Below are 115343 nucleotides of genomic sequence, written 5' to 3'. Positions count from 1 at the left end.
GCCTACCTTTCAGCCCACAGCAAGATTAAGTTTGTTGAAAATGAATTGATTAACAATTTATCTAAACCGTTAATCAATTCATCCACCTTACCATTTTACCTACACTGGTTGACCGCTATGAAAACGAAACTCATCATCTAGTGCCATGATCAATTCCGCTTCTTTCAGGCCAAAATAAGCAACTCTGTCACTGATATCTTCTGATGAAACTCGCTGTGCTAATTTGAGATAATCTTCATAATGTCTCGCCTCAGAGCGTAATAATGAGACATAAAACCGATTCAATTCATCATCTAAATAAGGGGCTAACTTAGCAAAGCGTTCACAGGATCGCGCTTCAATATAAGCGCCAACAATCAGTTTATCCCTTAAAATGTGTTTTTCATGGGTAGTAACATAGCTCATCATACCTTTGGCATAACGTCCTGCACGAATATTACGGTAAGGAATGTGCCTTGCGTGCATCAACTCTAATACTTGCTCAAAATGATGAAATTCTTCTTTAATCAAACGAATAAGTGGCTGAATTAAATCTATCGCAAATTCAAAATTTCCGTTTGGAATAAATTGAGTTGCCAACTCATTCTTTTTGGCATCACGACTAAGAAATTGCTCAATATCACGATCTTTCAGATAGACAAACTCTTCATAGGGTTTAGCCCACGCTAAAAGTAAGCGTCCACTATCCTTATCTAATGCATATCGTCTAAGTAAAAACATCGCTGTCTGCGCGGCTTTTAGCTCACATAATGTAAATATGTGCACATTAATATTTTCAAACTACTAACCTGTCCCCGAAATTAGATTTTCCAGCATGATGGTCTTAAATTTTGGGGTTAGGTCAAGACTCTCAGATGCCAGCCGTCATCTCAAAAACGCTGAGTACATAATCGCTGCTTTCCTAGTATACGCAATCTATAGATGAACTCATGTGACATGGGCACGAGGTAGATATTCACACATAAAGTGAACACCAACCAACCTTAACCATTGTTTTTAAAGGATTTTCATCTTTTAAAGCCTTATGATATATTTAGCGAAACTCCGTTCCCATATCCCAATTACTACCACTATGAAACGTTTGACTCAGCCTCCAACGATTTTAGAGCTCTGTCAGAAAGCGGACCATCGGTAATTCTATCAAAATCCAACGCGGGCTCATACGCATATTGATCCCTAAATCGGTGAACTTTAGCCAGATCTCCACGCCAAAAAATATAGGGATTTATCTGTATCAGACCGCTATTACTATCAATATCCCTGATCAAGCTCTTTTTTCTCAGGTGACTCAGTGCATTGCTCAGAGTTGTAGATCTAATATTCAAAGCTTTGCAAATGCGTTTCCTAGCATATGTTGATAGATCAATAGTGGTGTGATGTTCAATGGTCATAAGCCTCTGTAATTGCAGCATTACCCGCAGTTGGGTGCTGGGTAATGCTGTCAAACAGTCTACAGACTCATGAAAAATTGATGAATATAGTGGAGTTGAGCGCCGTTTGACCTTGGAAATTGTTGTTGTTTTTGTCGTTTTTTGGACTCCATTCTCTATGTTTTTGTGGGTTTCGATGTGCTCGATGTAATCAGTTGCCATAATCATCTCCTAGATTTAATGCCGCATGTAAAAATAGCCTTTAAACCGAGTCTACTATGTCTTAGGATTTCGCACATTTCCATTTATAAACAATGACATGTAACATTATAAAGCTTTCCAGAGATGGAAGTGTAACCTATTGATTTTATGAATTTATAATTTTGATTTTTTATTTAAAATTGAAGGTCAAACTCAGGATTTGTGACGCTAATCACATTTTCAGTTCGAGCACAAAAGGCTTTGGATGCATAGGGGTAGCAGACTGAGCAGCTCAAAACAGTAGAAGTGAGCACCAATAAACAGCAGAAGCGATCATTTTCTCCAAGCAGCCAATCGCATACACGGCAGCTAGAGACTGCACATTTCTACTGGTAACGACAGCCCAAGCCACAGTCCAAATTGCCCAGTCCCAAGCAAGAAAAAGCACGAAGTAAAAGGAGCTGATTGACCGAACGACCTGTACACTATCTTTAACTAAATGGAGATCAGCACGATACAACGATTTAGGAATAGCAAGATCGTTTGGTAGCTATGACTTTTTATGGATTGTGGTGAGGTATCATTCCATGCTCGAACTAATATCACACTTTATTTGTTATTAAATAGAGTGTGATAATGTTATTCGCTTGCTAAATAAAGTAAGATTGGAAAAGTATAAGTTCTATAGAAAGCTTAGCCTAAAAAAGGAATTACATGAAAATCTTAATTACATGCTTACTCTGCACTGTCCCTATGACTGCTTTTTCTCACTCAGGGGGGACGGATAGTAATGGTTGCCATGCTGGAAGTGAGCCATATCATTGCCATAATAGTGAAAAATCATCTGCAATAAGTATGGGGGCATGGGATATAAATTCTGGATATCAATATCAGTTTGATACGACCAGTATAATTCCATATTTAGGTGTTTCTTTGGGTAGTAGTGAACATGATGGCGAAACATCTTTAGGTGCTAATTTAGGGGTTAAGCATCAAAATGGGTTGTACGCAGGTTATGTATCAACATCTAAGAGTTTGCAGTTAGGTTACGATTTTTTTTCATTTATCAATCAGTTCTGATTATTTCGGGATAGGTATTCGCTACCCATTTGGAAATATAAATAATACTGATCAAAGTGGAATTTACTTTAGTGGTAGTGCTCTTTTCTCTGGTGATGAGTAAATTTTAAGGTTAAAGATCAACAAACTTGATAGGGTGAATTTTTACGGTCTGGGGGAAATGGGCTAGTAATGCGTCCTGTAGTCTATCTTTTTTAAGTAAATGGAAGTGATGCTATTCACTCAGAAGTGTTATCGCTTTAATTGCATAGATATTATCTGAGTCTTTATGGATGGGAAGGTAATAGCTGATATTACGTAAAAACGAGAGGATGTACTACAAAAAAATCTCATCATAACATCATCTCGAAGCAATGAGGTAATGTAATTTAGTCTAATCAAAGTTAATACAAGGAATAGCATATGAATAAATTTATCGTTTTATTTTTTCTTATTTTAAGTGGATGCACTACTGTTCCGTACAATGGAGCTGAAATGTCTGTTAAGCAAGTAAATTACCCTGAAATAGGTAAGGTAAACACTATTTATGTTGGTGACCATATGGTTCAAAAGGGAGATATTCAAGAAGAAAATGTACTAATCGTAAATCAAATGATTGATGGAACTTTGTACGATATCCCTCCTCAAGTTTATAAGCAGATAGGTTATAATAGTAAGAGTGATTTTTATTCATCTCAGGGAGTTGTTCCAGGTTTTTTGGCTGACCCAATTCAAGCCTTGATGCTAGATAAATCACCAAACTCAAAGCTATGCGTAGTTTCAACGTTTGGTAATACCGAGTGTTATGATGGTAGTTATGAGCGTAAAAAACAGTTGTCAGAAAAAGTCAGTAGTTTCCAACAAACTCTAATTTATAATGGACGAGTTGGAGATAAAATTAACATTGGGTATAGGGAGTTTAGTAATAATTCCGCAAGGCCAGCATTTAATAATAGTGTTGAATATGACTTATCGGTTTCAAGCACTATTGGATATAAAGGTGCTTTATTGGAAATAATTAAAGCTGATAACAGTAGTATTGTCTACAAAGTTATTAAGAATTTCCCATAAAATCGTCATGTTGAAAATGAATTTTCAGTAAACGATGGATTCTGATACTCGCTGAAAGATTGTTTTTTTTACACACGGAAGTGCATTAAATCTTTCTGTTTGTTGCGGTTTCTTGTGATTGAGTTTTGAGTAATATACTCTGTTATTATGGCAGGCTAGGTTTATTGGTGAAAGCATTGTAGCTTATTATCTGGCAGTTCAAAGTTTATTCCAGCGTAATGGTTAAAAATTTTTAATAGTCTTTCAGCTTCAGCCCAGCCCCCGCAGCATTCAGGGCTAAGGCAGATAGTAATACATATGTTCTCACAGGTTATTAACTTACCTGTCTTTTCTGCAATATCTTTTAAATATTTTTCGGGTTGGTGATTTGTATTGCATTTTCCAGAGAAAAAGTCCAAATCAATATTTATAATTGATTTTTTTGGCGTATCCTTCTGTGATGAATACATATGTAATGAATTTAGGGCAGGTAAAATATAACTTTCTACTTTATTATTAGCTATTATAATTTTAGATGTATCGTTAAATAGTCCTTTAATTGATGAACTTCCATGGGAGCAAGTCATTATATAGTCGATATTTTTTCTATGAGAATGTAAAAATGCGGATATGTAATTGTCCCATCGAACTACTTTTAGCCTGTTTTCGCAATGAGTTATCTCTTCAGTTTCTAAGTATTCAATTATTGAACAACGCTTGGGATCAGGAAGCATTTTAAAGTCTCTCATACTAATTTCAGTTGCATCACTATGAGCGTCTATGTGAATTAAATTAATCTTAGAATTTGGTTGAGTATGCTGCTCCCAGCACCAAGATGCTGCCCTGTGATTATCCATGAAGTAAATATTGTTTAATTTATATAAAAAGTTTAATTTTGAGTGCGATGATTCATTTCGTCCATTAAACGGTACTAACCAGTTTTTAGTCATTTCAATGCCTTTCTAAATATTAAAAAGTATAACCACATATACCTATTCGTTTGATGAAATTATTCTAATTCTAAAATGGAATCTAACATTGCAAACTCCTTGCTTTATGTTTTTAATTATCGGTCCTCAAAGTGCTGTTTAAATTCATATGCTGCTATGTTCCAAGAACCGAATTAAGCCAGCGTCATTGCTAACAAAAAGCTGTTCAATTTTAGTATGAACTTTACCAAACTATTTGGAACCTTAGCTAAGGTAAAGTAGTATAAATAAATTATAAAAAATTTTTAAGATTGAATTCAAAAATAGAAAAACCTCTCAGTGGAAAACTATCTTTTATTTTTAATACTTTGAGCAAGCGAATGCTTAAATCTGAAATTATTAATGGCATGTAATGCTCTCCTCCTTATTAACTCAATCAACTCTGAAGCATAAATTTTTAATCTATCTATCTCACTTTTCCATTTAGAAACTTCCACCTTACATTCAGCGATTTCTGACTCAAGCTTGATCTTCTCCTGATCTGACATTTTAATTTCTTGCCTCACCTGCCGAGACCTAACGTCTAATTTATCAGATAAAGCAGTCAACTGATTAACCTTTTCCTTTACAAAACGTTCTTTGCTAAGATGATTAGCATTAGTAATGCTTTTCGATTCCCCACGAACAAAACCAAGATTTCTGAAACTGTAGGATACCAAGTCTTGCATTTTTTCGAAATTCGGATTTAGCTGCAACGTTCTACCGGAATCATTTTTACCTCTTACCATTAAATGTCGTAGCGGTGACACTTTATTCTTAAAATCGTAATTGAAAAATGTTAAATGGGCATGAATATTTCGAATGAACTTACCCGATAAATCATAATGCCCCTCATCTAAATGAAGATCTATTGATAGAGGTTCAAATCCAAATTCCATTTTTATCGACTTGGCATAGCATTTAAGACTATTTATAACAAGCTTTTTTGCTTGTTCATTACCAATCTTCTCTTCAATAAACGAATATTGATTTTCAGACAGCACAACAACATGTTCGAATAGTGAATTAAAGTCAGAGCGGATCTTTTTCCCAGTGACCGTCTTATAGCGCGCGCAAGCACGCTCAAATGCAGAGATACCATCTGTACAGCCATAGGCATACAGACCCATATTATTATGACTGTATTCTGGCTGCACATTAGGTGAGCGAGTAGCTCCTTGCCGCAGTGCGTGGACATGGTCCAGCAACGCAACAGCGTTGCTGGACTTCATGTACTGAGTTCTAACGGAAGCAAATCGGCGATGCTGCATATATCATTCGCCTTTGTCTAAAGGCTGAAAACGATTGCAGCTACGTGCGATAGCCATAGTCATATTCGCAATGACGTCGCACTGCCTGAATTTGTCATTTTGATATACGCCATTCACACAAATTTCACACGTAAACAATTTACGATTTTTCGTTAGTGAATCGAGCAATTCACGTTCAGACAATTTCGCAACAGAAAATTCAAAACTTGCATCTATCATGCAATCCAGAATCAAGCTCTTCAATTCGTTCTCAATACTTAGTAATGGAACTAAATTAACCAGAGTTTGATTTCGAGATTCGAGCCTTCTCCCCTCAAAGTCTATGAAATCAGCTTCATTTGTTATCTGCATTTCAGTCAAATACACATAAATTTCTTTCAGTGGATCTGTATTATCTAGTTCAGGTATTCGCCGTTCTATCGACAACACTAGATTGTCATATGACCTAATTTTTTCAAGGCGAACTCTTTCACGCAACAAGCTAATTGAAATATTAGAAATCATTATAAAACTCCTTGTATTATACCTATACCTATATTATCACAATATTTTTTTAAGTTAGTTTTGACGACGTTTTTTTGCGTCAGCAAACCCACCGCGAAGCGACCTATGAACATAGGTTTTAGTGGGTTAAAACCTATTTAAAGATATAAGATATAACCAGCGGTGTAACAGGAGATTTTTTAAAGAGAGATGAATGATAAGGATGCTATTGCCAAAACAGACTCACACATACAAGTTTGTTACACCCAACAAAACGTAAAGAAAAACTTACAAACACCATATGCAATTTCAATATATTTTTTAAATTGAGTGTATCTTAATAATTAAAAACCTATTTTATAAAAATAGTAAAAAACGGTATTTTGAAATGAAAGAGTAAATTCTATCCATTTAAAATTGATGAAATTAGTGCGAAACAGCCTATTTTTAGAGTCAAGTTTTAAATAGGTTGTCTCGCGAAAACTTTACATTAAAGAGAAAGAGATAACTTGCTCAAAATAGGTCGACCACTGTGAAACTTGAAATCATTGTCATCGCTAGAAATAAGCTCTGCCTCAATAGTACCAAAATAATTGACACGTTTTGATATATCATACCCGGCAATATACTCAGCCAATGAAAGGTAATCTTGATAATGGCGAGCCTCGGAACGCAACAAAGAGACATAGAAGTCACCTAACCGCCTATCTACATGAGGAGCCAATTTAGCGAATCGCTCGCAAGAACGAGCTTCGATATAGGCACCGCAAATCAGTTTATCAATCAGAGTATCAGGCTCATGGTTAGTAACGTGAGACAACAAGCCTTTAGCATATCGGCTAGAACTAATATTACGATATTCAATGTTGTAGTCTTTCATGATTTCTAGCACTTGATAGAAATGATGCAACTCTTCTTTGATAAGTAATACCATTTTATCAATTAAGTCTTGCCCATATCTCGTGCCAGATTGGGGTATCATTGACCTAGTTAAGCGATTGTGAGTTGCTAAGTTCTTCCAATCACCTAATTTACGATAAGCAAAATCTTCAAAGGGCTTTAACCAGGTTAATAATGCATCACCACTATTTTGGTCTACCGCATACCTACGAATTAAAAACATGGCTGATTGTGCAGCCTTTAATTCACATATCAAGTGATCTAATAATAGAATTGGTAGATTATCAGCCTTTTTTGCTTCATTAACCCATTCAATTGGAGTCTCACATTTAATAAATTGATTGATTGGTTTCAGTAAATCATTGTAATTTTCAAAGTTCATTGGACAACCCATCTAATTCATATTTAAAAGAAGTTCCGCTCTCTTTCTCAATATTTAGCGAATGAATCATTGCAGCTAAGTCAATCGGTCCCATTTCCTTATTAGACCTAGGATTGAGTAACTTATCTATAGTCCAATCTTTAGAACGAACTTCGCCATTGAATATCTCTGTATTATAAAAATCTCTTTTACCTCTGAAAGTATAAATATAGCTTAGATTAGTTCTATCATATGAAATATAATGTAGCGAGGCCATTTCTTCATAACTATCAGAATTATTAAAAGTAAGAACCCTGTCTTTCAATAAAATTTTACAACCAGTTTTATTAAGTTCCAAATTATATTGACTTGGGCTACTTACTGAAAGATCGTATATTTCATTTGAAATGCTTTTTAACGATTTCTGTGCTGAAACCTTCCCCCGTATACCTCTAATTTTAATTTCTAAGAAATCTATATTTTCTTGCAAGTCATCCATTACTGATAATGTAGCATTCGCACTTTTTCCCGCATTAACACGGGCTTTGTATTGCAAGCTTGCATCAGCCAAAGCAACACGAAGTTTCGTAATTTCCTGCTGAGTTTTTACCTGTTCTAATTCTAGGCTATTTAAACGTTTATAGTCAGTCATCATTGCAAGTATCACAGGCTCTACATAGTATATAAAAAAATGATAAGCAACGACATAGGGAAACGTAGTTGATGATGGACAGAATTCGCCTCCGGAACGTTGTTTTTTAGAACATCTAAGCAAAGGCATGGAACCATTGGTTTGTTGAATGCTCATACCGCTGCCACAATGGCCGCATCGCACCATTCCATGTAAAGGCCATTTTCGGTCCTCACGAACACTAGTAAACAGTTTACCTGCATGAATTCGTTGGGCATTATAGAATGTCTCATCATCTACAACAGCCTCATAAAGCTTTTCACCATAAACTCTGCCGATACATTTTTCATTTTTTAGAATGCGAATGATCTTTGTTGGATTCACATTTGATAGAGGTTTAATATCACCATATCGTTCTCGTAATTCGCGCTCAATTAAAATCTGGCCTCTGCCTGAGGCGTGCAGTTTAAATATATCTCTGACCACGGATACAAATTCATTCAATGTGCCATCACTATTCAACCAAAAAGGCATTCTCATTTTTGGAGGAACTTTGTGTTCCTTAGCAAGTTTTTCGCGGCGCTGCCATGATCCTTGCACTTTTTTAGATCTCCACAGTGACTCTTCGTGAGCCTTTTCTATTTCGATTATCAGAGCAATTCTAGATTTGGTATCATTTACAGATTCTGGTGGATAATATCCGTTACCTCTAGCAGTTACTATGGAAATACCGTGTCTCCAGATTTTTTTGATAAGATCTTCAGATTGATCTATGTCCATTCGACTCAAGCGTGAAAAGTGCTCAACCAAAATTATTGATCCCCGTTCCACGAGACCAGCTTCAATTGCTCTAACCAAACGACCTAAAGAACCAGTTTCAAGGTGCTTACCTGTGAATGCAGAGACACCGGAATCAATTAGTGGCCGCTCATCTAACTCTACAACGACACAGTGTGGGTGGCGACTAAGCCAGTCGCGTTGCGCCTCCCCCTGTCGATAGAGCGAGCTATTCCCCTCCTGCCTAGCAGAGCTAAAGCGTTGGTATAAATAGACATTCCTTGAGACATTAGAGTTATCCATAAAGAGCTCCTGCCAACCACATCACTTAATATATCATAATGTGCACATATTATCATTTTACTCACAATTACAATGATCTATCAGTAACTCATCAAGGGATGTTGGTAATTTGGCATTATCAATCCAAGTTTGGGGCGTTTCACAGCGGAGAAATGCATGAATAGGGGCAAGAAGTTGCTGCATGGCTTGACTCTCTATCATTTTGAAATATTTTGCCATTTTACGCATATTTACCCATAAGCTGTAGCATTAGCCTTCGGTAAACTTGACGATCTGAACTTTTTGTCCAATAAATAATCTACACTATAGAGAACTGAGATCGGGATCACATGAGATTTGTTTCTCAGTGTAACATCAATCTGAAATCAACAAGACAAACAAGATGTCGACTTAGATTGTAGAGCTGTTATCAGCTCGTCTGACGTTTGGCGAGCCATCCATCAATGCTGAACAAGGATAATTATAATGATACTAAATCATTTAATGGGGCTATACACTCATCCAAAACAAGAGTGGCAGGCAATCGAGAAAAACCATGAATCACTTAAAAGCAGCTTAAGTCATGTATTGCTGATCGCGCTCATTCCGGCAATTTGTAGCTACATTGCCACCGCACATATTGGTTGGAATCCAGGTGCTGGTGAGCCTATATATTTAACCTCTCAAAGTGCAATATTTATGTCTGCAGGTATGTATTTTGGCCTAATTGCAGGTGTATTTGCCCTCGCTTATTTAGCCTATTGGATGGCAAAAACCTTCGATGCAAAACCAAGTTATACCCAAGCACTCGAACTTGCTTCTTATACTGCTACACCACTCTTTATGGTGGGGCTCGCGGCTCTTTACCCCGTTCTATGGTTCATCATGATTGTAGGACTGATAGGCTTAGCTTACTCAATTTACCTTCTCTATACTGGCGTGCCCATCATTATGAATATCCCAGAAGAAAAAGGCTTTATCTATGCAAGTTCGATGGTGACGGCAGGCTTAGTACTTTTGGTGGGACTAATGGCGACCAGCGTTATTTTATGGAGTTTAGGTTTTGGACCTATGTATCAATAAGCTATTTATCTCGATTAAAAATTGACAATAAAAAAGAAGGCTCACGTGGCCTTCTTTTTATTTAACTCATGTTATACCCCAATTTACGGGGACTTAATCCTACTCAAAAGAGTCACGCAGCGCGACTGTTAAGTTGAAGACTAAATGATTAGCTGTAGAATCTTTATTATCAGCACAGAAATAACCTTCACGCTCAAACTGATACGCCTTCTCGGCTGGAGCATTGATTAGACTTGCTTCAACAAAACCATTTACTACGACCAAAGAGTCTGGGTTTAGGACTTCATCTACGGTCTCAGCAGCCGCCGGATTAGGATCGGTAAATAAACGTTGATACAAACGGAATTCAGCAGGTTTAGCAGTTGTTGCTTCAACCCAGTGGATCACACCTTTGACTTTGCGGCCATCGGCAGGGTTTTTACCTAAGGTTTCAGGATCATAAGTACAATAAACTGTTGTGATATTGCCTTCACTATCTTTATCACAACGCTCGGCCTTAATCACATAGGCGTTACGTAAACGCACTTCTTTACCCGCTACAAGACGTTTATATTGCTTATTGGCTTCTTCTTTAAAGTCAGCGATATCAATGAATATTTCACGGCCAAAAGCCAGTTCTCGCGTTCCCATACTTTCATCATTAGGGTGCGATGCAGCCTGAATCGTTTCGAGTTGACCTTCTGGATAATTTTCAATGATGACTTTTAATGGACGCAGGACCGCCATGGCGCGTGGTGCATGCTCATTAAGTTCTTCACGGATGCACGCATCGAGCATGCTGACTTCGATCATATTTTCTTGCTTAGTGACGCCAATACGTTGGCAAAACTCACGAATTGATGCAGGTGTATAACCACGACGGCGCAGACCTGCAATCGTTGGCATACGCGGATCATCCCAACCCGACACCAGTTTACGGGTCACTAAATCGTTTAACTTACGCTTAGACATCAAGGTATATTCAAGATTTAAACGCGAGAACTCATACTGACGAGTACGATTCGGCGCTTGAAAATCATCTAAATTATCGAGTACCCAATCGTATAAACGACGGTTATCTTGGAACTCTAAAGTACATAACGAATGAGTAATATGTTCCAACGCATCAGAAATACAATGGGTGAAGTCATACATTGGATAAATGCACCACTTATCACCCGTTTGATGATGGTGGGCAAAACGAATACGATAAATAACCGGATCGCGCATGCACATAAATGGCGACGCCATATCTATTTTGGCACGCAATGCACACTCACCTTCTTTGAATTCACCTAAACGCATTTTTTCAAATAAACGCAGATTTTCTTCAACGGGTGTATCACGGTATGGACTATTTTTACCGGGTTCTTTTAGTGTTCCACGGTATTCGCGAGTTTCATCAGCATTCAAAAAACACACGTAGGCCAAACCTTTATTAATCAGTTCAACCGCATATTGATGTAATTGATCAAAATAATTTGATGAATAACGAACATCGCCATCCCACTGGAATCCAAGCCAACGAACATCTGCCTGGATAGAATTCACATAATCAATGTCTTCTTTTTCAGGATTGGTATCGTCAAAACGTAAATTACATAGACCATTATAGTCACGTGCTATGCCAAAGTTTAAACAGATAGACTTAGCATGACCTATATGCAAATAACCATTCGGCTCAGGCGGAAAACGGGTCTGCACACTTGTATGCTTACCGCTTTGCAAATCCTCATCGATGATATTACGAATAAAGTTACTCGGACGTACTTCAGTGTCCACATGACTCATGGAATTCCTCTTTGCGAACAATGGCTATTTTAAGAAAAGCAGCATGATCCTACAGATCACTACTTGTTACAATGCCTAGTGCTAAAAACTCTGATTTTTAGACAGCCTGGGGGTTATTGCCACGATAGTAAAACAATAAAAGCAGCCATGAAAGCTGCTTTTATCTTTGTGTCTACTAAGCTGACATTTCTTACTCAGTAATGATACGGATCCCAGGGATAATTTGCTGCGTACGACGTCCCTTACGCTTTAACCACAAGTAAAAACCAGCTAAAGCAAGCAAGAAGAACCCAATCCACAAACTCGATTGCATTGGATGCTCATTAAAGGTGGCCGCTTGATACACAATCGTCGCAGAACCATAAGCCAGTGAGAAAGTCCAAGTTGCCGCAAATGTTGCCCAGCGAGAACCAAACTCGTTCACCAACGCCCCCATTGCAGCCACACAGGGAGTATAAAGCAAGATAAACAGTAAGTAGGAGAATGCCGCTATCTTAGTGGTAAATCCCGACTGCAATGCACTAAAGGTTGAGTTTGCTACGCCTTGAGACTCGGCCGCAACTTCCGTATTTGATACATCGCCCACAGATAATTTAAGCGGATCTTCTAAATCTAAACCGAATAAGTTAGCAGGTATTGTGGCTAAAGCTTCATTAAAGCTATCCATTAACGGAGCTAATTCTGCATCCTCTGGCACTGCACTGGTATACAGACTATTTAATGTGCCCACAACAGCTTCTTTAGCAAAAATCCCCGTAATGATCCCCACCGTCGCAGGCCAGTTATCTGGCTCAAGTCCCATCGGTGCGAACACGGGTGTCACTTTCTGGCTTGCTACACTCAGTAAGGAAGCTTGGCTATTTTCATGCCCAAAACTACCATCAATACCAATTGCATTGATAAAGTTCAGCAGTGTTACCACTAAAACAATGGTCTTGCCCGCCCCTAAGATAAAGCTCTTCGTTCGCTTACCTGTGCGCACCATCACGGCTTTAAGCTTAGGTAATTCGTAACTGGGTAATTCCATGACAACAGCACTGCTGGTACCGGGTAATAAAGTACTTCTGAGCAATAATCCCGTACCAATCGCCGCAAAGATCCCAATGATATAGAGTAAAAAGACTAAATTTTGCCCTGAATCTTGGAAAAAAGCGGCAGCAAACAACGCATATACAGGTAGACGTGCACCGCAGGACATAAAAGGTGCCATCATACCAGTGACAATACGTTCACGCTCACTTCCTAAGGTGCGTGTTGCCATAATGGCAGGCACTGAACAGCCAAACCCGACTATCATAGGCACGAAAGCTTTGCCGGGTAACCCGATACGACGCATTAAACCGTCAACCACAAATGCCGCACGCGCCATATAGCCAGAACTTTCAAGGATAGACAAACCAAGGAACAGGGCTGCAATGACAGGTATAAAAGTGGATACCGTTTGAATACCTTGACCAACGCCACCCGCTAAGATGGTGACTAACCAGTCTGGTGATCCCATACTCGTTAAGAAAGCACCAAAATGATCGACAAATAAAGCGCCTGCAAACACATCAAAGAAATCGATAAAGGCACTGCCGATGTTAATGCTGAACATAAACATCAAGTACATCACAAACAAAAATACAGGAATGCCAAACACAGGATGCAATACGAGTTTATCGAGTTTATCGCTTAATGTAAGGAAACCATCTGCCTTCACAGAACCTTGGAACACACGCTCAACAAAATTAAAACGTGTGGTCGCCACCATGACTTCAATATCATGTCCTTGTTGTGCAATCAGTTGAGTGCAAACATTAACCTCACTCTGCAACTCCGCATTTTTGCAACTACCACACCCAGAACCATTACCAAGCATCGCCAGTGCCCGACCACGGCTAAGATTAGGATCTTTACGACAAAGTAACTGTACACCCGCTTCAATTTGCTCATCATAATCGAGCATAAGTGGCGCCTCAGAAACTCGCCCTTGTAGCAAATCAAGCACCTGAGCCTGCACTTTTTCAACATCGGCAGGATCGCGCGAGCACACGCCAATGACAGGACAGCCCAACTCTTGGCTCATTTTCTGTAAATCAACTTTAATGCCGCGTTTAATGGCCGCATCAATTTTATTCAGTACCACCACCATAGGAATAGCAAGCTCACGCAACTGAGCGGTAAGATATAGATGGCGTTCAATATTAGTGGCATCGACTAAGTTAATAATCCCATCGATACGTTGCTCGGCCAGATATTGCTGGGCAATCTGTTCATCAAGGGAGCAATCACAACTGTTACCCGCGGGAAGTAAATCGTAAATACCTGGTAAATCAGTTAAATAAACATCAGCACCATTTAGGGTGAAATGACCGGTCTTTTTCTCAACGGTCACACCAGACCAATTACCCACTTGTTGATTCGCACCCGTGAGTGCGTTAAAGAGTGTCGATTTACCCGCATTAGGGTTACCAACTGTGACGCAATGAAACTGCTTAGTCATTCGCCTTTTCCACCTCAATGATGTCTGCCAAATCTCTACGCATGCAAAGTTTACTGCCACGAATATCCAGTTCTAAACCTGACCCCATGGGCGCTCGTCTGATCAAGGAAAATCGCGTATTTGGCGTGATACCCATAGATAATAATTTGCGCTTTACTGTTTGTGGCAAATCCAAGCGCCCGATTTCAGAAATAATGCCACGGTCACCGGGACTAAGTTCGCTTAACTTCATTACGTATTCCACCTTGCAACAGGTTCAAGCTTGAAAAAACTGCGCCTATTGTAGCTGAGCGATATTGCTAATAACTTTACCTAGATCAACCTTTTTGACTGGTAACGATAATAGTTTTCAATTGTGTTGGGTATTATGTGATAAAAATCCCAATGAATAAACGACCAACTGAAAATAAAAATACCTCTCAAGCAATCATGGACGCCTGTAAACGCCCAAAAGGTTAATGAAACGTAAAGTAAACCTATTCTAAATTCGATTTTACTGACACAAGCAATTACCACTATCACGATAAAAATCATCTATCTTTACAATCAAAAAGTATAAATTTTGTTACGCAATCATCATAAAAATACTCTAACCTTAAGCAGTGCTAAATTAGCAATATAAAAATAAAAAGTAACAAAAGAATGCGTGAGTAAACAGCAGCAGATTGGATATTTGATACAAAAATCATCAAATTGGATGTCAGCATGATACCGACAGAGCCTTAGCGATCCATAACGTAAAAACAGCACTAAACCCTAACAGATGAAGTAAAAAATCGATGCATAGCTGAACTCAAGCGCTCTCGAATCGGCCCTTATGTTGCAGGTCTTAATGGCCTATCACAATGGATAAAAAGGAACTCATTTTATGCAAGCATCTAGTACTTTATCTACCCCTAAAGAAATAGTCAGATCTCAATCACATTACCCACCTAAAGTGACTGATAAATACCAGTGACTTACGTTAGCCTTACAAGTGGAAAATAATTCCACACATTTTATGCACCTAATGAGATTAATTCTTATTTACTGTGCATTTGATGATGATTACAACTATTGCAGGGAAATATCATGATGAAACGGTTCAATTTCAATACCGCAACCAAAGCGATGTTGGGTGCCGGTTTACTTTCACTCCTACTCGCAGGTTGCGGTGGCAGTGATGGTAACGATGGTGCTGACGGGCAACCAGGCGTCGTTGGTGTTAATATCGACTCAACCTCGACGTTAAAAGCAAAATTCACAGATGCAACGGTTAATGCTGGTAAAGTCACAGTAAACTTTACCTTAGAAAACGCTAATGGCGTTGCAGTGTTAGGCCTAACGAAAGATCACGATTTACGATTTGGTATTGCACAATTAACTCCAGTTAAAGAAAAAGTGGGTGAAACTGAAGCTGACCGCGGTTTACAGTGGCAAGCCTATATCAATGCCAAGAAAGAACCTGGGACCGTTCCATCCGGTGTTGATAACCTTAATCCATCTGCCCAGTTCCAAGCTAACGTTGAGTCAGCAAGTAAATGTGACACTTGTTTAGTTGATAACGGTAATGGTACCTACAGCTACACTTATCAAGCCAATATCGCCAATGTGACTAGCCCTGTGGCTGTAACTTACAATGCCGATTACACCCAACGCGCTACCCTCGAATTGGAACTCCCTCAAGTTGTCGCTAACGCACACTTAGATTGGCAGCCATCAACAGGTAAAACCGAAGGTATTGCCAGTCGTAATGTCGTGTCTATCGACACCTGTTACACCTGTCACCAACCTGATAGCTTACAATTACACGGTGGTCGCCGTTTAGACATCGAAAACTGCGCCTCTTGCCACACGGCTACCTCTGGTGATCCTGAATCAGGTAATAGCATTGACTTCACCTATATGATCCACTCTATTCATAAAGGTGCCGACAGAAAAACGGTCAACGCTGAAGGTGTAGAAGTCGCAGCGCCTTACAAAATCGTTGGCTACGGTGGTAAAGTCATCGATTACGGTAAAGTACAATATCCACAGAAACCTGCTGCTGATTGTGCAGCATGTCACGTAGAAGGTGCAAATGCTCCTGCTAATGCCGATTTATTCAAAGCTGACTTAAGCAACACTGCCTGTATTGCATGCCATCAAACACCATCGAAAAGCCATCTGAACGTGGGTAAAGATTGTGTATCTTGTCACAATGCAACGAAACCCTATGGCGGAACCGATAGTGCAGCTAAACGTCATGGCGATGTGATGAAAGCTTTCATTGATGCAAAAGCATTAGTGGTTAAATTCAGCAATGTCGGCGTAAACGATGCTGGCAAGATGACCTTTGATGTCCAAGTCGTTGACAAAGATGGTAATGCTGTTGATAAAGCCTATGTAAACCAAGATTCACGAGTCGTTGTGGCATGGGATTCTAATAAAGATTATCCAAATGACTCTGATGCTTCATATAGTGCTCGCCGTATCCAATTAAAAACGGGCACCTACAATGATTCAACTAAAGTTTACTCTATGGTCGGAACTGGCTTCACTTTACCGACAGATAAAGATGGTAAAACATTTGAACTCTGGTCAGCTCTTGAAGCATGTTTCAACAATGGCGGCTATGGCGTAGCAGAAGTCGCACTGACTGACTGTTCAAAAGCTGGAGTACGTAAAGTCGTCATTAAAGAAGCTCCATATCATTTCGTATGGAAAGGCACTGGTGTAGATGAAGGTGCTAAACCTGGTGTTCGTCGCGACATTATCGACGCAGGTAAATGTCAAGGTTGTCATAATCAACAAATCTATCACTATGATAACGGCGTTAACTGCCAATCTTGCCATACATCAGATAAAGGCTTAAAGACCGATAGTAAATATCCTGGTGGCAAAATCCCAACTAGCTTTGCGTGGAAAGCGCACGAGCGTGAAGGTCACTACCTGAAGTACGCTGGCGTTCAATCAGGCACTGTACTGAAGAGTGATTGTGCAACCTGTCACGTTGAAAAAAGTGGTACTGTAACTGGCATCACTTTAGGCAGAGCACCAGAACGTGCATGGCGCTTTGGTGATATTAACAATAACGGTGCTGAAATTTGGGTATCTTCCGATGCGGGTACTTGCTTAAGCTGTCACCAGAAATATCTGTCTGACGCAGCTAAATCGCACATTGAAACTAATGGCGGCATCTTAAATGGAACCAGTGCGGCGGATGTTAAAAATAGAGCATCTGAAAGCTGTGCAACTTGCCATACTCCATCTAAATTGATGGAGGCACACGGTAACTAAGCCAGCTTAATTCTCTCAATAGAGAGCCAAAACGAAAAGAGAGAGGTGTCCCCTCTCTCTTTTTATTTCTATCTCACTATCTGTTGTTTTTTTGTTCTCGATTTGTTTTTCACCTGTGGTTTAACTACCTCTTTAGAAATAGAAAGATCCAAGTCACACATTAGCAAAGGCCTTGGAGATTTTAACGGCATGTTAGGTTAGCCTTTCCTTGGGGAATTCTATTTCCAGCATTAACTTAAGTCGCCTCTAGTTATCAAAAACACAGACATAGAATCTGTATGAGCTAGAATATAAGCGGTTAAGCAATGCCAAACCTATGCAGGGAAAAAATGATGAACGCATATAAATCTAAAATCGCACTGCTGTTAGCAGCAAGTGCAGTCTCTATGGCCTTAGTGGGCTGTGGTGGCAGCGATGGTAATGATGGTAATCCTGGAGAACCTGGTGGCGAGCCTGCTGGTACAATCCAAACATTAAACTTCAACTTTGAGAAAGCCTTAATAAAGGACGGCTTGCCGAGCCTTCAATTTCGAGTAACTAACGAAGATGATATGCCCGTTGTTGGGCTTCAATATTTCAAATTTTACGCTGAGCAACTGGTTCCTCAGGGAGCAACAGGTGCTGGTGATGCGTCAAAATGGCAATATCTTATCGATGAAACTTGTGATTTAACGCCTGCAGTTAAAAAATGTACTGGTACGTTAGTCGATCACAAAAATGGTACCTACAGCTATGACTTCGGTACTAACCTCAAAACAAGTACCCGTGCAACCTATAACGGTGAGTTAGCCCAGCGTATTGTACTGAATAACTATGTTCGCGGCAGTACACCAGCACCATTACCTGATGGCACCACGCTACCTGTCTTTACTGGCATATTTGACTATATGGCAGACACGGGGGCTGATGCGACTTATAGCCGTAAAATCGTTGCAACTGAAAGCTGTAATACTTGCCACGATAAAGTGATTAACGCCAAACATTACACCAATGATGTTAATTTCTGTGCGAGTTGCCATACTCCTGGCCGAGTAAAAGCAGGCAATGAATTTAATGTGTTAGTCCATGCTAAGCATAAAGACTTAACCTTAAATGCATTAGATAGCTGTCAAAGCTGCCACGCTGAAAGTGATGCCGCGCCAGATTGGAGTAATTGGTCACGTATCCCAACCGCTGCTACCTGTGGTAGCTGTCACAGCACAGTGGACTTTGCCGCAGGTAAAGGCCATTCACAACAGCTTGATAACTCAAACTGTATCGCCTGTCATAACAGTGCTTGGACCGCTGAACTTCATACAGTGAAAACCACTAATAAGAAAGCGGTTATCGCTCAATTAGGTATGGCTGCAACATTGGTTGGTCAAGCCGATGATACCGCTGTCCTCACTGTATCCATCCTAGATAAAGACGGTAAGGCGATTGATGCTGCAAGCGTACAGAGTAAAATTAAGCGTTTAGAAAGTATCACTAACGTGGGTCCAAACTTCCCAATTATGGGCTACAACCCAAGTCCAGGTAGTGGTAAAGCTAAAATCGCTAAAGACCTCGTTAAAGATGGTGCACTGCAAGAGGGTGTTACTCTTGTTGACGGTAAACTGGTATTTACGACCCCTGCACTGCCTTTCGGTGCTGGCGATACGGATACCGCCTTTACCTTTATCGGTCTAGAAATGTGTAGCTCAGGCTCTAGCTTAATCGCTTGTGCAACGGGTAGTGAAACCACCAGTATGAAAGCTGAGTTAGCCTTTGGTACCAAATCTGGTAATGCGCCAAGCATGCGCCATATCAATTCAGTGAAATTTGATACTTGCGTAGGCTGTCACAGTGATACCTTTGAAATTCACAAAGGTCACCATGCGGGCTTTGTGATGACAGAACAATTAGGTCGTCAGCTTAATGGCAAAATGACAGTTGGTGTTGATGCTTGTGTCACCTGCCATACCCCAGATGGTACTTACGCAAGTGGTGCTAACAAAGGTGCATTGGAGATGAAATTACACGTTGTTCACGGTAAACAAGGTGTCATCAAAGAATGTACTCAATGTCATAACGACTTCAACCTCGATTCATTCAAGGTCAAAGGCGCTCTGGCAACTGCTGCGGGTAAATACACCACACCAATCACAGCCACTTGTATTTCATGCCATACGCCAGAATCCATTGGCCACGGCTTAGAAAATATGGGCGCGATTGTGAACGGTGATTACACCCAAGCCAACCAGGCAGTGCAGTCAGAAACCTGTTTCTACTGTCATAAACCCACTCCAACAGATCACACTCAAGTGAAAATGTAATTTGCCCAAGCGGGGGGAGTCTAACTCCCCCTTTCTTGAAATTTGTTGGGACAAATTGGGAAGCCTATTATGAAGAACAACTTAAAAATGAAAAAGTTACTACCTACACTTGCCATGTCTTTGGCGGTGTCGGTAGTCATGTCATTGTGTCTTGCTCCGAGTGCTCATGCCTCGAAGTGGGATGAAAAAATGACGCCAAAGGAAGTCGAAGCCACCTTAGATAAAAAGTTCGCTGAAGGGAGTTATTCTCCTAAAGGGGCGGATTCTTGTTTAATGTGTCACAAAAAGTCTGAAAAAGTCATGGACCTCTTCAAAGGTGTTCATGGTGCGATTGATTCCTCTAAGAGCCCAATGGCTGGCCTACAATGTGAAGCCTGTCATGGTCCAATGGGGAATCACAATAAGGGTGGCAATGAACCGATGATCACTTTCGGTAAGCAATCCACCTTAAGTGCCGACAAACAAAACAGTGTCTGTATGGGCTGTCACCAAGATGACAAACGTATGTCTTGGAATGGTGGTCACCATGACAATGCTGATGTTGCCTGTGCCTCTTGTCACCAAGTTCACGTAGCCAAAGATCCTGTGTTATCAAAAAACACTGAGATGGAAGTGTGTACTAGCTGCCATACCAAGCAAAAAGCAGATATGAATAAACGCTCAAGTCATCCATTAAAATGGGCTCAAATGACCTGTAGCGATTGTCATAACCCCCATGGGAGCATGACGGATTCCGATCTTAATAAGCCTAGCATCAACGAAACCTGTTATGCCTGTCACGCTGAAAAACGCGGCCCAAAACTTTGGGAGCATGCACCCGTTACTGAAAATTGCGTCACTTGCCACAATCCTCACGGTAGTGTGAATGATGCCATGCTAAAAAACCGCGCGCCTCAGTTATGTCAGCAATGTCATGGAGGTGAGCACGCCAGTAGTAAGGGGCATTATTTAGGAAACACTGGTTTAGGCGAAAACGTGGGTGATTATGCCTATACGGGTGGAAGAAGCTGCTTAAATTGCCATAGTCAGGTTCATGGTTCAAACCATCCATCTGGCAAGCTATTACAGCGCTAAGGAGAAGATAAAATGAAATTTAAACTCAATTTGATCACTCTGGCGTTATTAGCAAATACCGGGTTTGCCGTTGCTGCTGATGGTTATGGCATTGCTAATGCCAACACTGAAAAGGTCAAACTTTCAGCATGGAGCTGTAAGGGCTGCATCGTTGAAACGGGCGTATCTGGTACTGTGGGTGTGGGCGTTGGTTATAACAGCGAGGATGATATTCGCTCGGCTAATGCTTTTGGTACCTCAAATGAAGTCGCCGGCAAATTTGACGCTGACTTAGCCTACAGTGGTGAAAAAGGTTATCGCGCCAACATTGATGCCTACCAATTAGGTATGGATGGCGGGCGTTTAGACATTAATGCAGGCAAACTTGGCCAGTACAATGTTAATGTTAATTACCGCCAAATTGCGACTTACGACACCAATAACGCCTTAACACCTTACTCAGGTATTGGTGGAAATAACTTAACATTGCCAAGCAATTGGATTACTGCTGGTTCTAGCAGCCAAATGCCGTTATTGATGGATAATCTGAACTCACTCGAACTGTCACTCAAACGTGAACGTATGGGGTTGGGTTTTGCGTATCAAGGCGAATCGCTGTGGAGCACCTATGTGAACTACATGCGTGAAGAAAAAACCGGCTTGAAACAAGCATCTGGTAGCTTCTTCTACCAATCGATGATGTTAGCAGAGCCTGTGGATTACACCACTGACACCATTGAAGCGGGTATTAAGCTTAAGGGTGATCGTTGGTTTACTGCACTTAACTATAATGGTTCTATTTTCAAAAATGAGTACAACCAGTTAAATTTTGACAGTGCTTTCAACCCCACCCATGGTGCCCAAACCCAAGGTACGATGGCGCTTGATCCTGATAACCAGGCACACACAGTGTCATTGATGGGACAGTACAACGACGGCAGTAACGCATTGTCAGGCCGTATTCTGACTGGGCAAATGAGCCAAGATCAGGCATTGGTGACGGATAACTATCGTTATGCGAATCAGCTCAATACCGAAGCTGTAGATGCCAAAGTCGATCTACTGGGTATGAACCTGAAAGTCGTTAGCAAAGTCAGCAAGGATCTTCGCTTAACAGGTAGTTACGATTACTACGACCGTGACAATAATACCCAAGTTGAAGAATGGACTCAGATCAGAATCAATAATGTCAACGGTAAAGTGGCTTATAACACACCTTACGATAATCGTACGCAACGCTTTAAAGTGGCGGCAGATTACCGTATTACCCAAGGTATGAAGCTCGATGGCGGTTATGACTTCAAACGTGACGAACGTAATTATCAATACCGTGAGACCACGGATGAGAATACCGTTTGGGCACGTTTTAGAATCAATAGCTTCGAGATGTGGGACATGTGGGTAAAAGGCAGCTATGGCCAACGTGATGGCTCGCAGTATCAAGCCTCCGAATGGACATCTTCTGAAACCAACAGCCTGTTACGTAAGTACAATTTGGCTGACCGTGACAGAACCCAAGTAGAAGCACGTATCACCCACACGCCTATCGATAGTCTAACCATTGATGTTGGTGCCCGTTATGCGCTTGATGATTATACCGACACAGTAATTGGTTTAACGGAGTCAAAAGACACCAGTTATGATGCCAATATCAGTTATATGATCACCACTGACTTACTGGCGACGGCGTTCTACAACTACCAAATCATTAAATCGGATCAGGCGCAAGTTGACATCAAAGAAAGCAGCACGCCCAATTGGTTCAGCTATATTGAAGACAAGGTTGATGTCGTTGGTGCTGGCATTAGTTACAACAATTTACTTGAGAACAAGCTACGTATGGGATTGGATTACACTTATTCAAACTCCGACAGTAACACTCAAGTAAGACAAGGTATCACTGGCGACTATGGTGATTATTTTGCCAAAGTTCACAACATTAACTTATACGCTCAATATCAAGCCACCGAGAAAATGGCTTGGCGCTTAGATTATAAAGTTGAGAACTATAAAGATAATGACGCCGCGAATGATATCGCTGTTGATGGCATTGGGAACGTTGTAGGCTTTGGCAGCAATAGCCATGACTACACGGCACAGATGATCATGCTAAGCATGAGCTACAAACTCTAGCGTTTAATCGGTTTATATCTAAAAGCCCGCATTTTGCGGGCTTTTGTTTAAGCGCTACGACAAGCAAAAATCTTGAATAAGATCAGACTCTGGAGTGAAAGTCCGTTGATAAAAACCATATTTCTTGAGTTTTAGCTCACTTTAGCGGATCTTAATTCAATCTTTTGGTTAATCGTTTGAGCCCATGCAAATTAAGTCTTCCATCTTCCCACATCAATGGTTGTCATCATTGCTCACGTTATTGTGCCTAAGCCTGCTACCCTTACCCGCTTCAGCCTTTGACGCCTCTGGCGGTATTGCCAGTATTTTTATCATTTTAGGATTAGGTGGTTTTACCTTACTTAACTTATTTTTACAGGGGTTATTCTTTTGGGCTGGTAAATATCGTAGCAAGCGTTTTACCTATGGTCATGTCTTAAGCGCATCGCTTATCCCCATTATTAGCCTAGTACTGGCCCTTTATGATCATCGAGGATGGAGCGACTTTGCCCTTAACTTTGGCATTATTTGTGTTGGCACAGGCTTAATATTACTGCCATTACAACTGAATAAAATTGATAAAGTCACCAACCGCAATGCTGACTGGATTTTAAGTATCGGCGCACTCATTCTCTTTTTATTAAGCTATTTAATCCCGCCTTTGTGTTTTTTTACGCTTGTCGTTGCCCATATTTGCCTTGCATCTACGCCAAGTAAAATGCCTAAACTCTTAAGCTATCTTGGTTTAGCACTAGGTTACACACTATTGATTTATTGGCTCTATCAAACAGTTATTATGCTGCAACACTAATGAAAATAGCCTCTCAAGGTGCATGTACAAGTATGCCAAGTTCAGCATCCATGACATCTTTATTAGCAAAGATAAGGGCATGCAATCAGTGCCAAGCCCATTTGCCCTTAGCAGCTAAACCCATATTACAAGCAAGTCGCCAAGCGCGAATTTTAATTGCAGGCCAAGCACCGGGGATTAAAACCCACGATAAAGGCATCCCGTTCGACGATGCTAGCGGTGAGCGGCTACGCTCTTGGTTAAATGTCACTCGGGAGCAATTTTACAATCCAGCCCTTTTTGCCATCATTCCTATGGGATTTTGTTTCCCTGGCAGTATTGAAAGAAACGGTAAGAAGCAAGGTGATAAACCACCCCGCCCCGAATGCGCCGCCACTTGGCATCCTCAATTATTAGCATTAATGCCACAAATTGAGCTGATAGTGATCCTAGGGCAATATGCCATCGATTATCATCTTCCCCGCGAACTTTTTACCGAATCTACCACCCCACTGGATAGACTAGATACGGCAACGCACACACCTCGCAAACTGAAACAAAAGTCCATCACAGTGACGCAAGCAACTGAGCAATGGCAACAATGTTGGCCAACGTATATTGTGTTACCTCACCCTAGCCCACGTAATAACCGTTGGCTTAAGCAACATCCTGAGTTTGAAACAGATCAGTTACCGAGATTAAGAGCGCGTGTTTTATCCCTATTACAGCAGCAAAACTAGGCCCTTTTATGTATCTTCTCGATTCAGCCATAGCCAAACAAATTGTCAGTCGCACCATGAAAATCATTGGTCACAATATCAATGTGATGAATGGCCAAGGGATGATATTAGGCTCAGGGGATCCTAAGCGAATAGGTTCCATCCACGAGGGCGCACTATTAGCAATTGCTCAAAATCGCAATGTCGAGATAAGCCAAGAGGTCGCAGCAAGTCTGCATGGTGTCAAACCCGGTATCAATTTACCTTTGCATTATCAAGGACAAATTATCGGTGTTGTCGGTATAACAGGCGATCCTAACGAGCTAACCCATTACGGCGAATTACTCAAAATGACCGCCGAAATGATTGTTGAGCAAGCCAACCTGCAAGATAAACTGCAATGGGAAAATCGCCAAAGAGAAGAGTTTATCCTGCAGCTTATCAAAGCAGAAACCGATGATAGGCAGTTACATCGCTGGGCAAAACAACTGGATATTGATATGAGTATGCCAAGAGTCGCGGCTATCATAGAGATCAGTGAGAAAAGTACGCCAATAAAAATACCGAAACGGCCCTCAGATCCCCTTGCCATTGACTTAGCGGATACCCTTCAAGTGAATGCTACTGATGATCGTAACCACAGGGTCGGTGAAACCCTTAAGCAAGTGTTGCATTTACTGCAATACCCCGATCGTGGCAACTTAATAGCCATGACCTCCATGTCGCAGCTTGTGATTTTAAAACCCGCTTTTTTAGATGGAAAACAGTGGGATCCAGAGCTTGAGAATCAACGTATAGATCGATTGCTCCAGCGCTTACCCGCGCAGATGAACCTTAATTTTAAAATCGCCCTAGGTCATTTTTTCCCCGAAAACGGCGGTATTGCACGCTCCTATCAAACGGCACTGGAAACCTTAGCACTGGGTAAACAACTCAACCCAGAAGGGAATAAATACCTGTTCGAAGATTATTCACTGCAAGTACTGCTTTCAGGGCTTAAACATGACTGGCGTGGCCAAGCACTGGCAACGCCTTATCAACAACTTGCAAAAGCGGATAAAAACGGTCAATTACGTAAAACCTTAGCCGCCTATATCACCCACTTCGGTGATGCCCAGCAATGTGCTAACACCTTATTTATTCACCGTAATACCCTAAGGTATCGCCTCGATAAAATTCAACAAATCACCCAAGCCGATATTCAATCCTTACATGGATTGCTAAGCCTGTATCTCGGGCAGCTTATTGATTCTTCAAAAAACACGGGGTAATCCGTAAAACTAAAATAGGCTAAGCCTGTAAGTAAAAATAATGGGTCGATTGAAAGATTTATACCGTATCCCCTTTCTTATTGGGTCAGAGCCATCCGGACTCAATTTATAGAAAGGAATGACCATGAACCCGAACTCACTCACGTTACTTGTCAAAGCGAGCATTATTGCAGGTTTTACCTTGATTTCACCGATACTCAGTGCTGCTGAAAAAACCATTCCTGAATTAGTCGATGCCATCAATGGTACACCCGATGCCGCCAGTCGAGCAGCGGGAAAAGCAGTAAAGCTGCGTAATCATGCGAAAGGATTTTGTACATCAGGCACTTTTAAGCCAGATCCACAATTGCAAAAAACCTTAGATATTCCTTTTTTTCAGCAAGAGGCGATTAAAGTTACCGCCCGCTTTTCCCTTGGAAGAACAAATCCACAGATTTCCGATAAAACTCCTGGACGCTTTCTTTCCCTCAAAATTGATGGTGAAAAGGAAAATCTCAATTTTGTGACGACTAACGTCCCAGTGTTTTTTGCCAGTAATCTTGAGGATTTTTTTACCTTTCAGACCAAGGTGAAACAAGGCGCCGAAGGTCGGCAGTGGCTTATCGATAATCAGCCCGATGCTAAAGCCTTTTTCGATTACCTAAAGCAATTGCCACCCAGCCCAAGTTTTGCCAATAGCCGTTATTTTGGCGTAAACAGTTTTCTCTTTACCACCCAAAAAGGTGGTGCTCAACACAGTGAAACGGTCGCGGGTAAGTGGATTTTTGAGCCCGTGGCAGGTACTGCCGCCCTCAGTGCCAAAGAGCTTTCGGATCTCAGTGATGATTTTTTAAAAGCTGAATTACTCGAGCGCATTAAAACCCAACCAGCACAATGGAACCTCTATATTCAACTTGCCGAAGCGGGCGATGAGATTAATGACCCAACCGTGATCTGGCCTGAAACCCGCCAGCGCTTGTTGGTCGGCCAAGTGATAATTAATGGTGAAAGAGACAGCGATCCCCAAGTGATGCAATGCGATAAAGGCATATTTAACCCGCTGTTATTACCCAAGGGAATTACCGCGTCGGCCGATCCTATACTCAATGCCCGTACTGCCGCTTATGTTGAGTCATTTATTCGCAGGCAATAACCTCAGCCACTCAATCCCACATTAATCCCCATTGTTAGCACGACAATGGGGATTAACTCATAAGCGACAACATTTAAGCGGTTCTCTTTATATTCATCCCACCATTTTTGTGCGCACGCACAAAAATGGGGCGGGATAACTCGGTAATTCCGTGGGTTTAACCAAAGCTATTCAAATATGCCTGCACAATAATAGGATGACCTTAAAGCACCCCGGATTTGGACTCATGCCCAAATCAGAGATGCACCCTACAATATCAGTCAAAACCTCAGCCAAGAACTGAACGGGACAAACTATGAACTTAGTGCTTATTCTTATCGGCGTGATCGCATTTATTGTTATCGCGACCTCAAAATTTAAATTACACCCCTTTTTAACCTTAATCCTCGCGGCCTTTATTGCGGCTTTCGCCTATGGATTACCCAGCGGAGAAATCGCCAAAACCATCACGACGGGTTTTGGTAACATTTTAGGCTATATCGGCTTAGTGATTGTTTTAGGAACAATTATTGGCATTATTCTCGAAAAAAGCGGCGCAGCGATTACCATGGCCGATGTGGTTATTAAAGTATTAGGTAAACGCTTTCCGACATTAACCATGTCGATTATCGGTTATCTGGTGTCGATTCCGGTCTTTTGTGACTCGGGTTTTGTCATTTTAAACGCGTTAAAGCAATCGATGGCTAACCGTATGAAGGTTTCAAGCGTGTCGATGAGTGTTGCCTTAGCCACAGGTTTATATGCAACCCACACTTTTGTCCCACCGACACCTGGCCCTATCGCAGCAGCCGGTAACTTAGGCTTAGAATCAAATTTAGGCTTAGTGATTGGCGTCGGGTTATTTGTTGCAGCGGTAGCATCACTCGCAGGGATGTGGTGGGCAAACCGTTTTGCTGGCGTTGAGCCAGATGGTGAAGGCGCAGATGAGCTAAAAACACAATTAGAAGATTATGAATCACTGAAACAAAGCTATGGCGCGCTACCTAGTCCACTAAAGGCCTTCGCACCTATTTTTGTGCCTATCCTGTTAATTTGTTTAGGCTCTATTGCTAACTTCCCTTCTGCACCATTAGGCAAAGAAACCCTGTTTGATGTGCTAGTGTTCCTCGGTCAACCCGTTAATGCGCTGCTTATTGGTCTGTTTTTATCCTTAACGCTATTAAAAAGCGAAAATAAAATCAGTGAATTTAGCGAACGTATTAGCCAAGGACTTGTCACCGCAGCCCCGATTATTTTAATCACGGGAGCCGGCGGCGCCTTTGGTGCTGTGTTAAAAGTTACCCCTATTGGTGACTTTTTAGGTACTTCACTGTCAGCCCTTGGGGTCGGTATCTTTATGCCCTTTATCGTCGCCGCAGCACTAAAATCGGCGCAGGGTTCATCCACTGTGGCGTTAGTGGCAACTTCTGCCTTGGTTGCACCTATGCTTGGCGATATTGGTCTTGGCAGCGAGATGGGCCGAGTACTGACGGTTATGGCGATTGGTGCAGGTGCGATGACGGTTTCCCACGCCAATGACAGCTTCTTCTGGGTTGTCACTCAATTTAGTCGTATGAGCGTTAAGCAAGCCTATAAAGCCCAAACCATGGCAACCCTAATTCAAGGCGTCACCGCCATGATTACCGTTTATATTCTAAGCCTAGTGCTACTCTAATCTAGCGCTAATCTCATCCTTGGGCGCGTGACTGCGCCCAAAAAGCTGTAGGATTTTTAATGAAGATAGTTATCGCCCCCGATTCATTTAAAGAAAGCTTAAGTGCACTCGATGTCGCCAACGCCATAGAGCAAGGTATTAAACAGGTGATCCCCGAATGTAACATAGTTAAAATTCCCGTTGCCGATGGCGGCGAAGGTACAGTGCAGTCTATGGTCGATGCCACAGGCGGCAGTATTGTTAATCTAGAAGTCATGGGGCCACTTGGGCATAAAGTACAAGCTCACTATGGCATTCTCGGTAATGGTTCAAATAGTCACGCAAATAACAAACCCCATCAAGGCGCAATTGCCGTCATTGAAATGGCCTCTGCCTCTGGGCTACACCATGTGCCAAGGGAGCTTCGTAATCCACTTATCACCACAAGTTATGGCACGGGCGAGCTAATTTGTGATGCGCTTAATCGGGGGATAAAGCACATCATTTTAGGGCTAGGCGGCAGTGCCACTAACGATGGCGGCGCGGGTATGGCTCAGGCGCTGGATATTCTATTGCTGGATAGCCAAGGTAAAAGCCTCCCTGCTGGCGGCGCTGCGCTGGCCAATCTTGCCAGTATTGATATGACCAACGCCCATCCATTACTCCGTGAATGTACCTTTGAAGTCGCCTGCGATGTAGATAACCCCCTGTGCGGTGAACGGGGTGCTTCGGCGATTTTTGGCCCACAAAAAGGCGCAACACCTGAAATGGTTAAACAGTTAGATGCAGCCCTTGCTCACTATGCCAATGTGTTTGCAACCACTGCCACTTTGGATCACCGTGAACAAGCTGGCGCAGGTGCGGCGGGCGGCATGGGATTTGGTGTAATGGCCTTTTTAGATGCAGAACTGAAACCCGGTGTTGAAATTGTGATGAAAACCGTAGGCCTTGCTGACAAAATCCGCGGTGCCGATTTAGTGATCACAGGCGAAGGCCGCATCGATGGACAAACCATTTTTGGCAAAACCCCAATGGGGGTTTTAAAACAGGCCAAACTTCAAGGGATCCCAACGATTGGTATTGCTGGCTGCCTAGGGGAAAATGCCAATGCCGTTCTAGAGCAAGGAATGTCAGCGATTTTCCCTATCATCCCGCACTTAAGTCCGCTTGATGATGTACTGGCAAATGCCAAACTAAATCTTTCTAATACTGCACGTAATATCGCCTCAGTGATTGTGTTAGGCCAAGGCATTCCAAGGGGTTAACTCAGAGACCAGAAGAACTTATTGATCACAGCTTCAAGGCGTCACAATGGCGCCTTATCCATTTAACCCCTGAAGCATCGTCTGTATTTATTACTTGATGCCTAAAAGACCTTGCAGTAAAGTGAGCTCCCTTTTTGGTAATCCGTTAGATTGAATTTAAGAGTCCTAGGTTTCATTGTCCTCTTTGGAAGAATTGACGGTTTCACTATAAAAATTAATAGACGGCACGCCCCATGACCCAAAAACTCCCTCGTCAAGCCACGGCATCTGAAGAAAGCCTAATGCGTATATTTACCGTGCCCGAAGATGCAGAATCGACGCTAAGTATTATCGAGCAGAAGCTTTCCGAGGATTTAGCAGGCTTTTTGGGTGACAGCATTGCCGCGCTCGAAAAACCTTTGTCGGAAATCGAAACCGATTTTCAAGCCTTTAAGATCCCAACTCAGCCGCGTTTTGTCTCCGATTACACCGATGAAATTATGCAAAATCTGGTGGCGCATTCGGTACATACCTCTGCGCCAAGTTTTATTGGTCATATGACATCGGCCCTGCCTTATTTTGTGTTGCCCCTGTCGAAAATGATGGTAGGTCTGAATCAAAATCTGGTCAAAATCGAAACTTCTAAGGCATTTACACCGCTTGAGCGCCAAGTGCTTGGCATGATGCATCATTTGATTTACGCCCAAAATACGGATTTTTATCAAAGCTGGATGCACAGTGCGAATCATTCCCTCGGGGCTTTTTGTTCGGGCGGTACGGTTGCCAATATCACGGCGCTGTGGATTGCCCGTAACCAATTATTAAAGGCAGATGGTGAGTTTAAAGGTGTTACCCGCGAAGGGCTACTCAAGGCGCTGCGCTATTATGGTTATGATGATTTAGCGATTTTAGTCTCGGAACGCGGGCATTACTCCCTAGGTAAAGCGGTCGATCTGCTCGGTATTGGTCGCGACAATATCATTAGTATTCCCACGGATAGCCACAATAAAGTCAATATCGCCAAGATGCGCGAAGCGGCGCTTGAACTTGCCCGTAAAAACATCAAGGTATTGGCAATTGTTGGCGTGGCTGGTACAACCGAAACCGGTAATGTCGACCCGCTGATTGAGTTAGCTGCGCTGGCAAAAGAGCTAAATTGCCATTTCCATGTAGATGCAGCATGGGGAGGTGCGAGTTTATTATCCAATAAATACCGCCACTTACTCGCAGGTATCGAACTTGCCGACTCAGTGACTATTGATGCCCACAAGCAAATGTATGTGCCTATGGGCGCTGGCATGGTGTTATTTAAAAACCCCGAGTTTGCCCACGCCATTGCCCACCATGCAGAATATATTTTGCGCCGTGGTTCAAAGGATTTAGGCAGTCAAACGCTGGAAGGTTCGCGCCCCGGCATGGCGATGTTAGTGCACGCTTGCTTACAGATCATCGGCCTCGATGGTTATGAAATCTTAATCAATAACAGCATTGAAAAAGCCCGTTATTTTGCCGAACAAATCAAAGCCCATAAGGATTTTGAGCTAGTTACTGAGCCTGAACTTTGCCTACTAACCTATCGTTATGTGCCCGCCAAGGTGCAAGCCGCGATACAAGTGGCGATTGAGCAAGGTGACACTGCAAAACTTGCCCGCTTTAATGAACTGCTCGATGGGCTTACCCAGTTTATTCAAAAGCACCAGCGCGAACAGGGCAAATCCTTCGTCTCCCGCACCCGCATCTCCCCCGCCCGCTATTTTAGGCAAGCGACCGTGGTGTTTCGCGTAGTACTCGCCAACCCCCTCACCAGCCATGAAATTCTAAATCAAGTGCTGGTCGAGCAAAGCGAGATCGCTGCATTAGATAAAGAGTTTCTACCCGCGCTAATGGCGATGGTGGCTGAATAGCGAGTGATTTAGCGTAAGCTTTAAATCTCATTCAAATACAGAGTGTTAATCACAAACAGCCGCAAATATCTTGCGGCTGTTTTGCTTAGTGATACAAAGTTAGTGCAACGTTGGCCAAGCGAGAAGCTTTAGCAACCCTTCTAAGATTAAAAGTAGGGTAGAGTTCAAAACATGTATCCATCACTCTGTTGTACGCCGAATTCAACTGCTTCCGTGACACGCCGTGAAGCCATCCATGGCGGCTCTACGATGACATCCATGTCATCGAAGGTCACGTCCGCAATCGAATTCGCCTTAGCAAATCTCGGTGTAATCTGCGACAACGTTTGAAAAAGATGAGAGTTTAACTGTTGTGCACATGCTCTACCCCTTAACCAATTAAACGGCGAACAGACGGGAAGCGATTAGCGGCATAGACAACGCCGACAGCAATCACCACAAATGGCAGGTATTTTTTAAGCATGTTATTCCCCTTGGGATACACAGCCTCACGGCAGAATTGAGCGCCACACGGCGGGTTAACGCGCCTACGCTTCACCGCGTTGGCTAAGTGTGCTGATAGGTATACGGAGATTTTAGGCGGGAGAAAAGCGTACCCGTTAACGGGTACATTATTTGTTGAGTATAATCACTGAATCTCTCAATTTTAGATTTAAGATATCTTCCAAATGGGATTTAATTTCTAAATTAAAATAAATTTTCCAATTGTAGTTACTGTCCTGTTTTGCAGAAAAAATACCACTGTAATTTCTCTCAATCAAATGAACATAACTTATCTTTTGTTTTGAGGCATGTATTTCCACACATTCATCACTCATAAATAACTTTATTATCTCACAAAGATTGACATCCTTTTCTTTGGCATCACACACCGATAACGCCAACTCTTTACTAAAGTCACTAATGGCAGTAAGTATTTCATTTTCATACAAACTATTGATTTTGAAAACTGCATTCCCTCGCGTCTCACCTATGTTCGTAATCAGCCTGTTATTTCGCAACGTGATGTACCTATCGTCAAATCTAGAAAAATCAAGAGTTTCAGCTTCTAATAAGTAATCTAAAACAATTAATTCAGGAATTTGTAATGACTTAACTAATTGAATGATTCTAATTCTGTTAGCTTTGTCAATTTTCGACTTCTTCTTGAACTCTTTATAATTAGAGTAAAAGTTGCAAATACGGTTGTAAATTCCAATAGTCAAACTTTTTATAACCACTGACACACAAAGAAAGATAAGAAGTAGTAGTATTGTGTTATTTTCTTCACCAAAAATATTAATTTTATGTTTGACTAACTCAGCACTAACAAAATCACCAAAAAAATAAAGAAGGATAAATGTCAGCAAAATAATTATTGCTCCATTAAGTGCATTTATAAAGGAGAAAATTTCTTTAAATACTGAGAATGATAATGGGTCTGACATGTAAATCCTTATAATTTTTGGTAGTTAGCAAAATCTTACCTATTAGTCATTATTTTCTCCACTGATTTAGAAGTAATTTTGCCTTTGACGACCTCATTGGTGTTCATATCCTTCATCACATAATCCAACGGTACCAGCTTGAACAGTACACTGGGACTAATATCCATTTCTGCGGCCATCATGCGGCGGTCGGCGGCGCGGCTTAGGCGACCACAAATAAGATAGAAGAAAAGACAGGCTTGAATCTTTTGAATTAACAGTTAACTCTGAAGTAACAGAATACACTTCCCCTCGGAGTTGCCGCAGGGCATTTGCGTTCGTTGCGTGAGCGAGGCATGGTCGTTCTCGTGCATCCATGCACTTCACGACATTCAGACATCCTGCCTATCAGATGCCGAGATAGCGTCAGTCGAATCAGGGACGAGCGTCTGACGCGGTAGCATAAGGACGCTAAATGCCCAAGGGGCTTTGAACTCCGTTAGGGGCGTCTTGGAGCATCCAAGGAGGATAGGACGAGCAGTCCTCCTTGGTCGGGTGTGGGGTGAAGCCCCACGACGTTGATTTAGCCTTTAAAATAAAAAGCATCTGACCCCCTCCTAAATCGTGGTATGAAGAGTGAGAACATCCACATATTTTGAAAGCTAAAAGTGAATTTATGCCCTAATGTGCTGACTTGAAATGAAAATCAATAGTGTGGAAGCTGGCTGAAAAGATACACCGGAATTAACGAAATTAAGCACTATCATGGAAGTGACCGTTGACGGCATGGATGCCGTCGTCGAGCCCTCAGGGATGAGTTAATGGCGTGTCACTGGAATGAAAGTGCTTAATTGTGACACGGTTTATAGTCTCATCATCAAGCACGTGAGCGTTGCTATATGGTAGCCTTACTCACCCACCGCCCTAAATCACATAAGAACTAAGATGCTTTATATTCGAAAAATCATTTTGCCACTGATCATGCTAAGTCTTGGTGCATAGTCTGCTTTTACTCAAGCACAGGACACCAGCGCGTTATGGGGTAAAAAGTACACAGAGGTGAAATCGAGTTTATTGGCTGCTGGCTGGGCAAGAGTAAGGAAATCTACATATCTCTAAGATTAAAGGTGGAAGACATTCCCATAAATACCAGCTTGAAAATGAAAGATTATAGTGAAAAATGTGTACAGGTATGGGTTTTGTTAATAATTAACGGTATTTATAATCAACTACATATGGATAAGTAAATTACTCGTCAATTTTATTATTTACCGACAAATTAGCAACAAATGGCTTCATCTAACGAAAATACTATTTAAATCTTGCAGCCAGATGCAGGAAAAATTATGGCCGCTAGGCCGAGTTGAGAAAATGATTTAGCTTGAGGGTATTTGCGTTGCTACTGATATTGTAGATTTCGAGAGGTTTTATAAGCCGCTGTGGATTATATACAGGCGTGATATTCAGTTGATACCTCGATATTTTTGACATAATACCGAAAAATCATCTTTTGGATTAAGCAAAAAATCCTTACCTACAATTGAAGTGATTTCTGATTCTAAGATTAATGGATTATCTATTTTAAAAATCCGTCTTTCATTCAGTTTACTTTTTAACAGAAATTCACAGTGACGCTGATAAAATAATTTATCAAACTGACCACTCGCAATAATTCTTTTAAGACCGACTTGTATTCTCTGGGCTAACCGAGGCTGATTAGGAGACACATAATAATAGGTGGCCAGCGGTATATGTAGCAGGATATTGTCATCCACAATGAAATCTGGATAACGTTGCTTGAACAGTTCAACTTCTTGAAAAGCTTCATTAACCCCTCGGCCAAATGTCACAAAGCGCCCCATAGATAACATATTGAATAAATTGTCATACTGAGTACTTTCTATCACGTTGAAACCTGCTTGTTGCATTGCTACTTTAGTAGACCATTGACTACCTGAACCTGTATCTAAAGACGTTAACTGTGCCAGTGTGTTTATATTGGCTAAAATAGATAAATTCTCCTTTTTAATGTAAGCGGTTAATAAACCCCACATACCAATAATACCAATACTTTGACATAGTGCCTTTTTCATCGGAGGCACTATGAACCAAGAGCAAAAGCGCGCCCATTGGGCAACAGTTGTTGAGCAACAAAAACAAAGCATGCTTTCCATCAAGCAATTCTGTGCAGACAGCGGCATCAGTTATCAAACCTTCTACTATTGGTCTAAGCGATTGCGTTCTCCTGACGCAACGCAAACACTTCAGCCTATTATTTTCAATGAATATGAAGAGACGAAGGCTGAGTCGGTGATCATTACTTTTGCCAATGGTATTCGCGCTGAATTACCAACAACACTGAGTACCGCTCAGATCAAACACTGGGTAGATGCCTTGCAATGACTCCCTCCGGCAAGGTCTTTCTGGTCTCCGGTGTCACCGACATGCGAAAGTCTATCGATGGTCTGTCGCTCATTGTCGCCGAACAACTCGACATGGACCCGTTCAGCGAGGCCTGGTTTATATTCTGTAATCGCGGACGCGATAAACTCAAAATCTTGTTTTGGGATACCAACGGGTTTTGGCTTTACTATCGCCGTTTGGAGAACGGTACCTTCAAATGGCCTCGCCCGAATTCCCAGGGCGTGATTGTCATTAGCAAACCGCAACTTCACTGGTTGCTCTCTGGGCTGTCACTCGAGAACAACAAAGCCCATCGGCCCTTAAATGGGCTAGAAGTGTGATGCTAGACACTGATCGTAATTTTGCACTTGAACGATCCTTTTTAACCGTCACACTGGGGACTATTGAATGCTGTAAGATGATGCCCAATGACCGACTTCCCCAATGACATCGAACAACTCAAGGCCATGCTTCTTGCCAAGGATGCATTGTTGCAGGCCAAAGAGGAGGAAGTCGCCGCCCTCAAAACGCAGGTGCAATTGCTCGTTGAGCAGCTCAACCTCAGCAAATCCAAACGCTTCGCTGCCCAAAGCGAAAAAGTCGCCAAAGGAACGTTCAACGAAGCTGAACAGCAAAACGCGTTGCCTTCCTCACCTAAAGAGCGCAGAAAAACGGGTCGTAAACCGCTGCCTGCTGACCTTGAGCGCGAGGTGCAAACCCATACCTTAAATGCGCCGTATTGCGACTGCTGTGATGCGCCTTTACATGAATGCGGTAAGGAAATCAGCGAAACCCTGAAAATCCTACCTCAGCGAGTGAGTGTCATTCGCCATGAGCGCACCAAATATGCTTGTCGCCACTGCGAGCAAACAGCCGAAACCAGCAAAGTGGTCACAGCTCCAAAACCGGCGAGTATGCTCCCTAAAAGCCTTGGCAGTGCCGAGGCCTTCGCCGCCGTGGTCACCGCCAAATACGTCGATGCACTGCCGCTCTACCGTCAGGTAGATATCCTGAACCGCTCGGGTATAGATATTAGTCGCGCCACCTTGGCCAACTGGTGTGTGCAGCTTGGCAGTAAAGTGCAGGTCATTATCGATGCAATGAAAGCGCAGCTCCTAAAAGAATCCCTCATCTGCGCCGATGAAACCACGGTGCAAGTGCTCAGAGAAGAAGACAGACAGGCCCAGTCCAAATCCTATATGTGGGTTTATCGCAGCGGCGAGTTCACCCCCAATCCCGTCGTCATCTACGACTATCACCCCAGCCGAGCAGGCGCTTGTGTGCGCGAATTCCTTGGTGATTACCATGGTTATCTGTTGTCAGATGGTTACAGTGCGTATGACACGGTAGACGGTGTCACTCAAGCCGCGTGCATGGCGCATGTGCGCCGCAAGTTCACCGATGCTCAAAAGGCATCCCCTTCGAAAAAGGCAGGGAAACCCGAAAAGGCCCTGGCCTTTATCGCCAAATTGTATGGGATAGAAAAGCGAGCCAAAACGCTGTCGGCCGAAGCCCGCCAACAGCTGAGGATGCAAGAAAGCCTCCCCATATTGAATGACTTCAAAGCGTGGCTCGATAGCCTGAATGTGCTGCCCAAAGGAGCATTAGGCCAGGCCATCACCTACACCAAGAATCAGTGGCCTAAGCTGCTGACCTACCTGGAAGATGGACATATCAGCATCGACAACAATGTGACAGAGCGGGATATCCGGCCGTTCACGACGGGGCGAAAAAACTGGATGTTCTCAACGTCAGTCGGTGGTGCGAAAGCCAGTGCCAATCTGTATAGCTTGGTCATGACGTGTCGGGCGAATGACATCAACCCCTATTATTACTTCCGGCACCTGTTCACGGAGTTGCCAAAGCGTTCAATCGCCGATGATATGTCGGATCTGATGCCATGGAATGTTTATCTCAGTGGAATTGAGTAGGGCTTCACTGGTTCATTAACCGCTTACTTTTTAATAATAAAAATTCTGAATCCCTGAATCCCTTTACGAATAGGGATTTTTATCGGGATAAGTTGTTCATCCCACAGCGAATTTGAGGCTTCTGCCATCACATTGACAATTTGTCCATCGACTAATGACCTAAAAATGCGATTTCGGCTCATAACTACATCAGACACTTGCAGCGATGCATCCCCAAAATCAGCTTGAGTGGCCTCAATAATTAATGTTAAGAGATCATAGGTATATTCATATCGATGGTCATTTTCAGATTCGGGATGGTTGATAATAAAAACATCAACAGCATAAGAAATCGGAGTATATACACATATTCCCCAAATAAGCAGTTTAACTAATATACCTATTCTCAATGAATTAATCATAGATAAGCTCTGTGCGCTAGATAACATTCCTTTTATGCACCTCCATTATAGTAGATGGATTGCTAACCTACCCGATGGGAGAAAATACAGCAGGTAAATGGATCGTTTATTACGTGCAGCAATATAAGTATAAACTGAATTAAGGGGGATAAATCGCACCTTTATCGATAGGGTTTGATGATATGATTGCTCGTCCACAAGCTCTAAACAACATAGGAACTAAGATGCTTTATATGCGAAAAATCCTTCTCCCTGTGATCATGCTAAGCCTAGGCGCATTGCCTCTATATGCTCCAGCACAGGACACCAGCGCGTTATGGGGTAAAAAGTACACTGAGGTGAAATCAAGTTTATTAGCTGCTGGCTGGGTATTAGCGCCTGTAGCAGAAGATGAAACGCCAATAACAGCAGATTACCCCGAAATAACCTGTGGTAACGGCGCGATGGCAATTTGCTCTGTCGGCTTTAAGCGAGACAATAGTACGCTTGCCTTAGTGGTTGAATCTATTGAACAAGAGCTTATTGTGACAGGTGAATACTAAATAGCCCAATAGATGATGTTAAACTCAGCCTAAGCATCTAATGTAGACGAGGTAGTGATGTCATCTGTACCCCAATCAAAACAAGAACTTGAATTGGCTATTCGCTCAGTTTTCCCCAAATTGATGGCAGACTATCGTTCAATCCCAGCCCAAATGTCCCGTGTGTGCAGCATAGAAGGAAACATCAAAGGCACACAAATTAGTGTAAGTGATACAATCGCTTACCTTATTGGTTGGGGTAGCTTAGTGCTCAAATGGTACGAGTTAACATCGCAAGCACTCCCCGTTGATTTTCCCGATACGGGTTATAAATGGAATCAACTGGGATTATTAGCAGAGCGATTTCACCGAGAATATCGCCAATGGCAATATGCTGATTTACTTAATGAATATGAACTGACAATGAAAAAGCTGTCAACGCTGATTGCTAGCCTCAGTGATCAGCAGTTATATGGAGTAACTTGGTATGATAAATGGACTCTGGGCCGTATGATCCAATTCAATACTTACTCCCCGATGAAGAATATGCGTACCAAAGTACGACGATTCAAAAAAGACAATGCGTTAGCATAGCAAGCGAGTCTTTTAAGCACGGAGGTATTCATGCCAAGTCCCCACTCTCACCCGCGGTTAGGCCCAAACCCCAACGATAAAGCGCCGATGAAAGGCTTTCCTCAGGTTGGCTTTCTTAAAAATTTTATTTCCCGCGAGAACATTATCGTCGGTGATTACACTTATTATGACGATCCAGCAGGGCCTGAGAGGTTCGAGTCGAATGTACTTTATCACTTTGACTTTATTGGCGATAAACTGAATATCGGTAAATTCTGTGCCATTGCGAAAGACGTGAAATTCATTATGAATGGCGCCAATCATCAAGTATCTGGCTTCTCGACTTATCCTTTTTATATCTTCGGCAATGGCTGGGAGAAAGCGGCGCCCAAGCACGAAGATTTACCTTTTAAGGGCGACACCTGTATCGGTAACGACGTGTGGATTGGTTATAACGCCACTATCATGCCTGGGGTGAAAATTGGCCACGGCGCCATTGTTGCCAGTCAATCCGTAGTGACAAAAGATGTACCGCCCTACGCAGTGGTTGGCGGTAATCCTGCCACAGTGATCAAGCTGAGATTCGAGCAAACTGTGATAGATGGGCTTGTTGCTATCGCTTGGTGGGATTGGCCGATAGAAAAAATCACTCAACACCTAGAGGCTATCGCAGGTGCAGAACTCACAACATTACAGCAGGCGACATAAATAACGCCTATCGCGAACAGGACTGAACGAAAAATCTCAAGCGACAAGCATTAAGCAACAAACATAAAAAAACCGTCATTAAACGCAAACAAAATCCAATATGCGCAATTTTGTACAAAAGCACTGAGGGTTTCTGGGTTATTATCAGGCACACCCCGCCCATTCATACACTAAACACGGAGGCCTAGTGTGAACACAGAACATGCGGCCTACCAGATTGCCGATGAATTAGGTGGCCTCGAGTTACTCAATGCCCACTACCATAAACAAAACTTTAGTCGGCACACCCACGAAGGTTACACCGTCGGGGTGATTGAAACGGGGGCGCAGCGTTTTTATCGCACGGGTGGCAACCATGTGGCGCCAAAGCACAGCATCATTCTCGTTAACGCCGACGAAGTCCATAATGGCTGTAGCGCCACAGAGGGCGGTTGGTCCTATCGAGCCATGTATCCAGTACCCGCACAGTTTGCCAATATTAACAGTGATCTAGCATCAAACCGTGGTGCGCCCTATTTCCCTGAGCCCGTAGTGTACGATCCTGAATTAGCCGAATTACTGCGCTTCACCTTTACTACCTTAGATACATCGGACAATCGCTTACTGCGCGAAAGCTTGGTCTATTCAAGCTTGACACAGTTGATGACACGCCATGGCAAGAATCACCCAAGCGATGACCTCGCTGTAATCGCTAAGCCTGCGTTAGCACTGGTGAAATCCTTTATCGACGATCATCCTGCGGCCGACATCTCCCTTGAAGATCTGGCAACACTCGCGGGATTAAGCCCCTATTATTTGCTGAAGCAATTTCAGCGTTATTACGGCTTACCACCCCATGCTTACCAAATTCAGGCCAGAGTAAGACTCGCCAAAGGAAAAATCAAACAAGGCACACGGCTGCTCGATGTCGCCCTCGATTGTGGTTTTCACGATCAAAGTCACTTGAATCGACATTTTAAAAAGACAGTCGGTGTTACGCCAGGGCAATTTGCCAAAGAAATAGGCCGCAATATTATCCAAGCCTAAACAACCACTTTAGGTTAATCTACCATGCTCATTCTTGCTTTCTCCTCGATTAACTAAGCAAGCAACCTTATCCAAGTATTCATTGTTTAATAGCGACCCTCGCGTCGCCGCTATTTTTAGGAGCCAAAGTGGCCACGGACAAGCTTATAAAACCTGATGTTTATCCTGTGCATCCCACAAAATCCAAGGCATTTTTAAAAGGCACCTTGGCCATGATGCCGTTGACGATAGCGGTTGTACCTTGGGGCATTTTAGCGGGCTCCTTCGCCATTGAAGTTGGGTTAACGCCCATTGAGAGCCAAGCCATGTCGGCGATTATCTTTGCGGGCGCTGCTCAATTAGTGGCACTAGGCATGGTGAAAGCTGGTATTGGTCTGTGGAGTATCTTAATTACGACGTTACTCATCACCTCACGCCATCTGTTATATGCAATGGCGATGCGCAGTCAAATCAGTCCGTTGCCGTTAAAGTGGCGCCTAACATTGGGCTTTTTGCTCACAGATGAACTATTTGCCATCGCCAATCAAGGCAAGTTGCATAAGTTCGACCCTTGGTACGCCCTTGGCGGCGGTTTGAGTTTCTATATCGGTTGGAACATAGCCACACTACTTGGCATAGTGGCGGGCAATGCTATCGAGAATTTAGGTGAGTTGGGATTAGATTTTGCCATCGCAGCCACCTTTATCGCTCTGGTCGTTCCTACCATAAAAAAACCATCGATTCTCGTCTGTGTATTAGTGTCGCTCACCCTAGCAGTGGTATGCGCCGTTTTTAAAATTCAAGCGGGACTGCTCATTGCCGCCATTGCGGGAATGACGGCAGGTGTACTTTACGCCAAAGTGACCAAAGAAACGGAACGCGCAGAACAATCCGCAAGTCAGTTAGCAAGCACACAGGCCAAAACAGAAATGGATACAGAAGCTGGGCCTGACATTAAGACAAAAACTGAGGCGAATACTGGTAATGAAAGTCTGACTGAGACAAAAACACTGTCAGGAGAAAAAGCATGATTTGGTTAATGATCTTTTCAATGGCGGCGGTTGTGTTTATCAGTCGTCATTTACTACTTGAGCCTAAACTACCACTGCGATTAAGTAAGGGCACCCAAACCTTTTTAAGTTACTCAGCCCCTGCGGTACTCACTGCAATCTTTGCACCCATAGTGTTTGTGCAAGAAGGTCAGCTTGATCTCAGCCTAGATAACAGCTATCTCATCTGCGCCATAGTCGCTACAGTGTTGGCGCTCGTCACCCGTAATACCTTGCTGACCACAGTGCTAAGTATGGGACTATTTTTCTTTATCCATTAGGCAAATATAATCTTCAAGCTCTTGCCCGAGAGTGAGATCAAAATGGCGATTTAACCGCACAAGGCCTGTGATGCGATCGACCCTGAAATTACGAAAATCAGCACGTAGCTCACACCATGTCAGTAAGGTCCAAGTACCACGCCAAAAATAGATGGCGAGCGGCCTAACTTCCCGCTCGGTAACATCCAGTTTGACATCTTGATAGAAGAGTTTGACGTATTCGCGGCGCTGAGCCGCATTACGCAAAGGGTCAAGGAATTGAAACTCATTGGAGTCGAGGTAAAAATCCGGTGAAAACATTAAGGATTGGTAGGCTTGTAATCGTTTAGGCAACACAGCTTCGACTTTAATCATCGCCTGCCGAGCGGCACTACCGAGTTCTTTGCCACCCCAAGTTTGCACCATACGCATGCCAACTTGAATCGCCTCCAATTCGGCTTCGTTAAACATCAAGGGCGGAACATTCACCTCGTGGCGCAACAAATAGCCGACCCCCGCCTCCCCTTCAATAGGAATGCCGCTTAAACACAAATCCTGCACATCACGGTAAACCGTGCGCGTGGACACCTCTAACCGTTCAGCCAACTCTTGGGCTGTGGTCAGGCGTTTATGTTTGAGAATTTGCACTATTTGAAATAGGCGGTCAGCGCGGCGCATTAGTTCTGATTTAATCCTTTAATTCACTCTTAAATGTTTTTTACAATTTGAATCATAAAATCCCGATATAGATCTCAACCTCAGTAGCACTAAGATAGACTTCAAAATCCGTTTGATAACGTCGCTGATGCAAACATTCAGCCGCGCTAAAATAACCCCACACTTGCCCCCAAAGATCGATAACACACTGGGGCATATCACCCTGAGCGGTGAATTTTAGGTACTTGCCCGCGTTAAGCTCCAATGGCATAAAATGACTTGTATCAACAGGGGCATCAATTGCCTTACCCACCAGCACAGAAAACTCGCCATTCATGTCTGACTCATAATCATAATACACGCCATACATGGGCGAATTGAGCATAGCGGTGAGCTGGGATGATTCAAAAAAGGCTTGCCACAGACCGCCTATTTTCGCGCTATCGGCGGACATTTCAGCCCTATTGCTCGTGCAGGTACTGAGTCCAAGTAAGGGTCGAGCATCAATATAAACCACATCCATCTTTGTTTCTTCCATAAAAATCTAAACCCATGCTTTAGTTAATTGCGTGATTTTAGCGTCATGCCATAAGGCCACGACGCTAATACATTAATCACTCGAGACTACTTATCCTTAGACCACAGACCCACTTTATTGCCTTCACTATCGGCAAATAACGCAATGTAACCGCACTCTCCATCATTAATCGGCGTCACTGGCAGCAAAATATTCACATTGGCGGCAGCGAGTTTATCCACTAAAGGTTGCAAATGGGTGCTGAAATGCAAATACACAGTACTGCCCTGCATTGACGGCTGGCTCATACTGCACTTGACTAGCCCTATGCTCGCCGCACTCGCATCCTCAGTGACTATGGTCGCATATTCCATGTCTTCCATATCGTCACGTTTAAACTCGACCCCAAAATGCTGCTGATAAAAAGCAACAGCACGGTTCATGTCACTGACAGGAATTTCACCCCAAACTAACGGTGCAATAGATAACATTTTCACTTTCTCCTTGTTGAAAAAATATCAATGATTCAAAACCTTATTCGTACAATTCAGGACAGAATCATTAACGGGCGACAACAAGCATAAAACAAGGCTACTGACAGCATGATGTCAGTAATGATCGAGCCTTCGTAAAATTTAAGTCGTTGCCTTAGCAAGGAAAGTCTGTGTACAAAGTAAAGGACGTGTACATGGCAACTTATAGAACATTACCTAGCGGCAATATTAACGCAATGGTGCGCTCCAAAGGCCAAAAGGCAATCACCAAGACCTTTAGAGCAAAAGCTGAGGCAGAGGCTTGGGTAAGCCAAATAGAAGGCCATATCTTGATTGCAGGCTCACTAGCGCATTGTTCAAACTTATATCTAAATACACTAAAAGGTCGAGGAGGCACTGAGGCAACTACTTACAGAGCGACTAACTTAATCAAGGGGCTTCCACTCCAAGCGATGGATATAACGCTTAAGCACATTGCGGCCTATACCCAAGAAAGGCAGACCTTAGTTAGCGATTCCACTATCCGCCTAGAGCTTCAATTACTCAGCCGTATACTCAAGTTTAACCATCTACCTAATATCCTTGAAGGATACAAATTACCTAGGGCTGGCAAGCCTAGGGAACTCGTAATCGACCCTATTCAATATCAGATGTTACTCAACAATATATCGCCTAAGGTTGCCCCTCTGGTGATCTTAAGTTATGAAACAGCTATGAGGCGCAGCGAGTGCCTTAGCATAACCACTGAATGTATTAACTGGCAGACAAAGACGTTGAGGCTAACCAATACTAAGAATGGTTTTGACAGGGACGTGCCGTTAAATAGCCGAGCATTGGCGGTACTCAAGGAAGCCATTAGCACAGCTCAGGGAGGCTTTCTATTCACAACTAAACCTAATCTAGTTAGCCAAGCATTTAGGCGGTCCTGTGATCGTTTAAACCTACCTAAGGCACTGTGTTTTCATTCATTGAGACACACAGCCATTACACGATATGCAAACCGTAAACTCAATACCCTTCAACTTCAGGCCATTTCAGGACATAGGAATATCAGCATGTTGGCGAGATATACCCACATAAAGGCGAGTGATTTAGTTAGTTTATTAGAGTAATTGCTATCGGTTTACTAAGTCGTTGATATTGGAGTTTCAAAAAGTGAGAGAGAAATGTACGGCAACTAGTGTATGAGTCGACTTACCTAGTTTCCCCCATAGGGGGCTTACAGCCCTCTCAAGACTATTCAAACCAATTATTAGAGGCTTGCCAGTTTTATTAGCCCCTCACTCTTTAGTATTGAAAATGTGAATAGCATCACTTGTTACCTCATCCCTAACTCATAACAGAATAAGAATATCTACTTGACCAAGCGTATTCAGCAAGTATACTTAAATGAATACAAAGATACTTTCCCAATTACCTAGGCTTGCGATACCAAATGAATACACCTGAATCAGATAACGACCGATACCACATGCTGAATACACCTAAACTTATTATTCGAGCTTACCTTAGAGCGTCCACCAGCGAGCAAGATAGCAGTCGGGCTAAGCCTGAGTTAATGGCATTCACCAAAGCCCATGGAATGACCGTCACAACCTTTTATCAAGAAAATGTATCAGGTACTAGCTCAGACCGTCCAGAGCTTAACAGGCTTATTGAGGAAACCTCAGAGGGCGACATATTATTGATTGAAAAGATGGACAGGTTAAGTCGTTTACCTTGGGAGTTATGGCAATCACTTAAAGCCAAGATAGCCGCTAAGGGGCTAATCATCGTTATCGTTGACCAACCTCAGACACACTCAGCCCTAACCACAACAGATAATAACTCAGGCTTCATACAACGCGCTCTAACGGCTTTTATGCTAGACCTAGCCGCTGGTATGGCTAGAGACGATTATGAGACTAGAAGGGCTAGACAGGCCCAAGGGATAGCAAAGGCTAAGGCTGAGGGTAAGACTTGGGGTGGACAGAATAAAGATGCTCAGCTACATGAGGCCATCATTACCCACTTGCAGACCATGAGTATCAGGAAAACCGCAGAGTTATTAGATTGTTCTGTATCAACGGTTCAACGGGTTAAGAAGCAATCCGAGGCCTAGATAACCTAGTAAACCTGTCGGGTATTTGTCCGTCGGATATTCGCGGGTTTGCGATGAGTTTATTCAATAAAAACAAACAGTTACCCAATTCTAGCTACTGCGTTACTGTCTAATGTGTACCGCTATTGAAGAAGACAATAATGAAGACCAATAAGAGGGCCTAGAATAGGCCAATAGCCGAACCTAGTTTGTCCGCAATTGCGGACTTGATAGAGCCAACTTGACACGTATTTGTTAATAAAAGTCCGCAATTATTAACATCGCAGTAAGCCATTGATTTTATTTAGAAATCAATTAGTACCACTATTAGAGAGAATACTAGCCATCTAGGCGTCCCAGAAACACACACTTTTAATCACCGTTAAGATTGCCTCCTCAGGGTAATCAATACTCACTTTCCTGCATTCAATTGCAACCAGTCAATCTCAGTAATTTAGTTGAACATCGTCAAGGCCGCGATGAGCAATTTAGCTAAGTGAAGTGATTGGCTGGTGGAAGGCCAGTATTTCGCCCACCTATGGCCTTAGGGTTGGCGCGGAGATTATCTTCAAGTTACACACACAAAGTCTTTGATAAAGGCCTAAAGAAGGTAATAGAAGGCTCCTAGTTTAATTTCTTATTATCTTCTTAAAAGATTAAGACCTTAAGAGGCCTCTAGTAAGAGATTTTAAAGATATAAAGAAGTTAGGTAAAAGCAACCTATTGGGCCTATTGAGTCGCTGATATCGATTAACTTACCCCTAACTAAAGTATACTTTATTAGCTAATCAAATATGCCTACCTAAAACATTTTTAACATCATCACCATTTTGTTATATTAAAGTAAACTACGACCTCGGCTATATCACGACAACAAACTAATACATAAGATAAATTTAACAATGATAGACAAGTAATTATATAAACTGCATGTACATTTTACATGCCATACTTATATTCAATTAACCCCTAAACATTGTTTATTAGCTAATGCATATGCTTTTTTATAGTTCTCCAATACAAAATATTCTTCGGCGATATCAAATTTCTTAGCTATGTCTAAAGGTGACACAATCTCAACAGTAAGGGGTTCTTCACTATTAAGCATTTTCTTCATGTTCGATGTTAACCCATCCGAAGTGGTTAATGAGACTATTGATAACCTTTTTGTGGCATTTTTTACATTTACAACAAGTAATTCTGCATCGAATGAATGTTGTTTATTGCTAAATTTAACAATGACATTTTTACCTTCAATGTCTTTAATAGAATTATCATAGCTTGTGTAATGGACAATCAGATGATCTATTGAACAATCCTCAGGCATTTTTGCAATCCCCAGATCATGGCTATAGACTGTAGCACCACGCGTAGTAAATATTGTTAAACCATGAGATGTATTTACTGCCCAATTATCGATTGATACTTTTGCTTGAGTTAATGAACTGAAAGATAAACAAAAAACGATAAACGCCTTACTAATATTTATAACTATTTTCATATTTCAAACCTTTACCTTATATTCTAATTACGTTGTATCCGATAACAAAGAGGCATACTAAAGAAAGGAATTATAAATTCCAACTTTCTGACTTGATAATTTTCGAATACTTCTCACAAGAGGACTCATCATAAAATGATTTAAGAGATTCCTTGTCAATATCACCTTTATGCGCAATATAACCAATAATAATACGCCTAACTTCACCTGTTGCCTCGTTAAACAATAAAGGAATTGTTCCAGCTTGAGCTTCACCTTTAGAAATAAGCATTGTCGCGTTTGAAAAATTAACATATATATTATTAAGCATATCCCTATTATACATATCATTTGAATTTAAAATGCTACCATTCACACTTAACGTCTCGACGAAAACATAACATCTTGGTGCATTATTAACTACATCAATAGGCTCAAGTGACCCCTTAGCTAATAAGCTAGCAGATGAAAACCCCATTAAAAGAACAATTACTACTAATACTTTATTTGACCACACAATATATTCCTTAATTTACAAAAAATTTAATTAATAACTTATATAGCTACAGGGAATACTAATTTGGAGAAAATATCTATGAAATTAAAACTCATTCACTGCAATAGAAAAGACATAAACCCTATACCAATTAACAATATAACATCAACAATACGATGAACTCTAATTGTAAAAGTTGTGAACAATATCACTCTAAGCTAGATAGTTCAAAGCAGTTAATTAAAAGAATACAGGAGGCGAGTAAACATGCGTAAGGTGTATGGAATTGGGATTAATGATATAAAGGACTCAACAAGGGACTCAACCTATCAAACATGGAAGGATATGCTTAAACGCTGCTATAAGCTCAATTCAGGTGCGATAGTATGCAAGCAATGGTTAACCTATTCTAACTTCAAAAGCTGGTATGAGGTCACTTCAGAGCGTATTCGCGCAACTGGCTACCAAGGTAAGTTAGAGTTGGATAAAGACTTGAATTGCCAAAATGGACTAATGTACTCACCTATTGATTGCACGTTGTTACCACCTGATGTAAATATTTTATTGGCTAAACTGGGTTGTTCATCCCGTAACAATACAGGTCTAGCAGGTGTCTCCATGGTAACTGACCGTAAGCTAGCCAAACCTTATTCAGTATCTCACCGTATTAACGGGAAAAATACACGGCACACATTCACGACGCCTGAGGAAGCATACTCATTTAGATTAGGTTACTTTGTTGGGCGGATTGAAAGTTCCTTAGATACTTATTCAGACATGCTTAAAGCACAATGCAAGTATCACAGCTTAGCCCGCTTAAGCTCAATTGAGGTCCTATCTCAATTTGAGTCAATGGATGCGATGGTAAAGTCATGCGGTTAGGCGCTGCTACCTGAAATCTATAAGGGCTATGCCTTGCTAACTTCAAAGCATGAAACGTAAGCATGCGAGCCAAGGACGGCTTAATAATTAACCACAGGGCGTGTACAAGGCACTATGTACATGAACAAATATCATAGGTAAAATAAGAACTTCATTATTTTTCCAACTAACTGACTTTCCTAGAGTTCATTAACGGGCGACAACAAGAATAAAACAAGGCAAACTGACAGCATGATGTCAGTAGCCTTTAAATAAAAGTGAATTTTATTGTTTTAACTTAGCCAGCAACCAAGATTATTTTGGCAAACTGGCTTGATGTGCCTGAATAAAATCATCCATGGCTTTGCTCGCCCTCACTTGGGCGCTGGCTAAGGTATCTGTATCAACCATAGTTTCTACCACTTCGTAGTAGCACTTAATTTTAGGTTCAGTGCCAGATGGTCTGACAATCACCCGAGCCCCGCCCGCTAAGCAGTAAGTCAATACATCGCTCGGTGGTAAGTCGATTTTCTCAATATTTCCATCGGCAAAACGACGCTCAAGGGCCTTTAAATCATCGGTTGAGAGCACATCTAACTCACCAATCTTCAGCGGTGGATGTTCGCGCAAATAGGCGCCAATATTGGGCGTGTCAGGTTTTAGCGCAATGCTCACCTGCGCATTGAGATGGAACCCATGCTCACGGTAAATTTGCTCGAGTCTGTCCCAAATCGTTTGCCCCTTCGCCACCAGCTCGGCAGTTAATTGGGCAAATGCCACCAGCGCCGACAAGCCATCTTTATCCCACACCATGCTACCAACTGTGTAGCCAAGGGCTTCTTCATAGGCAAACAGGAACTGATCCTCAGGCGAAGTTTTCGCAATCCCCACATTCATCAGCCACTTAAAGCCAGTGAGCGTGGTAAAGCTTTGCGTACCAAACCCTTGAGCAATCTTAGATAACAGGCTCGATGACACTATCGTTGTGCCCGTAAGTCGTTGATTATCTTTGGCGTGAGATAACAAGTAATGCCCAAAGAGCACACCGACTTGATCGCCCGTCAGCATCTGATACTCGCCATCCTCTTTACGCACTGCAACCGCAAAACGGTCGGCATCGGGATCGTTAGCACAGGCGAGCATAGCGCCGTGTTTTTTCGCCTCGGCAATCACTAAATCCATCGCCCCCTTTTCTTCAGGGTTTGGGAAGTTCACCGTCGGGAAATCGCCATCGGGTTCACGCTGGGAGGCAACCGAATACACTTGGGTGAAACCAGCATCTTTCAATACCGTTTCAGCCATTTCGGCACCCACGCCGTGCATGGCGGTATAGGCTAAACTGACCTTTTCTGGAGCGGTATGGTTTTGCAGCACCTCTGCTTGCTGCACGCCATGACGATAGCTTTGGTAAAAATCGTCCTGTAGGAGTATCAACTTACCTTGTTTTACCGCGTCATCATGCTCTAAAAACGGAATCGCTTGATTCGCTGCACGCTCAATTTGCGCGGCAATACCAGAGTCGTGGGGCGGAATAATCTGCGCGCCATTCTCCCAATAGACTTTATAGCCATTGTATTGCGGCGGGTTATGACTCGCGGTCACCACAATGCCCGCTGCCGCATTAAAATGTTTTACCCCAAAGGCCACCAGCGGCGTTGGCGCTACTTTGGACGTTAAGCGCACCTTAATGCCCATAGCGGTGAGCACACTCGCCGCATCATGGGCAAAATTGAATGAGTCGTGGCGGCCATCATAACCAATCACCACGCCACGCTCGGCTGCATCTTTAATCTGATCAAGTAGATAAGCACCAAGACCAGCAGAGGTTTGGCGGATCACCAAACGGTTCATCCCCATAGGCCCAGCGCCGACGACACCACGTAATCCTGCGGTGCCAAATTCCAAGCGACCCGCAAAGCGCGCTGCGAGTTCGGCTTCATTGCCGCTATCAATTAGGGTTTGTAACTGGGCTTGAGTGCGAGGGTCAGGATCATTTTCAAGCCAATGGTTTACCTGTAACTGCAGATGGGTATTCATATCACACCTCATTGAAAATCATTTGCAATCACCTTAGGAAAAAGCACGTAGAAGAACAAGCTAATTTGCATTAATTTCAAAATGAGCCAAGGGTATTGCCATAAAAAACGCACTATCTAACAGGTCATGCCAGATAGTGCGTTGGTTTTAACAAACTGGTTTCAAAACGGATTTAGAGTTTAAAGATATTATCCTTCGTATCTCTGTCGATGAGCTTCACAAAGGGATCGACCCCCACATAACTGGGTTTTTCAGCCAAAGTGATCGTCAGCTTGTTTTCACCACTCACCAGCCTATGCTTCTCAATCAATAATACCTGTTTGTCATCCTTTAGCTTATCGGGATCGGCACTAAAGGCACCGATGTCGATGATGGCATCTAAAGGTTGTTCGGTTTCTTCACCTTTACCACTCGCGACTTTGCGACTGGCATAAATGCTCAAGTCAACTTGCGTCTTACCATCAGGCAGAGTGGTCATGACCGCATTGGTTAACCTGAAGTCGTAGAGTGTGATGTCATTAAAAGACTCATCGATAAAGCGAGCTTGCGCTTCATCTGTGCCTTGCTCAAGGTAACTCACTAAATCCAATGTGGTTGGGAAAGGATCGTTACAATACTGATAACGTGCTAAGAATGCCTTCAAATTAGCGTTAAGTTTCTCTTCACCCAACACATCTTTAATGGCCATCATCACCACTGAGCCTTTCTGATAATGAATGTACTGCTGATTTTCACTGCGCAGCAAAGGCATTTCTTTGATGGATTCAGATGAACGGCCACGTAAATATCTATCTAATTCATATTTCAAGAATTTACGGATCATTTTATCGCCGTACTTTTTCTCCAGCACCATCAGCGCCGAATATTGCGACAAGCTTTCGGATATCACAGCACTGCCCTGCACATCCGCAGCGCCCACTTGGTGTCCCCACCATTGATGCGCCACTTCATGGGCTGTGACGTAATACACAGGATCGATATTATCCTCATTGCGTAAATCAGTAATAAAACCAATACGCTCTGAGTAAGGCACTGTATTAGCAAAACTTTGTGCAAAACTACGGTAACCCGGAAACTCCATAATTCGCATTTGCTTATGCTGATAAGGCCCAAATGCTTGTGTGTAGTAATCGATAGAATCTTTAACCGACTCTATCATGCGCGCAACGTTCCAAGGATGCTCCGCATGGTAGTAAACCTCAACCGCAACACCATTGTGCTCAGTTTTTTCCACCTGATAACGGCCCGAAATAATGGCGTAGAAATTCACCATAGGGCTATCCATCGAATAATGGAAATACTCACGCCCATCCTGCTGCCACTGTTTTTGCAAATACCCTGGCGCTAATGCAATTTGATCTGCACTTGTCGAAATAGTGGCTTCAAACTGAATGAAATCACCATCGACACCAAAGAAGTTTTGCGTGTAGTAACGGCTGTCTTCAAGCTTGTTCGCTCGAGCTTTTTCGGCTAAATCGCGCTTTTGGCGCTCGTGGCGATCCATAAGCTCATAGCCATCTTGATAACCAAAGAGCGGCAATAGTTCGAAGTTGTTGATGAAGGTGCCATTTTCAACCACTGACATATCAAAGCCAGCTTCAGCAATACCCACAGATTGACGTACTAATTGGATATCCCCTTGCACCACTTGCCCCGGCTGAACAGGCGTCGTAAAGGTCAGCCAAGTATTACGATAGCGGCTATCAAACTCACCTAAGTTAGCATTAGGAATATTGATTTTTACCGTTTCGGCCTGAGTGTGCTCTGGCAACTGCACTAACATCTTTTCGATTGGTTTATCCGACTTGTTTTGCCATTCGAATATCACCTTAGCAACAATTTTTCGCTCTTCAGGGAAAATATCGATATTCGCATTGACCTTAGTAGTCACTAAAATTGGCATGCCTTGGTATTGTTTAAAGGCCTTCTCATAATCGGCTTGCAGATCAGTGGTTTCATCTTGGGTTAAATAATGATTCAACACTTTGGTCTGGTAGAACAAATAACTGCCCATGCCCAAAAACACCACCAAAGCAACGCTCACAATGGCTTTTCCACTAAAACCAAGCTGATAACCCAGTAATCCCATACGGGTTTTAAGGCTCTGCTGCGGTCCGCGGTGATACAAACCATAACCTAAAACAAACAGGATAAGGCTAAAGGCGCCCCAGTAAATCATATAGAGTGCATGGCTTAATAAGCCCCAACCGTAGCCGTTCATATCCGAGTAAATTAAGGTCGGTGATTGCCCAAAGTTATATAGGCTATGGCCAAATCCCCAGCTTGCCATAACAAATGTCGTCAGGTAATAAGCAACAAATAGTCCCATACCTGCGTACTTATTAGGGCTAAGCACTTGCAGGAAAAACGCCAGCACTGCGGTCATCAACAGCGGCAGGAGGTAATAAAATCCGAGTCGAATAAGGTACTGAGCAATCTCAAGATTGGCTTGACCTTTTATCAATTGAAATACAATTGTGGTACACATTGCGAGCACATAGAGCAAAGTCATCACTATGACCACAGACACTAACTTTGAGCCCCAAAAGCTTAAGTTTGATACGGGAACACTATCGACTATATCCCCCATACCTGAGCTGCGTTCACGCCAGACGATTTCTGCACTGTAATAAATCAGCACTATCACCATCAATAGCCCCGTCGCGCCGGCAATGTTATTCACCATATCTTGGGTTAATGGCCAATTAGATGTGCCGTACCAACCAAAATCATCGAACATGGGGCCGACTAAATTGAAAATAGTCAGCACACCTAACACCACAAATGGCGCGGTAAATAGTACTTGCCGTACTTCAAATTTAACCCGCGTCCAAAATTGCTGGCGACCATTAGGCTCAGTTGCCATAGCCAATTGTGCCAAAGGCACTAAGCTAGGAACTTTTCCTGCTTTATCGGATTTTTTCTCACGTTTCTTAGTCAAACTCGGCTGACGGAAAATCCCGGAAATGGCCAGTAATACACAGGCAATTCCAAACCATATCGCCCGGTTTTGCAGCACAAGCCCCGAGAATTCAATTAACTGGCTATTCTTCTCACTAATGGTCCAATAACGAGTCACTTCGGCAAAGGTGCGCAGCGCAAAGGGATCAAGCAAGGCGGCTATGGTGCGATATTGTGGCTGACTCGCCATTTCGCCCGTCAAGGTATAGAGCACCAACATAGCCACAGCGGTCAGATAGAGCGCCATCAAGGAGCGAAAACGACTTGCCATCGCATAGAATAGAGTCGAGATCAGCAGTAAAGTCGGCATGGCGAGTAAAAAATACGGCACAAGGTAATTCGATAGCGTAAAAGGCCCAAATCTGCTCGCATCGACCCATGGCATAAAGGAACCGAGCATTAAACCGATTGGGATAAAGGCAAATACCAGCATCACCACAATAAAACTGCCTAGAAAGCGGCCAAACTGGTATGCAAATGGCGATAGGGGTTTGCTATAAATCAGCTCTTCCATCAAATGCTGATGATTGCGGATAGCCGTGCTACCCACAAAATTCACCACGGCAAACATGGAAATTAATCCCATGATCAACATGGTTTGGGTAATACCAAATGGGCTGTTTTTCATCACCTCACCGCCACTACCAATTTGAATATTGTTAGAGACGACTGATAGAAAACTCATTAAAAACAATAGAAAAGAAACAACATAAAAGGATGGCTGACGCAAATAATAACGCCACTCAAACCTAAGCATTGATAACAACATATTGATATCTCCTTAGGCAGCCTGACGGCGGTGGCTGTGTAAGGTAGAAAAATACAGATCTTCAAGCCCAGCAGTCGTAGGGGTAAATCCTTCAGGACAAGTTTCAGCCATCACATTAAGGACCGTGCGTCCCGCTAATAAACGCCTAGAAATCACAGGTAATTGCGCTTCAAGCTCCTGCGCCTGTGCTTGACTTACAGTCTTAGTCCAAATTTTTTCCGTTAATTCACCCACCAATTGATGTGGATTGCCTTGAAGCAGAATTTTACCCGATGCCAAAACCGCCATATTAGCGCAGAGTTCAGACACATCTTCGACAATGTGAGTCGAGAGGATCACCACTTTTTCCTCGCCTAAACTCACCAGCAAGTTATGGAAACGGTTACGTTCTTCGGGATCGAGACCCGCGGTAGGCTCATCCACAATCAATAATTTAGGATCACCAAGCAATGCCTGAGCAATACCAAAACGCTGACGCATACCGCCAGAGAAACCGCTAACCGCTTTATTTTTATGCTGATAAAGATTGGTGTGAGCCAGTAATCCTTCAACCGCCTCTTTACGCAGTTTGCTTTGATTAATGCCCTTAAGAATAGCTAAATGATCTAAAAGGTCATAGGCGCTAATACGCGGATAAACATTAAAATCCTGCGGTAAATAGCCTAAGGTTTTACGTAGTGCTTGAGGATCGGCTAATACGTCAATACCATCAAATACTATGCTGCCGCTGTCGGCACTTTGCAGGGCAGCAATGGTACGCATCAGTGATGACTTGCCAGCGCCATTGGGTCCGAGTAAACCAAACATCCCTTTGGAAATCGTTAAATCAACCCCATCGAGTGCTTTAACACCGTTATCATAGGTTTTAGTGAGATTAGAAATAGTCAGCATGCTTCCCTCTTGCTTCAGTGAGTTCAAAATACCGACAAACTATCACATAAAATTAACCTTTACAGTGGTTATCAAGATATTCATGCACTTACAGAATGCTAGCCAGAAAAATTAGTCATGCATTCTTAATCCATAAAATAGCAAAATGGTCTTTATTTGAGCCACTTCTTATTGAAATATAATGAAAAAGTAAAAGTATGCTACCAATCCCGATGTGGCGTGCTAAATACAATTAGTTACACAAACCTCAACATTAACGGAATGGTAAAGTGCCATCGAATATGCGCACTTTTAAGTAGATTGCTTATCTGCAGCTTTTGTACTGACAGCGGTCAATGAACAAACGGAGAGTGTAATTAAGCACGTGCTAATTTTAAAAATCCTCTTTAAAGCTTAACGATTCACATATTAAGAATACAAAAAAGCCGTTTAGTATGGGCTAAACGGCCGAGACATAATGGCTATTAGATTAGCAACAATAATTCATACTATTTTTCAATTTCTTGCCCACGCGTTTTCCATAGCGAATACAAGACACCAGCGACTAACAGGCCGAAAGTCACGCCAAGAGACACTGCAGTTGGGATAGTAAAGTCCACTATTCCCTCGTGGTTAAAGTACACTAAACCCACTTTCACCCCGATAAACACCAACACCACAGATAGAGCATATTTTAGGTATTCGAAACGATGTACCATGGCTGCTAAAGCAAAGTACAGTGCACGTAAACCAAGAATGGCGAAGATATTTGAGGTGTAAACAATAAAGGGATCTTGAGTAATCGCAAATATTGCCGGGATACTGTCAACTGCAAAGACTAAATCTGCAGTTTCAACCAAGATTAACGCCAAAAATAACGGCGTTGCCCACCATCCTTTACTTAACTGATGATCCTCACCACGCACCCAAAACTTCTCATAGTGCAGGGTTGGCGTAAAGCGCATCTTAGTGCGTAACCATTTGTAAAATTTATTATCTGCAATATCCCTGTGTTCATCTTTTGAAAACAACATCTTCACACCAGTGAAAATCAGGAAAACGCCAAACAGCACAAGGACTGCTTGATATTGAGCAACAAGCACAGCACCAAACCCAATCAATATGGCACGCAACACTATTACGCCCATAATTCCCCAGAAGAGCACCCTATGTTGGTATAGGCGTGGAATGCCTAAGCTACTGAAGATTAACGCGATAACAAAGACGTTATCCATAGATAACGATTTTTCAATTAGATACCCTGTCAGATACTCCATTCCTGCTGTCGGGCTCTTATACCACCAGAGCCAAGCCCCAAACAGTAAACCCATACAGATATAAAAAGCCGATAACTTTAGGCTTTCTGCAACGGTAATTTCATGCTGTTCCTTGTGCAATACCCCCAGGTCAAAGGCTAATAACGCCAGCACAAAACCGAAAAACATTAACCAAACCCAAAGCGGGTAACCCACAAACAGGGTGGTAAAAAACGCCATAAGTCTCCTTAATAAGGTGAGAATACTGCTTTACCTAAAAAGCCCGACAAATAGGTTCTAACATAGTGAAATATAGAGAAAAAGCAAAAGCTAAAAGATTAATGTTCATTTAAGATCCCATTTATTCTAATAGGCTCTTAAAAGTATAGGGAAAATAAACAGATAAGAGTAAATAAGAGCGATAAAGAATGTCAGGAGCAAAGCAAAGAGGGTTCAAATGACTTGGTAGTCTCGAAACCTTAGTCTCGAAAATAACGATAAACCAACACCACAAGATGCAACATAAGTAAGCCGCTAACAGCACAGCAAAAAAAGAGTAAAGCAATCGAATTGACCTCCAGCGGTGTATCCCAATAGCAATACCACCATAGGGGCCAGTCAATAACAGATAGGCAAGTAAGTTGCCACATACAGCGCTTACAGCGACCTATTTTCTGTTTAAAAATCGACGTTTTACATTCACCACAAACCATAGATTGATTATTTCATCCATTTCAATGCCATAAGCACTTAAAAAGATAGGCTGGATTTATCTAATGTAGATTAATCTAAAAGTGAAGTCCTGAGCCTTGCCATCCCCTCATCAATAGAAACCAGCGCACAATACCCCAAATCACGCTTGGCAGCGCTGATATCAAAATAATGGCTGCAAGATAACTGGCGTGCGACAAAACGCGTCATAAGGGGTTCTTCTTTTTTCTTAAGCAAAAAATACAGGCTTTCCAATGCCGCGCCAGCGATATAGGCCACAGTTCGAGGCACACGTCGAGTAACAGGAGGCAATCCATCACAGGCTAAGATCAGATTGAGCATTTTTGCCATAGTAATAGGCTCATCATTACTCAAAAAATAGGCTTTACCTTGACACTTTGGTTTAGGTTGGCAAAGTTCTAAGGCGGCGAGTACATGGGCATAGGCAGCATTATCGATATAGATGGTATCGACGAGTTTATCTTCGCGGCCAACCAGTTTTAACTTTCCTAAACGGCCACGTTCCAGTACCCGAGGCACAAGATGGGGATCGCCAGGGCCCCATATCAAATGCGGCCGCAGAGCGACTGTTTTTAATGCATAAGGTGTAATCATTTGAGTTGCATCAGTATGTTCAAGTGGCACTTCACCGAATTGATTAGCATCTAGCATCATTTTTTCGGCAATGGCTTTCGAGTGAGCGTAATAATTAAGGAATGTAGATGCGTAGGGGGTGGACTCATCAATCCCTGACTCATCTTGGCCTGTAAAGGTGACGCTCGGGGTGCTGGTGTAGACTAACTTATTTATTTTTAATGCTTTACAAACAGCAATCACATTAGCAGCGCCCTTCACATTAGGACAAAAATAACTGTCTCGATCGCCCCAAACCCCCGCTTTAGACGCCACATGGAACACGATATCGCAACCCTGCATCGCCTGCTGAAGTTGCTCCTTATTGACGAGATCCCCTTGCTTCATCGCAACACCCAACGCTTCAAGCTCTGGGTAATGCCCACGTGCAAAGCCTGTGACCTTAATGCCTGCCGCTAACAATCTTAAACAAATGGCCTTACCTAAAAACCCCCCAGCTCCCGTCACAAAGGCATGCGTTGCCTTAAGGGCAAGCTGCGTAAGCGCAGTTTGTTCGAGTGTGTCGAATTGCGCTAGTGTCGGATTTTTGATTGGATTGTTCGTCATTTAGGCATCCATTTCAGCGCATTGATATGAGCTTAAAAGTCAGTGTAAGAGTTTAAAAATAAGCATAAACGCTTAAAAATAAGCAAGTTTGTTCAAATGAACACAGAATATAACGTTAAAAATGCAGGAAAAAGCTGCAGAGCTTTAAATCAGCCTTTCGTTTGGGATTGCGCCCATACGGCTAATTTTTCTCTAAAAATTTTGGCATTGTGCCGTACATCCACGGGGAAATCCGGATGAATCAAAAATCGTTTTATCCCCTGAGTTTGGTGGAATTGCTCAGCAAGCGTAGTAAGCTCTTGATAAAGCAGCTGACTTTTATTACACACCAGTGATGTATCCAGTTCGATACAGATTAACGGTGTGATTTCATTCGCTACTTTCACACCCACTAAAGCAGAGCGTTTCACATTAGGATGCGTATTAAAAATACGCTCACAGGGAATCGAATAATAACGCTTAGCAAACTTCCCTTTATGGGTGGCATCAACTCTGTGAGCTTTACGTCCGCACATCCATAACCGACCTTGGTCATCAAGATAACCCAAATCGCCCATTCTATGTCGAACGCAATTGGCGACAGGATCCCATATCTTAGCCATCGCTGTCGCACTATCGCGTTGATTATCACGTTGGCTATCATATTGATAGTATGATTGGCTCACCATAGGCCCTTGTACTATTATCTCGCCAATTTCACCATTCTTAAGCAGTAAAGCATCATCCCACTCGGGTATAACGGCTTCACTTATGCCGATAATGCCAATAGAGACACCATCAATAGCATGGCCAACACAGATGCCAGCGCCATTATCTGTCATCTCGGTCGTGGCAAATAAAGCATCACTGGCAATCATACTGATGGGCAAAGATTCAGTTGCGCCGTAGGAATTTAATACAGGTACGCCATCACTTAGCATCTTGCTAAAACGAGCAATAGAAGCAATCGTCGCTGGCGCCCCCGCCGAAATAACCCGTTTGACACTCGGCAATGTATGTTGCTTTTGCTCCCCCGCACGGCCTAAACGTTCGAGCAGCGCAGGATTAACAAAAATATTGCTGCATTGATATTGCTCAATCGCGGCAAACAAAAATTCGGGGTTAGCTGTGATAGGTTTACTGGCATCCATTTCGGGCACAATAGATGCCATACCCAGCGCCGGACCAAAGAGTGAAAACAGCGGAAACGTCGCTAAATCACGCTCACCATGGCAAATCCCATAATCGTTTTTTAGCGCTTGAATTTGCGCCTCAAACATTGCATGGCTATAGACAACCCCCTTAGGTGTGCCCGTACTGCCACTGGTGAATAGAATCGCCGCCATTTCATTTGGCTTTAGCAACACCATAGGATATGGCGACTTTTGAGCAGAGGATTGTGCCGAGGTATTTTGCAATAGCGTCGATAGACTCATAGCGCCAGTAACCATACAGTTCAATTTTGCAGCAAAGCCTGTTTTACCACCATCAACATTGAGCAATATCTTTATGGTGCCCTTACCCCAGCCAAATAAGCGCCTTGCAATATGCGCCTTGGGAATACCAATAAAAGCATCGGGCGCAGCCTCAGCAAAGCACTGCTTAAGGTTTTTAATCCCCATGCCAGGATCAACAAGAATGGGGATAATCCCCGCTTTAAACAGCGCAAAGGTTAAGGCAAAAAAATCGAGGCTCGGCGTAACCATCAGCACAGCCTTCATACCGCGGGTAATACCATGAGCATTAAGGGCAAAAGCTATCACATCACTTTGTCGGTCAAGACTGAGAAAATCCAGCTCGCTGTAACGTAAGTTCGCCACAGAAGCGCCCTTCGCGCTTTGTACTGCTACAGCAAGATGATGGGGAATGTCATGGGCAGCTTGTTTAAGATGACGGCAAATATTGGCATCACTGGCTATTGCTGATTGAGACGTGCCAGTTGAAAATGACGTTTCCGTCACCAAAGGGATCACTTCTTTTTCGAGCAACGTCGACATTAACCTGCAGCCCGTTCAAAGGACGCAGATGCGACTTGTTCATCGGCCATAAAACCTTTTATATGGGCAATCACTTCGTCACTGGCATCTTCCAAAATATAGTGACCGCAATCGGCAAATTCATGCACAGTCGCATGGGGCATGTGCTGGCGCCATTTAGCTAAAAAGTGTTTGTCGAACACAAAATCCTTCAGCCCCCAACAAATCAGGGTCGGCACTTTGGCAAATTTAGGTAAACTCGCTGCAATATCAGAGACTAACTGATAATTTCTATCCCCTTCACGCAGCGGAATATCCTGCACAAAGCGCAGAGTAGAAATGCGGTTTGACCAAGAGTTAAACGGCGCAACGTAAGCCTCACGGATATATTTCGCCATTGGCTGACGTTTCACACCAACATAGGATGCGATAGATGAAAAAGCATTAAAACCACGCACTAAAACTGTGCCTAACAAAGTATTACGACAGATCCATAAAGGCCAAGGGAAAGGTTTAGATTCAGGTAAATGGAAGGCCCCAGTATTCAATATCACCAAGCGTTTAATGCGTTCAGGATAACGCGCCGCATAGCCCATACCTATCATGCCGCCCCAATCATGCACAACTAAGGTGATGTTCTCTTTGATATTTAAACTATCGAGCAAGGCTTCGAGATCATCTATACGGCGCTTAAGTGTGTAATCGTAGCCGCTATCATCGGGCTTATCCGACAGACCACAGCCGATATGATCCGGCACTATGCATTGATGAGAATCTTTTAAGGCGCTCACTAAATTGCGGTAATAAAACGACCAGCTTGGATTACCATGAACCATCACCACAGGTTCACCGTGGCCTTCATTGATATAATGCAGCTTGTTACCATTACGGTTAAAAAAATGACGTTGAAAAGGCAACAGAGTGTCTAACATGACGCTTCCTATTTTGGTTCTATTTATGAGAGCGAATTTAGCGAGTCAGTCTTTTATGGGAACGCCGACAATGGCAGTAAAAGACCTAAAGCGCCCCTACCACTTAATGCCTAACATCATGCAATTCAAGCCGCTACCTATACCTAAAAAGCTCACTTGATCGCCCGCTTGTAAAAAACCTTCATCATGGGCCATGGCGGCCGTCACAGGTAAAGACACTGTGCCCATATTGCCAAGCAATTGATAGGTAGGAAATTCTTTTTCGGGTGGAATATTAAGCGCACTCAGCACTTGTTTGCGGTTCGATGCACCCACTTGGTGGCAAATCACTTTATCCACTTGCTCAACCAGCCAATTGCGCTGCTCAAGGAAATGCTCCCAAGTGTGTTTAGCCAGCTCAACGCCTTCCTTCAGCAGGGTTACCGCATCGGTACGCATAAACTCACGGTAAAGATTATGCCCCACTTCCTGCAATCCCCACTGACATAATTGATGATGCTCTGGAGCAGATAAATGCGATGCGCCAAGCAGTTGATGTTTACGCACGTTCGTTAGCGGTAAGCTGCCGTCGGTAAGGATAACCGCCACGGCACCAGAGCCTCCCGTGAGGGTCGCCAATGATTGGGCAAAATTCTGCATGGTTGGAGAAGCAAGCATATTATCGATAGTCACATCAACAATATCCCGTGCCGATTCACAGGAAACCACCATACCCGCCTTGATCTGACCCAGTTCAATACGGTTAGCAATGTCTAAAATACCCGATAACACCCCTAAGCAGGCATTACTGATATCGTAAATGGCGGTGTCCTTGGATACACCAAGCTCAGCAGCGATACGACAAGCGGTGGCAGGTTCATGTTGATCGCGACAGACTCCGGTGTACACCACAGCCCCTAAGTCAGCGACATTTATTCCCGTTTCAGCAATGGCTTTACGCGCTGCGTTAATCGCACCATCGGATAATTGGTGTCCTTTAGGCCACCAGCGGCGTTCGGTAATACCTGTCAATGCCGCTAATTGTCCCATAGGAATACGGAACTTTTGATATAAAGGCGCAAGGCGAGACTCTAGCTCGCTACTGGAAACCACTACAGGTGCCAGTTCATAAGCCAGGCTATTAATAAATACGCGGGAATATTTCATGAAACTGTTTTATTCGCTCACTAGAATCACTGACCGAGGGTCAGCTTTCAGTTGTTATTCGTCATTAATGCGACATTTGAACAAGAAAAGCCCGATGATTCAATAAAAAACCATCCTCAGTATAAGACTTGTCTCACAGCGATACGCATAACCACTGGCACGTTAACAGCATTAACACTAGTTTCAAATGAACTAATACAGAAATAGTTCATAAAAAACATTGCAGTACAGTATATTTTTAGACGCTATTTTTTAATCAACTGACTTTAACGCCAAAATGAGTGCATTTCTGGGTGTTACGCTGTTTGCACAAAATTCACTCACGCTAACTTGGTATCCCTGCTCCTGCAAAAAACAACAGCGATCGAGTATTAACCACTGTTCGAGTACTGAACGAAATAAATGCGCGACTAAATCAATGCGTCTGGTCAATCGTTGTCTTTGATACCCAGTTTCAAGCCAAAGATTAAAATCAATATGTTGTGGTAAATTGACCGATTTTTGTGTCGCGGCCCACAGGCAAAAATCGGCAAAACAGCCACTCAGTTGGCTCTGTTTTATCGATGGAATAGGTAAATACTCATCTACATTTCGGTATTGCCTCTGCAACGCATCAAACCCTAAACGCCACGCAATTTCTTGGTGACGTAGCGTCTGTTGTTTCGGGCTTGCAATCACACTCTGCTGCAGTGGTAATTGCAAATCATGGCGAGTCAGTGTGAGTGCACTCTGCTTTGCCACCGTTGATAAAGGCTGATAATGGCTCGCACGGATAAGATGATAACAACAGGGCGAAATAGCGAGCGCCTGAGTGCCCGCAGTCGCCGCAAGGGTTAACAATCGCACATGCAAGTCACCGCAGGCATGGAGCGCCACCGCGTGCTGCTGTGCGTATAAAGGATTCGAGTATTTACCATCGCCATTCAAAGCGCTATCGACAATGTCAAAGGCATCGACGCAAATAAAGCGTTGAGATAATTGCCATTTATGAGCAAAGGCTTGGCCTTCTTCACAGAGCTTTTCCTGCCATTCTAAGCTCACAACATCAACGCCGCGTGCTTTAGCAATTAATCGTCCTAAATGCCCCTTACCTGCACACCATTCAAGCACGGGTAAATCATGGTGAGGTAAATGCTGCACAAATGCATGAATTTGCTCCCACTTACGGCCCTTTATATGGGCACTAAAATGGGCTTCATCCTCAAAAGAGAAGCGAGTGGCCGAAATATGCTTTGGTTTATTTGCGTCAGCACTATCAATAAGTTCAGCATTTGAAGTGCGTAGCAGGGCTAAATTCCACTTTAGGCCTAACGTCTTCAAATCAAGATCTAATGCGGGAGATAGGGCATCGACTAGCAAGCCTTGATCTGCATCGAGTTTATCCAAGTTTTCATCAGCGATAGCCCATACCGCCTCGGCTAAATGCGGGAACTTAGCAGCCCAAGGTAAGGACGATGCCTCAAAAGCACGCATTTGCCAGAGGGAAGTACTCTGCTCAAGCAACTGATTCAGTTCGCTAAACTTCTGTGAGTAAGTGAGTATTGTATGCAAATTATCTTGGTTCACGTTATGCCCAGTGTAAAAATGCTTGTCTTGCCATCAGCTCACTTTATCTTGCCTAGTCGATGGCTTTAATAGACAAAAGGTTTAATGGACAAAATGACTTTAATGAGAAAAATGTTAGTATCTTGGCGCGCTAGCGCGAACTTAACCTCAAGCTAGCACCTAACATTAACGGTTAATCATCGTCACCGAAAAAGGATCAACATGCTTTCACCCTGCGTTGCACGCTGCGGCTTAAATGATGAAAATTATTGCATGGGCTGTTTTCGTCATATTGATGAAATCGTCCGTTGGCGCGATGCCAGCGAAGCGCAACAAGTTGATATATTAAACCAACTCCCTGCCCGTAAAGCCTTGTTTAAAGACGATAAAAATCAACACATATTAAGCCGCGCAACATGGCTAGAAGCTGAGGCCCGTTTAGCGAAAAAAGCCTGACAATGTCAGGCCTTTTGTCACTATTTTTTCATCATGGCTTTTAAATCGGCAAAAGGATTGTAGGTCGCCGCGGCTTGTTTGGTCTCAGTAGTGCTACCGTAGCGGATCAATTCTTCAAAACGGGAATGTTCGTTATCGTGGCAATACAAGCACAATAACTCCCAATTTGATCCATCAGATGGATTATTATCGTGATTATGATCCCTGTGGTGCACCGTCAGTTCGCTTAGGTTTTTCGGGGTAAATTCTCGAGTACAGCGGCCACACACCCAAGGATAAAGTTTTAACGCCTGCTCACGGTAACCACTCTCACGTTTGGCTTTGTATTCCCGCGCCTCGGCTAATACTTTATCTAATTTACTCTCACCTTGATTAACTGACATGCTGTCACCTTACTTAAAACAGACCTCAAAAATTGCCCCAAGGATAATCTGACTTATCACTTGGAGCAATATGGGCCTTAGATCATAAGGCGTTAAACACATTCTAATCCACACATTCACTCGCAAAAAAACGGTTTATGCAACATGCCCCTGATCAGCGCTAGAAAGATGTAGATAGTGCAAATATTTTTCATATTGGGTAACGACATCCGCCAAGATTTGCTCTTCGGTATAACCCATTACATCGTAATGCTGCCCACCCTGCTCAAGGTAAACCTCAGCGCGATAGTACGACGTATTCCCTTGCTCTAGCTCTTCCCCTATCGGGTTTACAATCTCAAAACAACGCAAACGTACACCGTATACAAAGGGTAAGTTAACTTCATTACTGACAACGAGCCTGACTTTTCCCTCGATGTATTCGAGATCAGCGACAATACCTTTGCTCATAAAACGCTGACAGACTTTTGATAATGCAGGGGTCGCCACATTATTGATAAAGACCCGCGCGTCTTCCTCTGTCGGATGTGACACTAGCACTTCAATACGCTCCTCCCAACTGATATTGGTTTTGGCGTACTGCACGCTAGTATTGTGCATCTGTACACTGTTGATCTTAAGCCAATCATTTTTTAGTGCTTTATATAAACCAAGGCACATCAATAACATAACGACTAAAAATGGCATAGCACTGGCAATTGCCGCGGTTTGTAATGCCTGTAGCCCCCCCGCCAATAACAGCACTGAAGCCACCACACCTTGAAGTAATGCCCAAAATACTCGCTGCCATACAGGTGCATTGTTATCACCGCCAGAGGTCAAGTTATCAATGACTAAGGAGCCAGAATCCGATGATGTGACGAAAAAAGTCACCACTAAACAAATCGCAATGCCTGACAGCAATGTCGAAAATGGCATATGTTCAAAAAACACAAATAGCGCCACAGAAACATCGGTATTGACCGCCTCAGCTAAATAAGTCGCCCCTTGATGCATAATGGCGTTGATAGCCGAATTACCAAATACTGTCATCCATAGGAAGGTCAATGCCGAAGGCACAAATAACACACCAATTAAAAACTCACGGATTGTTCGACCACGGCTCACCCGCGCAATAAAAGTCCCAACAAATGGCGACCATGAAATCCACCACCCCCAATAGAGTAATGTCCAACCACCCAGCCAATCTTCCTTCTGTTGATAGGCATATAAATTAAAGGTTTTATTCACTAAATCACTTAAATATCCGCCGGTATTTTGCACAAAAGCCTGTAATAACATCACAGTGGGACCGAGGATTAACACAATACACAAGAGTAAAATCGCCAGACCAAGGTTAAGCTCACTCAAACGCTTTACCCCTTTGTCGAGCCCAGAAAACACCGAAAGCGTTGCTAATAAGGTAATACCTATGATTAGAGACACTTGCACTAGAGTGTTATTAGGTAAGTCGGTAAACAGATAACTCAGTCCTGAATTGACCTGCAACACCCCAAACCCCAGTGATGTCGCCACACCAAACATAGTACCGAGCACGGCAAAGGTATCGACCACATGACCAATAGGCCCATAAATTCGCTCACCAATTAAGGGATACAGGGCACTGCGGGGTAATAGGGGTAACTTATGGCGATAGGAAAAATAGGCTAGGCTCAACGCCACCACGCCATAGATTGCCCAAGCGTGAATCCCCCAATGGAAGAAAGTGATCTTCATTGCCTCTTTAGCGGCGGCAATGGTTTCGGGAGTCGCATCGGGTGGTGCCAAAAAATGCATTACGGGCTCAGCCACCCCAAAAAACATCAGGCCAATGCCCATCCCCGCCGAAAACAACATGGCAATCCAGCTTTTATAGCTATAATCGGGCACGGAATGATCGGGGCCAAGTTTGATATCACCAAAACGGCTCACCATCACAAAAATGATAAAAATTAAAAAAATAGCCACACTCAAGATATAAAGCCAACCTGCTTTCATCTCTATCCATGACTGCATTGATTTAAAAAAAGCATTCGCCTCTGTTGGCCACACTGCGCAAATCATCACCATTAAGGTGATAAGAAAAACCGATGAATAAAATACCGGTGGGTTGATACTCGTTTTAATCGACATTAAGACTCCCTTGTTTTAGCAAGCTCCCTATTCAGCCAACTGAATCCTCGTTTGGTACACCAGATTCATTGAATAAGCGTAGATAACGGAATAATCGCGACGCCAATGCCACGACATATACAGATGTCATAGCCACCACACCCAATAATGCATAACAAGCATTCGCTTTTCGCAATACCTTGTCATGTCATATTCGTTATCTTGTTTTATTCGATAGGAAATAGAACATAGGTGAGCTAATCCCAATAAAAGCCACAGTATAAGGCTCAGTTTAAACTGGGATAATTAGCATAAAAAATGGCGACTCATTAAGCCGCCACAGAATTATACCACAAAATGCACAAAACTTGATATTTAACCCTATCAATAGGGTTTAGACTGACTTAGATGTCGCCTATTGGGTCGCAGGTGTTTGAGAAATTCCCGCCGTAAGATTAAAGCGCATCGCCTCCTCAAATGACCAATCGACAAGAATAAGATCATCTCGCTTAACTAAACTCGTTACCCCCGCCATTTGATAACTCAATTGAAATAACACTGGCACCCAATCTCCCTCGGGTAATGCATCGAGTAAGGGCTTAGGCGGAGTATCTGTCATAATAAACCCGACCACATAGCCGCCATTTGCTTGTTTAACCAACACTGTTTGTTGGGTATTTAGCTTGCCTTCACGATTCATTAGGGAAGCAATATCGCGAATACTGCCATACACAGACTTAAATAATGGAAAGCGCATTAACTGACGCTCTATCCAACCATAGATCCATACGATGGGACTGACCGAAAACAATAATCCGACCGCAAACACTAAGGCCACGACTAAGATAAAACCGATACCGACAAAATGTTGGTTAATCCCTACCAACGCTAAAATAAAAATCCCTAAACCATCCAAAGACACAAATAACGACCAAAACAACCAGAGGCTTAGGGCCATAGGGAGTAAGTTCATTAAGCCGCGGGCTAAGGTTTTCTTCATGACACTCTCATTTCATCTATGGGATAAAAAAAGGCATAAAATATTTACGCCTAGAAACACCACAAATGCTACCACAGAGTCACTTTTGCATCAGCACTTGATGTAAGGTAAGGCGCAGATAAAATCAATAACAAATCGCTATGGCATCGAGGGAAAGAATATGCGCGTGACTCGCCTAGACCACTTAGTGTTAACCGTAAAAGATATCGAGGCCAGCGTTGCCTTCTATCAAAGTGTATTAGGAATGAAAAAAGTGATATTTGGCAACGGGCGCGTTGCCTTAATTTTTGGCGATCAAAAAATCAACTTACATCAAGCGGGTGCTGAATTTGAGCCTAAGGCCGCCCTAGCAACGCCCGGCAGTGCCGATCTGTGTTTTGTGGTCAGTCATAATATTGAAGCAGTGATCACCCATTTAAACGCCCTTCAAATTGATATCATTGAGGGCCCGGTGCTACGAACTGGCGCCACAGGTCGGATAAACTCTGTCTATATCCGCGACCCAGACTTAAACCTGCTTGAGTTATCCGAATATCTGCCCGCCTGCACGCGGTAGGCAAGATAGCCTTATAGTAGAAGGTAAACTGGCTTTATTACCTCTACTGTTCGCTTTGGATTTAAAAGAAATGTGATGGCAAAAAACAATAATGTGGTCGGTGTAACAGCTTTTGTAAACCAAGGCATTGGCTAACAATGGGGATAGAAAGGTGTTTAGTATTCAGTTTTGACTTAACACCTTTCCAATATTGATCTGTCGTAGATGGCCTAAACTTTAAAAGACGTTACCAGCGAATTTAAGGTTTCTGCTAAACGAGCAAGATCGGCACTTGATGCTTGAGTTTCATGGGCCCCCGCAGAAGTTTGATGTGACAAATCTCGTATATTCAAAAGGTTGCCATCAACCTCCCGCGCCACTGTCGCCTGCTCTTCTGCTGCACTGGCAATGGTAAGATTTTGTTCATTAATTTGAGCAATAGCGGTGGCAATCTGTTGTAAGGCATCACCTGCCTGCTGGGCAATAAGCAAGGTTTCAGTGGCACGATTGCTGCTATTTTGCATGGTGTTAACGGTAGTCTGAGTTTCAGCTTGCACTAAATGCATCATACGCTCAATTTCTTTGGTTGATTCCTGTGTACGATGTGCCAATGCGCGCACCTCATCGGCAACTACGGCAAAACCTCGACCACTTTCACCTGCTCTGGCAGCTTCAATAGCAGCATTCAATGCCAACAAGTTAGTTTGTTCGGCAATGCCTCTAATCACATCCAATACTGAACTGATTTCGTTTACCCGACTCGCTAATTGTTGAATTCCCTGACGGGCTTGTTGTAATTCACCTTCAAGGGTTTGTATGGTTTGAATCGTATGCTGAACACGCTCTTTGCCTTGACGAGCTTTAATATTTGCGGTTTCAGAGTCACTCGATGTTGCACTAGCACTGCGGGCAACTTCTTCAATGGCTGTCGTTAATTCTGTCACCGCCGTCGCTGCTAATTCGAGTTATTGACTTTGCTGGTGTAATGTCTGGCTAGATTGATCGGTAACGACGCTAAGCTCTTCAGAGGTCGCGGCCAATTGCGAAGATGAGTGATTAATTTCACTTAGTGTTTGCTGCAATTGCTGTTGCATAACAGCCATTCTGCGGATCATATCCCCAGCTTCGTCCGCGGCATCATCGGCAAACTTTTGGGTTAAATCGCCACTGGCAATACGCTGACAGATAGCTACAGCATTTTGCATAGGGCCAATGAGACTGCGGCTAAAGAAATAAGCTAGCACAACGGCTCCGATAACCGCAAAAACCACAATAGCAATCATAGTACTAAGTGCTAATTCTATCGTGTGTTTTGCACTGTTTGCTTCCACTAAGGATCTTTCTTGCTGGTAATCTGCTAAGGCACTTATCGCATTTGATACTTTAATAGCGGCATCATTTAACCCTGCATTACGCAATGCAATAGACTCGGTATATTGGCGTTGCTCGTTTAATCTCAGGATCTGTTGATGCAGTTGATCGTAGCCGTCTTTGGCTTTTAATACCTGCTCTAGTACCTTGTGCCCTTCTGGCGTACGTTGAAACACCTCTACTTTATCAATATTGGTTTTAAAGTTATCCAGCTCATTACGGATGCGATCGCGATGACGTTGCCGTTCAGCATCCGTTTCCGCATACATTAAATTAAGTGTATACAGCCTAATAAATAGAAAATCTTTGTTGAGTTCACCTGCTAATAACGAAGCTGGGAGTCGATGCTCTGCGATATTACTGATATTGACTTCAACACTGTTAAAGCGCTGAATGGCGGTAAGTCCCACTAAAACCGTGAGCAACGTCATAATGCCAAAGGCAACGCTTAAGCGTTTGCCGATTTTTAGTTTTCTTAACATTGTATAGCTTCCTGCATTGAAGGCTGTTTACTGTTTCACCCCGTCAAGGTTAGTACGGTAAAAATGGAACGGCTTGCAGTCTTGAGAGTGATATGAATAACGAGGCGAGGTATTAACAACATTGCTTCGTTAAAGTAACTTTAACACCCGACCTAACTAAAGGCATCAGTAAATACTTGTTTTTGATCAAATTTTTTAAAAGTTGTTTATAGCGAAAGCAATCTAATTTGGACATCATGTTGAATGAATACTGTGGATTTTTGACAATTTCTTAGTGAATTATTGTCAAAAATGTTGAGAGTAAGAATAATTGGGCCTACATAGTCGCCCTAGATTTAGCTCATAAGCCATATTAAAACTGTAGATAATTCACGCTATCGTCTAACTGTTTTTAACGTACTGATTACGCTAATGTCCAAAGATGAGCCAATGGACATCGGCATTTGATTAATGGCATTTAATACCACCAAAAGCAAAAAGCTCCACAGAGACTGCGGAGCGTTTTATTTAGCAAAGGGATTAAACAGTAAAGTTGGCGCTTGTCTTAGCCTTTCATATCCTTTTCCATATCTTCGTAGGAAGTATGGCGAACGTCTTTACCTTTTACGTAGTAAATAATGTATTCGCAGATATTTTTACAACGATCACCGACACGCTCAACTGCGCGTGCAGCCCACAGTACGTCTAAAATATCGGGGATTGAGCGTGGATCTTCCATCATATAGGTCATTAGCTGACGGATAATGCCTTCATATTCGCGGTCAAGCTTGGCATCTTCTTTGTGCAGTTCTAACGCAGTATCTGCATCCATACGCGCCAGCGCATCTAAGGTCGCATGTAACATGCGAGTCGCATGACGCCCCATATTTTCAATGCTAACTAACAAAGGTTGTTGATTATTTAAACGCTTATCGAGTGCCGCTTTTGCGATTCGCACACAAGCATCACCAATACGTTCTAGATCGGCAATGGATTTAGATATGGCAATAATTAAACGCAAATCACTGGCCGCGGGTTGACGTTTCGCAATGATGCGGGTGCATTCCTCATCAATCGAAACTTCCATACCATTGACTTTATGGTCGCCATCAATCACCCGTTGGGCTAACTCAGCATCGAGAGCACTTAAAGCATCAATCGCCTGTTCTAGCTGACGTTCAACCAAGCCACCCATAGCGAGTACGCGATTACGGATATCATCTAGTTCAGCAGTAAACTGTCCTGAGATATGCTTACTTAAATTCATATTTTCCATTTGGCCAACCTTTTACTCAAGTGTTTCAAGGCCTAGGCTCTCGCCTAGACTGTGGCGTTTATTTAGTCACTGATTAACCGTAACGTCCGGTGATGTAATCTTCTGTTTTACGTTTTTTCGGCGTAGTGAAAATGGTATTGGTATCCGCATATTCCACTAATTCGCCCATATACATAAAAGCAGTTTGATCCGATACCCGTGCCGCTTGTTGCATATTGTGAGTCACTATCACCACGGTATATTTGGTTTTCAGCTCAGTGATTAACTCTTCAATGGTTAAGGTTGAAATAGGATCGAGTGCCGATGTGGGTTCGTCGAGTAATAGCACTTCTGGCTCAATCGCAATTGCACGGGCAATCACCAGACGTTGCTGTTGACCACCCGATAAACCAAAAGCGTTATCGTGCAATCTGTCTTTCACTTCATCCCAAATAGCCGCGCCGCGCAGTGAACGCTCAGCGGCTTCATCTAAGTCTCGACGATTATTAATGCCTTGCAAGCGTAAGCCATAAACCACGTTCTCATAGATCGACTTTGGAAATGGATTTGGACGTTGGAACACCATGCCCACATTTCGACGCAGGGCTGCCACATCAATTTTTTTGTCGTAAATATTTTGACCGTGCAGCAAAATCTCGCCGTCGATATAGCAGTTATCCACTAAATCGTTCATACGGTTAATACAGCGCAGTAAGGTCGATTTACCACACCCGCTGGGGCCGATAAAGGCAGTGACTTGCTTCTTGGGGATCTTCATCGATACATTAAACAGCGCTTGCTTATCGCCATAGCGCAAATCTAAGTTGCGGATCTCCAGAGCGGTATCGTTCTGGCTTAAGTTCGCCAAATCAAAGGTGTTCGTTTTCATTGCTGTTGAATCTATAGAAATCATATTCAGTCCTAATACTTTCAGGATAATCGCTGGTTAGTGCTCAAGCGAACGATATTTTTCACGTAAATGATTACGTACACTAATGGCTGTTAAGTTAAGTGCCACTATCACAGTCACCAGCAAGAAGGAGGTCGCATACACCAGAGGACGCGCCGCTTCGACGTTAGGACTCTGGAAGCCAACATCATAAATATGGAACCCTAAGTGCATGAACTTACGTTCCAAATGCACAAACGGGAAGTTAAAGTCCAGTGGTAATGTCGGTGCTAATTTCACCACACCCACCAACATCAGCGGCGCCACTTCACCGGCAGCGCGAGCAACGGCTAAAATCAGACCCGTCATGATCGCAGGGCTTGCCATCGGGATCACAATCCGCCACAGGGTTTCGGCCTTAGTGGCACCCAGAGCCAAACTGCCTTGACGCACGGCGCTTGGGATCCGACTTAACCCTTCTTCTGTCGATACAATCACGACAGGGAGAGTCAGAATCGCCAATGTCAGCGCCGACCAAATCACCCCAGGCGAGCCAAATGTGGGCGCAGGTAAGGCTTCAGCGTAAAACAATTGGTCGATGGAACCGCCCATCATGTAGACAAAGAAACCTAAACCGAATACACCATAAACAATGGAAGGAACACCTGCTAAGTTAATTACGGCGATACGGATCATCTTAGTGATCGGCCCTTTTTTGGCGTATTCATGCAGATAAATTGCCGCAACTACACCAAAAGGCGTCACAATAATTGCCATAAGCAATACCATGAATACGGTGCCAAAAATCGCCGGAAACACTCCGCCTTCGGTATTGGCTTCACGGGGATCATCCTTCATAAATCGACCTAGGCCCACAAACCAATGGCGTACTTTACCCAGCAATCCCAAATGATTCACATAGGTCACATCCAAAACCGAATCAAGCTTTAACTCCACTTCAACACCACGCATATCGCGCACGATAACCGAATCGCGGGCAGCCTCATCACGTAGGGTAAAGAGTTCTTTTTCCAGCACTAAGTAATCTTTCTGGAGGGCCTCCTTCGCCGTAGCCAGTTCTGACTTACGGCTATCTGTCAGCTCACCATCTAACTCATAACGACGCTCTTTTAAACGCAGTCTTTCGATTGCGTAGTTAATGGCACCAATATCTTGCTTTTGTAGTTTGAGTGCCTTGTCCGACAGGGCTACCGCTCGGTCAATATGTTCCATCAGTGATGACTCTATAGCATCATTCACTAAATCAAGGCGCTTACCATCTTCTATTACTGCCACCGGATAACCATAAAAGTTACCGTTTTTAGTACGCTCAATCATGGCGACATCCTCAGGAACGGAGCGACTAATAATGTCAGTCGCTAATATCCAACGGAAATCTAAGCCAACAAATTCACGGTTACCGGTTTTGACTAAGTAACGGGTTACAAACTCGGCAGGAGGCTCTTTAAACACATGTCCAGCAGCAATAAGACGCTCAGATGGGACTTCTTCCCTATCGTAAATCTCACCGATTAAGGTTGAGCGAACACCCGAACTATCCTCAAGCTCCCATTGATAAATATCCGCAGGCCAGAAGTAACTTAAGCCACGCCATGCTATCAGCAGTAATAAGCCCAATACCGCAATCAAACTGATGCTCACCGCTCCGCCTGTCATCCAAATCCACGGCGAGCCTGATTTTACCCACTTACCCATTGCACAAACCTCTCAAGGTCATTGGCGAAATAGTATTTAAAGTCATTATCTTATCTCCGTTACAGCGAGCTATAGCGGTCACGTAGACGCTGTCTCACCACTTCAGCAATGGTGTTAAAGAAGAAGGTAAATACGAACAACACAAATGCCGCGAGGAAGAGCACACGATAATGGGAGCTACCAATCGCCGACTCTGGCATTTCTACTGCAATGTTCGCAGCCAAGGTACGCATACCTTCAAACACGCTCCATTCCATAATCGCGGTATTACCTGTTGCCATCAGTACAATCATGGTTTCGCCCACGGCGCGCCCTAGCCCCATCATTACCGCGGAGAAAATCCCAGGACTTGCGGTTAATAGCACGACTCGCGTTAAGGTTTGCCAAGGTGTAGCACCTAGCGCCAAACTGCCGTTTGAAAGATGGCGAGGTACAGAAAAAATGGCATCCTCAGCAATCGAGAAAATGGTTGGTATCACCGCAAAGCCCATGGCGATACCCACCACCAGCGCGTTACGTTGATCGAAGGTGATACCCAGCTCATTAGTGATAAACTGACGGGTGTTACCATCGAACAGGGCGACTTCAATCATCGGACTAATGGCAAAGGAGAACCAACCGATAAAACAAATCACGGGGATAAGCATAAGCTCTTGATATACCTCGGGCAAACGCTGTTTCCATTGGACAGGTAATCGACTCCAAGCATAGGCTGAGGTCAGGATAGATGTCGGCAATAACACCAAGAGAATTAAAATACCGGGTAAATGTTCCTCTATCAGCGGCGCCAACCAGAGTCCCGCCAAGAAACCTAAAATCACCGTTGGCAAAGCTTCCATAATTTCAATTGTTGGTTTAACTAAAGCGCGCACTTTAGGTGACATAAAGTAAGCCGTATAAATAGCGCCAGCAATGGATAATGGCACCGCAAACAACATGGCATAAAGTGCCGCTTTCATCGTGCCAAAGGCTAATGGCATTAAACTTAACTTGGCCTCAAAGTCATCGGAGCCAGAGGTGGATTGCCATACAAATTTAGGCTCAGGATAACCTTCGTACCAAACCTTGTTCCACATAGCGGTCCATGACACTTCAGGGTGGGAGTTCTCCACACTGAAGATATGTAGCTTCTTATCCGCTTCAACCACTAAGCTATTTGAGCGAGGGCTAAAACCCATCATACCGGGGTTTTTAAGATCAAATTTTTCGTCAAAGAGTTCACGATGGCTTGTGGTGTAGAGTAATGACAACTCCCCTTCTGGGCTGATTACGGCAAAACTCTTACGGTAAAATTCAGAGGCGATAGAGGCAATAGGAGGTAAGTCATTAAACTCACGGATTTCCTGATATAAGCGACCTTTAGGACCATTGACTTGAAAGTACTGAGCAACCACACCTGAGTCATAGCTGACCAAAATAGAGCTAGCGCCCGCTAACAGCGCTATCTGATTCACCTTTGACTTATCCTTCTCAGCATCAATCACTTGCATTAATTCAATATTTTCAGCATCACGGATATCGTATACAAAGACTTTGTTGCCCATTTGCAACATCAACTGACGCTGGTCTGGCGTCATCAACTGCTGAGCCACTTTTTTAGGTGCATCTTGAATAATCGACGTCGTGGTCGTCCATTCAACCTGCTCAGTCATCAGATTCTCTTGACCTTCGAGGCGGCTTAAACGCCAAATCCCAAGATGATCTTTATAGGCAAAGCTCATCTTATCTGAGCTATAAATAAAAGTAAGTTTGGTAATTGTCGCACCTGACTCGTCAATAGTGACAGGGGCTTCGCCAGCAGGGTAACGTAATTTAGGGGTGATCAAGCGCTTGTTATTTGGGTAAGTTAAACCAAACTCAATCCCCACTATCAAAGCTTGACCATTGCTTAATCCTAGTGCGAAGCGTTGTTCACTCGGTGCAGCTACCGCAGCACTTGTCACTGTCACGCCCTCTGGTAGTGACTGCGAAAAAGATGAGAGCAAACTGCCGTCAGCCACAGTGTAAAAATCCACTTGACCATCAACGGAGACACGGTACATGACCTCATTTTGTTCATCGACGCCAACCATAAGCGTCGCAGTATCGGCATGCTGATAACTCACCGTTTTTATAGGCGTCACATCCGCACTATCAAAAATGGGTTTTATCACATACAGCAAATAAAAGAAGATCAACAATAGGGCGACAAACACCATAGTGCCGCCAATAGTGACCCCAATTTGAGCCGCTTTATCCTTAAATGCCCTGCGACTTGAACGTCCACCTTTCAACATATTGTGAGACGCAGAACCAGGTTGAGTGACCTGACTTTCCATTAAGAACCTCTATTTATTAATAGCTAGCGTTTTTCGCTAGGATTTGCTGAGTGCTATGCTTACACTGTTTGAACGTAAACTGAGCAATAACAACATCCTTCATTCTAAGTGCGTTGGATTATATGACGCAAAGATGACAGTTGTGTTACACCCCGTTTTAAAACAGGTGCCTTTTATACAAAATAGGAGTCAGTCACTATGCTACGATATTTGATCACACTACAAGCACCTGATAGAAAAGGATTAGTTGAACAAATTGCCCATGCGGTAAGCCGTCACGGTGGTAACTGGCTCGACTCAGAACTCCGCCATATTGACGGTGTCTTTGCCGCTATTTTGTTACTCGAACTCCCCTCAATGCGCATGGACGAATTAATCGAAGCCCTAGAATGCATTGATGGCCTCACCCTCACCTATGCTAAAACATCGGTATCCCTCAAGCCCATTAAACGCTTAAGCTACAGCCTTGTCGCCTACGACAGACCTGGGCTAGTACTTGATATTTCAAATAAAATTAATGCACTTGGGATCAATATCGAACAATTTAGCAGCCAATATGAAACCGCTGGTCACACGGGTATCGCCTTATTTCGCGCAACGATTAGCCTTGGATTAACCGATACAGCCCAAGAAGATCAACTTGCTGAATCTCTCTATGCCCTAGGGGATGATCTCGTGCTTGACCGATTGAGCCGTTAACATTGCACTTTATCTCAAGACTAAATAGCTAAAAGACAAAATGCCGCCGAGTAACTACGGCATTTTGTCTCCGTTATCGTGGAGAGACTGCTCCAACCGGCTCTCTCAACTTACTATCAATCGACTCTCTTAATAAAAAATCCTATCTAAACTGGTTTGGATAATCTTGTATACTGCCAACCACGCAGTGACATTAAAGATAATGTGTGCACTTAACGCTTGATGAGCACCAAGATGCACACAAAAATAGGAATACCCATGTTAGGAACGCTAAAAAAGATGCGCGCACAACTAGATGATGCGCAGCAAGTACAATACCAGCTCATTGTTGGGGATGAATTACTGCCACTCAATCCTTTAATAGGTAAATCACTCACCTTGACGCATACAGGCAATATTTATTGTTGTAATTGCGGTAAAAAGACCAAAAAGAGTTATTCGCAGGGGCATTGTTTTGTGTGTATGCAAAAACTGGCTAGCTGTGATATGTGCATTATGAAACCAGAAACCTGTCACTACGACCAAGGGACTTGCCGCGAACCCGATTGGGCGCAAAACCACTGTTTCGTGCCACATTATGTGTATCTGTCCAATACTTCAGGCGTTAAAGTCGGCATTACCCGCCATACTCAACTGCCCACCCGTTGGATAGACCAAGGTGCCACCCAAGGTTTACCGATATTTAAAGTCTCAACAAGGCAGCTTTCAGGTTTAGTTGAAGTCGAACTCGCTAAATTGGTTAATGACAAAACCCATTGGCAAGCCATGTTAAAGGGCCATGCCGACGATATCGATTTAAATGCTAAGGCTGCGGAACTGATCCCGCAAATTGAAGCAAAGCTACATGAAATCGGTATGCAAAAAGGCAACTACCGCATCGATCGCTTGCAGGAAGAGATTCAAACAATTCATTATCCGATTGATACCTTCCCCAAAAAAATCACCTCACATAATTTTGATAAGGAAGCCGTTGTCAGCGGGATTTTGCAGGGAATTAAAGGCCAATATTTACTCTTTGATACGGGGGTGATTAATATCCGTAAATTTAGTGCCTATGAAGTGAGTGTGGCGTTAACTGACTGATATAAGGTAAAATCCATGTCAAATGAGTGTGTTGAAATCCGTTATGGCTGTCAGCACACTCATTGCTAAACCGTTAGATGACAGTAGTAAAGCGTCTAGATAGCTTAAGTAGAACGTCGATATGCTGAACGACATGCTGAGAGTAGAACCTCAACAGGCTCATACCCAAAGCATTGGTGCAGTACCAGTGTTTAGCATGATTGATTACCCTCATCTTGCAATAACTCATTAGCACTCACGCCCTGCGTTCATATGGATGAAAATGGCGCTCGGCTTCCCCAAAGTAAAGAACATCTTTATATGGAATATTCTTGATGAAACAAGGACCTCAAAATTTTATCCGTCGCTGTGCATTCCAACAAAAATTACGTAGTAAGCAATCAGGAATATTTTTGCTCTTGATAATCCCGCTGATAATAGCAAGCGGTCCTTGGAAGGAACTGACCACATCGCTATCGACAGAACCATGGGATATAGGATTTACTATTGTTGTCGTTTTAGCCGTTGTGATGGCATTTTTCTTCGTCTTCTTGATCATTTCTGAATCGATAAGACTAGGCAAAGCCGCTAAAAATGAACAAAGGAAATTAGCCGAAGCGGGGCCAGATGGCTATTACATCGATATCTATCAAGAAGGCCTCATTTTTCATGTTTACGATGCCGAATTTCATCTTTTTGAGATGAAGCAACTGTTTGTTCCTTTGGATGAGATTGCCAGTACAAAATACCTAAAAAGTAGAAGGGGTATTCCTACCTTCACGATCAACTTTTCCCACATTTCCGCCCAAGTGTCGTTCACGCCTAGAGAAATGAATGTGGATGATTTTGATTTTATGAAGGAATTTCTCGAGACTCATATTTCCAATCGAGGGAATAAGTCAGCTTAAGATAGGCTGGTTAATTAAACATAGGCGCGCTGCGTTGTGTACAGCTTAAGTCACACAACGCGCGCTATTATTGGACAAGCTTGGTTTAGATGAATTTGTATGTGGATGCACTAACCTTGCGCTTCCATGTAGACAAGTTCCCAGATATGCCCATCGGGATCTTCAAACGCATGGCCGTACATAAAACTCTGATCCTTGGCTTCACGATAGGCTTTACCGCCATGTTGCTCTGCGAGCTTAACTAGTTGGTCGACACGTTGCCGACTTTCGCAGTCAAGGCAGTTGAGCACTTCAGTCATGGCATGGGCATCGACAATCGCCTTATCCGTAAAGCCTGAGAAAAACGGCTTAGCCAGCAGCATCACAAAAATATTGTCCGCTATAACAACACAGGCTGCCTGTTCATTGCTGTATTGCTCATTGATAGCAAAACCAAGTCCCGAGTAGAAATAGCGTGATTTCTGAACGCTCTCAACAGCCAGATTAACAAAGATACTTTGTGGCATAATAATTTCCCTTTATTAAGGGCGTGTTGACGTTTCAGGGTTATTTTTGCAGCGAGTTGGCTGGCTTTTATGCAAGGCAAAGCCCGTGCAGTGTAGTTATTCTACATAAACGGGCGATAACGCAGCAAAAACGCCAGCCAAACGCTGCCCGAAGGGTTCGTCTGGCAAGCTCTTGCTCTTTGTCACTCGTCATTTGAGTAGAATAACTACACGTCACTCCTCGTTTCGCGATCACGAGCTTGCCAGAGCGAACAAAATTTAATCTCGAAACGTCAACACGCCCAAGTACTAATCGCGCCATCAGACGCTAAGTTCACAACCTTGTTAGACATATCACTGCTGCAACACTGACTATCAATATTGAAAAATCAACGATACGTCGATGTTGCTCGAGGCATAATCATCTCTTCAAATAATTGAATTAGCAATCTCTAAAACAACAAATCGTGTGCTAGAAGTACCTTATTATTTAAACGTCGATCGTCCTATTTCACCGTTTGGGTTGTGGGCAGAGATAACAGCATTTCATCGATAGTACAGAACCTTTATCGTATTTTTTGAGATCGACGCCATACGACATATAGGCGCGGCCAAATTTACCCGCTAGAATGCCTCGCCGAGCGTCTGTGAGTGAAATAGCAACTGCGCTTAAATTTGAGGGAAAATCTCCCTATCACAATGCCAAAAACGACAATTACAGGTATGAGATCTATCTATGGAGTTAATACTCGCTATCGCGTTATTTGCCTTTTCATCGGGGATCACCCCAGGGCCAAATAATATTATGCTGATGACTTCAGGGGTGAATTTCGGCGTTAAACGCAGTATTCCACATCTGATGGGCATAAGCCTCGGTTTCCCGACCATGATCTTAGCCATTGGTCTAGGCTTAAGCGCGGTATTCCAAGCCTATCCTATTATCCATCAAGTCATTAAAGTCATCGGCATCGTATACCTTTTATATCTGTCTTGGTTGATTGCTAATAGCAGTAGCAAGATGGAAGGTAAGGCCATTGCAAAACCTTTTAGTTTTATTCAAGCGGCAGCCTTTCAATGGGTTAACCCTAAAGGCTGGATTATGGCGGTGGGTGCAATTGCGACCTTTACCTCAGTGCAGCAGGAATTAACTCCGCAAATCATCACGATTGCGACGGTGTTTTTATGTGTCGCGTTTCCCTGTGCTATTGTCTGGCTTGGTTTTGGAGTGGCCCTGAAGCGGATTTTGAAAAATGAGCGGCAGCAGAAGATATTTAATATCACTATGGCAGTCTTGCTTGTGGCGTCTATCATCCCTATGATCGCCCCCTAATTTTTAAGTACGAGCAAACCACCGCCATGAACGAAATTGACATGATCATTCAACAAACCGACAACTGGGTGAAAAAAGTGATCATGAAATACAATATTTGCCCCTTCGCCAGACACGAAGTCGAGCGCGGCAGTATTCGCTATCTTGTGGTGGAACAAACTAAAGTCAAACTCGTGCTCAAGGTGCTCATCGAAGAATGCCAATATCTTGATGCGCACCCCGAAGTCGAAACTACGCTGTTTATTCTGCCCCGAGGTTTTGAGGGTTTTTATGCTTATCTTGACCTCGTCGATATAGCAAATGACGAGTTATTCGATAACGACTACGAAGGCGTTTATCAACTTGCACACTTTCATCCCGACTATTGTTTCGAGGACGAACCACAGGATTCGGCGGCGAATTTTACCAACCGCGCGCCTTATCCAACCCTGCATATTATTCGCGAAGCTAGTATGGAGTTAGCTCTTGCTAACTACAATGACCCCGAAACTATCCCCGAGCGCAACATCGCCTTTTGCGAACGCAAAGGCAGCGATTTTTTCGTCAAATTGCTAGCAGAGTGCATGGGGAAATCAGCTTAATAGTACTTTGGGCAACACATTTACTGCGTAAAAATCAGTTGTACGCTTCAATCACAAAGGAATGTAACCGCGATGGACTTAATAATCCCACCAGCATTAAAACCGTTTTTAAGCACGGCGATTCCTGACTCACGCCAACTCGATATCGGTTTTGCCCTATTTGAATTTCCAAGATGTGAAGACCTAATCGATTTTCAAATGGGTTATCGCTGGCACGGTATCACCCGAGCGCGGGAACCTGCTTGGGATAACAATTGGTTAGTGTTGGCAAGCTCCCATGGCGACCCCTTAATTTATCATTTAAAGGACGGGCATATTCTTTTCGCTCGTCATGGTGCAGGCCATTGGGAGCCCAGTCTTCTTTTTACCGATTTAGCCCAAATGTCTCGCTGCTTTAATGAGATTGCGGCCCTTATCACTGAAGCGGATGAAGCCATTTTCGATGATAACTTCAATATCCAGCCAACTTATGTTGAGCTAATTAAAACGATGATTGTTAACCATGTAGGGCTTGAACAAGGCAACCAGATAATCGAGCAATTGGAAATCAAGGCCTACTAACATCATAGGCCGTAGAAATTTAAATGATATAAATCATAACATTAAGCATATCTATGACCTCTTTATCATGGTCAGTAATGCTCACGAATAAGATCAAAACCTATAACTGAAAACGTCTTAGTAACCCTTTTAACGTAACACCAAGGCTAGCAAGATCATCAGCGGAGTGCGCTGTTTCTGCCGCGCCATCAGCGGTTTGCTCGGCAATATCCCTCACTCTCACAATACTTTTATTAATCTCTTCTGCCACGGCGCTTTGTTCTTCCGAGGCAGCCGCGATTTGATGTGTCATATCTTGGATACGGCTAACCGCATCGGCAATATCCACTAACATTTCACCCGCTTCGCGGGATAATGACACGGCGCCATCACTCAATGTCCGGCTTTTGGTCATCATTTGTACCGACTCCAGTGTCCCCTTTTGCAAATTAACAATCATATTTTCAATTTCTTCGGTAGAGGATTGTGTTCGACTCGCAAGGCTTCGCACCTCATCGGCCACCACTGCAAATCCCCGTCCCGCCTCACCTGCTCTTGCTGCTTCAATGGCCGCATTTAGCGCGAGTAAATTGGTCTGTTGTGCAATCGATTTGATCACATCAAGGACGGAACCGATACTGTCACTTTCCGATTGTAAGCGCTCCATCGCATGTGCCGTGGTCGCTATTTCCTTGGCTAACAGTTCGATTTGACTGACCGCTTCGATAACTTTTTTATTACCTATCGCAGTGGTGTGATCCGCCTCTTTAGCCGCTAGCGCGACATTTTCAGCACTGGTAGATACCTCTTGCACTGTCGCCGCCATTTCATTAATCGCGGTGGCAACTTGGTCAGTTTCACTACGCTGATTTTGCATACCCGCACTATTTTGTTCAGTGACCGCAGAAAGCACCTCAGCCGATGAAGCCAACTGCACCACGCTATCGCCTATTTGTGTCAGCACTTGCTTAAGGGTGCTATTCATTTCACCCATGGCACGCAATAGTTCCCCCATCTCATCCTGACGCTCGGAGTGGATAGTGCTGCTTAAATCACCTGCGGCAATTTTTCTCGCCGTAAGGAGAGTTTGTTTAAGTGGCCCGACAATTTGTCCACTGATTAACCACGCAAGTAAGGGGCCGACAACCAAGGCGACAATTAACGCGCCAAGTACCACGGCCTTTGCTTGGGCATCAGCGTCTGCCCGTCGATGCTTTTGGATGTCAACTAATTCACGAATATTCACCATCAATGTTTGTGCTGCGCCGCCCATTGACTGGGCTAGGTTATCCATATCACGGTTAACATTGACCATAGCATCAATATCATGGTCGTAACGGTCCAATATCTGGATGGCTTGTGCGGTATCCTCCCCCTTAAGTGTGGCGATAGTCTGTGACAATCTAGCAATGGCATCTTTTGCCGTTTTTAAATTAAGATCACTAGCATCATAGACATAGCCTCGGATGTGATAACGTAACATGGTCATTTGCTGGCTAACACTTAAGGCATCTTTTAATAATTCAGTATTTTGTGTCGCTTGGGCCCTGTTGGTCATTCTATCGACCAGCTCCGCATAGGTGGCAACCAACTTGGCCCCCACTTGAGCCCCCGTGACTTTCAATTCCTGTTTATGCTTAAACACATCACTAAACTGATTTATCGATTGATGATACCGATCCATCGCCACTAGCGATTCTTGAAGATACTGCCGATCGTGGGCATCGCTAGACGCTGACAATTGTTGCTGTAAACCGCTTTTTGTATTTTCAATTAAGCTCTGGAGTTCATCCAATTTGGTTAAATCGCCATTTGCGATAAATTCTAATCGTGCAGCCTTGGCCGCAAGCAATGTTTTATCGACATTGGCAATAAACTCCAACCGACTACTGCTGATATCGATTGAGGTAAGTCCCCTGTATCCAGCCGCTGCCACAATAAATATCAGCAATAACAAGATCCCAAAACCAAGCCTTAACTTATTGGTTACCGTCATGTTTCCTAGCAGGCGGCGCAAACCTTCCATTTAAATACCCCATATCAAATTTAAAAATGAATATACAAATCCAATGCAATTGTAATGAGTTTTTCATGGCCGTTTATTGACCCAGTTAACCAATCTATAAAATACATTATATGTATAACATTTAAATTAAAGATGTATTGTGGAAGTCAGAAGCAAGAGAAAGCGTTGCGGGAATGACGGCAAAAATGAAAGGGTGATGACACATCATAGTAGAACCGCCACGGATTGACGGTCGTTAAGGAGGGGATGATGCCAGTCACGTGAGTAACTGCATTCGATTTACAATAGACACACAACCAAATTAAAACAATAAAGTTGAGCACTACGACAAGACTGGTGACATCACAATATCCGATACATCTTCATCATGGTCGATACTAAAGGCCATAAAACCATCGGTTTTAGGAATCGCTTGATAGACTTCTGTTTGGGTAAACTGCACTAGGCATTCGTTAAACACTGCGCGTATTTGCCGCACTATCTCCTCCCACTCACTAAAGTCATCCTCGGGTAAGCTCTGTTGAATCGTCTGCAACTCATCCTCTGAAAGCACATAACATGTACTAAAACATTGATACTCCCAGTCACCTGTATTGAATTTAAGTTCTTGGATTGCCTCAGGGCTTTGGTATGACTCAGCCCATTCCCCAGACTGGTAATAGGTCAATCGCTGCTGAAAATCTGCCTCGGTATTAAAACAAAGATTTAATTCTGCATATTCCGCATGGGTGTCAAAAGCAAAGGCATAAAAGGTTTTATCTGGATGAGCTAATAAAAATTGCTCAACCTCAACCGTTGTAAACCGCAATATCTCGGCTTTGATTCGAGCAATAAGAGCATTATCTAATGGCATAAAGATGTTCCATTTACACAATATTTTTTGTGTCTCAGTGCGTCACTTAAATTAAACCGACGTTACTAAACTCAATGCTTTTAGTCATTTTTTACTGACGTCAAGCATTGAGAACAAGCTGAATTAAAGGATTTGTACGCTCCATTTCTCATTGCCATAGCGACGATTTTTATAGCTATCGATACGCCATTCATCGGCTTTTTTGAGAGCAATAAACAAATACTCATCTTCGAACTTAGTGTTGGTTTTAATATAGATTTCGGCTCTGCTTTTATTTTTTAAAGTAATTTGCACTTCAAGAGGATGATCGCAACCATTAAATTTTGAAGGAAACCCGAAGGAATTACGCACTTTTCCGCCGTAAATACGGGGCTTATCGGTGCAAAAATCGTCAAATAATGGCGCTATTTGCTCACTCAGTAAAGTAAACCAATCGGTTTGCTTCGCATAATGGAATTCAGCCACTGGCAATTCCTGCCGTAGCTTATCTTCTTCGGCAGTTCTTTCGGTATAGAGGGTATTTTCGATACTGTTCCAGCGCGTACAAAAAGATAACACCCTCTCTGTTAAATATGCTTTTAATTCAATCTCATCCATTTAAATTATTGACTCCTTTCTTTATAAATCTGTCGGTCAAACCCGCCAAGAGTTTATACCATATCGGGACAGATAAATGACTCTTTACCGCTATTAAACGACGTATTAAAACCAACCCTTTACGCTCAGCGAGCTTGCTCCACTGCAAACTCGATAGCAAGCCATAACACCATAATTTACAATGCTATAGATTTAATCCCCACACATCAAAGGCATCACGACTTAGTTGTTCCCTAAAATCTGGGTGAGCGATGGCGATCAGCGCTTGTGCCCGTTCGCGTAGGCTGCGGCCGCGCAAATTCGCCACGCCGTATTCGGTCACTATGTAATGCACATGGGCTCGAGTGGTAACAACCCCTGCGCCGGGTGATAACACGCTGGCAATGCGAGAAAGCGTCCCACCTGCGGCAGTGCTTGGCAGGGCAATAACGGAGCGTCCACCTTCGGATAACCCCGCACCACGGATAAAATCCATCTGCCCGCCCACGCCCGAATAAATTTTAGTGCCAATGGAGTCAGCGCACACTTGCCCTGAAAGATCGACCTGCAACGCCGAGTTAATCGCCATCACATTGGGGTTTTTACGGATAATTGCGGTGTCATTCACTTGCTGAATATCCATAAAAATCACCGCTGGATTATCATCAACATAATCATATAGTTTTTGGCTACCAAGGGCAAAACCTGTGACCAATTTTCCGGGATAAAAGCACTTTTTACTATTGTTAATCACGCCTTTTTCAACCAGTTGCAAAATGCCATCAGAAAATAGCTCAGTGTGAACGCCTAAGTCCTTGTGCCCTGTCAAACAAGACAACACCGCATCGGGAATAGCGCCTATGCCCATCTGCAAACAGGCACCATCTGGCACCAATTGCGCGACGTGTTTCCCGATGGCCAAACTCACGGCATCACCAGTCGAGAAAGAATGAATCGGCAGGGCCGCACTCTGTTCATACACAGCAGCAAAACGGTCGATATGGATAAAGCCATCGCCGTGGGTGCGCGGCATTTGTGGATTAATATGGGCGATAATTTTACCCGCCACTTGGCAAGCCGCAAGCGTGGCTTCGACTGAAATCCCTAAGGAGCACATACCATGTTTATCGGGCGGCGACACTTGGATAATCGCGGTATCGATTTTTTGCTCGCCGCTACGAAAGAGTTTGGGCACTTCCGAGAGGAAAATCGGCACATAATCCGCATCGCCACTTTGTAATAATGCCCGAGTGGGCACACCGCCGAAAAAACAACGATGGCGTAAATGTCCTTTTAAACTAGGGTGGCTTAAGGATTCTGCGCCTTCGGTATGCAATTGTAATAGCGTGAGATTATCTTTAGTCAGTGCGTGCTGCGCCAACGCATCTAATAAAATTCTTGGCGTTGCCCCCATGGAATGGGTCCACAGGTATTCACCGCTTTGAATTAATGAAACCGCATCGAGCGCGCTATGACAAATAATGGGAGGCATAATGAATTTCCTTCGCTAAGCATAATGGCGGTTCCCAATCCTAGCTCACCCACCCGATATCAAACCTAGACGCGCATAAATCCAGTTAAAACGCGAACAGTCTGTTTATTGAGAAGACTAACTGCGGTGGTGGTAAATAAATGAGGAACACATATTGCGTCGCAGTGTAAGGTAAATCTTAATTAAGTAACATCTATTTCAAGGGCTTAACAGGACTGTTTATCGATAATTTGCGCTATATCATAACTCTAACAATTGCACGATCTAATCCAAGCGTTTCGAGAATCGCAAACTCGCAATAAGCAACCCAATACAGGTAAAACCTATCATCCACAGGGCATCAAATTGCAGATCCATCACTTGGGCATCCCGCAGCACTATCGCCCGAGACATACGCATAAAGTGCGTTGCGGGTAAGGCTTCGGCAATCCACTGCGCGGCGATGGGCATAGCATCAAAGGGAAACATAAAGCCAGATAGCAGAATAGAAGGTAACAACACGAATACCGTCATCTGCATCGACTGCAGTTGGGTTTTCGCCATCGTCGAGATCACTAAACCTAAGGTTAAACTGGCACAAATAAACAACATGGCGGCAAGGGCAATGGAATCGAGCCCACCGCGAATAGGTACGTCAAATAGCAGATGCCCAGCACTCAAAATAATCGTCACTTGCACAAAACCCACCAACACATAGGGCACAATTTTACCGAGCATCAACTCCAGTGGCCTAACCGGTGTGGTGATCAAAAATTCCATATTGCCCTGCTCGCGCTCGCGCACTATGGCGGCGGAAGTAAACATCACCATGGTCATAGTCAAAATCACCCCCAACAGGCCGGGCACTATGTTGACCACAGAGCGCTGTTCAGGGTTGAAATATTGCACTACTTCAAAACTCGGCGTAGCAGTTTTTAGCGCCCGACCTGCAATTTCATCCAGCGGCATTTGCCTTAAGCTGCGAATGGTTGAGGCGACTACGGTATCCGAGCCATCCACCAGCCATTGACCGACGGGTTGCGCTAAATATTGCTGGTCAGCAAAGCTAGGATGACGCACTAAACGCTCATCGAGATCGGCGGGTAAATAAAGTACAGCTTTAACTTCACCGCGAGTGATCGCCGCCTCGGCCTCGGCCGCGCTTAGATAACGCTGTTTAAAATCCACCACTTGCGTTGCTTCAACCGCCTGTATCAGTGTGCGACTATAGGCCGAATCGCTTAAATTCACCAGACCCGCGGGCAAGTGGCGCGCATCGGTATTGATGGCATAACCAAACAGCATCAGTTGCACTAAAGGAATCATCACTATCATGCCAAAGGTCATGCGATCCCGAGACAATTGCCGCAGCTCTTTAACCACAATTGCAAAAATTCTACGCCACATGGCTAGCCTCCTTGGCGTGAGCGGCCAAGCGCTCGCCCGTGCAAGTCACAAACACATCCTCTAGGCTGGCACGCACTTCTTCCATCGCTCTATTTGCGATTTTTGGTTTAAGCCAAGCTAACGGATCGGCTATATCGCTTCGCACTAATACCCGTAAACGACTACCAATTTGCGCCGCCGACAACACGGCAGACTCACTCATCAGCGATTGTTTTAATGTGCGTAAATCATCACCCGAAACTTCGAGTACCCGTGCGCCCATGGCCGCCATCAATTGCTGCGGTGAACCATCGGCGCGCTTTATCCCCCGCTCCAAAATCGCTAAACCGTGGCAACGCTCGGCCTCATCCATATAGTGAGTCGACACCAGTATCGTGGTGCCTTGGGCGCAGAGATCGAACAACCGCTCCCAAAACTCGCGGCGATTTTCAGGATCAACAGCCGAGGTGGGTTCATCGAGAAACAACAATTCTGGGTGATGTAAAGTCGCGGCCGCGAGGGCTAATCTCTGCCTCTGACCGCCACTCATGGAGCCCGCCATTTGTTTCTCGCGGCCGACTAAATCGTAAAGCGTCAATAACTCCGCTAAGCGCTGCTGGGACTGACGGCGGGTAAGCCCATAAATTTGCGCGACAAACTCAAGGTTTTCCCGCACTGAAAGATTATCGTATAGGGAGAATTTCTGCGTCATATAGCCAATGCGGCGACGTAATTTTTCCTCGGCGCCGGGTAAGGTTTCACCCAAGACACGAATATTCCCGGACGTTGGGCTCAGTAGCCCAGTCAACATACGGATCGAGGTGGATTTTCCACAGCCATTGGGGCCGAGAAATCCGTAAATTGTCCCCTTGGGAATGGCTAAATCAAGGTTTTCTACCGCATTAATACCACCAAAGGCGCGGGTCATGCCTTGGGTCTGAATAGCAAAATCGGTTTGGCTCATGGCTGCTGCACTCTTTGCAGCACATCGAGTTGCAACACATCGAGTTCAACTTCTAATGCCATGCCAGTAGGTAGATCCTGACCCGCGCTGGAAATTGTGATATCCGTTAGATACATCAGCCGTGCACGATCGCGTTCATTGAGCGCATAAAACGGTGTGTAAGCGGGTTGACTGCGAATATTGCGCACTGTACCCGCAATCGGTGCCTCACGACCGTCCACCAGGATATTCACGCTATCGCCCGCCTTCACTCTGTCTAACCAAGTCGCAGGCAAATATACCCGCACATAGGGATTATCGCTCGCCAGTAAACCAATCAACTGAGTGCCTGCGGCGATACGATCGCCCTCGCGCCAAGGCAAAGTATCGACAACGGCATCACGCGCTGCCACTAAGCTCAAATCTGCTAAAGCTTTTTGCTCAACTGCGACACTGGCACTGGCCGCAGCAACCGCTGCTTTGGCCTGCGCGAGTTGCTCACTGCGAGTGCCATTTTCTAACAAACGTAAACTCTGCTGCGCCTCAGCCTGTTTCGCTAAACTGATATCCCGCGCCGCTCGGGCCGTATCTAAGTCCGCTTGGCTAAGCACTTTTGTGGTAAATAAACGATTTGTTCGCTCAAAAGCTCGCTGAGCCTCTTTCACAGTGGCATTCGCGCCATCGAGTACGGCCTTAGCCCTATCAATATCCTCTAAACGCGCACCAGTGACAGCCTCGGAAAGCTTAGCTTTTGCCTGATCAAGCTCAGCTTGGCGCAGGGCTAAGCGCGCATTAGCTGAGGTTGCATCGAGCTGAATTAACACTTCACCCGCTTTAACCCTTTGACCTTCAACCACATTTATTTGAGTAATCAGTTCCCCGACGGGAGCGGTGAGCGTTAGCCTGTCCCGTTCAACAGTGCCCAGCACCCTTGGTGATTCTTCAGTACAAGCCACCAAAAGCAAAAGTGCACAACTCATGCCCACACGCATAATAAAGCTAAGATTGGCACTCATCACACATTCCTCGGTTCGCGCAGCACACCCTGAGTAAAAACCTGCATATTATGCGATGCTAAGCGCTGTAAATCATCGGCATCGACACTAAAACCAAACTGTCGCATCAACACAGGTGGTGCAATAAGTGGAAACACCATCAGACTCACAAAACTTAAACGGACTAAATCAGGATCAATCCCCTCTTTTAAGTATCCCGCATTGACTAATGTGGATTCGAGCCATTGCCGAGAAAGGGATAAAATATGATCAAACACAGACAACATAATATGGTAGGGCTCTGTACCATCCCCCTCCTGCAATACCCGCATAATTAACCTTGGTAGTCCAGGATTTGGCGCCATAACACGATAATAGGTTTGCATAAGTTCACTCATATTATTAGGCGCTTGAGCTGCAGATATTTCGCGTAAACGCGCTAATACTGGCTCAAGGGTTTCACGCACCATTTGTTCGAACAATCCTGCTTTTGAGCCAAAATAATAACGGATAAGCGCAGCATCGACGCCAGCTTCGCGAGCAATTTCACGGGTCGATACCGTTGGATAACTGCGGTGACTAAAAAGACTTAAGGCAGCAATAATTAAGCGTTGGCGAGCGTCAGAACTCCCCTTTGGTCGACTGGGAATAAACGGCTGTGATGTGGGTTGGACGGTAAAAGGGACAAGCCCCTTTGGACGACCGGGGACGAGCGACATGGCAAGCTCCAACAAAATTCATCTACTGATGAATATACTGAAAAGCCGCGTGAAAAGGCAGCAGTTAAATTCCTCATTTTCATTGATATTGAGGAATTTAACCCTAGGACTGCATGGTTAAAATTTAGATACCGTTCAATCGAAAAATTAAGCGGCCTTCTATTAAAGATTTATACAGTAAAAGCTTATGCACCTTTCACTATCGCACTCAAACGGGTAATGAATTGCTGTACGGCTTCAACCGAGTCAAAACTAAAGGCAAGACCATAATGGGTTTCAGTCAGGCTCTTATGCAAACGCTTAGGGAAACGCGTCATCTCCCCATTATGAAAGTAATCGTATTTGGCATGCACCCCAGCAAGAGTAGCGAGTTCCCCCGAAAACACCTCAAATGCGGGGCGAATAATCAGATTCGGCGATTTGCCATCTAAATGTAGATAGAAAGCCTCTTTCGTCTCAGGCAGCATATATTCGGTAATATTTTTAATGGTGAAATTTGTGCGGCAGTGCAATCTATTTAACGTGCTCACCATCTCATTGTGTTCTATAGCCAAGCGAATTCTCCATTGTCGTATCCATAAACATGGCCTTGCTTAACAGTGCGAATGAACACTCGTCTTAGCCACTTTGGTTATTCCTAAGAGCCTAATCGGTTTAGTCTTTAAATGCACGAGAAGGATCCAAAGCCAATATCTTTATCCTAAACCAATCTTTCGCGCACATGCCCAAGGGATGAATTATTTCACTCTTTTACGATGATGGCTTTGTCACTTAACGTGCCACATGCTGAAAATACAAACAACAAACACTTTAGCAACAAGACGTGCGATGATACCGTCATGTAGCCGTTATAAACTTTGCAGAATTATCAAGGTACAATCCTTTTAAACACCTTTTATTATCGGCATAATGTCAAGGTTTTGACGTCGTCAATCTTACTGGTTACACAGCCTTTTTATAACAATTTTATCTAAAAATAATAAAAGCAACTTAAGATAATACGTATCCATAGTTGCTCAATAAATGGAAAACCCTATGAGTGACAGCACATTTTTCTTTGGTGAATGGCAAGTTAATCCCAGCGCCAACAGTCTGCTCCTCGGCAAACAAGTCAAACAACTTGAGCCTAAGGCCATGGATGTGCTGCTATTTCTGTGTCAACGGGCAAACGAAGTCGTAAGCAGTGATGAAATTGTCAGTCATTGCTGGCAAGGGATAGATACGGGTGATAATCCACTACACAAGATTATCAACCAGCTACGCCGCGCATTAGGCGATAGTGCCACCGAGTCCACTTATATTGAAACCATTCGCAAACGTGGTTATCGCACCTTAGCCGAAGTGCGTTTTCCCGTGGGGCACGAAGCCACCGCCAGCCCACAAACTTGGCAAGGCGGCTCACCTTTTCCCGGGTTACAAGCCTATAGCGCCAACTATGCCGAGGTGTTTTTTGGCCGTAGCGAACAAATCACCACCTTACTTAACCGCATTAGCCAGCAAATCCATTTTGGCCGTGCCTTCTGTCTGATTTTAGGCCCCAGTGGCAGCGGTAAATCTTCCTTAATTAATGCGGGGGTATTGCCAAATTTAATGAAGGGAAATGGCTTTAATGGCGTCGGTGTTGTGGCCTATAGCAGCCTCGATTTTGCCGATGTCAGCAAAGGGCAACTGCTCACCGATCTGGCCAGTGCCATGCTCGATTGGGAAGTCAACGACACTCCAGTCTTCGAGGGGATGAGCGCCGATACGTTGGCAATCAAGCTTACTGAAGATATCCAAGATATTATCGTGCAGTGCAAACAAGCACTTAAAAATCAGCCCTATGCAACGCCGCGTTTCGCCTTGTTTATCGACCGATTAGAAGTGTTGCTCTCATCACCACTATTTAGCGATACCGAACGAACCCAGTTCATAGAATTATTGGAACAACTCGCCACCTCAAAAGCCGTGATTATCATCAGTGCCTGTCGCAACGATTTTTATCCTTTATTGGTCAATTACCCAAGCTTAATGGCGGGTAAAGCCCGCGGCGCTCACTTTGACTTAGCACCGCCAACACGCACTGAGCTATTACAAATGATCCGTCTGCCCGCAGTGGCTGCCAACTTAAGCTGGGAAGTTGACAGCGACACCGCCATGCCGCTCGATGAAATGCTCTGCAGCGATGCCGCCAGCAACCCAGATGCGCTACCGATGTTGCAATACACTTTGCAGGCGCTGTATCTGCAGCGCAGCGCCGACGATAAGTTGTTAGTCTCGGTTTATCATGCACTTGGCGGTATTGAAGGGGCGATTGGCAAAAATGCCGAGCAGGCGATTTCCCATTTAAGCGAGGCCGAAAAAGCCAGCCTGCCGCGGATTTTATCCCTATTAGTCACCCTGCGCGAAGATGAAAAGTCCATTACTAGCCGCACCGCTCGCTGGTCACAACTACAAAGCACGGCCGAAACCGCCCTAGTGCAAGCCATGGTCGATAGCCGCTTATTCGTGTCGCATCTGCAAAATGGTGAGCCCTGTTTTAGCATCGCACACGAAGCACTTTTACGCCGTTGGCCGCGGGCAACCGCTTGGATTAGTGAGCATAACGACAGCTTAAGCATTAAGAGTCGCCTACAGCATTTATCTAAGCGTTGGCTCAGTGAAGCTAAACACAGCGCTTATCTGCTCGCCGACGGCAAGCCGTTGAAAGAGGCCCAAAGCCTCAGCCAAAATCCGTTATTCGATTTAGACGATCCCGAAACCGCCTTTATCGCAGCCTCCAGCAAACGCGCCAATATGCTGCGCTGGACTAGGCGCCTAACCGTCGCCCTGCTGTGCGTCCTCACCTTAACCTCCGTCATTATGAGCGTGCGCAGCATAGAAGCCGAAAAACTTGCCCTGCAAAAACGCCTCGCCGCCGAAGATTTGCTCGGCTTTATGGTGGGTGACTTCGCCGACAAGATGCGCGGCATCGGCCGTATGGATTTACTCGATGGTATCAGCAATAAAGCACTGGAATATTTCAGTGATTTTTCCCATCAAGATGATGATGCACATTTAAGTTTTGATGCCCGTTTTCAACATGGTCAAACCCTAGAGGCGATGGGCGAAGTGGCCTATTCGCGCAATAAAATCGATGAAGCCCGTAGCGCCCTGCTCGCCGCGCAGGAGAAAATGCTGCCGCTATTGAATTTGCAACCAAACAACCTAGCCCTACTGAAAACCCTAGGCGCCAATGCATTTTGGCTCGGACAACTTAAATATGATGTTAGCGACTGGGCTGCATCGCGCCCTTTTTTCGAGCAATACTTAGCCTATAGCCAAACTATGTACGCCCTTGCACCCGAAGATAAAGATGCGCTCATGGAACTTTCTTACGCCCATAACACTTTGGGCTCAGTTTCGATGAAGCAACAGGAATTTGCCAAAGCACAACAAGATTTTGAAGAGTCGCTAAGGCTTAAATTGCTCGCCTTGGCAAAAGCGCCTCAAGATAGCCAGCTGATTGCGGATATTGCGAATGCACGATCTTGGTTAGCGAGTGCGGCAGTGTCTCTTGGGGATTTAAACTCTGCAATTACAATTAACTTACAACTGCAATCGGAATTAGAAGCCCAACGTAAGTTAAAAGATGCAGACGGATATTTACTTGACAGGCTATCTATTGGATATCAGAGACTTTCATTTTTATATGAATATCAAGGACAACTAAGCCTAGCTTTCGATAATGCATTACAAGGCGAACGAGTTATACAACAAGCTTTAAATTTAGATAACCAAAATACTTCATGGAAAGTAAAACTATACTATCTAAAACTCCAACTAATGTTACTTAATGCAAATATTCAAGACAAACGAGTTCTATACACACCTGAAACATTAGATGTAGAACTAGCTAGCGAAAGTGAAAGCTTTATAAAGAGTAAACGTTACCAACAACTTAAGGCCACCCACCTTAAAAACTCAGCTTATTACTACCAAATACTTGAACAACCTAAAAAGGCACTAGTATATTTAGATAAAGCATTTTTGTTACTCAAAGACTTAATTAAAGATGCTCCAAATGATTATAAACACTATGCTAGCCTAGCTGAAACTGAACTATTAATAGCTAAACAATCAAAAAATATAAACGACCTTAACTCAATGAAAAAATATTGTCTAAGCGCAAAGAGAAGACTAGAGTCCATTCAAAAAAAAGATAAAGACCCTCAATACTTATACCCTTATGCAAAAGCCTTAGATTGTTTAGGAGAGTTAGAGACTTCCCCTACATTACTTAAGCAACTTAAAGCAGCGTCAATTAAAGATATTAAATTTTAACAACCAACAAGGAAATATTATATGCAAAATACTTATGGTCAAGCGCACTATATTAAAGTTACCGTCACACTAGAAAATGGTGAACCTGTTTTTAGCTATACTGATGCCGAAGGCGCTGAATGCCAAGGCGATGTTACAGTCACAGCCGCTAGTACTATCACTTATCTACTTGATGACCAAACAGGAAAAGATCTAAAGTTCGTAGGCGCAGGATTTTTAACCCCATTCGATCAGATTATTGATGCTGTAACCTTAAGCAGTGATGGTAAACTGCTGCAAATGGTTGATCTGGACCACACACCAGGCACAACAAAATTCCAGTTTATATTAACAAATAGTACCAATACTCTAATGCTACTGAGTCCTGATCCAGAAATCATCAACGACCCAAATTAATCAAAACCGCAATAAATCGGGGACGGTAGCTTTTGCTAATGTGTCCCCTTTTTCTGCTTATCGGCCAAAAGCGGGGACCAAAAGCGGGGACATATATGGTCACCTTGGGGTTAGCAAGGTCAATGTCCTACTTTATTCAAACTAATTTGTGCTAATCGATAAATCACCTTTCACAACGGGGTATCAGTCGTTAATGGTTCGCGGTCTTGCGACATATATCCGGCGTCTGTTGCGCCCTAATGAGATCCAAATTGACGTCTTACCCTCCTTGGCAGCCATATGGCCTCGAAGGCCACTGTCCCGGTCAGGTTTTGGGTAAGACAAACCGTTTAACTCATTAATACCATTACCGCTGTTGTGCTTTGATGGACATTTATCTATTTACATTTTGAGTCTATTTACGCAAAAAACGCTGTATTATGCCGCCACTTTACATGCCTTATTCATATCAAATACTTGTCCGCGGCTCATCACCACAAACACCATCCGCGCCATCTTATTTGCTAAGGCAACCGTCACTTTGCAGACGTGTTGGCGTTGTTTAAGCCGTTGGAGCCATTGACTAAGTGAGTCGTCTTTCTTATCGCACCAGTTCATCACGGTTCTTGCACCATGGATAAGTAACCGCCGAAGCGTTTGATTTCCGCGCTTGGTTATCTTGCCGAGCCGATTGGTCGTGCCACTACTGTATTGTGAAGGGGTTAGTCCTAGCCATGCCGCCAATTGCCGGCCATTTTTAAAATCATTCACTTCATTAATACTGGCTAATAATGTGGATGCGACCATAGGGCCGACACCGGGGATGGTTAGCAATAATGGATACTGTGGCATGGCTTGGGCAAGGGCTAATATGTCCTGTGCAACTTGGTCGATTTGTTCATTTAAATACAACTGAAACTCATAGAGTCGTTGAATAAACCCTCTGGCAACCGTGGATAATTCGTTGTCAGCATCTTCAAGAATGAGCGGAATGGCTAACATCAACTGGCGGCGGGTCTTTGCGACAATCAGGCCGTATTCCGCAAGGAAACCACGCAGTTGATTGCAGTTAGCCGTGCGATTCTCCACCAAGCGTTCACGAATGCGCAGTAAAGATTGAATATCCTGCTGCTCGACCGTTTTTGGACGAAGTAGACTCACTTTAGGGCGACTAGCCGTTTCTCCGATAGCAACCGCATCATTGGCGTCATTTTTATTACCAACCAGCATAGCTTTCACCATTCTGGCGGGGATAAGCTTGACGGTATGGCCGAGCTTTTCGATAGCCCGTCCCCAGTAATTAGCACTGTAACAAGCTTCCATCACCACTAATGTCGGCTCGCATTGCCTGAGCGTATCAAGCAATGCTGGGCGATTGATTTTACGGTTAAAAGCAATCGTGTTATCTGGGTTAAATGCTGCCACTTGGAAGACTGTTTTTGCCAAATCAATGCTGATAAGTTTATAGTTCATATCGGTCACCTCGAGTCAGATTTTGTGCACCTAAATCATGGCACATTGCGATGCCGAGACCGAGGTGACCATCTCAGCAGCCATGTCTTTTTGTGCTTTATCCCCTCTTATACTAGCTTTTACATTATCTTGATTGCGTCTGTTTGGAGCGGATGATGACCTCGGCCAGAAGAATGCTTATCGATGCTAATACAACGCCCTTCTATCATGTGATAAATCGCTGTGTCAGAAGGGCTTTTCTGTGCGGTGAGGATAAACTCACAGGCCGCAGTTATGAGCATAGACGTGGCTGGATTGTCGATAAAATCAAAGCATTATCCACCATCTTTTGTATCGACATTTGCGCCTATGCCCTCTTTGCGAAATAGACAAGGAATAACCACTATCCCCTAGTACTCAAAATTGATATTGAGAAGGCGAAATCCTTAACGCAAAAAGAGATTATCAGCCGCTGGAGCCAAATCACTAAAGGCCATGCCATTACCACTAAGTATATGAATGGTGATGCATTAATCGAAGGAAAACACATGTTGCTCGATGGGTTAATTACCGAATGGCAAGAGCGATTGAGTAGTATTAGTTGCCTTTGATTTAAAGAAGAGGTGCGTTGTTTAAATGAAGAGATTGCCCGTAAAGCGAATCGTGAAGATGAGTGCAAAGGCGCCTTCTGAGAAGGTCGTTTTAAATCACAAGCACTGTTAGATGAGCAAGCACTACTGGCCTGTATGATGTATGTGGATTTAAATCCAATAGTCCATCGCCAAGCACTACATCCCGAGCAAATTAATGGACTCACACTGCGTTAAATTGCCCTAACAACAAATATTCGACTCAGTCTTAATGCTTAAGATTGGGGGATATTTAGCCCCAATCTTGCGAAATGTAAGCAAGCGCCCAGCTAACCATACTCCTAATCGCAGACAAAACGACTCAGAAGGTAAAATTTAAAACATTTAAAATCATCAAGTTAAATCAGAAGGTAAGCAGAAGGTATCTTTTCTTCCGCCAGAATAAAGTCATCCTCAGAAAAGCGCCTAGCGCAGATGATAAAAGTTCACGGAGAAAGATAATAATGACAAACTCACCGAAACTGGTACGCCAACAATCCGCTTTATCCATTGTCGATGATGCTGCATTGCCTGCAACTAAGCAGGTTAATGGGACTGAGTTACCGCTGAACTTTTTCGAGCATTCTTCCCTCCAGACCATTGAACTCTTTATTCAACATTTAACCGAGGTCGTTATCTTGGTTAATGCCAACGGCTTTATCCGATCTTGCAATCAGCGTAGTGCCGATCTATTGGATTGTCCTCAAGCCACGTTAACGGGACAAGATTGGCGCAACTTTTTGACCGAGCACCATCAAGCTCGCTATAACAACCTGCTGAGCAACGATATTAAATTAGGTAAAAACTGTGGTATTCCAGTAGAGCACTCCGCAGAGGAAATCACCTTAATCACGGCCTCTGGCAAGGCAAAAGAGGTCGAACTGTCAATCTCCTATATTCCGAGCCATGAGCCATTGTTCGTGATGGTGATGCATGATTTAACCCAACATAAAGAAGAAAACCAGAAGCTACGTAAGTTGGCTGCTACTGACTCACTAACGGGACTTGCGAACCGCCGCTACTTTGATGAAATACTGCAACACTATTGGGAAGAATGCACCGCTAAGCTGCGCCCTCTTAGCGTGGTGATTATTGATGTGGATTACTTTAAGGTGTTTAACGATCAGTTTGGTCATATCCAAGGTGATGAATGCCTTAGAAAAATTGCCAAAGTTATCGCAGACATAGTACCTCTCGACATTGGACTTGCTGCCCGTTACGGCGGCGAAGAGTTTGCGCTTATCCTACCCAATCATAATGCCAAAATGGCACTCACCATTGCCCAGAAAATACAGCAAGGGATTAATGCCCTACGTTTTACCGAGCAAGGCCTACGTGACTATGTCTCTGTCAGCGCAAGCCAAGGTATTGCCAGTGAGGTCAATGGACAGTTTCGTACCTCAATGGCAATGCTCTGCGCCGCCGATACCGCGCTGTACCGTGCAAAGGCCGATGGTCGCGACCGAATTAATACATCACTTTAAAAGGCTAAGCCCAGCATTTAGAGCTTAGCGCTTTAAAGGGTGAACCTGTTTATCTTGTTCACCCTATTAGGGAAATCATCAGCGGAAATAATAGGGACTGCAACAGATGAAACATAAGCCAACATCGACGAAAGAGACGAGTGTAACAGAAATAGTACTTCCTATAGGCACTTGCCCACTCGATATTTTTACCTTTCAATGCTGGTTAAAAACGACTCATGGCGGCCATATTTACCAGTATGTCAGTGAGCCAACCCAGACAGGATTTTCTGTCCAAATTAATTCACTGGGCCATATTGAATGCGCGATTAACACCACTTTACTTCGCATAGAGGCTATTTCAACTCTCGGAGGGCTTAATGATGATCATTGGCATTTATTATCCATCTGCTATCAATACAATGAAATAAAATGTTATATCGATAGTGAGATCACTCATATCCAACAGCAACATATTCCACTGATTACAGATGGTGCACATTATTCAGATTTTTTGCTTTCCAATAAGCATATTGATGCAATCTTTGATGGCAGCATTATTGACACAACACTGTTAAATCGCTGTTTATCGGATGCTGAAATATTCGATTATTACCAATACCCTTATCAGCAAAAAGTAATTACTGAAAACAATCTGCATATTTATCAAAAAAGGCATAGTGATCATGGTGAGACAGTTAATTTTATTAAACCAAAAAGACAAGAAGTCATGCTTATTATCTTTAATGATACTGAATATGACTTCAAAAAACTGACACCTAGTAGCAATCTATTTTTAAAGCAACTCCCTAATATCATTCCCGCCAATGAGCGCTGCGCCTATATTATTGAATCAAGCAATGAATGTTGGCCACATTTTATTTACCAAGTGGATTATATCGCCAGCGAGTGCAGTGATATAAAAATCAGTGTTGATATTTTTAAGTCTCTCACCCCTTATCGTTCCACTGTCCATATAAATGCCGTAAATGAACTTGAGTCTGATTGCCTTATAAACCAATCAACCGAAACCAGATTAAGTGCTGAAATTCGTATCAGCGAAAATACCGTCATTACTCAAGCAAAACATTTTATGCATTTTCTTAATGAGGTGCGCTCATATATTCGAGCTGAAAATATCATTACCAATGGACGCTATTATAGCGAACAACAATTTTTAGTGAGCACAGGTAAGCAAATGATCAATTACCAACTGGCTTGCCAACTCTTTAATCGACGCTTACAAAAAAGGCCCCTTGCGATTATTAAATGCACTAGTACCCATGATGTAAAAATCGTCTATAAGGCCGCTATCGACTATAACTTGCCCATTAGTGTACGCTCCGGCGGGCACGATCATGAGGGGGAAAGTGGCCAAACTAATACTATAGTGATCGACCTAAGCAATATGGATAGTATTGAAATTGATCCCATCAGTGGCATTGCCGCGATTGGCCCGGGCACGACTATAGCCACACTAACGACGGCCCTCGCTAAAAAGGGCTTGATGATTCCCCATAGCACCACTGCAACAGTTGGCATATCTGGTTTTATAATGGGCGGCGGTTGGGGACCTTGGTGTCGTAAATACGGTATGTGCTGTGAATCATTATTACAGGCTGAAATTGTACTCGGTATAGGCGAAACCCAAGTCATCTCAGCAGCCAATAAACCCGAACTGCTGTGGGCCTTAAAAGGTGGTGGCGGCTTAAGTTATGGCATAGTCACGCGTTTTTTTGTACAAACCTTTCCCCTTCCCCCAAACCTGCTTAAGTTTGAACTTGAATGGAATTGCTATCAGCCCGAGACACAAACCTTAATCGAGACAACGCCTACAATGCGTTTACTCGAGCGTTGGGAAGAAACGATCAATGCCGATAATACATCCTGTTTGCTCGGCACCAATTTGAAGATCCAGACAAAGTCCCTAGCCAGTACGATGGCTGAAGCCTGCTCAAAACAAGGGGCTGAGTTAACACAAGAACCTAACCGAATCGGCACATGCATTACGGATTTTGACCCCAATTCAATCAAACATAATTGTGTTATGTACGGCCATTGGGAGGGAAATCTTGCCAGTTTAGACTACTTTATTAACAGTCAGTTTTCCGAGGTTGGTTTAAAGCCCGATCGCATTCGTATTGAGCCCTTAGGCGGACTTACCCAAGCCTATGGCGAACAATTAATGGAAAGTTGGAACAGAGAGTCGTTTCAATGTTTACAGCAAAGCCAAGCGGCGTTGCAAGCATGGGGTCAAAACCTGCAGATGAAAGGGGTGAAGTGGCAGGACTTAAGTCAACCCGCGCCCCACAGAGTCACCTCACGTTTAGCGGATCAGACGGGGCTTAAAACGGGACATATTAATTTGCTTGAAAGCCTTACCTCGACGCAAACCCTTGAGGGAAACCGCCAATTAGGTCTTTTTACCTATGTCACGCTTAATGCCATCGCTGGAGATTTTTATAGAAAAATCAGTGAATCACAACAAAAGCAGAGCGCTTTTCCCTATAAAGAAAAAGCCTATATTATCCAATATCAGGCATGGTGGAATGCAGAGCTAGAGGAAAAAGCCCAGCTCCATGACAACTCAGTTTACACAAGGATAAATCGAGCGCTGGATTGGATTGATGCCTGCCGCGATGCAGACATTCCCAATACTTCGGGGGCTTTTATTAGTTATAAGGACAAAACAATACCCACCTCAGTGTACTTTGCGCAACACTATGCCCAATTGCAGCGAATTAAAGGGGCTTATTGCCAAGATCCCTTAAATCATTTCCGATCACGAAAATCGATTATTTAATCTATTCGATTAAGCGCTGTCGGTTTGATGATAAAACATCAGCATAACCCACGGATGGATAAACCAGACAAAAGTGAAAGCGGTACACATCGCGGAGGGATAGATTGAATTTGCCAAGGTTAAGATATTGCGAGACTATCATTAGCAGTCGTTAACTTTTGGAGTTTGTGTTGAAAAAACTACTTTTAATGATCAGTGTATTAATACTGACTGGCTGCTTGGGTATGCCTAAAAATGTTCAACCCGTAAGTGACTTTGAACTCAATCGCTACTTAGGGAAATGGTACGAAATTGCGAGGCTCGACCACTCCTTCGAGCGCGGGTTAACCCAAGTCACCGCCGAATACAGCCTTAAGCCCGATGGTGGCGTAAAGGTGATTAATCGGGGCTATTCCGCCGCTAAACAGGAATGGAAAGAAGCCGAAGGTAAAGCCTATTTTGTGAATGGGGACAATGAAGCCTACTTAAAAGTCTCTTTCTTTGGGCCGTTTTATGGTGCCTATGTGGTGTTTGGACTCGACCAACAAGATTACCAATACGCCTTTATCTCTGGGCCAGATACGGATTATTTATGGTTACTGGCCAGAACTCCAACGGTATCCCCCGAGGTAATTCAGCAATTTATCAAGATGGCTAAAGCCAGAGGTTTTGATACTGATAGCTTAATTTATGTCGAGCAAAAGAGCGCCGAGGTGAAGCAATAGCTGCTTAGCCGAGGCAAACACTAGAGGCAAACACCATAAATAAAAACGCCGCTCAATATGAGCGGCGTTTTTATTTAAACAAGGTTTAAGCACTTAAGGCAAAAATTAACCTTCAATACCTTTGCTCGCAAGGAACTCATCATAGGTGCCTTTGAAATCATTTACGCCTTTAGAAGTAATTTCAATAATACGGTTAGCCAATGATGATACAAATGCACGATCGTGACTCACAAACAACAAAGTGCCTTCGTACTTTTCTAAGGCGTTGTTTAATGACTCAATCGATTCCATATCCATATGGTTGGTCGGTTCGTCGAGCATCAAAATATTGGCTTTTTGCATAATGAGCTTGCCAAATAACATCCGGCCCTTCTCACCACCCGACAGCACTTTGACTGACTTTTTAATGTCGTCAGAACCAAACAACATACGGCCTAAAATACCACGTACCGATTGGTCATCGTCTTCAGGTTTACGCCACTGACTCATCCATTCAAATAAGGTCATATCATTAGCAAAATCAGACTCATGATCCTGCGCATAGTAGCCAATGTTGGCGTTTTCAGACCATTGAATATGACCTTCATCCTGCGGAATATCATGGATAAGCGTTCGTAACAATGTCGTTTTACCGACACCGTTCTCACCTAAAATCGCGATACGCTCGCCCACTTCAACGATTAAGTTCAAGTCTTTAAATAGCGGTGTGTCATAACCTTTAGTTAAGTTTTCAACCACTAAGGCATTGCGGAACAGTTTCTTTTCTTGCTCGAAACGAATAAAGGGGTTCACGCGGCTAGAGGCTTTGACTTCATCTAGCTTAATTTTGTCGATTTGACGGGCGCGGGACGTCGCTTGTTTTGCCTTAGAAGCGTTGGCAGAGAAACGTGCAACGAAGGTTTGCAGCTCAGAAATTTGGGCTTTTTTCTTCGCATTATCCGCAATTAAACGCTCACGGGCTTGGGTAGCCGCTTGCATATATTCGTCGTAGTTACCAGGGTAAACGCGCAGTTCACCGTAGTCTAAGTCCGCCATATGGGTACAAACTGAGTTTAAAAAGTAACGGTCGTGAGAAATAATGATCATGGTGCTATCGCGTTGGTTCAATACGTCCTGTAACCAGCGAATGGTATCGATGTCCAAGTTGTTGGTGGGTTCGTCAAGCAGCAGTACATCGGGATCGGAGAACAGGGCTTGGGCTAACAACACCCGCAGTTTTAAGCCCGGAGCAATTTCAGACATCAAACCAAAATGGGTTTCAATGCCAATACCCACACCTAACAACAATTCACCCGCGCGAGATTCGGCGGTGTAACCGTCCATTTCGGCAAATTCCATCTCAAGGTTTGCCACGGCAATGCCGTCTTCTTCACTCATTTCGGGTAAAGAATAAATTCGATCACGCTCTTGCTTTACCTTCCACAGCTCACTGTGCCCCATGATCACGGTATCAATAAGCGTGTATTCCTCATAACCGAATTGGTTCTGGCTCAACTTACCCAGACGCTCATTCACATCCAAGGACACGTTGCCGCTGCTTGGTTCTAGATCACCGCAAAGGATCTTCATGAAGGTTGATTTACCACAGCCATTCGCACCGATAAGACCGTAACGGTTACCGCCGCCAAATTTAACTGAGATGTTTTCAAACAGTGGCTTAGCGCCAAACTGCATGGTGATATTCGCTGTTGTGATCAAAATGAACTTCCAAATCGAGTAATGTTGGTTAGATTTTTGGCAATGCAACTAAGCATAAACCCATTTTATCAAACCTGAGGGGGTAAAAATAAACGTGGCACTATAGCAGTTTGGGCTAAATTATCAACTAAAAAGACCTCAGCCATTCGCGTGGAATTAAGCGCCGCACTCTGCTAACTCGAGTGCCTAACCACTTAATCCCACTGCAATTTCACGCTTTATTCTGTCCTATTTTCACAGGCTCTGATGACAAATTAATGATCTTAACTCACTAAGTTCAACGGCGTTCAACGGCTAAGCCTTGTCTTGGCGGCTTAATCCACATCGGATCTACCTTAAGGCAAAGGCTATAACTTCTGTTTCCTTAAACGATTGGCGTTGGTTACCACGGTAAGCGAAGATAATGCCATGGCGGCACCTGCAATCACGGGGCTTAACAACATCCCGGTTAGGGGATAAAGTACCCCCGCCGCCACCGGAATACCTAAACTGTTATACACAAAAGCACCAAAGAGATTCTGCTTAATATTGGTGATGGTTGCGCGCGATAGGGCTAATAAGTTAGCGATCACTATCAGTTGATGTGAAAGTAGTGTCATATCGGCACTCTCGATCGCCACCTCAGTACCCGATCCCATGGCAATGCCGACGTCGGCGCTCATTAAAGCTGGAGCATCGTTAATGCCATCACCTACCATAGCGACGATATGCCCTTGTTGTTGCAATGCTTTAATATGTTGTTGTTTTTGCTCTGGTAATACACCTGCAATCACTTCGGTAATGCCCACTTGGTCCGCCACTGCCTGCGCGGTTTGTGGATTATCGCCCGTAAGTAACACAACACGAATATCCTGCTGTAGCATGGCGCTGATGGCTGTTTTTGCATCAGTTTTAATCGGATCGGCAAGGGCAATAGTGGCCACTAACTTACCCGCTTTGGCGACATAAATTGGGGTTTTACCTTGGTTGGCAAAGCTTAATGTCGCACTATGATCTAAGGCGCTGCCATCGGAATTTACAATATCCAATGCCGTCATCAAGGCGAGATTACCAATCGCCAGCGATACGCCATCAACCTTGCCTTCAATCCCCTTACCTTGATGGTTCGTAAATGCCTGCGTTTCGGGCAATTGCGAGAGTGACTCCTTAGCATAACTGACAATCGCCCCCGCTAAGGGATGCTCAGAGTGTTGCTCTAGGCTAGCAATTTCACCCAGTAAGGCTCCTTTATCAGTATCGCTTAGTGCTTGCACTAACATGAAATCAGTGACTTGTGGCTTACCTAAGGTAACTGTGCCCGTTTTATCCAGCACCACGCAATCAACCCTGCTCGCCGTTTGTAATGCCTCACCGTTTTTAACTAATACGCCCATTTGTGCCGCTCGCCCTACCGCGACCATAATGGACATCGGTGTTGCCAACCCCAGCGCGCAGGGACAAGCGATAATCAACACGCTGGTGAGCACGACGAGTGCATGACTTAAGGCGGGCGCAGGCCCAACAAAGTACCAGATAGCCGCCGCTAGCAGCGCAATCGCCACCACTGTTGGAACAAATACCGCAGAGATCTTATCGGCCAATCGCCCTATGGGTAATTTTGATGTTTGTGCCTCTTGCACCAGTGCAATAATTTTTGCAAGCCGCGTATCTTGTGGCCCAGCCGTCACGCGATACACCAAACTGCCATTACCGTTAACCGTCCCCGCGCTTAGGTTATCCCCCATATTTTTCACGACGGGAATGGGCTCACCCGTGAGCATGGCTTCATCTAACAATGATTGCCCCATTTCAACAATACCATCGAGGGCCACTCTGTCTCCCGGGCGTAAACGCAGTTTATCGCCCAGTTTCAACTGACTTATCTCAACCTGCTCATCGCCCTTATCACCGATACGAATCGCAGTGGTGGATTGAAGCCCGAGCAAACGCTGCACCGCCTCGCTGGTTTTGCCACGCGCTTTAAGCTCTAGCGCGTGACCTAGGTTAATCAAGCCTAAAATCATCACACTCGCCTCAAAGTAAACATGGCGAGTATCCAAAGGAAATACATTTGGCAGTATGACCACCAGCATGGAATAAGCCCATGCCGTACTAGTGCCAAGCACGATTAAGGTATCCATATTGGTGGTTTTGGCCTTGAGCGCCCGCCACATCCCCTGATAAAAATGCCTTCCCGTAGTCACCAGCAAAAGTAGCGTGATAAGCCCCATAATGCCCCAACCTAATTGCATACTCGGGCTATTAATCATCATTTCACCGCCCAGTAATCCCCATAACATCATAGGAATACCAATCGCGAGCGCGATAATGGCTTGGCGCATTCTAAGCCGATACTCGGCCGCATCCTCAATCCGTTTTTCTTCGGCTGCGGCCTTGGCATCGACAATCACTTCAGCCGAAAACCCCGCGCTCGCCATCAGCTCAATCGCAACATCGGCACCCATAGTGCCATTAATGGTCACTTGTTTATCGGCAAGATTTACCCGAGCCTCTACCCCTTCTTGGACAGCAAACGCCTTTTCAATTTTGGCAACACAGCCAGCACAATTCATATTGGTAACATAGAGTCTAATCAATGACATGAAATATTCCTCACTTGCACTTGAACGCGATAGGGTTAAGATAAAGTCTCCCATCACGGGAGAGTCAAGGAAGAATTGATTGAATGCGATCCAGTCGAAATTTTTAGGTACGCAGCTTACCGAGGTTTAAATGAAAATAGGCGAAGTGGCTAAACAAACAGGTTTGAGCGTTAAGAGTATTCGTTATTATCACGATATTGGCCTAGTATATGCCGAACGCAATGAGGCAGGTTACCGAGTTTATCGCCCCCACGATATTGAGTCACTTAAGTTTGTTCACCAGTGCCGCGATCTGGGATTTAGTCTAGATGACTGTAAACTGCTGCTCGGGTTAAGGGATAATGAAAGCCGCAATGCCGAAGATGTTAGACAACTCACTCGCCGCCATCTTGCCTATGTTGAACAGCAAATTGTGAAATTACAAAATCTGCGAACACAACTGCAACATATGGTGACTCAATGCCAAGGAGGTTCGCAGCCCCATTGCGCCATTATTGATAGCCTTAACCTTGAGCTTAAATCAACCTCATAAAACTGAACTAATGTAAGGCTGCCGCATTATCCAGCACGAGCTCAGGCAATTTACCTGCAGGAGTAAATTGAAACACTTTCCCATAAAATGCGAGTTCCATTTCTAATCCTGCGGCCTTATGTTCAGGCTTTCGCCCACCATGAGGCTCATCGTCATGGGCGATATAAGCTGTTGGCACGCCCTTGGCTTTAAGCGCTTCATAGATTTTTTGTGATTGATGAGCAGGGACAATTTGATTTCTCAGCCCTTGAAAGATAAGGAGTGGCTCATTAAACCCTTCTAAATGATTTAGCGGTGATAACTCACGGTAACGACTTGGGTTATCGGCATAGGGGCCAATCAGTTGATCTAAATAACCCGCCTCAAACTTATGGGTACCTTTGGCAAGCTGCTCGAAATCACTGATCCCCTCGTAACTCACTCCCGCATGGAATACATCATAAAAAGCTAATGATGACATCACTGTCAAACCGCCCGCGCTGATCCCTCGAATCGCCAGTTTGCTGCCATCTACCCAGCCTTTCGCGACTAAATACTTGGCCGCGTTAATCGCATCTTCCACATCACTCTGCCCCCATTTTCCATAGAGACTTTGACGATAAGCACGCCCAAAACCACTACTTCCGCGAAAATTTAAATCGAGCACCGCAAAACCGCGACTGGTCCAAAACTGAATATCACTACGATAGGCAAGACTCGCACGCGCGGTAGGACCACCGTGTAACATCACAATTAACGGCGGACGAGTATCATGGGGCGCAACATACTTAGGATTCACTGGTGCATAAAAATAGCCATATGCCTGCTGATCTTCACCCGTTGTGAAGGCAATATTCCTTGCCCGTGAAATATAGTTAGGATCAAGTTTTGGCAATGCGGGGGCATACACAAGCTCTGTACCACGCCCTACAACTTGGTAAACACCTTGTTCTGGCGTCGCCTTAGCCCCAACAAAATAAACCCCATCCTCTCCCTTAATAACTTGGGTTATTTCTGCAAAATCAACCGCCAAAGATTCAGTTAAACCCGAGTCTAAATAGATCCTAATCAAAGCAGCCTGATTTCCTTCAACATAGCTGGCGATAAGCGTATTGGCCGATTCAAAGGCATAATTATGATTACCTAAGCGCCAATCAGGCACTGCAAACTCGGCATTTTTGGTAAACACAGGTACAAGCAAACCCGCTGATGTCACACGATAAATATTCCACCAATTGCTGATATCTGCGACGACATAAAGCTGTCCATCCGGGCTGAACAAAGGTTGAGTCACAGAGGAATGTTCAGGGGTGACTATCTTTCGGATATTTTTTAATTGGCCTTTACGATCTAAATCCCCTAGCCATAACACACTGTTGTCCCAAGGCATGTAGGGATGTTCCCATGTTATCCACGCAAGCTGAGTGTTATCAGGAGAAATAGTGGGTGAAGCAATAAAATCATGCCCCGAGACAAAGGTATCGCCCTCACCTGCGAAATTAAGATTAATCGTCACTAAACTCGCCTTAGGTTCACCTTCTTGGCGGTGATCTTCACGCACACAGATAATGCGCGAACCTTTTGGATAGGCGATACAATCCGCATGACGAGTGCCATTAGGGGTTAGGGGCAGAGGTGGTTGATTCGGTGCAAAACGGTAAAAAAGCTGATCCTGTAACTTGGTGGCAAATAAGCTCTGGCCAATCCCCAAAAATGCCGCGCCACCATATTCATGAACCGTAGATTTAACATTGAACTCAGGGGAAACCACTTCAATGACATTAGCATGCTTGTCAAGGCGCTTAATCCCCACTTTACCTTGGGACTTGCCACTCGATTCGGCAAAGTAAATGGCATTACCCACACTTTGTAACTCGGCCACGCTATCGGCCTGTTCAAACACATTTACCGCCGACAACGGGGATTGCCAACTACCATAAGGCGCCACAATACGATCGCCATATTCTTTCGCTGGTGTGTCCGTGATTTGCGTACGCTCACAACCGCTAAGCAGCAATATTGCGCTTAACAGAGATGGAAGATAGCGTCCTAACTCCATTGTTTTCCCCATGTTTGCTAATATCACAAACTAAAACAAAATCTTAATTTACCCTATGGGCTATTTTTTAAATTTGTTGATAAACCAATTTAACACTTTTATTTGTTGTACCTGAGTCAACCCGAAATAGATGCAAATCCAAGGTGAGACAAGGAAAAACCATGGGATCACAGCGACAGAGCGACCACTGAAGAGCAGAAAAAAGAACCCACAGTAAATCACAATCAGCCCAAGCACACCCACGATTAACATCATGCGCTTAGTGATTTTCTCAAGCCAGAAGGCTTTTTCCTGCCAAGACATCCAGATTTCAAGCTCCATGACATGCGATACACATGTTTGTAAAGTTATGTAAAAAAACGGGTGGGAGATTGTTGAAGGTTAACAACGAAATGTCAACTCCGACAAGCTAATTCCAATTATACCAATCACATTAAATATCTAATCAGTTCAGAGCCTCACAGGCATCTCAATCCAAGGCGCATTGACGCAGAAATGGTCATTCCCTTTTAAGTTAATGCAACACGGGAGTGGGATGCCTGTGTGGCTCCCGAAGGGCGGGTTTCAACGCGCTTTATACTGCGTTTAAGGCTTTTGACAGAGCACCACTATGCCTTCAAGCCTTCGCCTTGTCTAAAGCGCGTTGAACTCCCGCTGAATGAACAGATATTTAATACGATTGGTATTATATAGACAAAATTACCCGTGACTCCATCGAGCAATAAAAAACCGAGCAAACGCTCGGTTTATTTTAATATCAATGAGATACAAACATCACAACCGGATGCCACCATCGATTTCAAACACTCGACCATTAACATAATCGTTTTCAATAATAAAACGTACGGTGGAAGCTATCTCATCGGCATGACCTAAGCGGCCAACAGGCACTAACTTCTCTAAACGCTCCAACGCTTCTGGCTTCATTGCTGCCGTCATCTCGGTTGCGATCACGCCCGGTGCGACCGCTGCACTACGGATATTGTAACGTGCTAATTCCTTTGCCCAGCCGACAGACATAGCCGCAACACCCGCTTTTGAAGCCGCGTAGTTTGATTGACCCATATTGCCCGCCTTAGCAAGGCTAGAGATGTTAACAATCACCCCCGCTTGACCCGATTCAATCATGGCCGCTGCGGCCTCTCGGCCACAGAGGAAACTACCAGTCAGGTTCACATTGATCACCGATTGGAATTGCTCGTAAGACATACGATCAGTGACCTTGCCATCTTTGGCTTTGACTAACATGCCATCACGCAGAATACCAGCGTTGTTCACTAACACGTTCACTTGACCAAAATCTTCGAGGATATAGGCAAAACCAGCAACGACATCTTCTTCGTCGGTAATGTCTAAGGCATAACCTTGGACTTCAGTGTCCGATCCTAGCTCAGCACAGGCTCGCTCGAGTTTCTCTTGGTCCACATCGATAAGCGCCAACTTAGCACCTGCCTTGGCAAAATTTTGCGCCATTGCTAGGCCTAAGCCACCCGCGCCGCCAGTAATGACGACAACCTTATCTTTTAAATCCATCTGGTGATCCCTTGTTATCTGTGTCTATTTTTTAAGTGGTGCAAATTGTTCAAATATACTGGAAAAATCTCGGCGACCATTGCCTTGTCTTGCATGATTAACATACAAGCTGCGGGCTAAAGCGCCCATTGGCGTGCTAGAGTTGCTCAATAATGCAGCTTCTTGTGACAGACCGAGATCTTTGACCATCAAATCTACCATAAAGCCACCCTGATAGCCCTTAGAAGAAGGCACCGTTTCCATCACGCCTGGGCAGGGATTGTACTTCTCAAGCGTCCAGTTTCCGCCACTGCTGACCTTCATAATGTCGGATAGCACTTTAGGATCGAGACCATGGTCAATCCCCATTTGCAGGGCTTCAGAAGTGCCGACCATCAGCACAGATAACAACATGTTATTGCAGATTTTAGCGACTTGCCCCGCCCCTGGACCGCCAGCGTGGAAGATATTCACACCCATAGCCTTAAGTACGGGCTGTGCACGTTCAAAAGCGGAATCCGAGCCACCACAAATAAAAGTTAAGGTACCCGCCGCCGCGCCTGCCGTGCCGCCAGAAACCGGTGCATCCATAAATTCGATGCCACTTTTAGCCGCCTCGGCCGCCACGAGTTGTGCGCTTTGCGCATCGATGGTTGAACAATCGATGAGCAAGGTATCACCCGCAACCACTTCAAGTAGGCCTTTGTCTGTTCCATTGCCTAAATATAAGTTTTTTACATGCTTGCCCGCAGGCAGCATAGTAATCACCACACTTGCGCCCGCTGCAGCGCCGCAGGCGGTACTTGATACTAAGGCGCCTTTTTCGGCCAATTGCTGCATAGCTTCTGGGACTAAATCAAAGACGCGAACCGTCATGCCTGCTTTTAATAAATTGGCCGCCATTGGGCCGCCCATATTACCTAAACCGATAAAGGCTACTGTACTCATGCCATCACTCCTGTGTTGTTCTTTTTAGTGTTATGATAATGCTATCAAATTGATTATGCTGACTTTATCACAGAGTAAAGCGAGCTTGGCTAAGCAGATAAACACAGCGCTTAGCCAACTCGGCCCTTAAACGCTTAACTCAGTTGGTTAAAAGGATGTGCCTCGCCCCATGGAGAAGCCAATATTTGCTCAAGTACCGCTGTGGGCACTGAGTTAACATCCTTAAAACGCCATTGAGGTTTCTTGTCTTTATCGATCAAGAGTGCACGTACACCTTCACAGAAATCACCGTGGGCGCAGACGTTAACACTTGTCGTTAATTCCCATTTAAAACATTGGGCTAGACTTAATTTTGAACCAAGCTGTGCTTGGATATAGACTAAATGCCAACTGATAGGACTACCCGCAAGAAAAGTATCCCGCGCCTTGATTAGCCACTTTTCTTCCGATATCAGTGTTGACATACGTGCTGCAATATCTTGTAAACTCCCCGCCATCAACCTGTCGATAATCTCTTGGCTTTCAGCTAATACACTCTCGCCCTTAGGAATATCCACTTGGTTAGACAGCTCGTTGATCATGCTATCTAAACGTTGGTGATTAAGCGCTGGCGTATCGCTCCAATCTAAGGTTGCCATAGCATCAAACATCAGCTCTTTGTCGTCGCGGTTCAGATAATGATCGGCCAATCCCACATAACAGGCATCGGCGGCATTGAGTTGATAGGCGGTCAATCCCAAAAATAATCCCATCTTGCCCTGCATACGATTAAGGAAATAACTGCCGCCCACATCGGGATACAGGCCGATGGTGACTTCTGGCATGGCGATGCGTGAGGTTTCGGTAACGACTCTGTGGCTCGCGCCCGCCATCAAACCGAGGCCACCGCCCATGACTATGCCATCGCCCCACACCAATACAGGTTTGCCAAAGGTATGCAGTAGATAATCGAGACGATATTCCTCTTCGAAGAAAACCTTTGTCTCCTCAGTTACTTGTCCCTTAGCGGCAATGGAAGCATGGTATAAAGCGCGCACATCGCCACCAGCACAAAATGCCTTCTCACCACTGCCATCTAATACAATACAAGCGATCAGGGGATCTTTCTTCCACAGGTTAAGCTGCGCCGTCATGGCGCGCACCATGTCTAAGTCTAAGGCGTTGAGGGCTTTTTCCACATTGAGTGTGACTACTCCAACCAACTTACCGGAAGCCGTGGCTAAGGTTTGAAGCACCACATTTTGTGTGGTCGTTACCTGATTTGCGACATGCTCGACCACATCATTATCTACTACATTCGTCATTAGCGGTTTCTCCAATCAGCTTTACGTTTCCCCAAAAACGCATTCACGCCTTCGGCCTGATCTTCGGTATCAAATAATCCGACAAATAACTCACGCTCAATCGGTAGCGCTTGGCTACGCGCCATAGTGCGTCCTGCTTGAATAAGCGTCTTACACGCTGTCACGCTGCCTGGGCTTTGATTGGCCACTTTGACGGCTAACGCGATTGCCGCATTAAGCGCTTCGCCAGTATCGACCACTTCTTCCACTAAACGCAGATTCAATGCCTGAGTCGCATCGATGCGCTCGCCGCATAAAATCATCCGCTTAGCCCAACCTTCACCGATTAATGCGGTCAGATTCTGAGTGCCACCCGCACAGGGTAATAAACCGACTGTCGCTTCGGGCAAAGCCATCACAGCTTGAATTTCGGCGATACGAATATCGCAGGCCAACGCGACTTCTAAGCCGCCGCCCATGGCATAACCATTAATCGCGGCAATCGACACACCGCGAAATTGACTTAAGGTTTCAAAGGCTTCACCAAAATGCTTTGCCATCGTTGCCGCGTTGCCTTTATCTCCGTCGGCAAACAGTTTTAAATCGGCGCCGGCGGAGAAAAACTTTTGCCCTTGGCCCGTTAACACTAAGGCGTAAATATCTTTATTGGCATTCAGCTCAAGCACTTTGGCTTTAAGCGCCTGCAAACTCTCGGCGGTCCAAGTGTTGGCAGGTGGATTATTCATCGTCAGAATGGCCGTATGACCTTCGATACGTTCAACTAAATATTCCATCTTTATAGACTCCTTTTAAGTTATCGCCGACCTGTAAGTCACGCATATTGCGCATTGAATTACAGGATTTGTCCTGCATTTTCATCGAGTAAACGACGGGCGATAATTAAGCGCATAATTTCGTTAGTGCCTTCTAAAATCTGGTGTACACGCACATCACGGAAATGACGTTCCAGCGGGTACTCCCTTATATAACCATATCCACCATGAATTTGCAGCGCCGCATCGCAGACTTGAAACCCCACATCAGTGGCAAAGCGTTTCGCCATAGCGCAATAAGCCGTGGCTTCAGGATCGCCACTATCGAGTTTAAAGGCCGCAAGGCGCACCATTTGACGAGCAGCCACTAACTCGGTTGCCATATCGGCAAGCTTAAATTGTAGCGCTTGAAATGCCGCTAAGGGTTTACCAAATTGCTGACGCTCATTCATATATTGAGTTGCACGCTCAAGCGCTGCCTGCGCCGTCCCCACTGAACAGGTCGCGATATTGATGCGACCGCCATCTAAGCCTTTCATCGCGAACGCAAAACCTTGGCCTTCTTCACCGAGCAAGTTCGCCACTGGCACGCGCACATTTTCAAAGGTGATTTGACGGGTCGGCTGGGCATTCCAGCCCATTTTATCTTCAGCTTTACCATAGATAACGCCAGCGGCATCCGCCGGAATCGCAATGGCCGAAATCCCCTTAGGGCCAGCTTGGCCTGTACGGCACATCACGACTAAAAGCTCAGTGGCGCCCGCGCCCGAGATAAACATTTTCGAACCTGAAATCACATATTCATCGCCGTCGCGCACCGCTTTGGTTTGCAAAGATGCGGCGTCCGACCCCGCGCCCGGCTCAGTTAAGCAATA

The 115343-nt window shown here is 43.9% G+C and carries 97 protein-coding genes and 3 pseudogenes (2 of these 100 only partly in view); 42 read left to right on the top strand and 58 right to left on the bottom strand.

Annotation, left to right across the window (positions count from 1 at the left end):
• Positions 1-29, top strand: the end of a protein-coding gene (locus MZ182_RS07185; RefSeq protein WP_014610288.1) for a UDP-2,3-diacylglucosamine diphosphatase. Its footprint begins 697 nt before the window's first position; the window shows 29 of its 726 coding nt (coding positions 698-726); the start codon falls outside the window, past its left edge; the stop codon is at positions 27-29.
• A 70-nt stretch (positions 30-99) separates the two neighbouring features.
• Here the strand turns inward: MZ182_RS07185 and miaE (MZ182_RS07180) are convergent.
• Together miaE (MZ182_RS07180) and MZ182_RS07175 are read right to left on the bottom strand one after the other, a co-directional pair.
• Positions 100-747, bottom strand: a pseudogene (gene miaE / locus MZ182_RS07180) (tRNA isopentenyl-2-thiomethyl-A-37 hydroxylase MiaE); the annotation flags it as partial.
• 323 nt (positions 748-1070) lie between these two features.
• Complete coding sequence (locus MZ182_RS07175; protein ID WP_248066429.1) at positions 1071-1592, bottom strand: hypothetical protein; 522 nt, start codon at positions 1590-1592, stop codon at positions 1071-1073.
• Positions 1593-2285: 693 nt separating this feature from the next.
• Between MZ182_RS07175 and MZ182_RS07170 the strand changes: the two genes are divergently transcribed.
• The gene (locus MZ182_RS07170; protein WP_248066427.1) at positions 2286-2651 is read left to right on the top strand and encodes a YHYH domain-containing protein; all 366 of its coding nucleotides are present in this window, start codon (positions 2286-2288) and stop codon (positions 2649-2651) included.
• Positions 2652-3053: 402 nt separating this feature from the next.
• Positions 3054-3701, top strand: a complete 648-nt coding sequence (locus MZ182_RS07165) for a hypothetical protein (RefSeq protein WP_248066425.1) — start codon at positions 3054-3056, stop codon at positions 3699-3701.
• A 161-nt stretch (positions 3702-3862) separates the two neighbouring features.
• On the opposite strand, the gene MZ182_RS07160 is transcribed toward MZ182_RS07165, so the two are convergent.
• The 6 genes and pseudogenes from MZ182_RS07160 to miaE (MZ182_RS07135) form a co-directional block, all read right to left on the bottom strand.
• Positions 3863-4630: a UPF0489 family protein gene (locus MZ182_RS07160; protein ID WP_248066424.1), complete on the bottom strand. Its 768-nt coding sequence runs from the start codon at positions 4628-4630 to the stop codon at positions 3863-3865.
• A 326-nt stretch (positions 4631-4956) separates the two neighbouring features.
• Positions 4957-5919: a hypothetical protein gene (locus MZ182_RS07155; RefSeq protein WP_248066422.1), complete on the bottom strand. Its 963-nt coding sequence runs from the start codon at positions 5917-5919 to the stop codon at positions 4957-4959.
• Positions 5920-5922: 3 nt separating this feature from the next.
• A complete protein-coding gene (locus tag MZ182_RS07150; protein ID WP_248066420.1) occupies positions 5923-6423 on the bottom strand; it encodes a hypothetical protein in 501 nt (166 codons plus the stop codon).
• Positions 6424-6892: 469 nt separating this feature from the next.
• Positions 6893-7684, bottom strand: a complete 792-nt coding sequence (gene miaE / locus MZ182_RS07145; RefSeq protein ID WP_248066415.1) for a tRNA isopentenyl-2-thiomethyl-A-37 hydroxylase MiaE — start codon at positions 7682-7684, stop codon at positions 6893-6895.
• Entirely contained in the window at positions 7674-9374 is a 1701-nt protein-coding gene (locus MZ182_RS07140) for a recombinase family protein (RefSeq protein WP_248066412.1), read from the bottom strand. Before MZ182_RS07140 ends, miaE (MZ182_RS07145) begins: the two co-directional genes overlap by 11 nt.
• A gap of 60 nt (positions 9375-9434) precedes the next feature.
• Positions 9435-9557: pseudogene (gene miaE / locus MZ182_RS07135) on the bottom strand (tRNA isopentenyl-2-thiomethyl-A-37 hydroxylase MiaE); the annotation flags it as partial.
• A 282-nt stretch (positions 9558-9839) separates the two neighbouring features.
• Here miaE (MZ182_RS07135) and MZ182_RS07130 point away from each other — a divergent pair.
• Complete coding sequence (locus MZ182_RS07130; RefSeq protein ID WP_011789898.1) at positions 9840-10436, top strand: Yip1 family protein; 597 nt, start codon at positions 9840-9842, stop codon at positions 10434-10436.
• Between the two features lie 99 nt (positions 10437-10535).
• On the opposite strand, the gene glnS is transcribed toward MZ182_RS07130, so the two are convergent.
• The 3 genes from glnS to MZ182_RS07115 form a co-directional block, all read right to left on the bottom strand.
• Positions 10536-12206 carry a glutamine--tRNA ligase gene (glnS, locus tag MZ182_RS07125; protein WP_248066409.1) on the bottom strand — a complete coding sequence of 557 codons (1671 nt, stop codon included), beginning with the start codon at positions 12204-12206 and terminating at the stop codon, positions 10536-10538.
• Between the two features lie 190 nt (positions 12207-12396).
• Positions 12397-14691 carry a Fe(2+) transporter permease subunit FeoB gene (gene feoB / locus MZ182_RS07120; protein WP_248066406.1) on the bottom strand — a complete coding sequence of 765 codons (2295 nt, stop codon included), beginning with the start codon at positions 14689-14691 and terminating at the stop codon, positions 12397-12399.
• Complete coding sequence (locus MZ182_RS07115; RefSeq protein ID WP_011623257.1) at positions 14684-14923, bottom strand: FeoA family protein; 240 nt, start codon at positions 14921-14923, stop codon at positions 14684-14686. The genes feoB and MZ182_RS07115 overlap by 8 nt, the downstream gene beginning before the upstream one ends.
• An 839-nt stretch (positions 14924-15762) precedes the next feature.
• Between MZ182_RS07115 and MZ182_RS07110 the strand changes: the two genes are divergently transcribed.
• From MZ182_RS07110 to panP, 11 genes are all read left to right on the top strand, one after another.
• The gene (locus MZ182_RS07110; RefSeq protein WP_248066403.1) at positions 15763-17949 is read left to right on the top strand and encodes an OmcA/MtrC family decaheme c-type cytochrome; all 2187 of its coding nucleotides are present in this window, start codon (positions 15763-15765) and stop codon (positions 17947-17949) included.
• A gap of 329 nt (positions 17950-18278) precedes the next feature.
• Positions 18279-20243, top strand: coding sequence for an OmcA/MtrC family decaheme c-type cytochrome (locus MZ182_RS07105; protein ID WP_248066401.1), 1965 nt, complete (start codon positions 18279-18281; stop codon positions 20241-20243).
• Positions 20244-20312: 69 nt separating this feature from the next.
• Positions 20313-21317, top strand: coding sequence for a DmsE family decaheme c-type cytochrome (locus MZ182_RS07100; protein WP_248066399.1), 1005 nt, complete (start codon positions 20313-20315; stop codon positions 21315-21317).
• Between the two features lie 12 nt (positions 21318-21329).
• Positions 21330-23429, top strand: a complete 2100-nt coding sequence (locus tag MZ182_RS07095; protein WP_248066397.1) for an MtrB/PioB family decaheme-associated outer membrane protein — start codon at positions 21330-21332, stop codon at positions 23427-23429.
• Positions 23430-23613: 184 nt separating this feature from the next.
• Positions 23614-24219, top strand: a complete 606-nt coding sequence (locus tag MZ182_RS07090) for a hypothetical protein (RefSeq protein WP_025007503.1) — start codon at positions 23614-23616, stop codon at positions 24217-24219.
• A 50-nt stretch (positions 24220-24269) separates the two neighbouring features.
• Positions 24270-24938: a uracil-DNA glycosylase family protein gene (locus MZ182_RS07085; RefSeq protein WP_411028095.1), complete on the top strand. Its 669-nt coding sequence runs from the start codon at positions 24270-24272 to the stop codon at positions 24936-24938.
• A gap of 8 nt (positions 24939-24946) precedes the next feature.
• Positions 24947-26188 carry a sugar diacid recognition domain-containing protein gene (locus tag MZ182_RS07080; RefSeq protein WP_011789907.1) on the top strand — a complete coding sequence of 414 codons (1242 nt, stop codon included), beginning with the start codon at positions 24947-24949 and terminating at the stop codon, positions 26186-26188.
• 124 nt (positions 26189-26312) lie between these two features.
• On the top strand, positions 26313-27320 hold the full coding sequence (locus tag MZ182_RS07075; protein WP_248066391.1) for a catalase family peroxidase: 1008 nt from the start codon (positions 26313-26315) through the stop codon (positions 27318-27320).
• 295 nt (positions 27321-27615) lie between these two features.
• Positions 27616-28974 carry a GntP family permease gene (locus tag MZ182_RS07070; protein WP_011789909.1) on the top strand — a complete coding sequence of 453 codons (1359 nt, stop codon included), beginning with the start codon at positions 27616-27618 and terminating at the stop codon, positions 28972-28974.
• 59 nt (positions 28975-29033) lie between these two features.
• Positions 29034-30218: a glycerate kinase gene (locus tag MZ182_RS07065; protein ID WP_248066389.1), complete on the top strand. Its 1185-nt coding sequence runs from the start codon at positions 29034-29036 to the stop codon at positions 30216-30218.
• Between the two features lie 233 nt (positions 30219-30451).
• Complete coding sequence (gene panP / locus MZ182_RS07060; protein WP_248066387.1) at positions 30452-32101, top strand: pyridoxal-dependent aspartate 1-decarboxylase PanP; 1650 nt, start codon at positions 30452-30454, stop codon at positions 32099-32101.
• 611 nt (positions 32102-32712) lie between these two features.
• Here the strand turns inward: panP and MZ182_RS07055 are convergent.
• Both MZ182_RS07055 and MZ182_RS07050 read right to left on the bottom strand, forming a co-directional pair.
• Positions 32713-33528 carry a hypothetical protein gene (locus MZ182_RS07055; protein WP_248066385.1) on the bottom strand — a complete coding sequence of 272 codons (816 nt, stop codon included), beginning with the start codon at positions 33526-33528 and terminating at the stop codon, positions 32713-32715.
• Between the two features lie 1442 nt (positions 33529-34970).
• Entirely contained in the window at positions 34971-35600 is a 630-nt protein-coding gene (locus tag MZ182_RS07050; protein ID WP_248114742.1) for a hypothetical protein, read from the bottom strand.
• A 10-nt stretch (positions 35601-35610) separates the two neighbouring features.
• On the opposite strand from MZ182_RS07050, the gene tnpA reads away from it, so the two are divergent.
• From tnpA to tnpC, 3 genes are all read left to right on the top strand, one after another.
• Positions 35611-35910 (top strand): IS66 family insertion sequence element accessory protein TnpA, encoded by a 300-nt coding sequence (gene tnpA / locus MZ182_RS07045; protein WP_248085116.1) that lies wholly within the window; start codon positions 35611-35613, stop codon positions 35908-35910.
• Positions 35907-36251 (top strand): IS66 family insertion sequence element accessory protein TnpB, encoded by a 345-nt coding sequence (gene tnpB / locus MZ182_RS07040; RefSeq protein WP_088585868.1) that lies wholly within the window; start codon positions 35907-35909, stop codon positions 36249-36251. The genes tnpA and tnpB overlap by 4 nt, the downstream gene beginning before the upstream one ends.
• An 87-nt stretch (positions 36252-36338) precedes the next feature.
• The gene (gene tnpC / locus MZ182_RS07035; RefSeq protein ID WP_248085115.1) at positions 36339-37841 is read left to right on the top strand and encodes an IS66 family transposase; all 1503 of its coding nucleotides are present in this window, start codon (positions 36339-36341) and stop codon (positions 37839-37841) included.
• Between the two features lie 23 nt (positions 37842-37864).
• Here tnpC and MZ182_RS07030 read toward each other — a convergent pair whose 3' ends face one another.
• Positions 37865-38242, bottom strand: coding sequence for a hypothetical protein (locus MZ182_RS07030; RefSeq protein WP_248069333.1), 378 nt, complete (start codon positions 38240-38242; stop codon positions 37865-37867).
• Between the two features lie 224 nt (positions 38243-38466).
• Here MZ182_RS07030 and MZ182_RS07025 point away from each other — a divergent pair, with 224 nt between their 5' ends.
• The 6 genes from MZ182_RS07025 (at position 38467) to MZ182_RS07000 (ending at position 42379) form a co-directional block, all read left to right on the top strand.
• The gene (locus MZ182_RS07025) at positions 38467-38784 is read left to right on the top strand and encodes a hypothetical protein (RefSeq protein ID WP_014610273.1); all 318 of its coding nucleotides are present in this window, start codon (positions 38467-38469) and stop codon (positions 38782-38784) included.
• 57 nt (positions 38785-38841) lie between these two features.
• Positions 38842-39357: a ClbS/DfsB family four-helix bundle protein gene (locus MZ182_RS07020; RefSeq protein ID WP_248069328.1), complete on the top strand. Its 516-nt coding sequence runs from the start codon at positions 38842-38844 to the stop codon at positions 39355-39357.
• A 30-nt stretch (positions 39358-39387) separates the two neighbouring features.
• Complete coding sequence (locus MZ182_RS07015) at positions 39388-40044, top strand: Vat family streptogramin A O-acetyltransferase (protein ID WP_248069327.1); 657 nt, start codon at positions 39388-39390, stop codon at positions 40042-40044.
• 189 nt (positions 40045-40233) lie between these two features.
• Positions 40234-41070, top strand: a complete 837-nt coding sequence (locus MZ182_RS07010; protein WP_011789921.1) for an AraC family transcriptional regulator — start codon at positions 40234-40236, stop codon at positions 41068-41070.
• A gap of 128 nt (positions 41071-41198) precedes the next feature.
• Positions 41199-42080: an AzlC family ABC transporter permease gene (locus MZ182_RS07005; protein WP_248069319.1), complete on the top strand. Its 882-nt coding sequence runs from the start codon at positions 41199-41201 to the stop codon at positions 42078-42080.
• Complete coding sequence (locus tag MZ182_RS07000; RefSeq protein WP_011789923.1) at positions 42077-42379, top strand: AzlD domain-containing protein; 303 nt, start codon at positions 42077-42079, stop codon at positions 42377-42379. The genes MZ182_RS07005 and MZ182_RS07000 overlap by 4 nt, the downstream gene beginning before the upstream one ends.
• Here MZ182_RS07000 and MZ182_RS06995 read toward each other — a convergent pair.
• From MZ182_RS06995 to MZ182_RS06985, 3 genes are all read right to left on the bottom strand, one after another.
• A complete protein-coding gene (locus tag MZ182_RS06995; protein WP_011789924.1) occupies positions 42359-43036 on the bottom strand; it encodes a helix-turn-helix transcriptional regulator in 678 nt (225 codons plus the stop codon). The two genes, MZ182_RS07000 and MZ182_RS06995, sit on opposite strands and share 21 nt — an antisense overlap.
• Positions 43037-43088: 52 nt before the next feature.
• Entirely contained in the window at positions 43089-43538 is a 450-nt protein-coding gene (locus MZ182_RS06990; RefSeq protein ID WP_248069335.1) for a GyrI-like domain-containing protein, read from the bottom strand.
• 101 nt (positions 43539-43639) lie between these two features.
• Entirely contained in the window at positions 43640-44023 is a 384-nt protein-coding gene (locus MZ182_RS06985; protein ID WP_011919047.1) for a VOC family protein, read from the bottom strand.
• 197 nt (positions 44024-44220) lie between these two features.
• On the opposite strand from MZ182_RS06985, the gene MZ182_RS06980 reads away from it, so the two are divergent.
• Positions 44221-45138, top strand: coding sequence for a tyrosine-type recombinase/integrase (locus MZ182_RS06980; RefSeq protein ID WP_248069317.1), 918 nt, complete (start codon positions 44221-44223; stop codon positions 45136-45138).
• Between the two features lie 323 nt (positions 45139-45461).
• A complete protein-coding gene (locus tag MZ182_RS06975; RefSeq protein ID WP_172599595.1) occupies positions 45462-46127 on the top strand; it encodes a recombinase family protein in 666 nt (221 codons plus the stop codon).
• A gap of 937 nt (positions 46128-47064) precedes the next feature.
• Here the strand turns inward: MZ182_RS06975 and MZ182_RS06970 are convergent.
• Complete coding sequence (locus MZ182_RS06970; RefSeq protein WP_126492314.1) at positions 47065-47607, bottom strand: hypothetical protein; 543 nt, start codon at positions 47605-47607, stop codon at positions 47065-47067.
• 70 nt (positions 47608-47677) lie between these two features.
• Positions 47678-48103, bottom strand: coding sequence for a hypothetical protein (locus MZ182_RS06965; RefSeq protein ID WP_126492316.1), 426 nt, complete (start codon positions 48101-48103; stop codon positions 47678-47680).
• A gap of 246 nt (positions 48104-48349) precedes the next feature.
• Between MZ182_RS06965 and MZ182_RS06960 the strand changes: the two genes are divergently transcribed.
• Positions 48350-48964, top strand: coding sequence for a hypothetical protein (locus MZ182_RS06960; RefSeq protein ID WP_158497642.1), 615 nt, complete (start codon positions 48350-48352; stop codon positions 48962-48964).
• A 294-nt stretch (positions 48965-49258) separates the two neighbouring features.
• Here MZ182_RS06960 and MZ182_RS06955 read toward each other — a convergent pair whose 3' ends face one another.
• The 10 genes from MZ182_RS06955 to MZ182_RS06910 all read right to left on the bottom strand — a co-directional run bounded on the left by MZ182_RS06955 (position 49259) and on the right by MZ182_RS06910 (position 64346).
• Positions 49259-50980: a phospho-sugar mutase gene (locus MZ182_RS06955; RefSeq protein ID WP_248069315.1), complete on the bottom strand. Its 1722-nt coding sequence runs from the start codon at positions 50978-50980 to the stop codon at positions 49259-49261.
• A gap of 172 nt (positions 50981-51152) precedes the next feature.
• Positions 51153-54710, bottom strand: coding sequence for an ABC transporter permease/M1 family aminopeptidase (locus tag MZ182_RS06950; protein ID WP_248069313.1), 3558 nt, complete (start codon positions 54708-54710; stop codon positions 51153-51155).
• Between the two features lie 12 nt (positions 54711-54722).
• Positions 54723-55601, bottom strand: a complete 879-nt coding sequence (locus tag MZ182_RS06945; protein WP_248069310.1) for an ABC transporter ATP-binding protein — start codon at positions 55599-55601, stop codon at positions 54723-54725.
• Between the two features lie 488 nt (positions 55602-56089).
• Positions 56090-57076 (bottom strand): TerC family protein, encoded by a 987-nt coding sequence (locus MZ182_RS06940; RefSeq protein ID WP_011919043.1) that lies wholly within the window; start codon positions 57074-57076, stop codon positions 56090-56092.
• Between the two features lie 239 nt (positions 57077-57315).
• Positions 57316-57549 carry a DUF3624 domain-containing protein gene (locus MZ182_RS06935; protein ID WP_248069308.1) on the bottom strand — a complete coding sequence of 78 codons (234 nt, stop codon included), beginning with the start codon at positions 57547-57549 and terminating at the stop codon, positions 57316-57318.
• 70 nt (positions 57550-57619) lie between these two features.
• Entirely contained in the window at positions 57620-58747 is a 1128-nt protein-coding gene (oleD, locus tag MZ182_RS06930; protein WP_248069305.1) for a 2-alkyl-3-oxoalkanoate reductase, read from the bottom strand.
• Positions 58748-58896: 149 nt separating this feature from the next.
• Complete coding sequence (oleC, locus tag MZ182_RS06925) at positions 58897-60723, bottom strand: olefin beta-lactone synthetase (RefSeq protein ID WP_248069303.1); 1827 nt, start codon at positions 60721-60723, stop codon at positions 58897-58899.
• Positions 60723-61634, bottom strand: coding sequence for an alpha/beta fold hydrolase (locus tag MZ182_RS06920; RefSeq protein ID WP_248069301.1), 912 nt, complete (start codon positions 61632-61634; stop codon positions 60723-60725). The genes oleC and MZ182_RS06920 overlap by 1 nt, the downstream gene beginning before the upstream one ends.
• Before the next feature lie 96 nt (positions 61635-61730).
• Complete coding sequence (locus MZ182_RS06915; protein WP_011789933.1) at positions 61731-62780, bottom strand: 3-oxoacyl-ACP synthase III; 1050 nt, start codon at positions 62778-62780, stop codon at positions 61731-61733.
• Between the two features lie 252 nt (positions 62781-63032).
• Positions 63033-64346 carry a methyltransferase gene (locus tag MZ182_RS06910; protein ID WP_248069299.1) on the bottom strand — a complete coding sequence of 438 codons (1314 nt, stop codon included), beginning with the start codon at positions 64344-64346 and terminating at the stop codon, positions 63033-63035.
• 201 nt (positions 64347-64547) lie between these two features.
• Between MZ182_RS06910 and MZ182_RS06905 the strand changes: the two genes are divergently transcribed.
• On the top strand, positions 64548-64781 hold the full coding sequence (locus MZ182_RS06905; protein WP_011789935.1) for a DUF1289 domain-containing protein: 234 nt from the start codon (positions 64548-64550) through the stop codon (positions 64779-64781).
• A gap of 20 nt (positions 64782-64801) precedes the next feature.
• Here MZ182_RS06905 and MZ182_RS06900 read toward each other — a convergent pair whose 3' ends face one another.
• The 3 genes from MZ182_RS06900 to MZ182_RS06890 form a co-directional block, all read right to left on the bottom strand.
• On the bottom strand, positions 64802-65164 hold the full coding sequence (locus tag MZ182_RS06900; protein WP_011789936.1) for a YajD family HNH nuclease: 363 nt from the start codon (positions 65162-65164) through the stop codon (positions 64802-64804).
• A gap of 135 nt (positions 65165-65299) precedes the next feature.
• Entirely contained in the window at positions 65300-67276 is a 1977-nt protein-coding gene (locus tag MZ182_RS06895) for a BCCT family transporter (protein ID WP_115015500.1), read from the bottom strand.
• 394 nt (positions 67277-67670) lie between these two features.
• Positions 67671-68255, bottom strand: coding sequence for a DUF502 domain-containing protein (locus MZ182_RS06890; protein ID WP_014610260.1), 585 nt, complete (start codon positions 68253-68255; stop codon positions 67671-67673).
• 160 nt (positions 68256-68415) lie between these two features.
• On the opposite strand from MZ182_RS06890, the gene MZ182_RS06885 reads away from it, so the two are divergent.
• Complete coding sequence (locus MZ182_RS06885) at positions 68416-68811, top strand: VOC family protein (RefSeq protein ID WP_011789939.1); 396 nt, start codon at positions 68416-68418, stop codon at positions 68809-68811.
• 209 nt (positions 68812-69020) lie between these two features.
• Here the strand turns inward: MZ182_RS06885 and MZ182_RS06880 are convergent, their stop codons facing one another.
• The 6 genes from MZ182_RS06880 to MZ182_RS06855 all read right to left on the bottom strand — a co-directional run bounded on the left by MZ182_RS06880 (position 69021) and on the right by MZ182_RS06855 (position 76800).
• Positions 69021-69734: a methyl-accepting chemotaxis protein gene (locus MZ182_RS06880; RefSeq protein ID WP_248069291.1), complete on the bottom strand. Its 714-nt coding sequence runs from the start codon at positions 69732-69734 to the stop codon at positions 69021-69023.
• Positions 69735-69755: 21 nt separating this feature from the next.
• Positions 69756-70643 (bottom strand): methyl-accepting chemotaxis protein, encoded by an 888-nt coding sequence (locus MZ182_RS06875; RefSeq protein ID WP_248069289.1) that lies wholly within the window; start codon positions 70641-70643, stop codon positions 69756-69758.
• 544 nt (positions 70644-71187) lie between these two features.
• Positions 71188-71898 carry a phosphate signaling complex protein PhoU gene (phoU, locus tag MZ182_RS06870; protein ID WP_011789941.1) on the bottom strand — a complete coding sequence of 237 codons (711 nt, stop codon included), beginning with the start codon at positions 71896-71898 and terminating at the stop codon, positions 71188-71190.
• 73 nt (positions 71899-71971) lie between these two features.
• The gene (pstB, locus tag MZ182_RS06865; protein ID WP_011789942.1) at positions 71972-72790 is read right to left on the bottom strand and encodes a phosphate ABC transporter ATP-binding protein PstB; all 819 of its coding nucleotides are present in this window, start codon (positions 72788-72790) and stop codon (positions 71972-71974) included.
• A gap of 33 nt (positions 72791-72823) precedes the next feature.
• Positions 72824-74482, bottom strand: coding sequence for a phosphate ABC transporter permease PstA (pstA, locus tag MZ182_RS06860; RefSeq protein WP_011789943.1), 1659 nt, complete (start codon positions 74480-74482; stop codon positions 72824-72826).
• Positions 74483-74541: 59 nt separating this feature from the next.
• Positions 74542-76800: an ABC transporter permease subunit gene (locus MZ182_RS06855; RefSeq protein ID WP_248069287.1), complete on the bottom strand. Its 2259-nt coding sequence runs from the start codon at positions 76798-76800 to the stop codon at positions 74542-74544.
• A gap of 198 nt (positions 76801-76998) precedes the next feature.
• Here MZ182_RS06855 and MZ182_RS06850 point away from each other — a divergent pair, with 198 nt between their 5' ends.
• From MZ182_RS06850 to MZ182_RS06840, 3 genes are all read left to right on the top strand, one after another.
• The gene (locus MZ182_RS06850) at positions 76999-77499 is read left to right on the top strand and encodes a glycine cleavage system protein R (protein WP_011789945.1); all 501 of its coding nucleotides are present in this window, start codon (positions 76999-77001) and stop codon (positions 77497-77499) included.
• 258 nt (positions 77500-77757) lie between these two features.
• Positions 77758-78582: a DUF2797 domain-containing protein gene (locus tag MZ182_RS06845; protein ID WP_248069278.1), complete on the top strand. Its 825-nt coding sequence runs from the start codon at positions 77758-77760 to the stop codon at positions 78580-78582.
• A gap of 314 nt (positions 78583-78896) precedes the next feature.
• Entirely contained in the window at positions 78897-79469 is a 573-nt protein-coding gene (locus MZ182_RS06840; RefSeq protein ID WP_248069276.1) for a hypothetical protein, read from the top strand.
• 110 nt (positions 79470-79579) lie between these two features.
• Here the strand turns inward: MZ182_RS06840 and MZ182_RS06835 are convergent, their stop codons facing one another.
• The gene (locus MZ182_RS06835) at positions 79580-79975 is read right to left on the bottom strand and encodes a VOC family protein (RefSeq protein WP_248069274.1); all 396 of its coding nucleotides are present in this window, start codon (positions 79973-79975) and stop codon (positions 79580-79582) included.
• A gap of 715 nt (positions 79976-80690) precedes the next feature.
• Here MZ182_RS06835 and MZ182_RS06830 point away from each other — a divergent pair.
• The 3 genes from MZ182_RS06830 (at position 80691) to MZ182_RS06820 (ending at position 82426) form a co-directional block, all read left to right on the top strand.
• Positions 80691-81284, top strand: coding sequence for a LysE family translocator (locus tag MZ182_RS06830; RefSeq protein ID WP_115015518.1), 594 nt, complete (start codon positions 80691-80693; stop codon positions 81282-81284).
• Positions 81285-81310: 26 nt separating this feature from the next.
• On the top strand, positions 81311-81865 hold the full coding sequence (locus tag MZ182_RS06825; RefSeq protein WP_248069273.1) for a DUF1415 domain-containing protein: 555 nt from the start codon (positions 81311-81313) through the stop codon (positions 81863-81865).
• A 72-nt stretch (positions 81866-81937) separates the two neighbouring features.
• On the top strand, positions 81938-82426 hold the full coding sequence (locus MZ182_RS06820; RefSeq protein ID WP_248069270.1) for a hypothetical protein: 489 nt from the start codon (positions 81938-81940) through the stop codon (positions 82424-82426).
• 100 nt (positions 82427-82526) lie between these two features.
• Here the strand turns inward: MZ182_RS06820 and MZ182_RS06815 are convergent, their stop codons facing one another.
• The 9 genes from MZ182_RS06815 to MZ182_RS06775 form a co-directional block, all read right to left on the bottom strand.
• On the bottom strand, positions 82527-84431 hold the full coding sequence (locus tag MZ182_RS06815) for a methyl-accepting chemotaxis protein (protein ID WP_248069268.1): 1905 nt from the start codon (positions 84429-84431) through the stop codon (positions 82527-82529).
• Positions 84432-84753: 322 nt separating this feature from the next.
• Positions 84754-85284, bottom strand: coding sequence for a DUF4303 domain-containing protein (locus tag MZ182_RS06810; RefSeq protein ID WP_011789953.1), 531 nt, complete (start codon positions 85282-85284; stop codon positions 84754-84756).
• 123 nt (positions 85285-85407) lie between these two features.
• Entirely contained in the window at positions 85408-85881 is a 474-nt protein-coding gene (locus MZ182_RS06805) for an NTF2 fold immunity protein (protein ID WP_011789954.1), read from the bottom strand.
• Positions 85882-86065: 184 nt separating this feature from the next.
• A complete protein-coding gene (locus MZ182_RS06800; RefSeq protein WP_011919025.1) occupies positions 86066-87352 on the bottom strand; it encodes an acetyl-CoA hydrolase/transferase family protein in 1287 nt (428 codons plus the stop codon).
• A 264-nt stretch (positions 87353-87616) separates the two neighbouring features.
• Positions 87617-88738, bottom strand: coding sequence for an ABC transporter permease (locus tag MZ182_RS06795; RefSeq protein WP_011789956.1), 1122 nt, complete (start codon positions 88736-88738; stop codon positions 87617-87619).
• A complete protein-coding gene (locus tag MZ182_RS06790) occupies positions 88728-89681 on the bottom strand; it encodes an ATP-binding cassette domain-containing protein (RefSeq protein WP_248069266.1) in 954 nt (317 codons plus the stop codon). The genes MZ182_RS06795 and MZ182_RS06790 overlap by 11 nt, the downstream gene beginning before the upstream one ends.
• The gene (locus tag MZ182_RS06785; protein ID WP_248069265.1) at positions 89678-90676 is read right to left on the bottom strand and encodes an HlyD family secretion protein; all 999 of its coding nucleotides are present in this window, start codon (positions 90674-90676) and stop codon (positions 89678-89680) included. Before MZ182_RS06785 ends, MZ182_RS06790 begins: the two co-directional genes overlap by 4 nt.
• Positions 90676-91374: a TetR/AcrR family transcriptional regulator gene (locus MZ182_RS06780; RefSeq protein ID WP_011789959.1), complete on the bottom strand. Its 699-nt coding sequence runs from the start codon at positions 91372-91374 to the stop codon at positions 90676-90678. The genes MZ182_RS06785 and MZ182_RS06780 overlap by 1 nt, the downstream gene beginning before the upstream one ends.
• 185 nt (positions 91375-91559) lie before the next feature.
• Positions 91560-91907: a hypothetical protein gene (locus tag MZ182_RS06775; protein ID WP_011789960.1), complete on the bottom strand. Its 348-nt coding sequence runs from the start codon at positions 91905-91907 to the stop codon at positions 91560-91562.
• 502 nt (positions 91908-92409) lie between these two features.
• Here MZ182_RS06775 and MZ182_RS06770 point away from each other — a divergent pair.
• Together MZ182_RS06770 and MZ182_RS06765 are read left to right on the top strand one after the other, a co-directional pair.
• Positions 92410-95676 carry a winged helix-turn-helix domain-containing protein gene (locus MZ182_RS06770; RefSeq protein WP_248069263.1) on the top strand — a complete coding sequence of 1089 codons (3267 nt, stop codon included), beginning with the start codon at positions 92410-92412 and terminating at the stop codon, positions 95674-95676.
• 21 nt (positions 95677-95697) lie between these two features.
• On the top strand, positions 95698-96072 hold the full coding sequence (locus MZ182_RS06765; RefSeq protein WP_011789962.1) for a DP-EP family protein: 375 nt from the start codon (positions 95698-95700) through the stop codon (positions 96070-96072).
• 417 nt (positions 96073-96489) lie between these two features.
• Here the strand turns inward: MZ182_RS06765 and MZ182_RS06760 are convergent, their stop codons facing one another.
• Positions 96490-97524 (bottom strand): IS110 family transposase, encoded by a 1035-nt coding sequence (locus MZ182_RS06760; RefSeq protein ID WP_248069889.1) that lies wholly within the window; start codon positions 97522-97524, stop codon positions 96490-96492.
• A gap of 155 nt (positions 97525-97679) precedes the next feature.
• Here MZ182_RS06760 and MZ182_RS06755 point away from each other — a divergent pair.
• From MZ182_RS06755 to MZ182_RS06740, 4 genes and pseudogenes are all read left to right on the top strand, one after another.
• Positions 97680-98276, top strand: a pseudogene (locus MZ182_RS06755) (alpha-amylase family glycosyl hydrolase); the annotation flags it as partial.
• Positions 98277-98596: 320 nt separating this feature from the next.
• A complete protein-coding gene (locus MZ182_RS06750; protein ID WP_011789965.1) occupies positions 98597-99616 on the top strand; it encodes a sensor domain-containing diguanylate cyclase in 1020 nt (339 codons plus the stop codon).
• Positions 99617-99722: 106 nt separating this feature from the next.
• Positions 99723-102398, top strand: coding sequence for an FAD-binding protein (locus MZ182_RS06745; protein WP_248065702.1), 2676 nt, complete (start codon positions 99723-99725; stop codon positions 102396-102398).
• A 170-nt stretch (positions 102399-102568) separates the two neighbouring features.
• Positions 102569-103102, top strand: coding sequence for a lipocalin family protein (locus MZ182_RS06740; protein WP_248065701.1), 534 nt, complete (start codon positions 102569-102571; stop codon positions 103100-103102).
• A gap of 105 nt (positions 103103-103207) precedes the next feature.
• Here the strand turns inward: MZ182_RS06740 and MZ182_RS06735 are convergent, their stop codons facing one another.
• Positions 103208-104800: an ABC-F family ATPase gene (locus MZ182_RS06735; RefSeq protein WP_014610246.1), complete on the bottom strand. Its 1593-nt coding sequence runs from the start codon at positions 104798-104800 to the stop codon at positions 103208-103210.
• Between the two features lie 347 nt (positions 104801-105147).
• On the bottom strand, positions 105148-107382 hold the full coding sequence (locus tag MZ182_RS06730) for a heavy metal translocating P-type ATPase (RefSeq protein WP_248065700.1): 2235 nt from the start codon (positions 107380-107382) through the stop codon (positions 105148-105150).
• A 130-nt stretch (positions 107383-107512) separates the two neighbouring features.
• Here MZ182_RS06730 and MZ182_RS06725 point away from each other — a divergent pair, with 130 nt between their 5' ends.
• The gene (locus MZ182_RS06725; RefSeq protein WP_014610244.1) at positions 107513-107914 is read left to right on the top strand and encodes a MerR family DNA-binding protein; all 402 of its coding nucleotides are present in this window, start codon (positions 107513-107515) and stop codon (positions 107912-107914) included.
• A gap of 7 nt (positions 107915-107921) precedes the next feature.
• Here MZ182_RS06725 and MZ182_RS06720 read toward each other — a convergent pair whose 3' ends face one another.
• From MZ182_RS06720 to MZ182_RS06690, 7 genes are all read right to left on the bottom strand, one after another.
• Entirely contained in the window at positions 107922-109952 is a 2031-nt protein-coding gene (locus tag MZ182_RS06720; RefSeq protein ID WP_248065699.1) for an alpha/beta hydrolase family protein, read from the bottom strand.
• 60 nt (positions 109953-110012) lie between these two features.
• A complete protein-coding gene (locus MZ182_RS06715; protein ID WP_248065698.1) occupies positions 110013-110255 on the bottom strand; it encodes a hypothetical protein in 243 nt (80 codons plus the stop codon).
• 471 nt (positions 110256-110726) lie between these two features.
• Positions 110727-111485 carry an SDR family oxidoreductase gene (locus tag MZ182_RS06710; RefSeq protein WP_248065697.1) on the bottom strand — a complete coding sequence of 253 codons (759 nt, stop codon included), beginning with the start codon at positions 111483-111485 and terminating at the stop codon, positions 110727-110729.
• Between the two features lie 24 nt (positions 111486-111509).
• A complete protein-coding gene (mmsB, locus tag MZ182_RS06705) occupies positions 111510-112412 on the bottom strand; it encodes a 3-hydroxyisobutyrate dehydrogenase (RefSeq protein ID WP_011789974.1) in 903 nt (300 codons plus the stop codon).
• A 134-nt stretch (positions 112413-112546) separates the two neighbouring features.
• On the bottom strand, positions 112547-113716 hold the full coding sequence (locus MZ182_RS06700; RefSeq protein ID WP_248065696.1) for an enoyl-CoA hydratase/isomerase family protein: 1170 nt from the start codon (positions 113714-113716) through the stop codon (positions 112547-112549).
• Positions 113716-114489 (bottom strand): enoyl-CoA hydratase, encoded by a 774-nt coding sequence (locus MZ182_RS06695; RefSeq protein ID WP_248065695.1) that lies wholly within the window; start codon positions 114487-114489, stop codon positions 113716-113718. Before MZ182_RS06695 ends, MZ182_RS06700 begins: the two co-directional genes overlap by 1 nt.
• 59 nt (positions 114490-114548) lie before the next feature.
• Positions 114549-115343: the 3' portion of an acyl-CoA dehydrogenase family protein gene (locus MZ182_RS06690; protein ID WP_248065694.1), read on the bottom strand. The gene runs 363 nt beyond the window's last position; only the last 795 of its 1158 coding nucleotides appear in the window; the start codon falls outside the window, past its right edge; its stop codon occupies positions 114549-114551.

The organism is Shewanella sp. JNE2 (assembly GCF_023159115.1).
GTDB lineage: Bacteria > Pseudomonadota > Gammaproteobacteria > Enterobacterales > Shewanellaceae > Shewanella > Shewanella putrefaciens.
The sequence above is the reverse complement of the archived record's forward strand: the minus strand, read 5'-3'. Positions and strand labels throughout refer to the sequence as shown.

Bases quoted from the DNA above. Each gene is read 5' to 3' on its own strand.
- MZ182_RS07175 (WP_248066429.1), bottom strand. From the start codon at position 1,592: ATGGCAACTGATTACATCGAGCACATCGAAACCCACAAAAACATAGAG.
- MZ182_RS07170 (WP_248066427.1), top strand. From the start codon at position 2,286: ATGAAAATCTTAATTACATGCTTACTCTGCACTGTCCCTATGACTGCT.
- MZ182_RS07165 (WP_248066425.1), top strand. From the start codon at position 3,054: ATGAATAAATTTATCGTTTTATTTTTTCTTATTTTAAGTGGATGCACT.
- MZ182_RS07160 (WP_248066424.1), bottom strand. From the start codon at position 4,630: ATGACTAAAAACTGGTTAGTACCGTTTAATGGACGAAATGAATCATCG.
- MZ182_RS07155 (WP_248066422.1), bottom strand. From the start codon at position 5,919: ATGCAGCATCGCCGATTTGCTTCCGTTAGAACTCAGTACATGAAGTCC.
- MZ182_RS07150 (WP_248066420.1), bottom strand. From the start codon at position 6,423: ATGATTTCTAATATTTCAATTAGCTTGTTGCGTGAAAGAGTTCGCCTT.
- miaE (WP_248066415.1), bottom strand. From the start codon at position 7,684: ATGAACTTTGAAAATTACAATGATTTACTGAAACCAATCAATCAATTT.
- MZ182_RS07140 (WP_248066412.1), bottom strand. From the start codon at position 9,374: ATGGATAACTCTAATGTCTCAAGGAATGTCTATTTATACCAACGCTTT.
- MZ182_RS07130 (WP_011789898.1), top strand. From the start codon at position 9,840: ATGATACTAAATCATTTAATGGGGCTATACACTCATCCAAAACAAGAG.
- glnS (WP_248066409.1), bottom strand. From the start codon at position 12,206: ATGAGTCATGTGGACACTGAAGTACGTCCGAGTAACTTTATTCGTAAT.
- feoB (WP_248066406.1), bottom strand. From the start codon at position 14,691: ATGACTAAGCAGTTTCATTGCGTCACAGTTGGTAACCCTAATGCGGGT.
- MZ182_RS07115 (WP_011623257.1), bottom strand. From the start codon at position 14,923: ATGAAGTTAAGCGAACTTAGTCCCGGTGACCGTGGCATTATTTCTGAA.
- MZ182_RS07110 (WP_248066403.1), top strand. From the start codon at position 15,763: ATGATGAAACGGTTCAATTTCAATACCGCAACCAAAGCGATGTTGGGT.
- MZ182_RS07105 (WP_248066401.1), top strand. From the start codon at position 18,279: ATGATGAACGCATATAAATCTAAAATCGCACTGCTGTTAGCAGCAAGT.
- MZ182_RS07100 (WP_248066399.1), top strand. From the start codon at position 20,313: ATGAAGAACAACTTAAAAATGAAAAAGTTACTACCTACACTTGCCATG.
- MZ182_RS07095 (WP_248066397.1), top strand. From the start codon at position 21,330: ATGAAATTTAAACTCAATTTGATCACTCTGGCGTTATTAGCAAATACC.
- MZ182_RS07090 (WP_025007503.1), top strand. From the start codon at position 23,614: ATGCAAATTAAGTCTTCCATCTTCCCACATCAATGGTTGTCATCATTG.
- MZ182_RS07085 (WP_411028095.1), top strand. From the start codon at position 24,270: ATGACATCTTTATTAGCAAAGATAAGGGCATGCAATCAGTGCCAAGCC.
- MZ182_RS07080 (WP_011789907.1), top strand. From the start codon at position 24,947: ATGTATCTTCTCGATTCAGCCATAGCCAAACAAATTGTCAGTCGCACC.
- MZ182_RS07075 (WP_248066391.1), top strand. From the start codon at position 26,313: ATGAACCCGAACTCACTCACGTTACTTGTCAAAGCGAGCATTATTGCA.
- MZ182_RS07070 (WP_011789909.1), top strand. From the start codon at position 27,616: ATGAACTTAGTGCTTATTCTTATCGGCGTGATCGCATTTATTGTTATC.
- MZ182_RS07065 (WP_248066389.1), top strand. From the start codon at position 29,034: ATGAAGATAGTTATCGCCCCCGATTCATTTAAAGAAAGCTTAAGTGCA.
- panP (WP_248066387.1), top strand. From the start codon at position 30,452: ATGACCCAAAAACTCCCTCGTCAAGCCACGGCATCTGAAGAAAGCCTA.
- MZ182_RS07055 (WP_248066385.1), bottom strand. From the start codon at position 33,528: ATGTCAGACCCATTATCATTCTCAGTATTTAAAGAAATTTTCTCCTTT.
- MZ182_RS07050 (WP_248114742.1), bottom strand. From the start codon at position 35,600: ATGAAAAAGGCACTATGTCAAAGTATTGGTATTATTGGTATGTGGGGT.
- tnpA (WP_248085116.1), top strand. From the start codon at position 35,611: ATGAACCAAGAGCAAAAGCGCGCCCATTGGGCAACAGTTGTTGAGCAA.
- tnpB (WP_088585868.1), top strand. From the start codon at position 35,907: ATGACTCCCTCCGGCAAGGTCTTTCTGGTCTCCGGTGTCACCGACATG.
- tnpC (WP_248085115.1), top strand. From the start codon at position 36,339: ATGACCGACTTCCCCAATGACATCGAACAACTCAAGGCCATGCTTCTT.
- MZ182_RS07030 (WP_248069333.1), bottom strand. From the start codon at position 38,242: ATGATTAATTCATTGAGAATAGGTATATTAGTTAAACTGCTTATTTGG.
- MZ182_RS07025 (WP_014610273.1), top strand. From the start codon at position 38,467: ATGCTTTATATGCGAAAAATCCTTCTCCCTGTGATCATGCTAAGCCTA.
- MZ182_RS07020 (WP_248069328.1), top strand. From the start codon at position 38,842: ATGTCATCTGTACCCCAATCAAAACAAGAACTTGAATTGGCTATTCGC.
- MZ182_RS07015 (WP_248069327.1), top strand. From the start codon at position 39,388: ATGCCAAGTCCCCACTCTCACCCGCGGTTAGGCCCAAACCCCAACGAT.
- MZ182_RS07000 (WP_011789923.1), top strand. From the start codon at position 42,077: ATGATTTGGTTAATGATCTTTTCAATGGCGGCGGTTGTGTTTATCAGT.
- MZ182_RS06995 (WP_011789924.1), bottom strand. From the start codon at position 43,036: ATGCGCCGCGCTGACCGCCTATTTCAAATAGTGCAAATTCTCAAACAT.
- MZ182_RS06990 (WP_248069335.1), bottom strand. From the start codon at position 43,538: ATGGATGTGGTTTATATTGATGCTCGACCCTTACTTGGACTCAGTACC.
- MZ182_RS06985 (WP_011919047.1), bottom strand. From the start codon at position 44,023: ATGTTATCTATTGCACCGTTAGTTTGGGGTGAAATTCCTGTCAGTGAC.
- MZ182_RS06980 (WP_248069317.1), top strand. From the start codon at position 44,221: ATGGCAACTTATAGAACATTACCTAGCGGCAATATTAACGCAATGGTG.
- MZ182_RS06975 (WP_172599595.1), top strand. From the start codon at position 45,462: ATGAATACACCTGAATCAGATAACGACCGATACCACATGCTGAATACA.
- MZ182_RS06970 (WP_126492314.1), bottom strand. From the start codon at position 47,607: ATGAAAATAGTTATAAATATTAGTAAGGCGTTTATCGTTTTTTGTTTA.
- MZ182_RS06960 (WP_158497642.1), top strand. From the start codon at position 48,350: ATGCGTAAGGTGTATGGAATTGGGATTAATGATATAAAGGACTCAACA.
- MZ182_RS06955 (WP_248069315.1), bottom strand. From the start codon at position 50,980: ATGAATACCCATCTGCAGTTACAGGTAAACCATTGGCTTGAAAATGAT.
- MZ182_RS06950 (WP_248069313.1), bottom strand. From the start codon at position 54,710: ATGTTGTTATCAATGCTTAGGTTTGAGTGGCGTTATTATTTGCGTCAG.
- MZ182_RS06945 (WP_248069310.1), bottom strand. From the start codon at position 55,601: ATGCTGACTATTTCTAATCTCACTAAAACCTATGATAACGGTGTTAAA.
- MZ182_RS06940 (WP_011919043.1), bottom strand. From the start codon at position 57,076: ATGGCGTTTTTTACCACCCTGTTTGTGGGTTACCCGCTTTGGGTTTGG.
- MZ182_RS06935 (WP_248069308.1), bottom strand. From the start codon at position 57,549: ATGGTTTGTGGTGAATGTAAAACGTCGATTTTTAAACAGAAAATAGGT.
- oleD (WP_248069305.1), bottom strand. From the start codon at position 58,747: ATGACGAACAATCCAATCAAAAATCCGACACTAGCGCAATTCGACACA.
- oleC (WP_248069303.1), bottom strand. From the start codon at position 60,723: ATGTCGACGTTGCTCGAAAAAGAAGTGATCCCTTTGGTGACGGAAACG.
- MZ182_RS06920 (WP_248069301.1), bottom strand. From the start codon at position 61,634: ATGTTAGACACTCTGTTGCCTTTTCAACGTCATTTTTTTAACCGTAAT.
- MZ182_RS06915 (WP_011789933.1), bottom strand. From the start codon at position 62,780: ATGAAATATTCCCGCGTATTTATTAATAGCCTGGCTTATGAACTGGCA.
- MZ182_RS06905 (WP_011789935.1), top strand. From the start codon at position 64,548: ATGCTTTCACCCTGCGTTGCACGCTGCGGCTTAAATGATGAAAATTAT.
- MZ182_RS06900 (WP_011789936.1), bottom strand. From the start codon at position 65,164: ATGTCAGTTAATCAAGGTGAGAGTAAATTAGATAAAGTATTAGCCGAG.
- MZ182_RS06895 (WP_115015500.1), bottom strand. From the start codon at position 67,276: ATGTCGATTAAAACGAGTATCAACCCACCGGTATTTTATTCATCGGTT.
- MZ182_RS06890 (WP_014610260.1), bottom strand. From the start codon at position 68,255: ATGAAGAAAACCTTAGCCCGCGGCTTAATGAACTTACTCCCTATGGCC.
- MZ182_RS06885 (WP_011789939.1), top strand. From the start codon at position 68,416: ATGCGCGTGACTCGCCTAGACCACTTAGTGTTAACCGTAAAAGATATC.
- MZ182_RS06875 (WP_248069289.1), bottom strand. From the start codon at position 70,643: ATGTTAAGAAAACTAAAAATCGGCAAACGCTTAAGCGTTGCCTTTGGC.
- phoU (WP_011789941.1), bottom strand. From the start codon at position 71,898: ATGGAAAATATGAATTTAAGTAAGCATATCTCAGGACAGTTTACTGCT.
- pstB (WP_011789942.1), bottom strand. From the start codon at position 72,790: ATGATTTCTATAGATTCAACAGCAATGAAAACGAACACCTTTGATTTG.
- pstA (WP_011789943.1), bottom strand. From the start codon at position 74,482: ATGGGTAAGTGGGTAAAATCAGGCTCGCCGTGGATTTGGATGACAGGC.
- MZ182_RS06855 (WP_248069287.1), bottom strand. From the start codon at position 76,800: ATGGAAAGTCAGGTCACTCAACCTGGTTCTGCGTCTCACAATATGTTG.
- MZ182_RS06850 (WP_011789945.1), top strand. From the start codon at position 76,999: ATGCTACGATATTTGATCACACTACAAGCACCTGATAGAAAAGGATTA.
- MZ182_RS06845 (WP_248069278.1), top strand. From the start codon at position 77,758: ATGTTAGGAACGCTAAAAAAGATGCGCGCACAACTAGATGATGCGCAG.
- MZ182_RS06840 (WP_248069276.1), top strand. From the start codon at position 78,897: ATGAAACAAGGACCTCAAAATTTTATCCGTCGCTGTGCATTCCAACAA.
- MZ182_RS06835 (WP_248069274.1), bottom strand. From the start codon at position 79,975: ATGCCACAAAGTATCTTTGTTAATCTGGCTGTTGAGAGCGTTCAGAAA.
- MZ182_RS06830 (WP_115015518.1), top strand. From the start codon at position 80,691: ATGGAGTTAATACTCGCTATCGCGTTATTTGCCTTTTCATCGGGGATC.
- MZ182_RS06825 (WP_248069273.1), top strand. From the start codon at position 81,311: ATGAACGAAATTGACATGATCATTCAACAAACCGACAACTGGGTGAAA.
- MZ182_RS06820 (WP_248069270.1), top strand. From the start codon at position 81,938: ATGGACTTAATAATCCCACCAGCATTAAAACCGTTTTTAAGCACGGCG.
- MZ182_RS06815 (WP_248069268.1), bottom strand. From the start codon at position 84,431: ATGGAAGGTTTGCGCCGCCTGCTAGGAAACATGACGGTAACCAATAAG.
- MZ182_RS06810 (WP_011789953.1), bottom strand. From the start codon at position 85,284: ATGCCATTAGATAATGCTCTTATTGCTCGAATCAAAGCCGAGATATTG.
- MZ182_RS06805 (WP_011789954.1), bottom strand. From the start codon at position 85,881: ATGGATGAGATTGAATTAAAAGCATATTTAACAGAGAGGGTGTTATCT.
- MZ182_RS06800 (WP_011919025.1), bottom strand. From the start codon at position 87,352: ATGCCTCCCATTATTTGTCATAGCGCGCTCGATGCGGTTTCATTAATT.
- MZ182_RS06795 (WP_011789956.1), bottom strand. From the start codon at position 88,738: ATGTGGCGTAGAATTTTTGCAATTGTGGTTAAAGAGCTGCGGCAATTG.
- MZ182_RS06790 (WP_248069266.1), bottom strand. From the start codon at position 89,681: ATGAGCCAAACCGATTTTGCTATTCAGACCCAAGGCATGACCCGCGCC.
- MZ182_RS06785 (WP_248069265.1), bottom strand. From the start codon at position 90,676: ATGAGTGCCAATCTTAGCTTTATTATGCGTGTGGGCATGAGTTGTGCA.
- MZ182_RS06780 (WP_011789959.1), bottom strand. From the start codon at position 91,374: ATGTCGCTCGTCCCCGGTCGTCCAAAGGGGCTTGTCCCTTTTACCGTC.
- MZ182_RS06775 (WP_011789960.1), bottom strand. From the start codon at position 91,907: ATGGTGAGCACGTTAAATAGATTGCACTGCCGCACAAATTTCACCATT.
- MZ182_RS06770 (WP_248069263.1), top strand. From the start codon at position 92,410: ATGAGTGACAGCACATTTTTCTTTGGTGAATGGCAAGTTAATCCCAGC.
- MZ182_RS06765 (WP_011789962.1), top strand. From the start codon at position 95,698: ATGCAAAATACTTATGGTCAAGCGCACTATATTAAAGTTACCGTCACA.
- MZ182_RS06760 (WP_248069889.1), bottom strand. From the start codon at position 97,524: ATGAACTATAAACTTATCAGCATTGATTTGGCAAAAACAGTCTTCCAA.
- MZ182_RS06750 (WP_011789965.1), top strand. From the start codon at position 98,597: ATGACAAACTCACCGAAACTGGTACGCCAACAATCCGCTTTATCCATT.
- MZ182_RS06745 (WP_248065702.1), top strand. From the start codon at position 99,723: ATGAAACATAAGCCAACATCGACGAAAGAGACGAGTGTAACAGAAATA.
- MZ182_RS06730 (WP_248065700.1), bottom strand. From the start codon at position 107,382: ATGTCATTGATTAGACTCTATGTTACCAATATGAATTGTGCTGGCTGT.
- MZ182_RS06725 (WP_014610244.1), top strand. From the start codon at position 107,513: ATGAAAATAGGCGAAGTGGCTAAACAAACAGGTTTGAGCGTTAAGAGT.
- MZ182_RS06720 (WP_248065699.1), bottom strand. From the start codon at position 109,952: ATGGAGTTAGGACGCTATCTTCCATCTCTGTTAAGCGCAATATTGCTG.
- MZ182_RS06715 (WP_248065698.1), bottom strand. From the start codon at position 110,255: ATGTCTTGGCAGGAAAAAGCCTTCTGGCTTGAGAAAATCACTAAGCGC.
- MZ182_RS06710 (WP_248065697.1), bottom strand. From the start codon at position 111,485: ATGGATTTAAAAGATAAGGTTGTCGTCATTACTGGCGGCGCGGGTGGC.
- mmsB (WP_011789974.1), bottom strand. From the start codon at position 112,412: ATGAGTACAGTAGCCTTTATCGGTTTAGGTAATATGGGCGGCCCAATG.
- MZ182_RS06700 (WP_248065696.1), bottom strand. From the start codon at position 113,716: ATGACGAATGTAGTAGATAATGATGTGGTCGAGCATGTCGCAAATCAG.
- MZ182_RS06695 (WP_248065695.1), bottom strand. From the start codon at position 114,489: ATGGAATATTTAGTTGAACGTATCGAAGGTCATACGGCCATTCTGACG.